Origin of the sequence: Micromonospora sp. NPDC005305 (assembly GCF_040607315.1) — a bacterium.
Taxonomy (GTDB): Bacteria; Actinomycetota; Actinomycetes; order Mycobacteriales; family Micromonosporaceae; genus Micromonospora.
Genome location: NZ_JBEXGL010000012.1, coordinates 55,011 through 166,873, shown reverse-complemented (window position 1 = coordinate 166,873; position 111,863 = coordinate 55,011). Strand labels below are relative to the sequence as shown.

Genomic DNA, 111,863 nt, shown 5'->3' with positions numbered 1-111,863 from the left:
GAGACCCGGAAACCCTGCCGGACCTCCTCCTCCAGCCCCCGGGCGGCGGTGGCCACCAACTGTTGGGCACGGACGTCGAGCAGGAGGATCGCGGCCGTGTCGACCCGCAGCAGGTCACGCACCCGGTCGAGCAGTTCGTCGAAGAGGTCGGCGACATCGAGTCGGGACAGCGTCGCGTCGGTCACCGCCTCGATACGGCGCAACCACTGCTCGTCCCCCAGGACCTCCGCCTGAACCACCCCACGATCCTAGTTGTGCCCCGGCAAGTTCCGCTTCCGGCGACCCGTGAGACGGCCGTCCCAGGAGGTGGTCGAACCGGACATCCGGCGCAGCAGTCGACGAACGGGGCGACGGTACGCCCGGATTCCCGTGTGATTCGCTCCTGCGGAATCACCGCCGGCATGCCTGCGGCGCGCCAGCCACCTTCAGATCGTGCGCCGGAGCGCGGTCTCCACGGCGTCGATCAGCGGATCACCCTCGTTCCGCGGGTGCCGTGCCAGGCCGAACTCGATGTCGGGCAGGGTGGGCAGGGCGGCCGCGTCGTGGCAGGCCATGGCCGGATCGAGGTTCGCGGGCATGAGCGCCGCGACGCCGATCCCGGCCCGTACCGCGGCGAGCACACCGAGGAGGCTGTTGCTCTCGAACGCCACCCGCCACCGCCGATCGGTACGCTCCAGCGTCTCCAGCACCGACGTACGCCAGGAGCACGGGTTCGAGAACAGCACCACCGGCAGGGGGTCGGCAGCCACGTCCACTCCCGGGCCGATCGCCCAGACCAGCGGGCGGCGCACCGTCCAGCGGGGCGGCCCGGGAAGGTCCGGCAGCGCGTCGAGCACGAGCTGGACGCGGCCCGCGTCGTAGGCCTCCCGCATCGCGGCGCTGGAAATGCTGAGCACCTCCAGCGTCGCGCCGGGGTGCAGCCGGGCGAGGTCGGCGAGGGCCTGCGGAAGCTGGGACGCGGCGAGGTCTTCGAGCAACCCGACGACGCAGTGGCCGGTGAGCGCGCGTCCGGTTTCGGTGAGTGCCTGCGCGGAGAGCGAGAGGATGCGTTCGGCGTACGGCAGCAGCTCCTCACCCGCCCGGGTGGGCGATACACCGGACGGCGACCGGTTGAGCAGCGGGCGGCCGACGACCCTCTCGAGCTTGCGCAACTGCTGGCTGAGCGCGGGCTGGGTGTGTCCGAGCGCGGTCGCGGCGCGGCTGATGCTGCCCGCCCGCACGGCGGTCACGAACGACCGCAGCAATGTGGTCTCAAGGTCCCTGGCCATAACCATTCATTATGGCGGTGCCAGCAAACTAGCCACTTCCTATGACCTGCCCGCGGATCTAGCGTCGGCAGGTGACCGGATACCGACGGGTGCTCGCCGTGCCGGGGATGGCGTCGCTGCTGGGCGTTTCGCTGCTCGCCCGCGTCGCGATCACCGCCGACGTGATGGCGCTGACCATGTACGTCGTGCTGGGCCTCGACCTGAGCTACGCGGCCGCGGGTGGCGTCGCGGCGGCCCTGACCGCCGGGGTGGCGCTGGGCGGGCCGCTGCTCGGCCGCATGATCGATCGGCGAGGCCCGCGTCTCGTGCTGGTGACCACTGTCGTACTGCAGGTCGTGTTCTGGCTGAGCGTGCCGCTCCTGCCGTACGGGATCCTGGTGGGCGCCGCCTTCGCCGCGGGCCTGCTGATGGTGCCGGCCCAGCTCGTGACCAGGCAGGCGATCACCGCGATGACGGCGCCGGGACTGCGGCGGGCGGCGTTCGCGCTGGAATCGGTGCAGGGCGAACTGTCGTACGTGGTGGGCCCGCCCATCGTGATCTTCTTCGCGGCGAAGGTCTCCCCGGGCGTGGTCGCCTGGGGCGTCGGTGCCGCCATCGCGGCGGGTGGAGCGGGGATCGCCCTGCTCAACCCGCCACTGCGTGCCGACGACGAGGCGGACGCCGACACGGGCGCCCGCCCCCGTCGCCGGGAGTGGCTGGGCCCGCACATGATCGCCGCGCTGGTGATGGCGTTCGGCGCCACGACGGTGCTCAGCGGCACCGACCTGGCCATCGTCGCCACCCTCGAAGAAGCCGGCCAGGTGCCGTGGGCCGCCGTGGTCGTGGCAACCTACGGCGTGGCCTCCATCGTCGGCGGGCTGGTGTACGGGGTGCTCCCCCGGCCACTGCCCACGTGGCTGGTGCTCGGTCTGCTCGGGCTGGCGACCATTCCCGCCGGGCTGGCCCACGACTGGCCGTGGCTGTGCGTGGCCGGTGCCGGGGCAGGGCTGCTCACCGCGCCGACTCTTTCCGCGGTGGCCCACGCGGTGAGCCGGCTGGCGCCGCCCAGCGTGCGGGGCGAGGCGACCGGTCTGCAATCCTCGGCGCTGAGCGCGGGTTTCGCGCTCGGATCCCCGATCGTCGGGGTGGCGATCACCGCCTCCGTACCAGGGGGCGGTTTCGCGGCGGCCGGGCTGGCCGGCCTCGCCGCCGCGCTGACCGGATGGCTGCTGTCCCGCCGCTCGCCCGCCCGACCCCCGGCCCGCGCGCCGCAGCGACTACCGGCCGCCAGCTAGGACGACGGCCGCCACTCCCGCCTGAGCAGCCCGTAGACCCACGAGTCAGAGACCTCGCCGTTCACGACGCAGTCTTCCCGCAACGTCCCTTCCCGCACGAACCCGAGCTTCTCCAGCACACGGGCGGATGCCACGTTGCGGGTATCGGTCTCCGCCTGGACGCGATTCAGGTCCAGCGTGTCGAATGCCCATCGCAGCACGGCGCGCGCGGCCTCCGTCGCATATCCATGGCCCCACGCCGCATCGTCGAAGCAGTAGCCCAGCGATGCGCTGCGGTAGTCCGGATTCCACCGGTTCAGGCTGCACCAGCCGATGAACGCCCCGTCGGAGTCACGATCCACGGCCAGCCGCGCCCCGGTGCCCCCCTCTGCCATCTGCCGGCAAGCCGTGATGAAGCGTTCAGAGCGCGCGCGATCGCTCCACGGCGGCGCGTCCCAGTAACGCAGCACGTACGCGTTGCTGTGCAGCGCGAACAGGTCGCCCGCATCCGCGTCGTCGAAGGGACGCAGTCTCAGGCGAGGGGTGCGCAGCGTGGGCGTGCGCAGCGACATGGCACGTCCCCTCCGGTGATTGGCGGCCGATCAACCACACATCCGGTGCGCGTCACCGGCAACGGGTTTTCTGGGCGGGTGGGCGGAACGACGTGCTCGCCCATCGGCGCGAGGGGTCGGCCCGGCAGAACCGGTCACCGGCGCGGCGCACGCGTGCGGCGGTAGCAGGACCAGCCGGCCATGGGCAATGCGGTTGCCCATGCCAGCAGCAGGGGCAGGCCGATGAGGACCCCGGTGGTGGTGAAGATGTCGTCCCCCGGGCTGGTGTCGGCGCGTTCGGCCGCGAACTGCCAGGGCAGCGTCACCGCGTAGCCGATCATCAATGCGGATCCCAGGACCGTCGGCGTCAACAGCCGAACGGCTTCCGACCGGCTTGGTCCGTGATCGTCGCCGGGGTGGTGGGCGTCGGACTCGCCGTCTTCCTCCTGCTCGGTCTGGTCCGGCCGTGGGGCATGGTCTTCCCGCGGTGGACGCTGTGGCTGGCCGGCCACCGCGTTCCTCGATTCCTGCCGCTCGCGCCGGTCTGGCTCATCGCGCCGACGTTGGCGCTGTACGGGACGGGAAGCCTGGCCTACGCGTTCTTCACCGAGTACGGGGTCGTGAGCCTGGGTGCAGCCGCCTCGATCGCGTTCGGGGGATACGGCTGGGCCCTGTGCATCGCCGCCGTCTCCTACCAGATCCGAACCAGACCGTCCTGCGCGGACACCGCCTCACCGTGATCGGCGGTGGTAGGAGACCGTTGTCACGACGAGCAGCACCGCGCCGACGAAGAAGTAGGTGTTGATCCCGATCCCGGCCCAGAACTCAGCCGTGGAGATGTCGTCCGCCCCCACGAAGCCGCCACGGTTGCCGGTCGCCATGAGCAGGTTCTCGACCATCCCGGGAACCCCCCGGACGACGAGTAGCGCGCTGCCGAACCACAGCGGCGTGCGGAGCACCCATCGAGGGAAACGCCGTCCCCACGGCCGGACGGTGGCCACGACGACAGCCGCCCCGACGGCCGACATGAGGACAAGTGTGATGTTGAAGATCACGTACGCCCGCAGGTCCCACGGTCCGTCGCCGGTCGGATCGTCACCGGGGAGGAACACCGCTACCACGTGGGACACGACGAACAGCATCAGCCACGCGCACGTGCCGTACGCCCAACGAGGGCTGGCGGGAACTCTCATACCCCCAAGATCGTCGACCCGGGCGGCATCACGCCTCCCATCCGGAGGGGATCCGTCTCCCCCACCCGAGGGGGCTCGTCGTCCGCTCATGCCGAACTGAGCGCGGTCAGTGTGTTCGGGTCTCCCAGACCGGCTGCTGAGGCTCGTCGTTGTGCACGACGATGTCGACGTGATCGGTCGGGCGGACCGTAGCGAAGTAGAGCTGCTGGGAGGGGATGTAACGCTCGCGCCAGCGCCGTTCGATGTCGGCCCGAGACAACACCCGCCGCTCTCGGATCAGGGCACGATCCACAGTCTTCGCCAGCGCGGTCGACACGAAGATGCGCAGGTCCCACCGATCAATCAGTTCCGGGCGCATGAGGAAGACGCCGTCGAAGACCAGCACGGCGTCGGCGGTGGCAGTCATGACCGGCGGAGACAGCACGGTATCCGCGGTGCGGTCGTACACCGCTTGTTGGAAGCGTCGATCTCCGCCTGGGCCGAGCGGATCGAGCAGAACCCGGTTCAACGCGCCGTGGTCGTGCGTGTCGAAGTAGCAGCCTTCGGCCGAGTACTCGCCGCGCGGGTAGCGCCGCGCCCGGGGGAAGAGGAAATCGTCGATCGTCGCGCGGATGACCTCGCGGCCCTGTGCGCGCAGGGCGACGGCCAGTTCGTCGGCGAGCGTGGTCTTGCCCGCAGCGGGCGGTCCGTCGACGGCAACCCGCGTCGGGTGTGGGACTGTGACCGACCCGACTGCCTCAGCCAGGCGGCTGAGCAACTCGTCGCGGGTGCCGTGGTCCATGTCCAACCCGTCCTGATCTCACGAAGGGCGCCATGCCGAGCGAGATTGCCGCAGGTGGACGTGGCGGTATGTGGGCGACGGACGAGTCGACCTGTACGCCGGATTCTGTCACCGGCACGCCCCGAGGGGCGGCCGGCGGCGGCCATCCATCTCGGCCTACCGTCGCCGGCAGGCTCCAGCGGCCTACCCGCAGACATCGGGCGGGCCGCCCTCAAGCGTCTGCGCGGATCGTCATCTTGCGGTGACGACCCTTTCTTGGCCTTGCTCCGGGTGGGGTTTACCGAGCCATCCCGGTCACCCGGGATGCTGGTGGGCTCTTACCCCACCGTTTCACCCTTACCGTCCCGTGTCGGGCCGGCGGTCTGTTTTCTGTGGCACTGTCCCGCGGGTCACCCCGGGTTGCCGTTAGCAACCACCCTGCCCTGTGGAGTCCGGACGTTCCTCGGCGGCGGGCCGCAGCCCGCCGACGCGACCGCCCGGTCGACTCGTCCGTCGCGCTCCCATCCTAACGACGAACCCGCCGCCCCCATTCCCACCCCACGCGCCGCGCCCATCCTGCGTCGATCAAGGAGTTTGCGTCGCGGGGAGGCCGGTTCCTGACGCAAACTCCTTGACAACGCGGGACGGGGGCGGACGGGGGCGGGTGAGGGCGGTCCTGCGTGGGGCTGTCGGGAGGGCTAGCCTGCGGGATCATGGACCTCTCCGACGTCGCGCTGCTGGTCGCCGCCGGTCTCGCCGCGGGCACGGTGAACGCGGTGGCCGGGGGTGGCTCCCTGATCACCTTCCCGGCCCTGATCGCGATCGGCCTGCCCCCGGTGCCCGCGAACGTCAGCAACTCGGTGTCGGTCTTCCCCGGCTACGTGGCCAGCGTGGCGGGCAGCCGGGCGGACCTGCCCCGGGGGCGGGCGCTCTGGCCGCTGCTGCCGACGGCGGCAGCCGGCACGGTCGTCGGTTGCGTGCTGCTGCTGGCCACCCCGGCCCGCGCGTTCGAACTGGTGGTGCCGTTCCTGGTGCTGGGCGCGACCGCTGTGCTGGCCTTCCAGGATCCGCTGCGCCGGCTGGTCGGCCATCCGGCCGACCTGAGCCCGCGCCGCCGCACCGTCACCGTGCAGGCCATGGTCGCGCTGGGCACGGTGTACGGCGGCTACTTCGGCGCGGCGCTCGGGGTGATGCTGGTGGCCGGTCTGGCCCTGGTGCTGGACGCCACGCTGGCCCGGGTGTCGGCCATCAAGAACCTGCTCTCGGCCGTGGTGGGGCTGACCACACTGGTGGTGTTCGCGCTCTTTGGGCCGGTCGACTGGGCCGCCGTCGCGGTGGTCGCGCCGGCCACGCTGGTCGGCGGGTACGTGGGCGCCCGGCTGGTCCGCCGGCTCCCGCCGGTGGTGCTGCGGACCCTCATCGTCGTCTTCGGCACGGTGATCGGCCTCTACCTGCTCTACCGCGCCCTGGGCTGACCGACCCGGGAGGAGCCCCGGCACGAAGGGCCCCTCCGCAGAATCAGTACGCCTCGCCCACCGGCTCCTCCGGGGCGTGCTCGTTGCGCCGGGCGGCGGAGTTCCACCGGGACCAGAGCACCCGCTCGCCGTAGCCGGCGGCCATCACGTGCGCGAAGGCAAGGTAGACCACCACGCCGACGGCGAGCACCCCGAACCCGACCCAGAACGGCAGGGCGAGCGAGTGCTCGGCGAGCTTGCCGGAGATGATCGGGGCCGGCGCGGCGGCGCCCCAGCGGACCAGGTTGAACGCGCCGGTGGCGACCCGCCGGTCGCTGGAGCCGAGGCCCAGGGCGAGGTCGGTGAGGTTGGCGTTGGCCAGACCCATGAACAGGCCGGCGAGGACCAGGACCACCAGCGACATGGCGGTGCCGGTGGAGGTGGCGAAGAGGACCATGCAGACCAGCAGGCCGGCGATGGCGACGCCGACGGTCTGCACCGCGCCGATCCGGTGCGCCAGCCGGTGGCCGATCAGCAGGATGCCGGCGGCCAGGCCGAGGCCCCAGCCGGTGAAGGCCAGGCCCAGCGGGATGACGTCGAGGTGCAGGTAGAGCGGCGTGTAGCCGAGCACCACGAAGAAGACGAAGTTGTAGGCGGCGGTGACCACGCAGAGGGTGATGAACGCCGGCTTGCGGTAGGTGGAGAAGATCGCGTCGAGGCGTACGGGCGCCTGCCGGTTGGCCGGTTCGCGCAGCTTGCGCGAGGCGACGGCCAGCGCCAGCACCATGAACACGCCGCAGACGAAGAAGGGCAGCCGCCAGGACACCTCGCCGAGCAGGCCGCCGATCAGGGGGCCGACGGCGAAGCCGAGACCGAGCGCGGTCTCGAAGAGGCCGACCACCCATTCCCGGTCGTTGGCGAGGTTGACCAGCACCACCATGGCGGTGGCGAAGAACATGGCGTTGCCCAGGCCCCAGACGCCGCGCAGCACGGAGAGCTGCACGATGTCGTTGCTGAACGACGCGAGGATGGCGGCCAGGCCGACCACCGAGACGCCGGTGATCAGCACCGGCTTGAAGCCGAACTTCCCGCTGGCGAGGGTCGCCGGGATCATGCCGAGCGCCATCACCGCGATGTACGCGGTGAAGAGCAGCTCGACCTGCCAGGCGGTGACGCCGATCGCCTCGCCGATGGCGGGCAGGATCGGGTCCACCACGGCGATGCCGGCGATGGCGAGGAAGGCCACCAGGGTGGTGGCGTAGATGGCACTGCGGTTGGGTTCGGATCGCCGATCCACTCCGCGCCTCCAGACAGATAGCTGTATCTTACAGGCAAATCGGTTGTATCATACAGCTATGAGGGACGACGCTCACGAGGAAGATGTCATACTCGGCCGGATCGAGACCGAGGTCGCGCTGCTCATGCGGCTGGGCGAGGCGACCCGGCGGGCCAGCGGCACGGCCGAGCACCGGGTGCTGGACCGGGCGGCGTACGTGATCCTGCGGCACCTGGCCGGCGCCGGCCCGCAGAACGTCTCCGCGCTGGCCACGAAGCTGAACCTGGACGGCTCCACGGTCACCCGCCAGGTCTCGGCCATGCAGCGGGACGGGCTGATCGCGCGTACCCCGGACCCGGCCGACGGGCGCGGCACGGTGATCTCACCGACCCCGGCCGGCCTCCAGCGGATGGCCGCCGTGCGGGCGGCCCGCACCCGGCTCTACGGCGACATCCTGGCCGCCTGGTCCCCCGAAGACCGGGAGAGCCTCGCGGACCTGCTGCACCGGCTCAACCAGGCCCTCGAATCGCGCACCCGCCGCCGCTGAACGCGGCGCCCGGCCTGTTAGGAGGGGCCCCCTGTACAACGCGAAGCGTTAACAGGGGGCCCCTCCTTTCACTCAGGCGACCGGTTCGGGGGCGGCGTCCGCGTCCCGCTCCGTGCCCGGGGTGACCCGCGGGTCGCCCTCGTCGGCGAAGTAGTCGTCCGGCGTGGTGGCGTCCACCCCGTCGGCCACCTTCGCGGCCCGCAGCACCAGCGTGAGCAGCGCGGCCACCGCGAGGTTGACCAGCACCGCCACGATGCCCACGTAGATCGTCTTCGTGGTGTCGAAGCCGAACTTCTCCAGCGGGAAGGCCGAGCCGGCGAAGTGCTTCTTGCCGGTGGCCGGGTTCCCGATCTGGTAGAGCATCCACATGCCGAGGCCCATGCCGGCCACCCAGCCGGCGATCAGCGCACCCCGGTGGAACCAGCGGGTGTAGAGGCCCAGCGCCACCGCCGGCAGCGTCTGGAGGATGATCACGCCGCCGATGAGCTGGAGGTCGATGGAGAACTGCGGGTCGAGGAAGACGATGCAGGCCACCGCGCCGACCTTCACCACCAGCGAGGTGATCTTCGAGACGTTCGCCTCCTGCGCCGGGCTGGCGTCCCGCTTCAGGTACTCCTTGTAGATGTTGCGGGTGAACAGGTTCGCCGCCGCGATCGACATGATCGCCGCCGGCACCAGCGCGCCGATGCCGATGGCCGCGTACGCCACGCCCGCGAACCAGTCCGGGAACTGGCTGTCGAAGAGCAGCGGGACCACCGTGTTGCCGTCGACGCTGCCGGCCTTGGCGCCGGGCAGCGGCTTCACGCCCGCCGCGATGGCCATGTAGCCGAGCAGCGCGATCAGCCCGAGCAGCAGGCTGTACGCCGGCAGCGCGGACATGTTCCGCTTGATCACGTCCCGGTTCTTACTGGCCAGCACGCCGGTGATGCTGTGCGGGTAGAGGAACAGCGCCAGCGCCGAGCCGAACGCCAGTGTGACGTACTGGAGCTGGTTGTTGGCGTTGAGCAGGATGCCGTCCCCGGGCGCCGGTGACGCCTTGAACTTCGCGTCGGCCGCGTCGAAGATGTCGCCCCAGCCGCCCAGTTTGTAGGGCAGGTAGACGACCGCCACCAGGATCACGATGTAGATCAGCGAGTCCTTGACGAAGGCGATCAGCGCCGGCGCGCGCAGCCCGGACTGGTAGGTGTAGGCCGCCAGGATCGCGAAGGCGATGATGATCGGCAGGTGCCGGGCCAGCGCGCTGTCCCCGGTCACGCCCATCGTCTTGAGCACCGCCTCGATGCCGACCAGCTGCAGGGCGATGTACGGCATGGTCGCCACGATGCCGGTGATCGCGATCAGCAGCGCGAGGATCGGCGAGTCGAACCGGTTGCGGACGAAGTCCGCCGGGGTGACGAAGCCGTGCCGGTGCGAGACCGACCAGAGCCGGCAGAGCACCAGGAACACCATCGGGTAGATGACGATCGTGTACGGCACGGCGAAGAAACCCGCCGCCCCGGCCCCGAAGATCAGCGCCGGCACCGCCACGAAGGTGTACGCCGTGTAGAGGTCACCGCCGACCAGGAACCAGGTGATCCAGCCGCCGAAGCTGCGCCCGCCCAGGCCCCACTCGTCCAGGTGGGCCATGTCCCGCGGCGCCCGCCACCGGGCCGCCACGAAACCCATGGCGCTGACCAGCAGGAAGAGGAAGCTGAAGACGATGATCTCGGTGAGGTGGTCACGCCACATCAGCGGTCACCTCCCCGCTTCTTGGTCATCTGGTAGACCAGCGTGGTGGTGGCCACGCCGAGGATGATCCAGGCCAGCTGCAGCCAGTAGAAACGCGGGAAGCCGAACAGCCGGGGCGAGTCGGCGTTGAAGAAGGCCGGGATCAGCGGCACCACGATCGGTATGAAGAGCAACCAGTTCCAGGGACTGTGGTCCTTCGCCCTGGATCGCGCCGTTGTCGGCGCCTCCGGTTCTGGTGCTGCCATGTGACACACCTCCGGGAACTCGTAACTTGCCATGTGACGGCCGGAGGCTACGACCCTGTGAGCGAGGTCACGTTCTACCGGAGGACGGCGATGCGCCGAGCGGCCGCCCGCGTGCGCCGAACGGCCGCGGCCCAGGGTTGCGGCGCGGCGTCAGGCGCGCCGAGGCGGAGGCGCCGAGGCGGTCAGAGGTCGGCGAGGTGGGAGGTGTCGTTGACCGAGCGGACCGCGACGCCGCCGTCCGGGTAGAGGTCGAGCACCGAGACGCCCGCGGTGTCCAGGTAGAGCCGGTGCAGGAAGGCGTCGCCGGCCGCGAGGGCGTCGCGCAGCACCAGCTTGATCGGCGAGACGTGGGAGACCACCACGACGGTCTCCCCCGGGTACGCCTTCCGCAGCCGGTCGACCGCCCGGCCGGTCCGCTCGGCGACGGCGACGAACGACTCGCCCTCCGGCGGGGCGATGCTCGTGGAGGCCAGCCAGGCGTCCAGTTCCCCGGCCCAGCCCTCACGCACCTCGGCGAAGGTGCACCCCTCCCAGACCCCGAAGTCGCACTCGATCAGGTCGTCGTCGGGGCGTACCGGCGGGTTGCCGACCAGCGCGGCGACCGCCTCGGCGGTGGCCACGCAGCGCGCGAGCGGGGAGCTGACCACGGCCGCGACCGACGGTGCGAGGGAGGCCACCCGGGCGGCCGTGGCCCGGGCCTGGGCCCGTCCCCGGTCGGTCAGCGGCACGTCGCCGCGCCCCGAGTAGCGCTTCTGCACGGTCCGCTCGGTCTCGCCGTGCCGGACCAGGATCAGCCGGGTCGCCTCCTCGGTGGGGCGCGGCTCCCAGGAGGCCGGCGTGGTGGCCGGGTCGGTGCCGGTGGCCCGGCCGGTCGCGGCCCGGGCGGCCACCTCGCGCACGGCCGGCTCGGGGGCCGCGAGCTCGCGCGGCGACTCCACCACCGGCCCGGCCGGGGCCAGCCCCGCCGCCGCGTCCATCGCCGCGTTGGCCAGTGCGTCGGCGTGCTTGTTGCGCTCCCGGGGCACCCACGTGAACCGCACGCTCGCGAAGCGGCCGACCAGGCCGGCGGCCTGCGCGGCGAGCGGCCGCAGCCCGGGGTTCTTGATCTGCCAGCGGCCGCACATCTGCTCGACCACCAGCTTGGAGTCCATCCGGGCCTCCACCTCGGCCGCGCCCAGCTCGGCGGCAGCCTCCAGCCCGGCGATCAGGCCCCGGTACTCGGCCACGTTGTTGGTGGCCGTGCCGATCGCCTCGGCCCGCTCGGCCAGCACCTCGCCGGTTGCCGGGTCCCGGACCACCGCGCCGAAACCGGCCGGTCCCGGGTTGCCCCGGGAGCCGCCGTCGGCCTCCACCACGACCGCGCGCACCGCCACGACGGCTACAGCCCCGACTCGTTGGTCCGGACCATGATCCGCCGGCACTCCTCGCAGCGGACCACGTCGTCCGGGTCGGCCTTGCGGATCCGGGCCAGGTCGGCGCCGGAGAGCTCCAGCCGGCACCCCCCGCAGCGGGCGCCGGTGAGCAGCGCCGCGCCGAGGCCGGTGTCCGTGCGGATCTTGTCGTAGAGGGCGACCAGGTCGGCGGGCAGGTCGCCGGCGAGCGGCTGGCGGGCGCCGCGCTTGAACTCCTCGTCCTTGGCGATCTCGGCGAGGCTGTCGTCGCGGCGCTGCTCGGCCGCGACGCGCCGGTCCCGGGCCTCGGCGATCCGCCGCTCGACGCCGTCCAGCACGCCCTGCGCGGTCTCCCGCTGCTCCATCAGCTCCAGCTCGGCGTCCTCCAGGTCGCTCTGCCGGCGGTTCAGCGAGGCCAGCTCGTGCTGGAGCGCCTCCAGCTCGCGGGCCGGGCCGGTGCCCGCGGCCAGCCGGTTCTCGTCCTTGCTCTTGCGGGCCCGGACCTGGTCGACGTCCTTCTCCAGCCGGGCGATGTCCCGGTCCAGGTCGTCGACGGCCACCTGGGCGCGGACCCGCTCGTCCTCCAGCGCGGAGAGCTCGCGCGCCAGGGCCTCCAGCTCGGCCAGCTCCGGCAGCGTCCGGCGGCGGTGGGCGAGCTGGGCGAGCGCGGTGTCGATCCCCTGCAGGTCGAGCAGGCGGCGCTGCACCTTCGGGTCAGCCTTCACGGTCGGGGCTCCTTGTCGTCCGGTCGGGTGCGGCGGCGTGCACGGTCCACGGGTCGGTGTCCAGGTCGGACACCGTGGTCTCGACGCCCAGCTCGTCCCGCAGGTGGGCGGCCAGGTCGTCCAGCCAGGGTCGCTCGGTCGCCCAGTGGGCGGCGTCCAGCAGGGCCGGGCCGCCGGCGGCGAGGTGCTCTCCGGCGGGGTGGTGGCGCAGGTCGGCGGTGAGGAACGCGTCCACCCCGGCCGCGGTCGCCTCGGCGAGGAAGCTGTCCCCCGAGCCGCCGCTGACGGCGAGGGTACGAACCATACGCCCGGGATCCCCGGCGGCGCGAACTCCCCAGGCGGTGACGGGGAGCACCGCGGCGGCGTGCCGGGTCAGCTCGGCCAGGGTGAGCGGGGTGGGCAGCTCGCCGATCCGGCCGATGCCCCGGCCGGGGCCGGCGGCGGGCGAGCCGGGGCGGGGCGGGTGCAGCGGGCGCAGCCCGGTCAGCCCGAACCGGGCGGCCAGGGCGTCGGACACCCCGGGGTCGGCCACGTCGGCGTTGGTGTGTGCCACGTACAGCGCCACGTCGGCCTTGATCAGCCGGTGCACGATCCGCCCCTTGTACGTGGTGGGGGCCACCGACGAGACCCCGCGCAGCAGCAGCGGGTGGTGCGCGACGATCATGTCGGCCCCGGCGGCGAGCGCCTCGGCCACCGTCTCTGGGACCACGTCGACCACGCAGGCGACCCGCCGGACCGTGGCCTCGGGCTCACCGAGCACCAACCCGACCCGGTCCCACTCCTCGGCCCAGGCGGGCGGGTAGCGCCGGTCGAGCGCGGCCACCACGTCGGCGACCGTGGGCGACGATCCGGATGTGCTCACGGCCGGCCAGCTTACCGGCGTCCGGAGGCCGACATGCCCGATGGCTGTTAGGAGGGGCCCCCTGTACAACGGAATGCGTTAACAAGGGGCCCCTGCTTGCACCTCAGCCGACCGGGGCGGCCGGGCGTGGCGCGGCGCGGAGGGCGGCCAGGCCGGCCTCCCACGGGAAGGTGTCCAGGTGCCGCTCACCGGTGCCCGGCGGGTGCAGCGGCACCACGTGGTCGCCGAAGACCACCCGGACGCCCCAATCGCGCAGCCGGGCCAGGCTGGCCCGGAACGCCGGGTGGGCGGCCATCGCCACGTTGGTGTACGGCACGGCCGCGATCGGCACCCCCATCCCCTGGCCCTCGACCAGCAGGCCGAGCGCGAGGGTGTCGGCGATGCCGACCGCCCACTTGTTGACGGTGTTGACCGTCGCCGGGCAGACCAGCATGGCGCTCGCCGGGGGCAGCACGTCCGGGTCGCCCGGGTTCTTGTAGTGGGTGCGGACCGGGTGACCGGTCTGGCGGGCCAGCGCCGTCCGGTCGACGAACTTCGCGCCGTCCGGCGTGGTCACCACGCAGACCTGCCAGCCGTCCTGCTGGGCGAGGTCGACCAGCCGGCCGACGTGACGGGCCAGCGGCGAACCGCAGGCGATGACGTAGAGCACCGGTCGGTGCCCGTTGCTGGTGTGCGGACCGCTCATCCGGCCCGACCCGCGCTCAAGCCGCCGCCTCCCCTGCGGTCGGCGTCGGCTTGAGGCGGGGCCGCACTGTGCCCGCTGATTCGCTCGCTGCGCTCACTCATACTCCGACTCCCATGTGCTCAGCCAACTCCGCGATCGGCGGAGGCGGCGCACCCCGTGTGCGACGGAGTACGTCCGACATCACCTCGTGGGCGATGGGCCGGCAACGGATCTCGGAGGGCGCGAGCCGGTCGCCGCGGAGCAGCATGTCCCCGGCGTTGGCGACATCGCCGACCTGGGCGAAGCCGCGGGCGATGTCCAGCAGGTGGTGCGCGCGCCGCTCGGGCAGCAGCGCGTTGAACGCGGGCTCGGCCAGCCGGTGGTGGGTCTCCACCGCCCGGCCGCCGTCGCCCAGTTCGACGGCGGCGGCGGCCCGGTGCAGCTCCAGGTTGGTCGGGCCGAACGAGGTCCAGTAGTGGTTGTGGTCCCCGCCGAGCAGGGTGGCGGCCTCGGCCGCCCCGGTCAGCAGGTCGTCCACGGTCGCCGAGTCGCCGATGCGGGCCGCGGCCATGGCGCCCTGGAGCAGCAGCATCCCGTAGACCGAGAGACGTTCCGGCCGCACGTCGTTCTCGCCGCCCGGGGCCAACCGGTTGGCGATCCGCACGTTGAGTTCGAGCGCGGGGCGGGGGCGGCCCATGGCGACGAGGGCGTTGCACACCCGGGTGGTGGCGATGCCGGCGAGCAGGGGGTCGTCGGCCCGCTGGGCGACCGCCATCGAGCGGTCGGCGGCCAGCCAGGACAGGTCGCACTCGCCGAGCTTGCGCAGCACCGAGGAGGCGATCTGGTAGACCTGCCCGAGCAGGTGGGCGGCCTCCCGGGCCTGGTCGCCGCCGTAGCCGGCGTCGGCGGCCTGGGCGTCGCGCAGCAGCTTGGGCAGGGCCCGGGTGAGCATGCCGTAGCGGCCGTACTGGTAGGTGAGCCAGGCGTGGTTGACCGCCTTGCGCATGTCGGTCAGCGGCGGGGGGTAGGGCGCCGCGTCGAAGTACGCGCTCATCGAGTCGTAGCGCTCCAGCGCCGCCCGGATCTCCTCGACCTCGACCTGGTCGATGCAGTTGAGGGCGTCGGTACGCCGCTCCGGGTCCTTGCCGAGGAGCAGTTGCACGTCGACCTGGAGGATGTCGGCGATCTCGTAGAGCACGGAGAACTTGTCCAGCCGCCGGACGCCGCGTTCCACCTTGTCCACCCAGCTCTTGGACTTGCCGAGCCGGTCGGCGAAGACCTGTTGGGACATCTTGCGCCGGCTCCGCCAGTACGCCACGCGCCGGCCTATGGGTAGCTCGTCCATCTCCCCATCCCTCCCCCTGCCCGTGTCCGGCTGATCCCCCCGATCGACCAATCGCGACAGTCCTTCGGTTTCCAGGTTTTCGCTGGTCGCACAGTCTGTACGTCGGCCGTACAGCCAGTTCTCGTAGTTTTCGTGCAAGTTGCATCAGCCGTTCGTCAGCTCAACGAGCGTGGGTTACGGCAGTGACGGCGTTCGACGTGTGGTGTGTGGACAGTTCCGGGCGGGCGAGAGGGGATGGGACACATGTGGGGAAATGTCGGACCGCGCGTGGCTCACCTGTCGCCGCTGGAACGGGTCCGGCTGCGCCGGGTCGCCGTCCGGTACGCCGCGCACGGCTGGGCCGTGACCCCCGGCGCCTGCCTGGCCAACAGCCGCTTCGTCTGCGGCCGGGCCGGCTGCCCCACGGTCGGCTGCCACCCCGCCCTGGAGAACTGGGAGCACGCGGCGAGCGCCGACCCGGCCCGGGTGGCCACCTGGTGGCGCAGCCGCCCGCACGGGGTGCTGCTGCCCACCGGACGCGCGTTCGACGTCCTGGAGGTCGCGGCCCACCTGGGCCGGCGGGTGCTCGACACGGTGGCCACCCATCCGGCCGGCTTCGGCGTACGCGGGCCGGTGCTGGTCACCCCCACCGGCCGCTGGATGTTCCTGGTGCGCCCCGGCGACCCGCTGCGCCCGGAGCTGGAGCACTGCTTCCACGTGGTCCGGCACGGTCCCGGCTCGTGGATCCCCGCCCCGCCGACCCGGCTGCCCGAGGGGACGGTCCGCTGGGCGGTCGCCCCCGAGCAGGCACGCTGGCGGCTGCCCGACTCGTACCTGGTGCAGAACGCGCTCATCGCGGCGTTACGGGCGGCCGGGATCACGCTCGCCCCCGAACTGCTCCCCGGTCAGCTCCCCCTCCCCCGGCGCGGCTGCTGACCGGCGGCGCCCGGGCAGCGACCTCACCGGCGTCGTACTCGTTGTGCCTGGCGAGGGCGCAGAAGCGCCGGAGCGGGGGTGGAGGATGTCCGAGGACGACGCGGCCCGCCACAGCGGCGGCACCGAGCCACCGCCGCACCGGCGCCGCCCGTACCGCTGGGCCTTCACCCGCCCGTGGGGCACCCGGCCGCGCGGCTCACGCCCCCGCGGCTCCCGCCCCGCCACCACCCACCGCCCGCTGCGCTGACCCGCGTCCCGGGGCGTCAGGTACTCACCGGCAGGGCGCGGGAGTGCCGGAGGCGGCCGTCGTCCGTCACCACCGCGTGCCGCCAGGGGGCGGGCAGGCGGTCCAACCAGCCGATGCCGGGCTCGCCCATGGCAACGGCGGCGGTGGCGTAGGCGTCGGCGACGCCGAGGTCGGGGCCGACCACGGTGACCGAGCGCAGGCCCACGGCCGGGGCTCCCCGGCGCGGGTCGACGACGTGGTGGCCGCGCTCGTAGACGCCGGAGGTGGCGACCGCCAGGTCCGTGCCGGTCAGCACGAGGCAGGTGGCGGCCGGGTCCCAGGGGTGCCGGACGCCGATCCGCCACGGGCCGCCGGTGGCCGCGTGGCCGCGTACCCGGACGTCACCGCCGGCGTTCACGCAGTGGTTCGGAGCCCCGGCCTCGACCAGGCGGTCCGAGGCCACCTGCGCGGCCCAGCCCTTGACGTAGCCCGACGGGTCCAGCCGCCCGGTGGCGTACGCGTCGAAGAAGCCGTCGGTGCCGGTCCACAGGTCGGCGCAGCGCTCCAGCACCGCCCGCAGGTCGGCCGACGCCCCGGCCAGCGGCAGCTCGCCCCGGTCCAGCCGGCACACCTCGCTGTCCGCCCGGTAGGTGCTGAACCGCGCGTCCACCTCGCGCAGCCAGGCGAAGGTGCCCTCGGCCAGCTTGTGCAGGGTCGCGGCGGGCAGGTCGTCGGCCAGGTCGAGGCTGATCGCCGTACCCATGATCTGCTCGACCCGGCGCAGGCCCGGCCTCATGCCGCGCCGATCTCCGTTCGCGACTGCGGGGCTCGCAAACCCGGCTCGCTCCTCGCGCTCACGCCTTGTCCAACGCGGCCTGGAGCGACTGCTTGTACGCCGTGCTCGTGTAGGTGGCCCCTGACACGGTGTTCAGGTTGGCGCTCTGCTTGGCGACCACCTCGCCCGAGCTGCCGCTGTAGCGGGCCTGCACGTCGTCGGCGCGCAGGCCCTCCTGACCGCCGACCGGCATGTCGAGGCCGGTGGCGTCGACGATCCGGCTGCCACTCAGGGTGATCTGCACCCGGAGCGAGCCGTAGCGGTAGGCGACCGTCGGGCCGGTCACCGTGCGGGTGGTGACCTTCGGCGCCCGGGTGGTGGTCCGGGGTGCGGCGGTGGTGGCCCGGGCGGTGGTGCCGCCGCGGGTGCCGGGGGTGCGGCTCGCGCCCGCCCTGGCGGTCGGCTTCGCCGACGCGCCGGGTCGGGCGGAGGGGGTGACGCCGCCCGGGGTCGGCTCGGGAGCCGCCGCGCCGCCGGAGGCGACGGGGGCCTGGGCGACCGGCCGTTCCTGGGCGGCCTGACCGGTGCCCGGTGCGCCCTTGAGCACCACCAGCGCGGTGGTGCCGGCGGCCAGGCCGGTGATCGCGAGGAACGCGCGACGCATGGGCGGGGCCTCTCTACAGCTCGAAGGTGGCGAGGTGGATCTGCCGGCGCGGCACCCCGGCCCGGCGCAGCACCCGGACCGCCTCCTCGACGAGGCCGCCCGGGCCGCACAGGTAGACGTCGCGCCGGGTCAGGTCGGGCACCAGCCGGCGCAGCCCCTCGGGACTCATCACCTGGCGGGGGCCGGGGTCGTCGCGGGAGCCGACGACGTACCAGACCGAGGTGTGCCGGGCCTGGGCGAGCCAGTCCAGCTCGTTGTGCAGGAGCACGTCGGCCGGGGTGCGGGCGCGGTAGATCAGCGCCGCCCCGGGCGGCAGCTCCTCCAGCATGGCCCGCAGCGGCCCGATGCCGCTGCCGCCGGCGATCAGCAGGGCGCGTTCCCGGGTGCGGTGCGCCGCCGTGAAGGTGCCGGACGGTCCCTCCGCCCAGACCCGGGTGCCCGGTGTGAGATCCCGCAGGTCGGCGGTGTGCCGGCCGACGACCTTCACGGTGAGCCGCAGCCAGCGGCCGTTGCCCGCCGCGGAGAGCGAGAACGGGTGCGACTGCCACCAGCCGCCGGGGTTGAGGAAGCGCCAGCGGAAGTACTGCCCGCCGAGCAGGTCGATCTGGTTGAGCCGGTGCCCGGTCAGGTAGATCGAGACGGTGTCCGGGCTCTCCGCCACCACGTCGGCGACCCGCAGCCGGTGCCGCAGGTTGAACCGCAGCGGGGCGATCAGCCGCCCCCACACCAGCGCGGCCACCACCAGCAGGTACGCGGCGATCCAGCCGGTGCGCACCGGCCCCGGCTCGTAGAGCTGGGCGCCGTTGCTGAACTGGTGCCCGTAGCCGAGCAGCAGGGCGAGGTAGCTGGTCAGGTGCAGGTGGTACCAGAGTTCGTAGGGCATCCGGCGACGGATGCCCCGGACCGCGGTGAGCCCGACCGCCACCATGATGCCGGTCGCCACGAAGGCGGAGACCATGTCCTCGTAGTGGGTCAGCAGGGCGCCGACCTGGCCGAGGATCGAGTTGCGCTCCAGCCGGGCGTAGCCGACCACCAGCAGCGCCAGGTGGGCGAGGACCGCCACCAGCAGCGTGGCGCCGAGGTCCCGGTGCACCCGGGACAGCCGCTCGCCGCCCAGCCAGCGCTCCAGGACCCCGAGCCGGCTCATCATCAGCACCTGCACCAGCAGCAGGTAGCCGGCGACCAGGCCGGTGATCCGGCCGGCCGCGGTGAGCACGTGGGTGGTGTCGGCCAGCGAGCCGGGCGGGGTGGCGAGCCACCAGGGCAGCACCGCCGCGACCAGGCCGAGCCAGAAGGCGGCGGCCAGCACCCGCCGCCCGCCGGGCCCGCGACGCGGCCGGCCCTGCGGTACGGGGGCAGCCGGACGGCCGCCGTACGGGGCGGGTGCCCCGCCGCGGCGGCCGGCGGCGTAGGTGTCCTGATACGTCACGCGTACAACTTCACGGGAGTGTATTTCTGCCGGGGGAAGACCTTGTCCACCTGCGCGGTCGTCAGTCCGAACCGGCCCTGCGCGACCGACCCGTAGGCGTTGAACATGTTGTTGTACTCGGGTACGTCTCCGCTGTCGAGATCGTTCAATCCGTTCCAGGTGCCCAGCAGCGAGCCGGCCAGCTTGCGCCCGGACAGGATGGTGACCACCCCGCCGTGCCCGTGGTCGGTGCCGCCCTGGTTGGAGGCGACCCGCCGCCCGAACTCGCTGGACACCATGACCGTCACGTCGGCGGCCCGGTCACCGAGGTCGGTGAAGAACGCCGCCATGGCGTTGGCCAGTTCGTTGAGCCGGCGCCAGAGCTGGCCGCCCTCGCGGGTGCCCTGGTTCTCGTGGGTGTCGTAGCCGCCCATGCCGACCGTCGCCACCCGGACGTTCGCCCCGCCCTTGATGAGCTGGGCGAGCTGCTGGAAGGCGTACCCGACGCCCTCGTACTTCACCCCGGCGGCGGCCGCGTACGGCTTCGCGGCCAGCTTCTGCGCGGTGGCCAGCGCGCCCATCCCCTCGCTCACCGCCTCCTCCACCGGGTGGTTGATCCCGGTGAACAGGCCCCGGATCGCCTTCTCGGTGGCGGCGCGGAAGCGGTCGTCGCCGTTGAGCCGCAGCTCCCCGACGCTGTTGAGGGAGATCGCGCCGTTCACGCCGACCAGCGAGCGGGGCAGCGTGCTGCCGATGCCCACGCTGCGGAACGCGGTGCCCTTGCCGAGGGTGTCGACCAGGCTGTCCAGCCAGCCCCGGCCGCCGGTCTCACCGGGCAGGCCGCCCAGGTTGCAGGCGTCGGCCGCCTGGAAGTGGCTGCGGGACAGGCGGGGGTCGGAGACCGCCGGCACGAAGCCCAGCTGGCCGGCCTTGAGCCACTTCTCCAGCGGGGCGAACGCGCTGGTCAGCTTGAAGCCACGGCCGAGGGCCAGCGAGTCGTTGCCGAGCAGCAGGTCCGGGCGGGACCTGCCGAGCACCGGGTCGTCGGCCGGGGCGACCAGGCTCAACCCGTCCAGCCCGCCGTAGAGGAAGACGTGGATCAGGGTGCCGGTCTTCGTCGCCGCGAAGGACGCCGAGGTCGTGACGAACTGGGCGGTGGCCAGGGCGGTCGCGGTGGCCGCCGCGCCGGCGACGAAGGTACGCCGGGTGACGCCCCGGCCGTCCTGCTGGGCCTCCTCCAGCTCCTCCAGCCGGCGGTACCGGTCCGCCTCGGCGGCGTTCTCGGCCGCGACGATGTCGGCCTCCGCGCGCAGCAGCGCCTCGGCCGGGTTGTCGGCCAGCCGCCGCAGGTCGGGGCATTCGGGGTGCAGGGGGTACGGGTTCACGGTCATCTCCATCGAATGCCTCACCGGAGGTGGTGCTGGGGGGACGCGAGGATCGTCCGCGCGACCGCGGCGATGGCCCCGTTGAAGGTGGCGTCGACCTTGGTGCCCGCCGACACCCCGGCGACACCGAGCACGAGGGCCTTCTCCTTGGCGCTCAGCTTCTGGTGCACGAGCCGCTGGGCCAGCGCGTCCACGTACGCCCCGGCGGTCGCGGGCGGCTTCGCCACCAGCTTCTCCGGCCGCACGTAGGTGAACTGCTTGCGGTAGGCGGCGATCAGGTCGCCGGCCTCGTTCCAGCCGTCGACCATGGTGCCGGCGGAGGTCCAGGCCACGTAGACGTCGGCGTAGCCGTCCGGGGTGGGCTTGCCCATCGGGTACTGGCCCAGCTCGCGCATCTTGTCCTGGACCTGCCGCAGCCCCTGCGCGAACGGGGTGCGTCGCTTGTCGCCGTCGAAGCCCGCGGACGCCTCCGGCCCCACCCCCAGCGACCGGTAGGTGGCCACCAGGTACTCCATCGGGCGGCGGACCTTCTGCCCCACCGAGGCCCAGAATTCCGACGAGCTGAACAGCGTGGCCAGCACCGGCCGGATCTGCCCCTTGTTCGTCGTGTACGCCTTGGCCAGCCGGTCGACCAGCGACTTCGGCGGGGTGTCCGAGACGAACCGGGTGGCGAGGCTGCTCGCCACGTACCGGGCGGTCGACGCGTGCAGCGCGATGTAGGTGATGTACTGGTCGATCACCTTGTCGGCGACCTTCGGGTCGGTCGAGTTGTTCGCGTGGCTGAACCCGAGGATCTTCACCTTGCCGACGTAGTGCCGCTCCGGGAAGAACCGGTACTTTCCGTCGGCGACGCCCCGTCCGGTCTGGAGCATGGCGGCCTGGCGGACGTCCTTCTCGGTGTAGCCGCCGTCGACGCCGACCGAGTAGAGCTCCAGGTTCTCCCGGGCCAGGTTCTCGTTGACCGCGTCCTTGCGCGAGTCCGTCTGGTTCAGGTAGATGAGCAGCGCCGGATGCTTGTTGGCGGCCACCAGCATCTCCGGGTAGCTGCCCAGCGCGTGCTTGCGGATGACGTCCTGGTCGAAGGAGTTGCGGTAGATCTCGCCGCCGTCGAAGTCGGCCGCCACGTGCAGGAAGTCGTTCCAGAAGTCGACCATCACCTCGAAGAGCTGGCGGTCCGACCAGATCTGCCGGGCGATGGTGGCGTCCACCGTCTCCCGCTCCGGCTGGGCGCCCCGCTCGTTGAGCTGGTCCCGCTGGTCGCGGAGCTGGGTCGGGGTCAGCTTGAGGGTGGGCAGCTCGGCCAGCTTCAACTCGGCCTTCGTCGGCGCGATCTTCTCCGGCTGGAGCTGCTGGCGCAGCCAGTCGTCGATGCCGAGCCGCTTGATGTCGGCGAGCACCTTCGGCGTCGGGCCGAAGGTGGTCCGGCTGGCCAGGTGGCGGATCGGGTCCTTGGCGAGCACCGTCTTGACGGTCACCTGGGTGGCCGCCGCGGCGGCCGCCGGGCTGGCGAAGACCCGGCCGCCGGAGGGCGCGTTGCGCTTGAGCGCCGCACCGGCCCGGGAGCCCATGTAGCTCTCGTTCTGCTCGGTGTAGGTGCGCACCGTGCTGGGCTGCTGGCCGCTCGGGCGGGCGGCGGTGCCGTCGGTGACCACGGTGCCGGTCGCGTCGCCGGCCACCGCGTCGTCCGAGAACAGGCCCCGGACCTGCGGCGACAGGAAGGCGGCGCCACCGGCGACCACCGCGGCGCCGCCGAGCGCGGCGAGGGCCCGCCGGCGGCCGCGGCGCGGCTCGTCGCCGTCGTCGTCCAGGTTGGGCAGTCCCGGTGCGGGCGGCGGGGCGTACCCGCCGGACGGCTGGGGGTAGCCACCGGCGAAGCCGTCGGGCCCGACCCACTGCGGGCCGGACGTCGGCGCCGCGGGGGTGGTGTAGCCGCCGGGACCGGCGTACGGCATGGCGTTGTCGCGGTACCCGTCCGGATGGGGGTGCTGGTATCCGTCCCAGCCGCGATCGTCCCGAGGGCGACGCGGTGGCACGTTCAGGTCGGCCATGTAGCTTCCCGTTTTCTTCGAGCGCCGGCACGCCTGCCACCCGGAGGTGGGCGGAGGGGCGGCGACGGTTGCCGGAGGAGTTGCTACGGGAAAGTAGCCACGCGTCTCCGGGCGCTCAAGACGCGCCGATTGCACCCGCGAGGGCACTTAAGACGGTGCTCAGGCCGCCCGCCGGGCGGCCGGTGCGACGGCCGTTGCCCGGCGACCTCCGGAGCAGGGCCGACCCGGGCGGTCCCCGCCCGGACGTGACGTTTCCGCCCCTCGCGACGCTGCTGGCGGCGTTCAACCACTGAGGGAAACTTAAGGCACGGATAAGCCTGTGCTGAGGTCTCCGGCCGGTGCGTGCGACCCTGTCCGGCCCCGCCGAAAGTAGCGGTGGGAGCAGCGCGTGACCCGCCTCCGTTCCGGGTATGCCGCCGAACCGCTGAAGCCGTGAGGGGAAGGCACCGCCATGCTCAGCAAAGAGGATCAGCGCAGGTTCGAACAGATCACCCGCCAACTGCGGGAAAGTGACCCGCAGTTCTTCGCCCGGCTCGACCACCGGGCCCGGGGCCGCCGAGGCCGGTACCTGATGCTGTTGACGATCGTGCTGTGGGCCTCGCTGCCGGCGATGACCGTACTGGCCGGACGGCTGGCCGGCGCGATCTGCGCCGTGGTGCTGGTCGCCAACGCCGGCCTCATGTGGCGGTTCCGCCGACGCTGGCTATGACCGCGGCACCGCCGGCGACGGTCAGCCCGGGTCGTCCGACCCGGCCTCGCCGCGGCCGAACACCCGGTACGCCCGGCGGAGCCGCTCGACGAGGCCGGGGCCGCCGATCGCGGCCCCCGGCGGACCGAGCTGGCGCAGCAGCAGCTCCGGTCCGGTGGCCAGGGTGGGCGGCCGGTCCGGCAGCGCCACCGGGGACACCCAGAACCGGTCGACCTCCTCGTCGGGAGGGACCGCCGGCAGCCCCACCAGCACCCGTCCCGCACCGGCCACGGGCCGCGCCGGCCCGGAGTCCGCGCCCGGCCCGTCCGGGGCCACCACCGGGACGGCCGGTGCGGCGGCGCCGCGCAGCGTACGCAGCCGGTCGAGCAGCTCGCCCCGGGACCGCCCCCGCCAGTGCAGGAGCTGGAACGGGTCGGCGTCGAACGCCTCCGCGAGCAGGTAGAAGGTCGCCGCGAGGTGCTTGCACGGCACCGCGAAGTCGGGGCAGCCGCAGCGCTGGTCCAGCTCGCCGACGGCGGCCGGGAAGAGCGGCGCGCCCGCCGCGGCGAACAGCTCCTCCAGCTCCGAGGGCAGGTCACCGGCGAGCAGCCGGGCGCTGAAGAACGCCTGCCCCGCCAGCTCCGCCTCGACCCGCTCCCACACCCCGTCCGGGTACGCGGCCAGCCCGATCCGCACCGGGTAGGGATCCGGCCGGGAGCCCTGCACGCTGGCGGTGACCAGTCCGGGCGCGACATCGAGCCGGAGCACCTGCCCCCGGCGCGCGTACGCCCGGCCCCGGGTGAGCCGGGTGCCGAGCGCGAACGACTCCAGCACCTCCAGGAAGCGGCGGGACCACCAGGAACGTCCGATGGCGCCCCTGGTGCTGCGCGCCTTCAGCCCGCCCTCCACCCGCCGGGGCGGGCCGAACTCGGCGAACCGCGATCCTCCGTCCGGTGTGGTCACTCGACCACCGCCCCGGACTCCAGCGCGAACAGCTCGCGCAGGGTGTCGGTGGACAGCTCGGTGACCCACTGCTCGCCGCTGCCCACCACCCGCTGGGCCAGGCTCCGCTTGTCGGCGATCATCGCGGCCACCTTCTCCTCGACGGTGCCGGCGCAGACGAACTTGCGGACCTGCACCCGGCGGCGCTGGCCGATCCGGAACGCCCGGTCGGTGGCCTGGTCCTCGACGGCCGGGTTCCACCAACGGTCCACGTGCACCACGTGGTTCGCCGCGGTGAGGGTGAGCCCGGTGCCGCCGGCCTTCAGGGAGAGCACGAAGAGCGGCGGGCCCGCCGGGGACTGGAAGCGGGTCACCATGGCGTCCCGTTCCGCCTTGCCCACCCCACCGTGCAGGAGCAGCACCTCCCGGCCCGTACGCGCCGACAGGTGACCGCGCAGCATCCCGCCGAACTCGGCGTACTGGGTGAAGAGCAGGGCCCGCTCCCCCGCCGCCAGCACCTCGTCGACGATCTCCTCCAGCCGTTCCAGCTTGCCGGAGCGGCCGGGCAGGGCGGAGCCGTCGTGCAGCAGCTGGGCGGGGTGGTTGCAGACCTGCTTGAGCCGGGTCATGGTGGCCAGCACCAGCCCGCGCCGTTCGATGCCGTCGCTGGACTCGATCTTCGCCATCATGTCGTCGACGACGGCCCGGTAGAGCGCCGCCTGCTCGGCGGTGAGGTTGCAGAGCACCTCCATCTCCAGCTTCTCCGGCAGGTCCGTGATGATCGACGGATCGGTCTTGAGCCGGCGCAGCACGAACGGGCCGGTGATCCGGCGCAACCGCTCGGCCGCCTCGGCGTCGCCGTGCCGCTCGATCGGCTCGGCGAACGTCTTCTTGAAGGTGGCGGCCGGCCCGAGCAGGCCCGGGTTGGCGAACTGCATGATCGACCAGAGGTCGGCCAGCCGGTTCTCCACCGGCGTGCCGGTGACCGCGACGCGGTGCCGCGCGGGCAGCGACCGCACCGCCTCGGCCTGCCGGGTGGAGGCGTTCTTGATCGCCTGCGCCTCATCGACCACCACCCGGTGCCAGTCGATCCCGGCCAGCTCGTACGCGTCCCGCGCGGCCACCGAGTAGGTGGTCAGCACCAGGTCGGCGGCGTGCACGGCGGCGGCGAACGACTCGCCCCGGGCCCGTTCGGCGCCGTGGTGCACGTGGACCCGCAGTTCCGGGGCGAACCTGGCCGCCTCCCGCTGCCAGTTGCCGACCAGCGACATCGGACAGACCAGCAGCGTGGGCCCGGCCTCCGAAGGGTCACCGGCGAGCAGCGCGAGCAACTGCACGGTCTTGCCCAGCCCCATGTCGTCGGCGAGGATCCCGCCCAGCCCGAGCGACTGGAGGAAGGCCAGCCAGGCCAGCCCCCGCCGCTGGTACGGCCGCAGCGTCCCGGCGAACCCGGGCGGCGGGTCGGCCGGGCTGAGCCGCCGCTCCGCCTCCCCGGCCAGCAGCTCGCCCAGCGCGCCGTCCGCGGCCACCTCCAGCACCGGCAGCTCGCCGGGGCGGTCGGCCCCGGCCAGCCCCATCCGCAGCAGGTCGGCCACGGTCAGCTCGCCCGAGGAGCGGAGCAGCCGCAGCCCGGCCTCCAGCCGCTGCGGATCCAGCTCGACCCAGCGACCGCGCAGCCGCACCAGCGGCGACTTCAGCTCGGCCAGCGAGGCCAGCTCCTCGGCGGTCAGCGGCTGGTCGCCGAGGGCCACCTCCCAGCGGTAGTCGACCAGGGCGTCCATCCCGAGCCCGCCGGCGGCGACGGCCACCGTGCCGGGCGCGGTCCGGCTGCGCGCCCGCAGCCGCGCCCCGAGGCGGGAGGAGGAACGCCGCCACCAGGAGGGCAGCAGCACCCCGAAGCCCGCCGCGTGCAGCACGGGCGCCCCCTCCCGGAGGAACCGGTGCGCGCCGTCGGCGTCCAGCTCCATCCCCTCCGGCGCGGCGGTGCGCAGCGCGGCGTCCAGCTCGGGCCAGAGCCGGCTGGCCCGGCCCAGCTCGGCCAGCAGGGTCTCCTGCGGGTCGACGCCACGGGCGGCGAGCGCGGGCGCCGGCCGCTGCCAGATGTGCGCGGCGTCGACCACCAGCCCCGGCTCGTCGGTCGGGTGCAGGCCGAACTCGACCCGCCAGGCGCCGCCCTCGGCCAGTTCGGCCACCGGGTCGGCGGCCGGCTCGACGAGGCGGAACGCGGCCCGAACCGGGCCGCCGGCGGCGTCGCGCTGCCAGGCGTCCAGCTCGGCCCGGAGGGTGTCCAGGGCGGCGGGCTCGGCGGCGAACGCAGGCTCCGGGCCGGTGAGCGCGGCCAGCCAGGGCGGCACCGGCCCGCCGGGGCGCATGCCGCGGGGCAACCGGGTGTCGGCCAGTGCCGCCCGGGCGGCGGCGTCCACCAGCCCGTCCAACGCCCCGGCCACCAGGTCCCCCAGCTCGACGTCACCCACCACGGTCACGCCGCCCGGCTCCGCACCGCCCACCGCGGCCGCCCGGCCCGGCCCGGCCCCGCCCACCACCGGCACACGGCCGGGGCCCGCTTCGGTGGGTGCGTCTGTTGTCGCCCCGGCGACAACAGCTGCACCCGGAGCGGGGGCGACGGGGTGCCACTCGCGGGCGGCGCGGGCGGCCGGGGGCAGGGCGAGGGCCAGCGAGCGGGCCCAGGCCGCGTCCGTGCCGGTGAGCAGCGGACGCCAGACAGCGGCGGCGATCACCACGTCCGAGTCGTCGACGACCCGCAGGCCCCGCGGCCCACCATCGGCGCGAGTGGCGTCGACGCCGGGAGCGGGACCGGCGACGCACGGCAGCAGCCGGCCGCGGGTGACCAGGTCGGCGGCGAAGTCGGCCAGTTCGGCCAGGTGGCGCAGGCTCGCCCCGGCCACCGCCTCCCCCGGTTCCAGCGCCCGGAGCAGGGCGAACGCGGCGTCCGGGGCGTACACCAGGGCGGGGACCCGCCAGCCCGCGCGGGTGACCGGGCCGCGGACCGGGTCCCCGGCGGCGGTCCGGACCAGCTCGGGTGAGTCCAGCGGCGAGCCGGCCCGGGTGGGCAGGTCGAGCAGCACGGCGGCCGGCGCGCCCGGCGGGCCGCCGAGCGCCGCGGCCAGGGTGGCGTGGTCGGCGGCGAAGGGGTGCGGCCGCTCGCGCGGGGCGCGGCCCGGCCGGCGGGGCGCGCGGGCCGGACGGGTGCTGTCCTCGGCCCAGACGGCGAGCCCGCGCCCGGACAGCCACAACCCGTGGATGACCAGCACGCACTCCCCCTCGACGACGCCCGGGGCCAGGATAGGCGGCCGGCGCGGACTACTGTCGGCGCCATGGTCGATCTGCTCGTGATCGGCGGGTTGGGCGTGGACATCCGTGCCCAGGTGCCCGCCCTGCCGCTGCCGGCCGCCGACTCGCTGGCGGTGCCCCCGATCGAGTTGCGGGTCGGCAACACCGGGGCCGGGGTGGCGCTGGCCGCGCACGCGCTCGGCCTGCGGGTGGCCCTGGTCGACGTGCTCGGCGCCGACCCGGCCGGCGACGTGGTCCGGGCGGCGCTGGCCCGCACCTCGGTACGCGCCGTGCTGGCCCACGCCCCGGCCGGCACCCGCCGGTCGGTGAACCTGGTCGACCCGGCCGGCCGGCGGATGTCGCTCTACGACCCGCGCCCGTGGTCCGGTCCGGCGCCGTTCGGCGAGGCGGAGCTGGCCGGGCTGGTGCGCGGGGCGGCGCACGTGCACGTGTCGATCATGGACTGGGCCCGGGACGCGCTGCCGGCCGTGCGGGCCGCCCTCGGCGCCGGGGTGTCCCTCTCCACCGACCTGCACGACTGGGACGGTGAGAACGACTACCACCGGCCCTTCGCCGACGCGGCCGACCTGGTCTTCCTCAGCGACGTGCGGCTGGGCGACCGGGCCGGCAAGGTGGCGGCCGGGCTGGCGCCGCGGACGGTGCTGGTGACCGGCGGGGCGGCCGGCGCGACCCTGCACGGCCCGGACACGCCGCCGGTGCACGTGCCCGCGACCACCCCACCGGCAGCCGTGGTCGACACCAACGGCGCGGGCGACGCGTTCGCCGCCGGCGTGGTCGCGGCCCGGCTGCGCGGCGCCGGCCCGCTCGACGCGGCCCGTTACGCCGCCCGGGTGGCCGCGGCCGCCTGCACCCACGACGGCATGGAGTATCCGGCCGGCCTGCTGCCCCGGGACTGAGCCCGGTCAGATCGCCCCGGTCTCGCCGTCGGTCAGCTCGCGCAGGATGTCGGCGTGGCCGGCGTGCCGGGCGGTCTCCTCGACGAGGTGCACGAGCACCCAGCGGAGCGACACCTCGCCGAGCTGCGGGTGCGGCACCACGTGGTCGAGGTCGAACCGGGCGGCCACGGCGCGGGACCGGGCGCAGGCGGCCCGGTAGGCGTCGGCCAGCCCGTCCACCGTCTCGCCCGGGTCGAGCGCGAAGCTGGCCTCGGCGTCGGCCTCGCTGGTCAGGTAGACGTCGCCCGGCTCGGGGGCGAAGAGGCAGGGCAGCCAGTTCCGCTCCACCAGGGCGAGGTGTTTGAGCAGCCCGGCGAGGGTGGTGCGGGAGGGCACCAGGCGGCGGGCCGCCTCGGCGTCGGTGAGGCCGCGCGCCTTGCGCAGCACCGTGGCCCGGTGGAAGTCGAGGAACGATTCGAGGATCGCCCGTTCGTCGCCCGTGCGGGCGAGGACCGGACCGAGGGTGGGGTCGATCGTCGGTTCCGCCATCCCCGGAACCTAGTCGCCCGGCCCGCCGGCGCGCTGCCCCTCATCCCGCTGCGGGCCGGCGATCCGCGGGGCAGGATGGGCGCATGGCATCCACGGTGCAGATCCCCCTGATGGGCGGCACGGCCGATGGCGAGGTGGTCACCGTCGAGCTGGACAGCAACGGCCGCCCGCCGCTGACCCACCACCACGTCGGGCCGGAGGGGCTGGCGCACGCCCAGATCTACGAGCTGCAGTCGGACGACAAGCAGGACGGCACGTGGGTCTACAGCTTCCGGGGGCCGGCTGCCTGACGGCTCAGGCCGTGACCCGGGTGAACGTCCGGGACCGGAGGCTCTCCAGCACGCCGCGGGTGACCTGCGAGGTGGCGTGGGCCTGCTCGCACACGGCGGCCACCCGCCGGGCGGTCTCGTCGGCCCGCGCCTCGCGCTCGTCCCACAACCGGTCCACCTCGGCCAGCAACGGGCCCTCCACCTCACGCTCCACGCCGCGCAGCGCCGGCATCCCGAGCCGCTGGGCCAGGTCGAAGACCTTTCCGGCGTACGGCAGGGGCAGGAACGGGGTGCCCATCATGGCCGCGAAGATCAGGAAGTGCAGGCGCATGCCGACCGCCAGATCGAAGTGCTTCATGAGGCCCAGCACCTGCCGGGGCGAGTAGTCGTTGTGCAGGATCCGCCCCCGCTCGGCGGCGATCATGTGCGACATCACCCCGTGCGAGTGCCGGATGTCGTCGCGTTCCATCGGCACGAAGAGCACGTACGCGTCGATCCGGTGCACCAGGAAGTCGCCGATCTGCGCGAGCAGGCGGTGGTAGCCGTCGACGTCGAGGCGTTCCGCCGCCCGGCCCGGCTCCCGGACGCTCAGCCCGACCAGCTGCTTGCCGGCCGGTACGCCCTCCTCGCGCAGCCAGCTCACCGGGAACTCCTCCGGCTTGAGCAGGAACGCCGGGTCGGCGGTGACGGTGATCGGGTTCAGCAGCCCGGCCTCCTCCAGCACCATGCGGGACTCCTGGTCCCGCACGGTCACCTCGGTGGCCTGGCCCAGGGTCTCCCGCACCATCCCGGTGTCCACCCCTTCGCTGAGCGGGCCGACCCCGACCGCGTACGTCAGCAGCGGCAGGCCGCGCTCCTGGGCGACCCGGACCACCCGCAGGTAGCGCCGGGCCTCCTTGTCGTAGAGGATCCCGCCGCCGCCGAGGACGAGCAGGTCGAGCTCGGCCAGGATCGCCGCCGAGTCGACCCGGCTGACGCCCTCCCAGGGCACCGCCTCCACGTCCGGGTGCTCCAGGGCGGTGTGCGCCGGGTTCCGGGAGAAGACGATGATCCGGGCGTTCGGCTCCTGCTGGCGCAGGTCGGCCAGGAGGCCCGTGAGGATCGCCTCGTCGCCGAGGTTGCGACCGCCGTACGAGCCGAGCACACCGATGGTCAGTCCGGCGCCATCCGTCATCGTCGCTCCTCCCCAGGTGCGTCCCGGCCCGCGTTCCCCGTGGACTGCGGTGCATGCCTGGGGCGGCCCCATGCTGAAACCGGACAGCCGGTCGGGAAGTTCTCCGCTAGCCTTTGCGCCCGCGGCGGGGGTTCGCGGCGGGAACAGGAGTGCGGGGATGGCAAGGCTGTCGGCCTCCAGGCTGCGCCAGGCGCGACTCTGGTTGCTGCTGGTGGGGGTCCGTAGTCGGTGGCAGCTGCGGCTCGCGCTGGCCCCGCGCCGGTGGACCTGGTACGCGGCCGTGGTCAGTTTCCTGCTCGGCCTGGCGGGGCTGGTGTCGACTCCGCTCGGATCGGTGCCGGCGTTGCTGGCCGGGCTGGCCGGGGTGCTGCTGTCCGTGATCCTGCTGGCACCGGAGTGGGCGGCCCTGCGCCGGGGCAGTGTGGCGCTCGTGCGGAGCCGAACACCACCCGCGCCGCCGGTGGTGGCCCCGGCCGGCCTGGTCCAGCTCCCCACCGACCCGGGCGAGGTGGCGTGGTGCAGGCCCGACGTGGACGAGGCCCTGCGCGACGCGGACGCGGGCTATCTCTGGTCGGCCGACCGCCACGTGTTGCCGAAGCGGGTGGCCGCCCACACCGGAGCGATCCTGGCCGCCCGGGTCCGCCGCGGAACGATGTTCAACGGGCGGCTGATACGCCAGGACGACGAATTGACGCCGGAGCTGCTGCGCAGCGGCGAGGTCCGGTTGAGCGGCACCGACTACTACTCCCTGATCTGCTCCAACTACCTCGTCGGGTGGCGGGTGGTGGATCGCCGGACCGGTGCGGTCCACCTGGACGGCAGCCGGTTGCCCTACGCGGAGGACGGGCGGCTGTTGACGCTCACCGAGAGCAGGCTGGCGAACGTCATCGGCGTCTCCACGCTCGCGGTGACCAAGGACCGGAAGCTCGTGCTGGGCTGGCAGCAGCCCAAGGCCACGGTGAGCGGCGGTGGGCTCGCCGCGCCGGCGGGCTCGGGCTCGGTGGACCTGATCGATGTGCATGACCGACCCGCGGGGGAATCCTTCGTCGACTTCCTGGCCGCCGCCATGCGCCGGGAGCTGATGGAGGAGAGCCATCTCGCCCCGCACCAGCTCGGACGGACCTGGGTGCTGGGTTACTTCCGGTGGCTCAACCGGGGCGCCAAGCCCGAGTACGTGGGCCTGACCATGCTCGACGTCTCCTCGGACGATCTCCACGGCACCGACGTGCGGCTGGTGGAGACGCCGTACGTCCAACGCCTGACCGTCGACTGCCCGATCGACCTGGAACGGCTGCGCCGTGACCCGGACTCGCTGGACTGCCTGCCCGAGGACGTGGCGGCCGGCGCTTCCATGCCGCTCTACATGGCTCTGCGGGCCCTCGGTGCGGCGCTCCGCCGCAACGACGAGCTGGCCCGGCACCTGCGAGGGCCGTCGGCCGGGACGCGCACCGCCGAGCCCTCGCACGACGCCGGGTAGCTCGAACGCCCCGTTCCTCGATCGGCCCGGTCGGCCGGGAACCGGTGCGGCAACCTGGGGCGCGGATCAGGTCAGGCGCCCGGCCCCACCGACCAGACGAGAGACCAGGGCGGACACCACCTGGTCGGCGTCGAACCCGGCGTCGATCGAGGTGGTGAGCAGGTCGAGCAGGAGCCCGTCGACGGCGTAGTGCAGCAGGGCGATCTCGAAGGCGCCGCCGGGCAGCCCGGCGGCGACGTGGAAGGCGACGTCGTCGGCGTACCCCCGGCGCAGGACGTCGCCGAGCGCGGCCCGCAGCTCGGGGCGCCGGGATGCCTCCAGCCGCAGCTCGAACAGGGCCCGGGTGAGGTCGGGCTCGCGGGTGGTGCGCTCGACGATGTAGCGCAGGTAGTCGGTGACCAGGGCGAGCGAGGGCTCACGCCCGCCGAGGTCGGCCAGCACCGCCGGGTCGGGCGCCATCCGGTCGAAGATCCGTTCGGCCAGCCCGGCGAGCAGCGCCGCCCGGGACGGGAAGTAGTTGGAGGCGGTGCCGGTGGGCACGCCCGCCTCGGCGTCCACCGCCCGGTGGGTCAGCCCGCGCGCGCCGGCCGCGGCGAGCACCCGCAACCCGGCGTCGGCGAGCAGGGTACGGCGTTCCGGATTTCTGACCATGGCAGCACCCTAGCAATAACCACGACAGGTGTTGTACATTCTTCCTCGACCACGACAGCCGTCGTGGTTGCTCCCGGACATCGGAGTCGGTTTGCGCAAGCTCGTGTACTACGTCGCCAGCACCCTCGACGGCTTCATCGCCGCCCCCGACGGGTCCTACGACTTCCTCCCGCTGGAGCCCGACGTGGCGGCCCATCTGACCGCCGAGTGGCCCCAGACCTTCCCCACCTTCACCCACGCCCAGTTCGGCATCGCCTCGCCGCCGACCGGCCGCTTCGACACCCTGCTCATGGGCCGGGCCACCTACGACCCGGCGCTGAAGCTCGGCGTCACCAGCCCCTACGCGCACCTCAAGCAGTACGTCTTCTCCCGCTCGCTGCCCCCGTCCGACGACCCGCAGGTGGAGATCGTCGCCGGCGACCCGGTGGCCTTGGTCCGCGAGCTGAAGGGGCAACCCGGCGGCGACATCTGGCTCTGCGGCGGCGGGCAGCTCGCCGGCCAGCTCCTCGATGAGGTCGACGAGCTGGTGGTCAAGCTCCACCCGACCCTGGCCGGCAGCGGCATCCCGCTGGCCGACCGGGGCTTCACGCCGACCCGGTTCACCCTGACCGAGACCCGGCCGTTCGACAGCGGCCTGGTCATGCTCCGCTACACCGCCGGGCCGCGGTAATCGGGTTGCCGCGGCCGGGCGGGGTCGCGCACGGTGGGGCGGTGACCAGCCTGACGAAGAGCCGGATCCGCTGGAGCGACCTGCCCGCGCCCGTCCGCGCCGCCGTCGAGGAGATCCTGGGCGACCGGGTGGTGGCCACGGAGTCGCAGCACGGCGGCTTCTCCCCCGGCACCGCCGACCGGATCCGCACCGCCGGTGGCCGGCGGGCCTTCGTCAAGGCGGTCAGCCCGGCGCAGAACGACCGCAGCCCCACCCTGCACCGGGCGGAGGCGCGGATCGCCGCCGCGCTGCCGCCGGCCGCGCCGGCGCCCCGGCTGCTCGGCAGCCACGACGACGGCGACTGGATCGCGCTGGTCTTCAGCGACGTCGAGGGCCGCCACCCGGTCACCCCGTGGGACGCCGGCGAGCTGGCCGCCGTGCTGTCCACCCTGGAGGCGATGGCCGGGGTGCTCACCCCGGCCCCCGCCGCGGTGGTCACCACCGCGACCGACCAACTCGCGTACGACTTCGGCGGCTGGCGGCGGCTCGCCGACGACCCGCCGGCCGACCTGGACCCGTGGGCGCGGAGCCGGCTGCCCGAGCTGTGCGCGGCCGCCGACCGGGGGCTGGCCGCACTGGCCGGCGAGACCCTCTGCCACCTCGACATCCGGGCCGACAACCTGCTCATCGGCCCGGACGGCACGGTCACCGTGGTCGACTGGCCGTGGGCCTGCCGCGGGCCGGCCTGGCTGGACAGCCTGCTGGTCCTGGTCAACGTGCAGGTGCACGGCGGTCACGACCCGGAGGCGCTGCTGTCCGCCCTGCCGCTCGCCGCCGGGGTGGACCCGGCCGACCTGACCGGCGTGCTGGCCGGGTTCACCGGCTTCTTCCTGGACGGCGCCCGCCAGCCGCCCCCGCCGGGCATCCCGACCGTCCGGGCGTTCCAGCGTCTGCAGGGCGACGCGCTGCTGCCCTGGCTCGCCCGCCGGTTCGGCTGACGATCAGGGCCGATTCAGGTCCGTTCCGGGAGCTTCTCCTGCCGGGTCCAGCTCGTCCAGCCCCGCTCGCGCATCAGATCGCGCATCAGCCGGGCCCCGGGATGGGCCTCGTCGGCGAGCGCGTCGAGCAGGTCGTAAGGCAGGTCGTCCGCCGGATCACCCTGGCCGGCGGTCTCGCCCGCGGCGTAGGCCTCCTCGGACAGCTCCGCCATGATGTCGGCGGCCTCCTCCATGAGCCCGTGGGCGGCCTCCTCGGTCAGGCCTTCGCCGGGCGGGCCGCCCTCCACCAGCGTGGACAGGACCAGATAGAGCCGGACCATCCGCGGGTCCTCCAGCTGCGCGAACTTGGACGGCATCCACGCGCGGACCTGCTCCGGCCAGCGGGCCGCGACCAGGATCCACCCGTCCCGCTCCGCCTCCACGACGCGCTCGGACACCCCGATCTCCCGGAGCCGGTCGAGATAGGCGAGGACCTCCGGCGGGAGGCCGCCACTGTTTCCGGCGGCCAGCTGGGCGATCTGCTTGCGGCTGGTCTCCAGCCGGCTGATCTCGTCGGACAGGCGGCCGTCGATGCGATGGATCGCCGCGGCGAAATGCGCCTCGTCCGCCCGCAGCAGCGCGGTGATCTCGGAGAGTGGCACCCCGGCGTCGGCCAGGGCGCGGATCTTCAGGAGGGCGACGACGGCGCTCGCACCGTACCGCCGGTAGCCGGAGGCGTCGCGCTCCGGCTCCGGCAGCAGGCCGATCTGGTGGTAGTGCCGCACCGCCCGCACGGTGACACCGGCGTACGACGCCAGTTGCCCGATCGTCAGCATGATCCTGATCCTGCTCTGCTCAGGAGAACTTGCGCCGCTGGACGATGGTGCCGAACACGTGCGCGTATCGCATCGGCCGGCGGTGGCTTGTCCATGCCGCCAGCATGACGGGTTGACGCAGCGTCAGGGTCAAGCAGCCCCCCGCCCGCCGGCTGGACTGAGGATTGGACCCGAGTCAGGCCCGCTTCGCGAAGGCCACGAAGGCGCGCCAGATCTGCGGCGTGAACGTGAGCACGGGACCAGCCGGGTCCTTGCTGTCCCGAACACCCACCACGCCCGGCAGGTTGTCGGCCACCTCGACGCAGGCGCCACCATTCGACCCCGAGCGGGTCGACTTACGCCATCGGGCATCGGTCAGGTCCATGATCACATCGCCTCCCTTAATCAGATCGAACGAGGTCAGGCCCGCTTCGCTAAGGTGACGAAGGCGCGCCAGGTTTCCGGGGTGAAGGTGAGCACGGGACCGGACGGGTCCTTGCTGTCCCGCACGCCCACGAGGCCGGGCAGGTTGTCGGCCACCTCGACGCACGATCCGCCGTTCGATCCCGAGCGGGTCGACTTGCGCCACCGGGCACCGGTCAGATCCATGATCGCGCCGCCTCCTTGATCAGGTCGAGAGACTGTCGGCGGGACAGGGCTTCGCCACGGACGGCCTCCCACTTCCGATGCAAGCTAGCAATGTCGTCGGTGTGGTTGACCACCTGCGCGCGGACCTGATGATCGAGATGGGCCAGCACTGTTCCGTCGCTCAAGGTGGCCAGGATGAAGCCGCCCTGCAACGCAGGGTAGAGCCCGGCTTCCTCGGGCACCACCAGGATCTGCACGTGTGGCAGCTCGGCCATCTTCACCAGATGGGCGAGCTGCTGGCCCATCAGGGATGCGTGCCCCCGGAGCGGCCGACGGAGCACCATGACATCAAGGACGGCGACGAGTGGGCACGGGTGCGCCCGGGTCAGGATGGCCTGCCGCCCCAACCGCGAGACGACCCGCTGGTCGGTTTCCTCTTCCGTCAGCAGGCTGTCGGCCAAGGTCATTCGCGCATAGGCCTCAGTCTGGAGGATGCCGGGGACGTAGGCCGGCTCGTACCAGCGGAGCAAGGTCGCCTCGCGTTCACTGTCGATCCACGTCCGCAGCCAGGGCGGGGTGCCCTCGACCACCGAGGCGCGGCGGAGCATCCGCGCGAAGATGCCACCGGTGTCCATCGCCTGGTCGACCGCCGCGAGGAAGTCGGACTTCGGCGGGCGCTGACCCGTCTCCACACCGGACACGTGGGATGCCGAGTAATTGATCAGCTTGGCCAGGTCCTCCTGGCTGAGGCCGGCTCGGAGGCGAGCCTGTCGCAGCTCACCGGCGATGAAGTCCCACCACGACCCGCCCATGCTCTCCCTTTCTCCGCCCAATTGCGCGCCCGGCCTCCCACGGCCTCCCGCGCCGGGTTCCGGCCCTGCTCAGCAGCTATCCAGACCGGCCGGATTCCTTCCGAGCGTAGTGCCGTCCTCAACAGACTGTCACCGGTGGGCCGCCTCCCGTCCGGCTCACCGTGGGGTCGCCCCCGAGTCCCCCGATGCAGGGGGCGGCCCCGACCCCGGATTCCGTGACAAGGAAGGTCGTGATGAGGGGCGCCATGTTTCCCGTACCCCGGCTCGGGCCGCACCCGGACCGGCCGCGCGCCTACCCGCCGAGCCGGCCGCCGCATGTGCCGCTCCGGCCGCTGTGGCTGTGCCGGGCCTGCGGGTCGCCGTGGCCGTGCGCCCAGGCCCGGCTGCTGCTCAAGGTCGAGTACGCGGATCACCCGGTCGACCTGGCCGTCTACCTGTCCGGGCTCTACCACGAGGCGACCCACGACCTGTTCCGGCTCAACCCGGACGACGGGCCCACGCCCCGGGATCTGTTCGAACGGTTCGTTGCCTGGGGGCCGTACCGGCGGGGCGTGGTCGAATGACCGCCTCAACCATCGGCCGGGTGGGCGGCGTTCCTAGAGGGCGAGGGGGTGGGCATGTCGGAGACGTTCCACGAGTTCGTGGTGCAGCGGTCGCCCGCGCTGTCGCGGACCGCGTACCTGCTGACCGGGGACCACCAGCACGCCGAGGACCTGTTGCAGAGCGCGCTGGCCCGGACGTACCGGCACTGGCGGCGGATCCACGACGGGGACCCGGAGGCGTACGTGCGCCGGGTCATGTACCACCAGCAGGTCTCGTGGTGGCGCCGGCGGCGGCTCGCGGAACGGCTGGACGCGACGCCGGTCGAGCGGGGCGGCGGCGACCACACCGAGAACACGGCGCTGCGGCTCAGCGTGGTGGCCGCGCTGCGCCGGCTGACCGGCCGGCAGCGGGCCGTGGTGGTGCTCCGCTACTACGAGGACCTGACCGAGGCGCAGGTGGCCGAGGTGCTCGGCTGCTCGGTGGGCACGGTGAAGCGGCACGGGCACGACGCCGTGCGCCGGCTCCGCCAGCTCATCCCCGACCTGTGGGAGGCCACGCCGGAGAGGAGCGGGCGATGAGCGTACGGCTGCGGGAGGCGCTGCGGGAGGCGGCGGCCGAGGTGCCCGCGTACCCGGTGCACGATCGGGCGGTGCGGACCGCGCGGCGCACCCGCCGGCGCATGGCGGCGGCGGTCGCGGCGGTGCTGGTGCTGGTGGCGCTCGTGCCGCTGGCGGTGGGCGGTGGCGGGCGGCCGGCGCCGGCCCCGGCCGGGGTGGGCGGCCCGGCGCTGCCGGACCGGATCGGGCTGCCGGGGTTCGGCGCGCTGCGGGCCACCGACCGGCCCCGGCTCGGCCCGGCGTCGGTCGTGTTCAGCGGGCAGGCGCGCGGGCTCACCGGGTTGATCGACGAGGACGGCACCGTGGGCATCGTCGCCGCCGAGGCCGACCGCTACCGGACCTGGACGGTCGGCTTCGAGGCGCCAGCCGGTGAGCAGGTGCTGCTCTCCCCCGACGGGCGGCGGATCGCCGTGCCGGCCGGGTCGCCCGAGCACCGCGGGATCGACCTGGTCGACCTGGTGGACGGGACGGTCCGGCGGCTGCCCAGCCCCAGGCAGGGCAGCACGCTGACCGAGCCGGCCGGGTGGGCGCCCGACGGGACGGCGCTGGTGGTCCGGGACACCACGCCGACCAACCCGGAGGGCAGCACCTACGCCAACACGCTCAGCCTGGTGCGGCTCGACACCGGCCGGGCGGTGCGCCTGCTGGAGGTGGAGCAACTGCCGGTCTTCGGCACCCCGGTCGCGTTCACGGCCGACGGGTCCCGGCTGGCCTACCAGGTCGGCGACAAGGTGCTCGTGTCCAGTGCCGACGGGCGGAGCATCTCCTCCTTCCCGCTGCCGCCGGAGAGCGGGCTGGCCGGCAAGGGAGCCTGGCTGCCGGACGGGACGCTGGCGCTGGTCAGCCACGACCCGGGCACCGAGCGGTGGCGGCTGCGGCGGGTCGACACGACCGGGAAGGATCTCGGCGCCCCGGCGCTGCCCGCCGTCGCGGGCGTCACCACGATCCGGCTGCTCGGCTGGCAGGCGGACGGAACCGCGGTGGTGGTGGCGTACCGGCCCGAGCCGAACTCCCCGACCTCCTTTGACCGCGCGCTGGAGATGGACCAGCGGACCGCGTACGGGAACGTGCGGACGGTCCGGGTGCTGGGCCTCGCGCCGGGGGCCGCCGCGCCGACCACCCTGCTGACCGCCCCGGACCAGGTGCTCGCCATCGACGTGGCGGACGCGGTGGTCCGCGCCGGGCGGGTCCGCGCGGCGGATCCACCGGCGGGACCGGGCGGCCGGTTCTGGTGGGCGGCGGGGGCCGTGGTGCTGGTGGTCGGCGGCCTGCTGGCCGGGCGGCTGCTCCGGCGGGGACGCGCCCGCCGCATCACCCGGGGGCGCGCACCTCGTGGGTGAGGAAGGGCAGCACCGCCGCGGGCAGGGCCGGTGAGCCGACGATGTCGTAGTGGGTCAGCCCGGGCAGCACGGCCAACCGGGACGCGGGCCGGTCGGTGCCGTCCCCGCCGGCGTCCCGGTGGCCGCCGCCGAGCAGCCCGAAGAACTCGGCCACGTGGCGGACCGGGATCGAGTCGGCGTCGGCGAAGACCAGCAGCACCGGCATGGGCAGGGCGGCCACCTCGGCCGACCAGTCGTACTCGCGGCGCAGCAGCTCGCCGGTCTTCGCCCAGAGCGTCGGCCAGTCCTGCGGGCGGGGCGCGACCCGCGCGTAAAGCTGGTGCGGCGGGGTGCCGCGCATCTGCTCGGCGACTCGCTCGTCCTGCGCGGCCATGGCGGCCAGCACCTCCGGGTACCAGCCCTGCCGCCGGCACGGCGTGGAGACCAGCACGAGGCGGCGGACCAGGGCCGGGTGCTGGACGGCGGCGCGCAGGGCCACCCCGCCGCCGAGCGAGTAGCCCAGCACGTCGGCCGGCGGCAGGTCGAGGTGCCGCAGCAGGGCGGCGAGGTCGTCGGCCATCGACTCGTAGCGCAGCGGCCGGTCCACGTCGGCGGTGCGGCCGTGGCCCTGGAGGTCGACGGCGACGACCTGCCGGCGCGTGGTCAGGTCGGGAAGGATCGGGGCGAACATCTCCGTCGACCCGTACCCGCCGTGGAGCAGGACGAGCGGGCGGCCCGTCCCGTGCATCTCGTACCAGAGCCGCACCCCGTTGACGTCCGCGTAACTCACGCCCGGTTCAACGACGACCGGCCCGGCGGCGGGTCGCCCCCGCCGCCGGGCCGGTCGCTTCGGTGCTACTCGGCGACGTACCGGTGCAGCAGCCCCTCGTCACTGTCGACGGTGCCGTCCCGGCGCAGGCCGGCCTTCTCCAGCACCCGGACCGACGGCACGTTGGCCGGGTCCACGGTGGCGAAGACCTGCGTCACCCCGGGCAGGGTGCGGGCGTACGCGACCAGCGCGCGGACCGCCTCGGTGACGTAGCCCCGGCAGCGCCGGGACTCGACGACGCCGTAGCCGAACTCGACCGCACCATCGGTGGGCGGCAGTTTCAGCCCGATGCCGCCCACGGTGAGGCCGGTCTCCCGCTCGATGATGAGCCGGTGGCCGTGCGGCCGGTCCGGGTTGCCGGCGATGATCCCGCCGATCACCCGTTCGCCGTCGGCCGGAAAGTCCGCCGCCCAGTGCGGGCGCCGCTCCCCGGCGACGACGGCGGCGGCCTCCTCGACGGGCCAGGGGCGCAGCACGAGGCGGTCGGTGGTCAGGTCAAGATTGGACAACGCGATTCTCCAAGGTCGTGGAGTGACCCGGGTCGCGGTCGGTCAGCGCGCGCGACCCGGAAAAAGGCATGGCAGGGGAAACTCATGGCGATCCATGGCCTCATCCCCCTGCGCCCACGACGGTCGCGTGTCCGCGCCCCGCACTCTAACCCAAGATCCGGATACGCCGCGCCCCCGTTACCTCGGGCCAACGGGCAACGGGGGCGCGACGGAGAACCGGTCAGCTGACGCCGGTGACGGCCTTGACCAGGTTGATGCCGAAGTAGACCACGAACGCGGCGGCCACCGCCCACATCAGCGGGTGGATCTGCCGAGCCCTGCCCTGGGCCACACGGATCGCCACCCAGCTCACGAAGCCGGCGCCGATGCCGTTGGTGATCGAGTAGGTGAACGGCATGAGCGTCATGGTCAGGAACGCCGGGACGGCGACGCCCACGTCGGTGAAGTCGATGTCCTTCACCTGGCGGATCATCAGCGCGCCGACCACCACCAGCGCCGGGCCGGCGGCCTCGCTCGGCACCAGCGACACCAGCGGGGTGAGCAGCAGCGCGCCCAGGAAGAGCAGGCCGGTGACCACGCTGGTCAGGCCGGTCCGCCCGCCGTCCGCGATGCCCGAGGAGGACTCGACGTACGTGGTGGCCGACGACGCGCTGCCCGCGCCGCCGGCGACCGCGGCGACGCCGTCGACGAAGAGCACCTTGCCGAGGCGCGGCATGTCGGTGCCGTCCTCGGTGGCCAGGTTGGCCTGCTTGGCCAGGCCGACCGTGGTGCCCATGACGTCGAAGAAGTCGGCCAGCACCAGGGTGAAGACCAGCAGCAGCGCGGTCATCAGGCCGACGTGGGCGAACGCGCCGAACGACACGTTGCCGAGCAGGTGCAGGTCGGGCTTCTGGACCAGCGGGTCCGGCAGGGTCGGCACGTTGAGCCGCCACCCGTCCGGGTTGGGCTTGCCGTCCACGAGGGCCGGGCCGGGCTTGGCGAACGCGTTGACGATCAACGCGACGGCCGTGGTGGTCACGATGCCGATCAGGACGCCGGCCTTCACCTTGCGGGCGACCAGGATGCCGGTGACCAGCAGGCCGACCACGAAGACGACCGTGGGCCAGCCGTGCAGTGTGCCGTTGCTGCCCGAGCCGAGCTGCAGCGGCACACCGGTGCCGGCCCGGACCAGACCGCCGTCGACGAAGCCGATCAGCGCGATGAACAGGCCGATGCCGGCCGCGATGGCCGCCTTCAGCTCGGCGGGGATGGCCCGGAAGACGGCCTTGCGGAAACCGGTCAGCACCAGCACGGTGATGATCAGGCCCTCGATGACGACCAGGCCCATGGCCTCGGCCCAGCTCATCTGGGACGCGACCGCGTACGCCACGAAGGCGTTCAGCCCGAGGCCGGTGGCCACCGCGAACGGCACCCGGCCGACGATGCCCATCATGATCGTCATGACCGCGGCGACCAGGGCGGTGACCCCGGCGACCGCCGGGATGCCCAGCGTCCTGCCGTCGGCGTCCGGCGCCGTGCCGATGATCAGCGGATTGAGGACGACGATGTAGGCCATCGTCGCGAAGGTGGTGAGCCCGGCGAGCACCTCGCGCCGGACGGTCGAGCCTCGGCGGGTGATCTCGAAGAAGCGGTCGAGGCGGCTCTGCGCGGCGGGTTCCGCCGGCTCGACCGGGACAGCAGGATCCTGCGTAGACACGCTCATGGCGTGGCCTTACTCCGTTCCGGGTTGGCCCAGCCGGTCACGCCGGCCGGGCGGTGGGGGTGCAGCCGTCCCGTTGCGGTTGGCCCGGAGAACGTCGGGACGGCTGGGCTCCACGGATCCCGTGAAGCACTACGAAGCCGCGCCCCGGGTCGGGGGAAGCGACTTCGCGAGGCCCACCCTAACCGCCGGGCAGCGGCAGATGACCTGCCCCTCAGCGGGAGCCCGGCGCGGGGGTGGTCAAGGTCACGTCCGGGACCGGTGCCGGGCGATCCATTCGGCGTTGAGCGCGTCGGCCTGCCGCCCGTGCCGGGGCCGGACCGGCACGCCCGCCGACGGCAGCCCGAGCGCGTCGAGGACGTCCCGGGTCACGCCGCTCGGGTCGGCTGCCAGGTCCTCGTACCGCACGCGGTGCGGGGTGACCCCGTGCCGGGCGAACCACGCCTCCCAGGCCGCCTGGTGCTCCGCGATGGTGCGCAGCAGCGCGTCGATGCCGTCCGGGTCGTAGCGCGGCTCGCCCGTCGGCGAGCCGGAGGCGTCGACGGCGCCCGGATCGGTGTCGGTCCACCCGCCGGTCTGCTCGGCGCGCAGCCAGGAGACCGCCTGGGCGAGCACGTTGTCGCGTCGACGGCGGTCACGGTGACAGCCAACCTTGGACGGTCCGACTGCGGCAACGCGATATCGGAGCGGCGAGCGGCGGCGGTCGAGCACCATCCGGCGCGCCATGACGCACAGCTCAATACCGACCAGCGCGGAGATCTTGGGACGGAAGCGCCCCTGTGGGGGCCGCTTCGTACCAAGATCTTCCGGAGTCAGGCGCGGGGGCGGGCGCGGAGGTGGGCGCGTTCGCCCTGGGCGCCGAAGAGGCTGAGGAACTCGACTGCCTCGTCGTCGGCGCGGCCGAACCAGTGCGGCACCCGGGTGTCGAACTCGGCCGCCTCGCCGGGGGCCAGCACCAGGTCGTGCTCGCCGAGGACCAGCCGCAGCCGCCCGTTGAGCACGTAGACCCACTCGTACCCCTCGTGGGTCTGCGGGGTCGGCTCGGCGCGCCCGCCGGCCGGGATGACCAGCTTGTACGCCTGGATTCCGCCGGCCCGGCGGGTGAGCGGCAGCATGGTCATGCCGTGGCGGGTGACCGGCCGCAGGTGGATGCGGGGGTCGCCGGTGGGCGGGGCGCCGACCAGCTCGTCGAGCGTCACACCGTGCGCCCGGGCGAGGGGCAGCAGCAGTTCCAGGGTGGGGCGGCGGCTGCCGGACTCCAGCCGGGACAGGGTGCTCACCGAGATGCCGGTGGCGGCGGACAGGTCGGCCAGGGTGGTCTCCCGCTCGCGGCGCAGCGCGCGCAGCCGGGGGCCCACCGCGTCGAGCGCCCGGTCGAGGTCGTCGTCCATCCGCCTAGTTTGCCAGATCAGCAACAAAGTTTGCGGATACGGCCAGCGCCGCCGCATCGTGGCCGTGGGAGGTGGTCAGGATGACCGAGGGCTACGAGGTGGTGGTGATCGGCGGCGGCGCCGCCGGGTTGAGCGGGGCGCTGATGCTGGCCCGGGCGCGCCGGTCGGTTCTGGTGATCGACGGGGGCAGCCCGCGCAACGCCCCGGCCGACGGGGTGCACGGGCTGCTGGCCCGTGACGGCATGCCCCCGGCCGAGCTGCTGGCGCGCGGCCGGGACGAGGTGCGCCGGTACGGCGGGCACCTGCTGGACGGCCAGGTCGACACGGTGGCCCGCGACGGGGACGGGTTCGCGGTGGCGCTGGCCGACGGCCGCCGGGTCCGGGCACGCCGGCTGCTGGTGGCCACCGGCCTGGTCGACGAACTGCCCGAGCTGCCGGGGCTGCGCGAGCGGTGGGGCCGGGACCTCGTGCACTGCCCGTACTGCCACGGGTGGGAGGTGCGCGACCGCCCGATCGGGGTGCTGGCCACCGGACCGCTGTCGGTGCACCAGGCGCTGCTGTTCCGCCAGTGGAGCGACGACGTCGTCCTCCTCCACCACACCGCGCCGCCGCTCGGTGACGAGCAGGCCGAACAGCTGGCCGCCCGGTGCGTCGCCGTGGTCGAGGGCGAGGTCGCGTCGGTGGAGGTCGTGGAGGACCGGCTGGTCGGGGTACGCCTGCGCGACGGCCGGCTGGTCGCGCGCGAGGTGCTGGTCGCCGGCCCCCGGATGGTGGCGCGGGCCGGGTTCCTGGCGGCGCTCGGGTTGCGGGCGGTGGAGCATCCGTCCGGGGCCGGCGAGCACGTCCCCGCCGACCCGACGGGGCGTACCGAGGTGCCCGGGGTGTGGGTCGCGGGCAATGTGACCGACCCGGCCGCGCAGGTCGGCGCGGCAGCGGCGGCGGGCGCGCTGGCGGCCGCCGCGATCAACGGCGACCTGGTCGGCGAGGAGACCCGCCGGGCGGTCGAGGCGCGCCGGCGGGGCTGAGCACGCGGAGGGGTGGCGTTCACGAATACGACTTACATGGACAATATTGCCCTTTAGGTTACTGCGGGAGGGTGCAGTCGAGACGGGGGGCGACGTGAGCGAGTATCCGCCGATCGAGGATCACGGGCTCATCGGTGATCTTCAAACCGCCGCCCTGGTGACCTGCGACGGGACGATCGACTGGTTCTGCGCACCCCGCTTCGACTCCCCCAGCATCTTCGCCAGCATTCTCGACCGGGAGCGCGGCGGCTTCTTCCGGATCGCCCCCCACGAGACCACCTACGTCACCAAACAGCTCTACCTGCCCGGTACCCCGATCCTGATCACGCGGTTCATCAGCGCGGACGGGGTCGCCGAGGTCCAGGACTTCATGCCCGTCACCGGCGAGCGGGTCACCGACGTGCACCGCCTGGTGCGCATGGTCACCATGGTCCGGGGCAGCATGCGGTTCCGGCTGGAGTGCCGGCCCCGGTTCGACTACGGCCGCGAGCAGCCCCGACTGGAGCGACACCGCAACGGGTTCGTCTTCCGCGGCTCGTCCGCATCGCTCACCTTCAACCCGGTGCAACCGATCCGCCGCCTCATCGCCAAGGAGGACATGCACCTGGGGGACGGCGACCTGATCGGGTTCGGCACCCTGAACCAGGGCGACACCGGCGGGGTGGTGCTGGAGACGAACTCGGACATGGAACCTCGGGCCGTCCCGCTCGAAGAGGTGCAGGGGATGTTCGAGTGGACCCGGGACTACTGGCGACGGTGGGTCGAACGGTCCCGGTACACCGGCCGGTGGCGGGAGATGGTCGAGCGGTCGGCCATCACGTTGAAGCTGATGACATACGCGCCCACCGGGGCGATGATCGCCGCGCCGACGGCCGCCCTGCCCGAACTGGTCGGCGGCACCCGCAACTGGGACTACCGCTACACCTGGGTCCGGGACACGTCCTTCTCCGTGCACGCGCTGCTCGGCCTCGGCTTCACCGAGGAGGTCAGCCGCTACATGGACTGGCTCGACGAGCGGATCCGTGAGGCCGGCGACCACCAGGCCCCGCTGAAGATCATGTACCGGGTCGACGGGTCGTCCGACCTGCACGAGGAGATACTCGACCACCTGGAGGGATACCGCGGCTCCCGGCCCGTCCGGATCGGCAACGGCGCCGCCGACCAGCTCCAGCTCGACATCCACGGCGAGGCGCTCTACGCCATGCACGTCGCCGACGAACAGGGCATCCGGGTCTCCCACCAGGTGTGGAAGAGCACCGTCCGGCTCGTCGACTGGCTGTGCCACAACTGGGACCAGCCGGACGCCGGCATCTGGGAGAGCCGGCACCACCCCCGGGACTACACCTTCGGCCGGGTGATGTCCTGGGTGGCCCTGGACCGGGCCATCCGGCTCGCCAATCGGCACGGCCGCCCCGGGGACGTCGGCTGCTGGACCAGCCAGCGCAACCTGATCTACGACCAGGTGATGGCGCGCGGCTATCACCGGGGCCGCGGGTCCTTCGTCCAGGCCTACGGCGAGAACGTCCTGGACGCCGCGCTGCTCTCCATGCCGGCGGTCGGTTTCGTGACGCCGTCGGATCCGATGTGGTGCCGCACCCTCGAGGCCATCGAGCGGGAGCTGGTCTCCGACAGCCTGGTCCACCGGTACGACCCGGTCCACTCCCCCGACGGTCTCCCCGGCCATGAGGGCACCTTCAACATGTGCACCTTCTGGTACGCCGAGGCGCTGGCCCGCTCCGGTCGCCTCGACGACGCCCGGCTCACCTTCGAGAAGATGTTCACCTTCAGCAACCACCTCGGCCTGTACGCCGAGGAGATCGCCGCGACCGGTGAGCAGATCGGGAACTACCCGCAGGCCTTCAGCCACCTCGCTCTGATCAACACGGCGCTGGCGCTGAACAGCATGCTCGAGACCGAGGCCGAGTCCCGGCAGCGGCGGTGATTCCTCCGGACCGCGTGCGGGGTTAGTCGACGGCAGGCCGGGTAGCCACTCGCGCTGCGTGTGCAGCCCGTTGAACCGGCCTTCCTTGCCGACGACCCAGCCGAGAGGAACGACGGTGTCACACGAGTACCGGAAGAACCCTGAGGCAGTGTCCCGGTTGTCGCCCGAGCAGTACCGGGTCACCCAGGAGGGCGGGACCGAGCCGCCCTTCGCCAACCCGTACTGGGACAGCAAGGAGCAGGGCATCTACGTCGACGTCGTGTCCGGCGAACCACTGTTCGCGTCCGCCGACAAATACGACAGCGGCACCGGCTGGCCCTCCTTCACCCGGCCGATCGAGCCGAGGAACGTGGTCGAGGTGCGGGACTCCACCCTCGGCATGGTCCGCACCGAGGTGCGGTCGGCGCACGGGGACAGTCACCTCGGGCACGTGTTCGACGACGGCCCGCTGGCGACCGGCGGGCTGCGCTACTGCATGAACTCCGCCGCGCTCCGGTTCATCCGGCGCGACGACCTGGAGCGGGAAGGGTACGGCGAGTACCGCGCATTGTTCGAGCACCCGGACGGGGGGCGAAGCGATGACCGACACGACTGAGAAGGCCGTCCTGGCCGGCGGCTGTTTCTGGGGGATGCAGGACCTCATCCGGAAACGCCCCGGCGTGGTCTCCACCCGGGTCGGATACACCGGCGGGGACGTGCCCAACGCGACGTACTACAACCACGAGGGCCACGCCGAGGCGATCGAGATCGCCTACGACCCGAGCAAGCTCTCGTACCGGGACCTGCTCGAGTTCTTCTTCCAGGTCCACGACCCGACCACGAAGAACCGGCAGGGCGGCGACGTCGGCAGCAGCTACCGGTCCGCCATCTTCTACCGCGACGACCAGCAGCGGAAGGTCGCCGAGGACACGATCGCCGACGTCGACGCCTCCGGCCTGTGGCCGGGCAAGGTCGTCACCGAGGTCACCCCGGCCGGCCCCTTCTGGGAGGCCGAGCCGGAACACCAGGACTACCTGGAGAAGCATCCCGGCGGCTACACCTGCCACTTCCCCCGACCCGACTGGAAGCTGCCCCGCCGGGGAGAGAACCAGAGCTGACCGCACGCGGAGACAAGCCCGAGGAGAAGGAGACCCACGTGGCCGTCAAGACCCAGACGCTGGCCCGCGCCACCGACATCCGGCCGTTCACGGTGGAGATCCCCGAGGCGGACCTCCAGGCGCTGCGGCAGCGCATCGCGGCCACCCGCTGGCCCGAGAAGCAACTTGTCAACGACCAGTCGCAGGGCGTGCCGCTGGAGACCAGCCAGGCCCTCGCCCGCTACTGGGAGAAGGAGTACGACTGGCGCAAGGTCGAGGCGAGGTTGAACTCCCTGCCGAACTTCATCACCGAGATCGACGGTCTGGACATCCACTTCATCCACGTCCGGTCCAAGCACGAGGACGCGCTGCCGCTCATCGTCACGCACGGCTGGCCCGGCTCGATCATCGAGCAGCTGAAGATCATCGAGCCGCTCACCGATCCCACGGCGCACGGCGGGTCCGCGTCGGACGCCTTCCACGTGGTGATCCCGTCGATGCCCGGCTACGGCTTCTCGGGCAAGCCGACCGAACCCGGCTGGGGGCCGGAACACATCGCCAGCGCCTGGACCGAGCTGATGAAACGTCTCGGCTACAACCGGTTCGTGGCGCAGGGCGGCGACTGGGGCGCACTGATCACCAACCTCATGGGCGTGCAGGCGCCGCCGGAACTCGCCGGCATCCACACCAACATGCCGAGCACGGTTCCGTTCGAGATCGACGCGCTGGTCCAGTCCGACATCACCGGAATCAACGGCGCGCTCTCCAAGCTGCCGGCCAACCTCTCCGAGGAGGAGAGGCGGGCCTGCGAGCAGCAGGACTTCTTCTGGAAGCATTCCGCCTACGCACTGATCATGGCCACCCGCCCCGAGACACTGATCGGACTCGCGGACTCGCCCGTCGCGCTGGCGACCTTCATGTGCGACCACGACGCGGCCAGCCTGGAGCTGATCTGCCGGGCCTTCGCCGGGCAACCCGGCGGCCTCACCCGTGACGACATCCTCGACAACATCACGCTCACCTGGCTGACCAACACGGGCGTCTCCGCCGCGCGCCTCTACTGGGAGAACAAGTTCTCCTTCCTCGGCGCCAAGGACGTCTCCGTCCCGGCCGCCGTCAGCGTCTTCCCCGACGAGCTCTACCAGGCGCCGCGGAGCTGGGCCGAGCAGGCCTATCCGAACCTCATCCACTACAACACGCTCGACCGGGGCGGGCACTTCGCGGCGTGGGAGCAGCCGCAACTGCTGTGCGACGAGCTCCGCACCGCGTTCCGGTCGCTGCGCTAGATGGCCGTCTTCGAGCGACTGCACCTGACCGCGCTCGACGGGGCGACCGAGTGGCTCAACTCCGGGCCACTCGGTCCCGCCGAGCTGCGCGGGCGCCCGGTCGTGGTGAACTTCTGGACGCTGACCTGCATCAACTGGCTGCGCCAGGAGCCGTACGTCCGGGCGTGGTCGCAGGCCTACCGGGACGACGGCCTCGTCGTCATCGGCGTGCACACGCCGGAGTTCGCGTTCGAGCACGACATCGACGGGGTGCGCCGGGCGGTCCGGGCGCGGGGCATCGACTACCCGGTCGCGGCCGACAACGACTACGCCGTCTGGAGCGCGTTCGACAACCACTACTGGCCCGCGCTCTACTTCGTCGACGCGGACGGCACGATCCGCGACCGCCACTTCGGCGAGGGCCGCTACGAGCAGTCCGAGCGCGTCATCCAGCGGCTGCTCGGCGTCGACCGCGACCTCGTCCCGGTGGAGGGGCGCGGTGTGGAGGCCGACGCCGACTGGGACCACCTGCGCACGCCCGAGACGTATCTCGGTTACGCGCGCTCCGAGCAGTTCGCGGCACCGGACCAGGCCACGTACGACGCCACGCAGGCCTACGACCTCCCCGCGGGCCTGCCCCCGGACCACTGGGCGCTCGGCGGCGAGTGGACGATCGGCTCGGAGAACGTCGTGCTCGACCGGGCCGGCGGCACCCTCGCCGTCCGGTTCCAGGCCCGCGACGCGCATCTCGTGCTGTCGCCCGGCACGCGGGACCCGATCCCCTTCCGCCTGCTCCTGGACGGCGCGGCACCGGGCCCGGCACACGGCGACGACGTGGACGAGGACGGCAACGGCCTGCTCCGCGAGGGCCGGCTGTACCAGCTCGTCCGCCAGCGGGACACGGTCCGGGAACGGACCCTGGAGATCACGTTCCTCGAGCCCGGCGCCGAGGCGTACGCCTTCACCTTCGGCTAGAGCGCCGTGCGGGTCGCCGGCATCGTCGCCACCGCCGTGGGCGACGAACTCGTCATCGCGCACCCACTCGGGCACACGCCACGCGCCTGGGTCGCCGTCATCCTCGGCGGCCCCGCGCTGTTCCTGGCCGGTCGCGCCGCCTTCGAGTACGCCGTCTTCGCCCGGCTGTCCCGGGACCGGCCGATCGGAATCCTCGTGCTGCTCGCGCTGGCGCCCCCGGTGCTCCTGGCGCCGCCGCTGGCGGCTGTCGTCGCCGCCACCGCGGTCCTGCTCGGGGTCGCCGTCGCCGACACCGTCCGCGCGCACCGAAGCCCACCCGAGCCGCCGTCACCCACCGGCTAGCCGGCCGTCGTAGGCTGCATCTCGCACCTGATGGGCGGGAGGCTGAGGTGGCCGAGACGACGCTGGCCGGGGTGATGGCCGAGCTGGCCGAGCTGGAGGATCCGAAGGCACGCGCGGTGAACGAGCGGCACGGCGACGATCACGGCGTGAACCTCGGCAAGCTGCGCTCGCTCGCGAAGCGGCTGAAGACGCAGCAGGAACTCGCGCGCCAGCTCTGGGAGACGGATGACTCCGCGGCGAGACTGCTGGCACTCCTCATCTGCCGCCCGAAGGCGTTCGCGCGGGACGAGTTGGACGCCATGGTGCGCGAGGCGCGCACGCCCAAGGTGCACGACTGGCTCGTGAACTACGTGGTGAAGAAGAATCCGCACGCGGAGGAGCTGCGCGTGGCCTGGTTCGCCGATCCGGATCCCGTCGTGGCGAGTGCCGGCTGGGCGCTGACCACGGAACGCGTGGCGAAGAAGCCCGAGGGCCTCGACCTCGACGGGCTGCTCGACGTCATCGAGGCGGAGCTGAAGGACGCGCCGGATCGCCTGCAGTGGGCGATGAACCACTGCCTGGCGCAGATCGGGATCGAGGATGCGGCGCTTCGCGCCCGCGCGATCGGCATCGGCGAGCGCCTGGAAGTGCTCAAGGACTATCCGACTCCCCCGGGCTGCACGTCGCCGTTCGCGCCGGTGTGGATCGCGGAGATGGTGCGCCGGCAGCACGAGGCACAGGCGTGACCAGCGGGCCACGCGACGACAGACGGATGGGGCTCATGGTTGGCACGGATCAACAGCACCGGCCCGTCGCCCTGGTGACCGGCGCGGGCCGCAGCGCCGGCATCGCCGCCTCGGTGGTGCTGAAGCTGGCGCAGACCGGCTGGGATGTCGGGTTCACCTACTGGACCCCGTACGACGAGCGGATGCCCTGGGGAGCCGAGCCCGAGGCCGTGACGCGACTCGCCAGCCAGGCCGGCACGCACGGTGCCGCAACCGCCGCCGTCGAGGCGGACCTCACCGATCCGCACGCCACGGCGACGATCTTCGAGACCGTGGAGCGGAAGCTGGGCCCGGTCGGGGCGCTCGTCCTTGCCCACTGCGAGAGTGTCGACTCGGGCCTGCTCGACACCAGCATCGAGAGCTTCGACCGTCACTTCGCGGTCAACGCCCGGGCGAGCTGGCTGCTGATCCGCGAGTACGCCCAACGCTTCCAGGGTGCTCACGGCACCGGCCGCATCATCAGCCTGACCAGTGACCACACCGTGGGGAACCTTCCCTACGGCGCCAGCAAAGGCGCGCTCGACCGGATCACCCTGGCCGCGGCCCGGGAACTGGCCCACCTCGGCGTGACCGCCAACGCCATCAATCCGGGTCCCACCGACACGGGCTGGATGACGGCGGAGATCAAGGATGCGGTCCTCCGGTCCACCCCGCTCGGACGCCTCGGACGCCCGCAGGACTGCGCGAACCTCGTCGCGTTCCTGTGCTCACCCGAGGGTGGTTGGATCAACGGTCAGCTCCTGCACAGCGACGGCGGCATCGCCTGACCGGTACCACGCTCGACGGCGTCACCGCCGGACGCGCAGCACGCCGGTCAGCATCGGCAGGGTGAACTCGCCCTGGGCGGTTTCCGGCCCACCGGCGAGGAAGGCGCGGATCCGGCCGAGCGTGGCCGCCCGGGCCGGTTCCGGCATGACCAGCATCCCCGCGCGGGTCGCGAGCGTCGCGACGAGGGAGTCGGCGGTCCGACGCTGCCGGTGCGAGAACTCGGCCTGCTCGGGCGAGCCGAAGCGGGCGACCAGGCCGCCGCCCGGAGAGCACAGGTCCGCCGTCGCGGCGCGCCAACTGCTCAGCGTGTCCCGCGGGCCGATGGCCGCGCTGCCGCTGACCCGTTCGAGCCCGGCAACCCAGTCGACCCGGTTGTCCAGGACGTTCCACAGGCCGGCCAGGATGCCTCCGGGCGCGAGGACCCTGGCGATCTCCTGGCCCGCGACCGCCATGTCGAACCAGTGCAGGGCGTTGCCGGCCAGCACGGCATCGACGGACGCGTCCGGCAGCGGGATCGCCTCGGCGCTGCCCGGCAGGGCACGGACGGTCGGCAGGGCACGGCGCAGCTCGGCCAGCATCGCCGGATCCGGTTCGACCGCGACGACGTCGGCACCCAGCGCGACCAGCGTGGCGGTCAGCTTGCCGGTTCCGGCGCCGAGGTCGAGCACTCGCGGGCCGGGCGCGGGCTCCAGCGCCCAGCGCACGGCGGCCTGCGCGTAGTCCGGGCGGTGCTCGGCGTAGGCGGCCGCCGCCGCGCCGAACGACGAGCTGAGAACCAACCGTTCCTCCACGCGGTCACCCTAGCCGCCGCGCGTCACTCAGGGCAGCGGCGGTGTGACCATCGTGGGTATCTTCGCCAGCATGAGTGGGGGCCGACGGTCGGGGAGCCGGAACAGCCGGCGGAACGGCACCGACGGGGAGCGTGCCGAGGCGACGGAGGCTTACCGCCGGTCGGTCGCGAGGTTGCAGCACACCGCCTACCGGAACCTGCGACAGACCATCGCCTACGCCACCATCTTCGTCGCGGTCGTGGCCACCTGGATGATCCTCATCGGTCAGGCCACGCCGGCCAGCTTCCCCTGGTACGCCGCCTCGGTCCTGGGTGGAGTCCTCGGCCTGGCCACCTATGCCGTCCGGGAGCCACGCCCGCGCCGCTACGTGCTGGCCGCCGCCGTCGTCCTCGCCGTCGTGGGCGTGACCGGCATCTTCCTCGTGGACTAGGCGGCGGAGATGACGACCCAGGAGCGCGACGACCTCGCGGCACGCGTCCACGCGGTAGGTGACCGCCGGCGGACACCAGCCGGCGAGGTTTCCGCAACAGAAAGGGCAAGGAGGAGAACTCCTTGCCACTGTCAACATATACCGCACCCTTGGGCTTGCGGCAAGACCCCGGTCGTGGCGCACAGTGGTCGGCCGAGCGCAAAAACGGCCACAGCAATGGGGGAATGCATGTTCGATGTGATCGTCGTCGGCGGCGGGCCGACCGGCATGATGCTGGCGAGCGAACTGCGTCTGCGGGGCGTCGACGTGCTCGTGCTGGAGAAGGAGGCCGAGCCGCCGCCGTTCGTGCGGTCGCTCGGGCTGCACGTGCGCAGCATCGAGGTGATGGATCAACGGGGCCTGTTGGAGCGGTTCCTCGCGCACGGCACGCAGCACCCGATCCGGGGATTCTTCGCGGGCATCGACAAGCCCGCTCCCACCGGGCTGGACACCGCCCACGGATACGTGCTCGGCATTCCGCAGACGGTCACCGACCGGCTGCTCGCCGAGCACGCGGCCGACGTGGGAGCCGAGATCCGGCGCGGCTGTGCGGTGGTCGGGCTGGAGCAGGACGACGACGGCGTGACCGTCCACCTCGAAGACGGAACGGCACCGCCGTTGCGGGCACGATTCGTCGTCGGTTGCGACGGTGGGCGCAGCACCGTTCGGAAACTGCTCGGGGTCGGATTCCCCGGCGAGCCGTCGACAATCGACACGCTGCTGGGCGAGATGGAGGCGACGGCGTCCCCGGACGACATCCTCGACGTGACGACCGAGGTGCGCAGGACCGAGAAGCGGTTCGGGGTCGGGCCGTCGGGCAGGCCGGGGGTGTTCCGGGCGGTCGTGCCGGCGGAGGGCGTGGCCGAGGACCGTTCCGCGCCGCCGACGCTGAAGGAGTTCAAGCGACAGCTGCGCACGTACGCCGGCACCGACTTCGGCGTGCACTCCCCCCGCTGGCTGTCGCGCTTCGGCGACGCCACGCGCCAGGCCGAGCGCTACCGGGTCGGACGGGTGTTCCTGGCCGGGGACGCCGCGCACGTCCACCCGCCGATGGGTGGGCAGGGGCTCAATCTCGGGATCCAGGACTCGTTCAACCTGGGGTGGAAGCTCGCGGCGGCCGTCAACGGCTGGGCGCCGGACGACCTGCTGGACAGCTACGAGGCCGAGCGGCATCCGGTGGCCGCCGACGTGCTGATCAACACCCGTGCACAGATGCAGCTGACCACCAACGAGCCCGGGCCGCAGGCGGTTCGGCGGCTGCTGGCGCAGCTGATGGACTTCGACGACGTCAACCGGTTCCTGATCGAGAAGATCACGGCGATCAACATCCGGTACGACTTCGGTGCGGGCCACGCCCTGCTCGGGCGGCGGCTGCGCGACGTCCCGCTGAAGCACGGGCGGCTGTTCGAGCTGATGCGCACCGGCAGCGGGCTGCTGCTCGACCGGACGGGCCGGCTCTCGGTGGACGGCTGGGCCGACCGGGTCGACCACGTCGCCGACACCAGCGACGAGCTGGACGCGCCGGCTCTGCTGCTTCGGCCCGACGGGCACGCCGCGTGGGTCGGCGAGGATCAGCAGACGCTCGAGGTCGCGCTGGCCAGGTGGTTCGGCACCTCAGGTGCTCCTACGGCCGGGTGAGGTGGATGGTGGTCTCCAACTGCTGCGGGTCACTGTCACCTGAGCAGCGCCTTGAGCTCGGCAAGTCGGCCGAACAGGGTCCTCGGTCATCACCGGCCAGCGGATTCACGTCGGTATCGGCCACGCCGGCCGAACCCTCACCGTCGAACCGCCGATACAGCTTCCGCGTCTACGACGGCGACCAGGTCCTCACCGAGGCGCCCCGCACGACCGTCAAACCGATCGCCCGATTCAAGGTCCGCACACCCGAGCCGGCCCGAAGGACGCCACGATGACAACGCGTTCGGGCCGCCGCCCGGAAACGCAGCGGTGGTCTAGAGGAAGCCGAGCTGCCGCGCCGCATCCTGATGAACCGAAACGAGTTCAGCAAGCCGGACCGGCTTGCGAGACACCGCCGAGAGATCCTTGCCCTCCCTGGTCCACGGCGGTGGCCACGCGCTGATCCCCTGATCCAGAGCGACGCTGGCCGCCTCGGCTTCCCACCCCGGCCACCGCAAGCCCTCATAGAACTGGGTCATGGCGCCGGCGAGCATCGCCTCCAGCCAGTCGCCATACCCAAGCTCAAGATCCTGCCAAGCCAGGTCCTCCGGGCCGAAGTAGTGCACCGTCGGCTGCACACCCGGCTCTGCCTGCGACCACGCGAACTGCCCGCCCATCACATCAAAAGCGACGACCAGACGACCAGCCCCGGGAACCATCTCGGCCGCCACATCCGGCAGCCCGTCGTGCCCACTCCCGAGCACCCGGAGCCAACCGTGATCGATCACCAGCCCGCCACTGTTGGCGACGACCGCCCCGAGCCACGACCTGGTCGTGATGTCCAAAGCTGCCAGACAGGCTGCCGCCTGCCGAGCATCGGCGGGCAGCACCGTCACCGGATACGGCGCTGCTGCCACCAGCGACGAAATCTCGAACCACGCAGACTGTTCCACCCCCTCAGCCTCGCAGGAGGATCAACCAGGCGACTCTGAGGGCCCTGCCGCCAACAAACATGGCTAGGACGGCGCTGGCGGCCGACACGGCGGGAGCCAGTCGAACAGAACGAGCGCATCGGCCCGCCAGAGATCTAGGGCGACCTTCGGAAGATCCTCATTCACACCAGCAGTATCCGGCGTACAGGTCGACTCGTCCGTCGCACACCAGGCCAGCCGCCGTCATATTGTGGCTGGCCTGGTGTTTCTTCGGCGCTACCGGTCGCCGTTGGTCAGCCTTCAACGGCCCAGAGACGGCCCAGACGGCCCCGAGACGGCCCGAGCCGAGCGGTTCATGGGGCTGCCCGGAGTGGTCCAGGCACCGCGACCCGATCGCGTCAGACCGCTTCGTTAACCTTCGCTGCCGATCAACATCGGGGCATCCAGCACCGCAATAGAGCGGCCTCCCTGGTCTGCGTGGGGGTCGGTTCGGGACCCAAACCCGGGCCTAACCAGCGTCCAGGCTTCGTCGAGGGGCAAGGTGTGGCCTGTCAGCGTTGATCAGGCACAACCTGAGGGGTCGGGCGACGAGCGAGTTAGTTCGCCGCTCGTTCCCTCGTTTGTAAGTTCTGGGCGCGCCGTTCTGACCGCTGCGGCAGGACTTGTGGCGGCTGTCGCGACCCTGGTCACTACTCTTCGTTAGTCCGGCTTGGATTCAGAGGGCGACTTCTAGCAAGTCGCCCTCTGACGGGCCTAGCGCAGTGTTCTTGACACCGCAAGCTAGGCATACGGTATGGCCAAGCGTGAAGCGGCACGACAGCTCACTGCCCGAACCGCCATCGAGGTTGGAACGGTTGGCATTGGCCTAGCTGTCGCCGGCCCGCTGGGTGCGGTCGGCGCCGCCCTCGTTAAGCCAGCACTTGAGCCGGTGGCCGTTAGGGACCGCCGCCGGCTTCGCAACGTCGAGCGGCTGGTCGAAGCCGTCACCTAGTCCGCCGGTCTCTCGCCGAAAAGTTTGAGGGATGGGCCAACAGCAGAGACGGTCGACTGATGTTGACGACGAGGGCCATACAAGCCGCCTACAGCACCATGTACGACCAGAAGGTCAAAGCGGTTGCCGCCGTGCTGACGGAGAACCTCCAGGATGACGCGCAGCTCGACCTAGGCGTGCTGGCGGTCGCGGCACTGGCTGATCTTGAGGCCCCCCATGTTCGGGTGTTGAACGCTGTCGTGAACGGGCCCCTTCCCCCTCGACTTGAGGGCGCGACAGACGAGGCCGGGTCGCACTTCAGTCTCAGCTTGAGGAGCGGTTCCCGAAGCTAGCCGCTGGAGTCCTGCCGGTCATGTCAACGCTCGTGCGTCAGAGCTTGGCGGAAGACCGACTCGCCCACGCTGACGGCAACGCCTCATGGGCGGTCACGCCCTTCGGCCGACACTGCTTGGGGTACCTCCTGAGCAGCAAGTCGGGGAGTTGAAGCGGAACTTAGAGCCGCCGCCCCACGACCAGCGGGATCTGCGCGCGACGCCTGCTGGCACGGCGTCTCGGGTTGCCATCGTTCAGCGCTACTTGACGTCGTTCCACGGTGTCTTGTGCCCCCTGTGTGCCCCGGAGTGGCGGGGGTGCCACGACGACGACCTGGGCGTTCGAGCGGCTCCACACCCTTCTCCCGACGCTAATAAAGCTAGCACGGGCTTAGGACATTCGGTATCGGCCGACAGACTGATTACTAGCTCACCGCAATCTCGCTAGATTCGCCGAGCTAATCAACGGGAAGGATCCGAAGTCTGTGCAGGCTCTACAGGGTCAAAAGAACAGTCACGCTTCCAGACGAGGTTCGGCCGACGATCAAGAGCAAAAGCCATCGGTGCTGATCCGACGAGGGCTGATTCCCGATACGCGCTCGCAACGGGTTCTCGCTCTGGCAACGTTCGTCAACATGATCGGCAGCGGCGTCTTTATGGTCAGCGCCGCGCTTTTCTTCACCCGCGTCGTCGGACTTCCATTGGCTCAAGTCGGTATCGGAATGGGCATCGCGGCTGCCGTTGGCCTTTTTGCTGGCGTGCCGGTTGGGCATCTCGCTGACCGACGAGGGCCACGAGAAATTTATCTCTGGATGCTGGTCATTCAGGGCGCAGCGATGGCGGCGCTGGTACTCGTGCAGTCGTTCTGGTTGGTCCTGGTGGCGCTGTGTATGGGGGAACTCGCTCGCTCAGCGGGGGGTGCGGCACGCGGTCCGCTGGTTCGCGGAATCGGCGGTGCTGACCTCACCAGATACCGCGCTTATCTACGCTCGGTCGCGAATCTCGCCGGAAGCTGCGCCGCCGTGGCTGCTGGCTTCGCCGTGCAGTACGACACGCGTCCGGCTTACCTGGCCCTGGTGCTGGGTAATGCGCTCAGTTTCGTGGCCAGTGCCGCCATCATTGCAGCGCTGCCGTCGCTACCGCCCGTGCCCGCGCCGCAAACGGCCAGCCCGTGGGAGGTATTGAAGGACCGGGCGTATGTTGCCGTCACCGTGCTCGACGGCATCATGTCGATTCACCACCAGGTACTGCTGTTCGCACTGCCACTCTGGATCGTCGGGCACACCGACGCACCCCGGTGGCTGATCGGCGGGGCAGCACTGGTCAACACCGCTCTAGTGGTCCTGCTCCAAGTCAGGGCTAGCCGAGGGGTCGATGACAGGGCCACCGCCGGGAAAGCCATGCGGCGTTCGGGCGTGGCGTTCTTCGTCGGCATGGCCGCGATGGCCGCAGCGGCAGGACTTCCCTCATGGCTTGCGCTCACAGGCATCGTCGTCGGCATCATCGTCCACACGATCGGTGAACTGTGGCACACGGCTGGCTCGCTGGAACTCCGATTCAGCCTCGCTCCCGCCCACGCCCAAGGGCAGTACATGGGACTGTTCGGGTTCGGGGCCGGCCTGGCGAACGTGATCGCACCCACCGTACTGGCACTCTTCTGCATCGCCTGGGGAGTCCCTGGTTGGCTCCTGCTCGGCGGGGTGTTCGTCGTGGCGGGTCTGCTGACGCCGTACGTGGTGCGGTGGGCGGAACAGACGCGCCCGTACGCGAAGCAGCCCGCGCAGCTGGGCTAGCGATCCCGATGCTCCTATGGAGGTCAAGGGGCGAGGGCGGCGAAGTCGGCCACCAGGGCGGTGTAGCGCTTCAGGCAGCGCAGGATCTCCTGCTTGCTGAGGCCTTCCGTGATGCGGCGGTGGACGCAGGCGCGGGTGCGTTGGTCGTAGCGCATGCGGCAGAGCGCGATGGTGTGCAGGGCGTGGTTGGCGCCGCGGTCGCCGCCGCGGTGGAGGCGGTGGCGGCGCACCGTCCCGAGCTCGCGGGGATGGGTGCTGCGCCGCAGAGGTGAGCCAGAGCCGCTTCGGAGTGCAGCCGGTCGGGGTTGTCGCCGGCGGTGGTGAGCAGCTGGGCCGCGACCTCGGGGCCGACACCGAACAGGGCCGTGGTGCGGGGCTCGGCTTGCCCGGGTCGACGGCAGGCGGGACGGCCTACCCGCAACCACCCACGGACCGCGACCCGCCGACGGAGCCCCGGCCATCCTGGAGCCGGAGCGCCCCCGCCGGAGGCGCCCTAACCGCAACCCCGCCACTGCCGCCAGTTCGCCGACGCGGCCGGCGTGCCCTCCCTACGCTGCGCGGGCTCTTGGCCGCGCGGCCCGGCCGGCTGCCGCCCCATCTCACCGCCGGTCAACAGCCTGTCGTGCTGCGGCGGCCCCTTGGGCTTCTTACTTCCGCGCCAGCCGCCGGGCGTGTTGCGTGGCCGGAGTCGGAGCGCCAGCGGAGCGACGGACGCGCGCCCGGGCGGCGGCGCGTGCGGCCCGTTCAGGGCCGCCTTGATGCGATGCGAGCGGCGGTGAAGCGTCTTAATGACCAGTTGGGCTGAGCTTCCTCGCAGCTACATGCGCTGCTACAGCGAGACAGGGGGCCTGATCTTGTGATCGGCTCCGTTGCTGGTCACCGATGGTGGGCGCGGCAGGTTTCGAACCTGCGACCCCTCGCTTGTAAGGCGAGTGCTCTCCCGCTGAGCTACGCGCCCGGAACGCCCCGTACGGCGGGCCGGAGCGGCAAGCTTACCTGCCCAGCTCCGGCCCGGTCGAACGACGTGCCCGGGGTGGATCAGGCGGCGACGGCCTCGGCGAGGGCCTTGCGCCAGCCCTGCTGGTCCCGCGCCTCGCCGGGCATGTTCATCTCGGCGAACCGGACCACGCCGGCCTTGTCGATGACGAAGGTGCCCCGGTTGGCGATGCCCGCGACGTCGTTGAAGACGCCGTACGCCTGGGCGACCGCGCCGTGCGGCCAGAAGTCGGCCAGCAGCGGGAACTGGTAGCCCTCCCGGTCGGCCCAGATCTTGTGGGCGTAGACCGAGTCGACGCTGACCGTCAGCACCTGGACGTCGTCGTTGACGTACTCGTTGAGGTTGTCCCGCACCTCGCACAGCTCGCCCTGGCAGATGCCGGTGAAGGCGAGCGGGTAGAAGACCAGCAGGACGGTGCGCCGGCCGCGGAAGTCGGCGAGGCGGACCTCCTGGTTGTTCTGGTCCTTGAGCACGAAGTCCGGCGCCTCGGCGCCAACCTCGATGGGCATGGGAACTCCTTGGATCGGGTCTGGAGATCATCAGCCTGCCACACCCGGCGGCACCGGCCGCCGGATGCGGAGCCCGGCCTACTTCTTGCCCTTGGACCCGCGCCGGAGCACGAGGCGGGCGCCGCTCCAGTCGCGGCCCGCGTTGATGGTGGAGGTCTGCTGGAGGCCGGCGGTCTGCGCGCTCTCCGCGATCTCGCTCGGCTCGACGTGGCCGTCCCGGCCGGCCTTGGGCGTCAGGAGCCACACCACGCCGTTGTCGGCCAGCGGTCCGAGGGCGTCGACGAGGAGCTCGAAGAGGTCGCCGTCGCCGTCGCGGTACCAGACGAGAACCGAGTCGACCACCTCGTCGGTGTCCTCGTCGACCAGATCTCCACAGCGGTCGGTCAGGGCGTCCCGGAGATCCTGGTCGACGTCGTCGTCGTAGCCCATCTCCATGACGACCATCCCCGGCTCGATCCCGAACCGGTCCGCCAGGCTGCGTACCCCGTCGGCGGCCTGACCAGCGGTCGCGCTCACTGTCGCGTGCCTCCTCATCTCATCCCTGCTCGTGGCGTCGTCCGACGCCGTCGCGCCCAGTCCACACAGTTGTGGCTTCCCGCGCAAGTGGCGCACCGGGTGGAACGGAATTTACCGTGCCAGCAGCGTACGGGCACCCTCGGTAATGGCTTCCTCGGAGACCAGAACCTGACGTGCTGCCGGACCTAATGGTACAAACGAGTCAAGTCCGGCCACCAGGAGCGCCGTGCCGACGTACCCCGCGTCGACCAGGGCGGCGATCACGCCCTCGCCCACCCCGCCCGAGCGGCGGGTCTCGTCCACCACCAGCACCCGGCCGGTGGCCGACGCCTCCCGGATGATGTCCGCCACCGGCAGCGGGGCCAGCCAGCGCAGGTCCACCACCCGGCTGCCGACCCCCTCGTCGGCCAGGGTGGCCGCCGCCCGCAGCGACATCCGGACACCGTTACCGAAGGTGATGATGGTGAGGTCCTCGGCCGAGCCGACCCCGTACACCCGGGCGCGGCCGATCGGCACGTGGCGGGCCGCCCAGGCGCCGGGCTCGGCGTACTCCGCCAGCCACTCGCCGTCGCCCTCGGCGTAGAGGTCGCGGGTGTGGTAGAGCGCGATCGGCTCCAGGAAGACGCTGACGGCGCCGTCCACCGCGGCGGCGGCCAGGCAGGTACGCAGCATCGGCGCGGCGTCGTCCGGGCGGGCCGGCACCGCGATGACCAGCCCCGGCACGTCGCGGAGCACGGCCACCGAGTTGTCGTTGTGGAAGTGCCCGCCGAACCCCTCCTGGTACGCCAGCCCGGCCACCCGCACCACCATGGGGTTGCGGAACGCCCCGCGGGAGAAGAACCGCATGGTCGCCGCCTCGCCCCGCAACTGGTCCTCGGCGTTGTGCAGGTACGCCAGGTACTGGATCTCCGGCACCGGCAGCATCCCGGCCACGCCCGCGCCGAGCGCGAGCCCGAGGATCGAGGTCTCGTCGAGCAGGGTGTCGAACACCCGTGCCGCCCCGAACCGGTCCCGCAGGCCCTTGGTGACCCCGTACACCCCGCCCTTGGCGGCCACGTCCTCGCCGAAGACGACCGTCCCCGGGTGGTCGAGCATCCCGTCGGTCAGGGCCGCGTTGATGCTCTGCGCCAGGGTGAGCGGCCCGGCCAGTTCGGGCAGCCGGCCGCCGAACGCCTCGGCCCGGGCGCCGGCGTCCGGGCCGGCCGCCCGGGTCGCCGCGTCGGCGACCGCCCGGGAGATGCGGACCGGCCGGCGCGGGGCCAGCTCGGCCACCACGTCGACCGGGGAGGTGAGCTTCGGCTCGTCCAGCACCTCCTCGGCGAGCCGGCGGATCTGCCAGCCGCGCTCGTCGTACCGGGCCAGCAGCTCCTCGCCTGTGGCGTAGCCGGCCTCGACCAGGCGCCGGGCGGTGGCGAGCAGCGGGTCCCGCGCCACGTCGGCGGCGATCTCGGCCCGGCTCCGGTACGCGGTCTCCGCGTCCGCCCCGGCGTGCCCCATGAGCCGCACGGTGGCCAGGTGCAGCACGGCCGGCCGCCGGTGCCGGCGCACCCAGGCCGCCGCCTCCTTCGCCACCCGGTACGCCTCGGCCACGTCGGTGCCGTCGGCCGCGAAGTAGCGGATCCCCGGCCTGGCCCGCAGGGTCGCGGCCACCCAGCCCTGCGGTGAGCGCACGCTGATGCCGAGCCCGTTGTCCTCGCACACGAACAGGACCGGGATGCGCAACCCGGTGTGGTCGTACCAGCCGGCGGTGTTGAACGCCGCCGTCGCGGTGGCGTGGTTGACCGATGCGTCGCCGAACGAGCAGACCACGATGGCGTCCGGCGGCCAGGTCGGGGCGTCGGACTCCTCGCCGGCCCGCCGGCCGCCGCGGCGCAGCCGTTCCAGGGCCAGCCCCAGGCCGACGGCCCGGGGCAGGTGCGAGGCGATGGTCGAGGTGGTCGGGACGACCGCCAGGTCGGCCCGGCCGAAGACCTTGTGCCGGCCCCCGGCGATCGGCTCGGCGGCGGAGGCGACCATCCCGCGCAGCACGTCGCGGGCCGCGTCGGCGTAGGCGTCATCGGGGTCGGGCAGGGGCAGTTCGGGTACGCCGGCCGTCGCGGCGCCGACCGTGTCCACGGCCACCCCGGCCCCGGCCGGCAGGCTCGCCGCCTCAGCCCCGTCACCGGCCGGCGGCACCACCGGACCGCCGGGCGTCGCCGGGCCGTCGGGCATCGCAGGACCGTCCAGCGTCGGCGGGGCGGCGGCCGGGTCGGCCACCGGGTCGCCGGTCAGCCCCGGGGGCTCCGGCGGCACGGCCGGCGGGCCGGCGTCCGCGTCCACCTCACCGTCGGCGGGGGTACGCGGGTCCGGGATCCCGGCTGTCGGCGCCCCGGTCGGGTCCGGCCCGTCGGCGTCCGGCGTCGCCGCCCCGGCCGGGAAGCCGCCCGCCGCCTGGGCGGCACGCAGGCAGTAGAAGGCCCCGGAGCGGTAGTGGAGCAGGGCGGGATCGGTCGGCCGCAGCGCGGCGGCGACGGCCGCGTTGCCCTCGTGGCCGGCGGAGCCGATCGTGTAGTAGCCCTCGCCGAAGCTGCGCAGCCAGCGCCCGGCGAGGTCGAGCAGCCGGCTGGTCAGCTGGGCGTCGAACAGGGCCAGCGCCTGCGCCCCGGTCAGCGACCCGCCACCGGGCAGCGGTTCACCCAGGTCACGCCGCTGGGCGGGGGCGCCGAGCGCGGTCAGGGCCGCCCGGAACCGGTCGTCGAGATCGTGCGGGGTGGTCACGTCGGACAGCATTACCGACGGGAGGGCACCTCGCCCAGTCGGACACGTTCCGCCCGGCCCCGGTCAGGCCTCGCCGCACTGCTCCGGGCAGCCGCCGTCGGAGACCTTCCAGACCAGCTCACGCAGGGTGGCCAGCTCGCCGGTGGTGAGCCCGCCGAGGAGTCGGGAGTCGGACATCACGAGCCGGACCTGGTCCCGGACCCGCCGGCCCTCCGCGGTCACCACCAGCGTCTTCTGCCGCCGGTCGGCCGGGTCGACCCGCCGCTCCACCAGCCCCGCCTGCTCCAGCTTGTCGACCAGCGCGGTGACGTTGGAGCGGTCGCAGCCCAGCTGCGCGGCGAGGTCCCGGGCGGGCAGCGGCCGGTCGGGGTCCAGCTCGTGCAGGGCGCGGGCGGCGGCCGGGGTGAGCCCCAACGCGGCGATCTCCCCGTCCTGGTAGTGGCGCATGGCCGAGGCGATGTGCAGGATCCGGCGCACGGCGTCCCCGGCCAGGTCGGAGCGGTCGGGGACGGTGGACTGCGCCATGTCGCACATCCTACGTGCGCAGCTCACGCACCCCGGGGTCACGGCCGTGAGCCGACGACCTCCGGGACCGGCCCGGGTCCGGCGCCGGCCGGGTGGCCCGCCCGGCGGCGACGGCGCCGGCCAGCAGCAGCACGGCGGTCAGGAGCGCCGGGGGCAGGGCGAGCACCGGACCGTGCCGGCCGGCCGCGGCGAGGGCGAGGTGCAGGCCGCCGACCAGGGTCACCCCGAGCACGGCCGCGAGCAGCGTGCCGGTGGAGACGACCGCGGAGAGCGCCGCGGCCGCGCCGGCCGGCACGACGCCGGTGAGCCGGGTGACCAGCGGGCTGAACGCGGCGGCGTGCGCCGCCCCGCCCGCCACCAGCAGCGCGCTTGCCGCCGGCCACGGCCAGCCCGCGGCGGAGAGCCCGGCCACCGCCACCACCACGGCCGCCAGCACCGGCGGGCCGGCGACCGGCAGCACCGCCCGGACCCGCTCCGGCAGCCGCGCCACCGCCAGGCCGCACAGGGCGAAACCCGCGGCGTACGGGAGGAAGGCCAGTCCCGCCGCCAGGGCCGTGAAGCCCAGCCCGTCCTGGAGCCGCAGGGTGAGCACGAACAGGAAGCCCGCGTAGCAGCCCATCACCACGCAGCAGGCGAGCAGCCCGGCCGGCACCCCGGGGTGGCGCAGCACCGCCACGTCCAGCAGCGGGGCCGCGTCGCGACGGGCGCGCCGGACCTCGTACCCGAGGAAGAGCCGCAGCCCGGCGGCGCCGGCGGCGACCGTGGCCGCCCGGACCCATCCGGGCCAGCCCAGGTCCCCGCCGAGCACCAGCGGCAGCACCAGGGTGAGCATCGCGGCGGCGAGGAGCAGCGCGCCCGGCAGGTCCAGCGGCCCGCGCCGGGGCGGGCCGGCCGGCAGGCCGGTGAACACCCGCCGCCCGGCGATCTGGAGCACCACGCCGACCGGCACGTTCACCAGGAACGCGGCCCGCCAGGTCAGGCCGCCCAGGTCGAGGGTCACCAGCAGCCCGCCGACCACCTGCCCGGCGGCCACGCCGAGGGCCAGCACCATCGAGTACGCCCCGATCGCCCGGGCCCGGCCCGCGGCCGGGACCGCCGCCTGGATCAGCGACAGCACCTGCGGCACCATGAGCGCGCCGGCGGCGCCCTGCGCGACCCGGGCCAGCACCAGCGCGGCCGGCCCCGGGGCGAGGCCGCAGGCCAGCGAGGCGAGGGTGAACCCGGCCAGGCCGAGCAGGAAGACCCGTGGGTAGCCGTGCCGGGCGCCGAGCCGGGCCCCGACCACCACGAGCACGGCGAAGGTGAGGGTGTAGCCGGCCAGTACGAGCTGCTGCACGGCCGGCGGTCCGGCCAGGTCGGCCCGGATCGCGGGCGCGGCCACCGCCGCGATCGAGGTGTCCATGGAGGCCATCGCCTGCCCGGTGAGCAGGACGGTGAGCAGGGCGGCGGTCCGGCGGGTCGACTCGGTCACGGCCGCCACCCTGCCCGCCGCGGCGGCCGGCGGTCTTGTCGATCCTTGCGGGACGGTCGTGTCGGCCGGTCGGCCTACGCTGACCGGCATGCGTACCGCCACGCCGCTGCTGGCGCAGCCCGACTTCCGGGTCGGCGTGGTGCGGTGCCGGGACGACCACACCGGCTGGTCGGCGCCCGAGCCGGCCACCGCCCACGGCCTCGTGCTGACCCGGCGGGGCGGCTTCCGCCGGGCCGGGCGCGGCGGCGCCGAGTTCGTCGAGCCGACCGTGGCCTACCTGACCGTGCCGGGTGAGGAGGAGCGCTTCGCGCACCCGGCGGGCGGGGACGACTGCACCTCGGTGCACCTGTCCGAGCGGCTGTGGCGGGAGCTGTTCGCGGAACGGCCGGTGCCGGCCGTGGTACACGTCGACGCCCGGGTGGACCTGGCCCACCGGCTGCTGCTGCGGTCGGTGGCCGACCCCGACCACGCGGCGGCCGAGCGGCTGGTCCGGCTGGTCGGCGCGGCCACCGGGCCGGCGGCGGGCGGGAGCGGGCGGGACCTGCGGCTCGTCGAGCGGGCCCGCGCCGCCCTGCACGACGGCGCGCCCGAGGCCGCCGGGCTGCTGCCGCTGGCCCGGGCACTCGGGGTGTCGCCCTACCGGCTCAGCCGGGAGTTCCAGGCCCGGGTCGGTGTGCCGCTGACCCGCTACCGCAACCGACTTCGGGTCGGGCGCCTCCTCGACCGGCTGGAGGAGGGTGCGGAGAGCCTCGCGGGGCTCGCCGTCGAGCTGGGCTTCGCCGATCAGGCCCACCTGACCCGCACGGTCCGCGCCCAGCTGGGCCACACCCCCGGCGGGCTGCGCCGGCTGCTGGGCTGACGGCGCCGGGTTTCCGCCGGGGTCCGCTGTTCGGCAAGAAGTGCCGTCCCCGGTCGCCTGCCGGCCACCTGGCGGACATCGACGGTCGCGAGGCTGCCCGGAGTCGAGAAACCGGACTCCGGGGAGGAAAACGATGGCACTGTCCCGACGTACCGTCCTGCTCAGCGGCGCGGCGCTCGGCGCGGCCGGCGCGGTGACCGGGCTGCCCGTGGCGGCCGGCGCGGCGGCGGCGGGCCCGCTGCGCCGCGACCCGTTCACCCTCGGGGTGGCCTCCGGCGACCCGGACCACGAGGGCTTCGTGCTGTGGACGCGGCTGGCCCCCGAACCGCTCGCCGGGGACGGCCTGGGCGGGATGCCGTCCCGCGTCGTGCCGGTGCACTGGGAGCTGGCCGCCGACGAGAACTTCCGGCACGTGGTCCGTCGCGGCGCCGCGGCGGCCCGGCCGGAGTCGGCGCACAGCGTGCACGTCGAGCTGGACGGGCTGCTCCCCGGCCGGGAGTACTTCTACCGGTTCCGGGCCGAGCGGTGGATCTCCCCGGTCGGGCGGACCCGCACCGCGCCGGCGCCGTGGCACCTGCCGGCCGCCCTCGCGATGGGCTTCGTCTCCTGCTCCCAATACGAGCACGGCTACTTCACCGCGTACCGCCGGCTGGCCGAGACCGAGCCGGAGCTGATCCTGCACCTCGGCGACTACCAGTACGAGTACGCGCCGGACACCTACACGGTCCCGGGCGGCAACCCGCGTGACCACGAGGGGCCGGAGACCCGGACGCTGGCCAACTACCGGCAGCGGCACGCCCAGTACAAGACCGACACCGACCTCCAGGCGGCGCACGCGGTCGCACCCTGGGTGGTGGTCTTCGACGACCACGAGGTCGAGAACAACTGGGCCGACGAGGTGCCCGAGGCGCCGGACCCGGACTTCCCGGCCCGCCGGGCGGCGGCGTTCCAGGCGTACTACGAGAACATGCCGCTGCGCCGCACCTCGATCCCGCGCGGCATCGACATGCAGCTCTACCGTCGGGTGCGCTGGGGCCGGCTGGCCACCTTCCACATGCTCGACACCCGGCAGTACCGGGACGACCAGGGCTGCGGCGACGGCTACAAGGACTGCGCGGCGGCGTACGACCCGGCCCGGTCGATCACCGGGGCCGCGCAGGAGGCGTGGCTGCTGGACGGGTTCCGGCGGTCCGAGGCCCGCTGGGACATCCTCGGCCAGCAGGTCTTCTTCGCCCAGCGGGACAACAACTCCGGCCCGCTCACGGTGACGAGCATGGACGCCTGGGACGGGTACGTGGCCTCGCGGGACCGGATCACCCGCGGCTGGGTGGCCGCCGGGGTGCGCAACCCGGTGGTCCTCACCGGCGACGTGCACGCGCACTGGGCCAGCGACCTCAAGCTGGACTACGCCGACCCGACCTCCCGCACGGTCGGCAGCGAGCTGGTCTGCTCCTCGATCACCTCCGGCGGGGACGGCGCCGACTCGGAAAGCGGCTCGCACCCGTGGCTGGGGTTCAACCCGCACCTGCGCTTCCAGAACAACCTGCGCGGCTACGTCCGGACCACGATCACCCCGGCGCAGCTCGCCGCGAACTTCGACGTGCTGCCGTACGTGAGCCGGCCGGACGCGCCCGCCCACACCCGGGCCACCTTCGTCATCGAGGACCGGGTGCCGGGCTTGAACCTGACGTACGACCGGCCACCGGCCGCGGCCCGGAGCCTGACGCCCGGGGCGGAGGCCGACCTGGGCCGGCAGACGGTCGAGTCGGAGACCGTCCGTCCCTGACCCGCTGGTGAGCGGGGTGGCCGCCCGGTCCGGGCGGCCACCCCTCCCGGTGTCGGCCTCAGCCGGGCAGGAAGGAGAAGCGGACCTGGCGGTCGGGGTTGTCGCCGTTGGTGTCGACCAGGCAGATCGACTGCCACGTGCCGAGCTGGAGCCGCCCGCCGAGCACCGGCAGGGTGGCGTACGGAGGGACGAAGGCGGGCAGCACGTGGTCCCGGCCGTGGCCGGGGGAGCCGTGCCGGTGCCGCCAGCGGTCGTCGGTGGGGAGCAGGTCGTCGAGCGCCCGCAGCAGGTCGTCGTCCGAGCCGGCGCCGGTCTCGATGATCGCCAGGCCGGCGGTGGCGTGCGGCACGAAGACGTGCAGCAGCCCGTCCCCCTGGCCGGCGACGAACCGCTCGGCCTCGCTGGTGATGTCGCGGACGGTCGGCCGGGACCCCGTCCGGACCGTGATCACCTCACTGCGCATACGGCGCATTCTGCCGCAGCCGGGCGCGCGACCGCCGCCGGTGTCGCCGCGGGCCCTCGCACAGCCCGGCCGTCGCACAAAGTTACCGGCGAGTACCTGTGTTCAGCGTCGCGTCTGGGGGAGGGAGACGTGACGACTAGCGCCACCAGGGGGCAGGATGGCGCTAGAGACCTATCCCACACAGAACCGAGGGAACGCCTGTGGCTACGGAACGCAAGCGCCCGGTGATCACCGCTGGTCTGCCGAGCCAGCTTCCGGACATCGACCCTGAAGAGACCAGCGAATGGGTCGAGTCGCTTGACGGTGTCATCGACGAGCGCGGAACCAAGCGCGCCCGCTACGTCATGCTGAGCCTGCTGGAGCGGGCCCGCGAGCGCCAGGTCGGGGTGCCGTCCCTGACCACCACCGACTACATCAACACCATCACGCCGGAGCGCGAACCGTGGTTCCCGGGTGACGAGCACGTCGAGCGGCGCCTCCGGGCCTACATCCGGTGGAACGCCGCGATGCTGGTGCACCGGGCGCAGCGGCCGGAGATCGGCGTGGGTGGCCACATCTCCACCTTCGCCAGCTCCGCGTCCCTCTACGAGGTGGGCTTCAACCACTTCTTCCGGGGCAAGGACCACCCGGGCGGCGGCGACCACATCTTCTACCAGGGCCACGCCTCCCCCGGCATGTACGCGCGGGCGTTCCTGGAGGGCCGGCTCAGCGCCGACCAGCTCGACGGCTTCCGGCAGGAGCTGTCGCACCCGGGTGGCGCCCTGCCGTCGTACCCGCACCCGCGGCTGATGCCGGACTTCTGGGAGTTCCCGACGGTGTCGATGGGCCTCGGCCCGCTGAACGCCATCTACCAGGCCCGGTTCAACCGCTACCTGCACCACCGCGGCATCAAGGACACCTCGCAGCAGCACGTCTGGGCGTTCCTGGGCGACGGTGAGATGGACGAGGTGGAGTCGCTCGGCGCGATCGGCGTGGCCGCCCGCGAGGAGCTGGACAACCTCACCTTCGTGATCAACTGCAACCTGCAGCGGCTGGACGGCCCCGTCCGCGGCAACGGCAAGGTCATGCAGGAGCTGGAGGCGTTCTTCCGGGGCGCCGGCTGGAACGTCATCAAGGTGGTCTGGGGCCGCGAGTGGGACCCGCTGCTCGCGGCGGACACCGACGGCGCGCTGGTCAACCTCATGAACACCACGCCCGACGGTGACTACCAGACCTACAAGGCCGAGTCCGGGGCGTACGTCCGGGAGCACTTCTTCGGGCGCGACCCGCGCACCCGCAAGATGGTCGAGCACCTGAGCGACGACGAGATCTGGAACCTCAAGCGGGGTGGCCACGACTACCGGAAGCTCTACGCGGCCTACAAGGCGGCCATGGAGCACACCGGCCAGCCGACGGTGATCCTGGCCAAGACGATCAAGGGCTGGACGCTGGGCTCGCACTTCGAGGCCCGCAACGCCACCCACCAGATGAAGAAGCTGACGCTGGAGGATTTGAAGCTCTTCCGCGACCGCCTCTACCTGGACATCCCGGACAAGCAGCTGGAGGAGAACCCCTACCTCCCGCCGTACTTCCACCCGGGCGAGAAGTCCGACGAGATCGAGTACCTGCACGAGCGGCGCAAGCAGCTCGGCGGTTACCTGCCCTCGCGGCGGACCAGCCACAAGACGCTGCAGATCCCGGGCCCGGAGCGGTTCGCCGACGTCAAGCGCGGCTCGGGCAAGCAGAAGGTGGCCACCACCATGGCCTTCGTCCGCCTGCTCAAGGACGTGATGAAGGACAAGGAGTTCGGCAAGCGCTGGGTGCCGATCATCCCGGACGAGGCCCGCACGTTCGGCATGGACTCGCTCTTCCCGACGGCGAAGATCTACTCGCCGCACGGGCAGCGGTACACCTCGGTGGACCGGGAGCTGTTCCTGTCGTACAAGGAGGCCACCACCGGCCAGATCCTGCACGAGGGGATCAACGAGGCCGGCTCGGTCGCCTCGTTCACCGCGGCGGGCACGTCCTACGCCACCCACGGCGAGCCGATGATCCCGATGTACATCTTCTACTCGATGTTCGGGTTCCAGCGGACCGCCGACGAGTTCTGGGCGGCGGCCGACCAGATGGCGCGGGGCTTCCTGCTCGGCGCGACGGCCGGCCGGACGACGCTCAACGGTGAGGGCCTCCAGCACGAGGACGGCCACTCGCTGCTGATCGCCGCCACCAACCCGGCCGTGGTCGCCTACGACCCGGCGTTCGCCTTCGAGATGGCGCACATCCTGGAGAGCGGCCTGCACCGGATGTACGGCGAGGCGCAGGAGAACGTCTTCTACTACCTCACCGTCTACAACGAGCCGATCTTCCAGCCGGCCGAGCCGCAGGGCGTGGACGTCGAGGGCATCGTCAAGGGCATCTACCGCTACTCGCCGGCCCCGCAGGTCGACGGGGACGCGCCGAAGGCGAACGTCCTGGCCTCCGGCACCGGCATGCAGTGGGCGCTCAAGGCCCAGCAGCTGCTCGCCGAGGACTGGGGCGTGGCCGCCGACGTCTGGTCGGTGACCTCCTGGACCGAGCTGCGCCGGGACGCGGTGGAGTGCGAGGAGCACAACCTGCTCAACCCGGGCGGCGAGCAGCGGGTGCCGTACATCCAGCGGAAGCTGGCCGACGCCGACGGCCCGAAGGTCGCGGTGAGCGACTGGATGCGCGCGGTGCCGGACCTGATCGCCCGCTGGGTGCCGGGTGACTACACCTCGCTCGGCACCGACGGCTTCGGCATGTCGGACACGCGGCACGCGCTGCGCCGCCACTTCCACGTGGACGCCGAGTCGGTGGCCGTCGCGACGCTGCGCCAGCTCGCCCTGCGCGGCGCGGTGCCGGCGCACGTGCCGGCCGAGGCCGCCAAGAAGTACGCGCTGGACGACGTCAACGCCGCCCCGGTCGGGGAGACCGGCGGCGACAGCTGACCTGTCCCGCACGAAGGGCCCGGCGCTCCCGCGCCGGGCCCTTCGTCATGTCCGGTGCGCGGCGGCCGAGGCGACGATGGCCCGGCGTCCCTGGCGGGGACGCCGGACCATCACCATCGCGGGCGACGCCGGGACAGGCTCGGTCAGCCGACGGCGGCCAGGTCGGTCAGCCGGGCCAGCGAGTCCTCCAGATCGGCGCCCACCCTGCGCAGGCCGAGCCGGAGCAGGGCGGCCTTGACGGGCCCGGCGGGCCACCGCACGACGATGAGCCGCACGACCGTCCCGCCCTCCTCCTCGTCCGGGGTCAGCTGGACGTAGATCTCGGTGCGCGCCTCGGCGCGGGCGCCGGCGCCCCGGGCCCGTTCGCGCCACCCGATCAGGGTCGGCTCCTGGTAGGCGATCACCTCGGCCTCGTGCGCCGCGCCGCGGCCGGCCTGGACCAGTTGTCGCCGGCCGAACCCCTCCCCCGAAAGGACCTCGGCCGCGCGGACCCCCGCCAGCCAGGCCGGCAACTGCTCGGCCCGCTGCACGACGTCCCAGACCGCTTCCACCGGCGCCACCACGTGCGCACTGCGCTCGACGAGGATCATGTCTATCTTTCCCCCACTTAAAACACATCCGCGATATTCGGCACTCTATGTGTAAATCGGACTTAAGCGGACGGGTTCGGAAAAGACACGCCGAAAACCCTTGCCCTGCCTGCCTTTGCGGGCCTATGGCGCGGCGACCGCCCGGGCCCTAGAGTCGCGAGCACGCTTCGCGTTTCTGGGAGGGCGAATGACGAGCGCGCCGATGCCCGAGTTCCCCGCCGGCTTCCGGTGGGGGGTGTCCACGTCCGCGTACCAGATCGAGGGGGCGGTCACCGCCGGCGGCCGCGGGCCGTCCATCTGGGACACCTTCGCCCACTCCCCGGGGCGGATCGTCGACGGCAGCACCGGCGACGAGGCGTGCGACCACTACCACCGGTACGCCGAGGACGTCGGGCTGCTGGCCCGGCTGGGGGTGTCGGCGTACCGGTTCTCCATCGCCTGGCCCCGGGTGCAACCCACCGGCACGGGCCCGGGCAACGCGGCCGGGCTGGACTTCTACGACCGGCTGGTGGACGCCCTGCTCGCCGCCGGCGTGGACCCGGTCGCCACCCTCTTCCACTGGGACCTGCCGCAGGCCCTGGAGGACGCCGGCGGCTGGCTGAACCGGGACACCGCCCACCGCTTCGCCGAGTACGCCGACCTGGTCGCCGCCCGCCTCGGCGACCGGGTGAAGCTCTGGATCACCCTCAACGAGCCGTTCGTCCACATGAGCCTCGGGCACGGCACGGGCGCGCACGCCCCGGGCCTGGTGCTGCTCTTCGACGCCTTCCCGGTGGCCCACCACCAGCTCCTCGGGCACGGCCTCGCGGTGTCCGCGCTGCGCGCCCGCAGCACCAGCCCGGTGGCCATCGCCAACAACTACTCGCCGGTGCGGCTGGCCGGGGACACCGACGCCGACCGGGCCGCCGGGGCGGCGTACGACGCGCTGCACAACCGGCTCTTCACCGACCCGCTGCTCGGCCTCGGCTATCCCGAGGAGCCGGGCTTCGACCCGGCCGTGGTCCGGGCCGGGGACCTCGACGTGATCGCCGCACCGATCGACGTGCTCGGCGTCAACTACTACAACCCGACCGGCATCCGCGCGCCCAGCGACGAGGACTCGCCGCTGCCGTTCGAGATGGTGCCGCTGGAGGGTTACCCGCGGACCGCCTTCGACTGGCCGGTGGTCCCGGACGGGCTGCGCGAACTGCTCGTCCAGCTCCACCGGCGCTACGGCGACGCGCTGCCGCCGATCCAGGTCACCGAGAGCGGCTGCGCGTACGACGACGTGCCGGACGCCGACGGCCGGGTGGCCGACCAGGACCGGATCGCGTACCTGGACGGGCACCTGCGGGCGGTGCACGAGGCGATGACCGCCGGGGTGCCGGTCACCGGGTACTTCGTCTGGTCGCTGCTGGACAACTGGGAGTGGGCCGAGGGCTTCACCAAGCGGTTCGGCCTGGTGCACGTCGACTACGCCACCCAGCGGCGCACCCCGAAGTCGTCGTACGCCTGGTTCCGGGACCTGGTCCGCCGATGACCACCGTCAACCCGACGCCGGCCTCGCTGCCGGCGGCGCTCGCCGAGCCCACCGTGCCGGTGCGGCGGAGCTGGATCGCGCTGATCTTCGCGGCCAACCTGGGCGTCTGGATGGCCTTCTTCACCCCGATCCAGGTGCTGCTGCCGCAGCAGGTGGAGCGCATCGCGCCGGGCGACAAGGAGGCCATGCTGGCGGTGGTGACCGGCCTCGGCGCGCTCGCCGCGGTGCTGGCGAACCCGCTCGCCGGGGCGCTGTCCGACCGGACCTCGCTGCGCCTGGCGAACCGGCATTTCGGCCGCCGGCACGTCTGGACCGCCACGGGCGCGGTGGCCGGCGCGCTCTTCCTGGTGGCGCTGGCCCGGCAGGACAGCATCGCCGGGGTGGCGGTGGCCTGGGTCGCCGCCCAGGTCTGCTTCAACGCCATGCTGGCCAGCCTGACCGCCGCCATCCCGGACCGGGTGCCGGTGGCGCAGCGCGGCGGCGTCTCCGGCTGGGTGGGCATCCCGCAGGCGCTCGGCCTGGTGGTCGGCGCGGTGCTGGTCACCGCCGTGGTCACCGGCAACGCCGCCGGGTACGCCGCCATCGCGCTCGCGGTGCTGCTGCTGTCCCTGCCGTTCGCGCTGCTCACCCAGGACGACCCGCTGCCCCGGGAACACCGGTCGCCGCTGCGGCCGCGCACGCTGCTCGCCTCGATGTGGATCAGCCCGCGCCGGCACCCCGACTTCGCCTGGGCCTGGTTCACCCGGTTCCTGGTGCAGACCGGCAACGCGCTGGGCACGCTCTACCTGCTCTACTTCCTCACCGACGGGGTGCGGGTGACCGACCCCGAGGGCAGCCTGCTGGTGCTGATCCTGCTCTACACGCTCGGCATGATGCTCACCGCCGTGGTGGCCGGGCGGCTCTCCGACCGCTCCGGCCGGCGCAAGGTGTTCGTGATCGTCTCCGGGCTGATCATGGCGGTGGCGGCCACGCTCCTCGCGGTGGCCCCGACCTGGCCCATGGCGATCGTCGCCGCGCTGCTGCTCGGCGCCGGCTACGGGGTCTACCTGGCGGTCGACGCCGCGCTGATCACCCAGGTGCTGCCGGCCGCCACCGACCGGGCCAAGGACCTCGGCGTGATCAACATCGCCAACTCGGCGCCGCAGGTGCTCGGCCCGGCGCTCTCCGCCCCGATCGTGGTCCACCTGGGCGGCTACCCCACCCTCTACGCGGTGACGGCGGCGGTCACCCTGGTCGGCAGCGCCCTGGTCGTCAAGATCCGCTCAGTGCCCTGACGTGTTAGGAAGGGCCCCCTTACCCCCACGAGGCGTTAAGAAGGGGCCCTTCCTTATCCGCTCGCGGGCCGCCGTAGGCTGGGGACGTGACGGTACGTGTACGCTTCGCCCCCTCCCCGACCGGAATGTTCCACGTCGGCGGCGCCCGCTCGGCCCTGCAGAACTGGATCTACGCCAAGCAGCAGGGCGGGGTGTTCGTGCTCCGCATCGAGGACACCGACGCGGCCCGCAACAAGCCCGAGTGGACCGAGGGCATCCTCTCCGCGCTCGACTGGATCGGCATCGCGCGGGGCAGCTACGAGGGCCCGTACTTCCAGTCCTCGTACGCCGGTGAGCACCGGGCCGCCGCGCAGCGGCTCCACGAGGGCGGCCGGGCGTACTACTGCGACTGCACCCGCGAGGACGTGCAGGCGCGCACCGGCTCGCAGTACCAGGGCTACGACGGCTTCTGCCGCGACCGCGGCCTGCCGCCGGGCGAGGGCCGGGCGCTGCGGTTCCGCACCCCGGACGAGGGCGAGACCGTGGTGGTCGACCTGATCCGCGGCGAGCCGACCTTCGAGAACAAGCTGATCGAGGACTTCGTCATCGCCCGGGGCGACGGCTCGCCGGTCTTCCTGCTGGCCAACGTCGTCGACGACATGACCATGGGGATCACCCACGTGATCCGGGCCGAGGAGCACCTGCCCAACACGCCGAAGCAGCAGTTGCTCTGGGACGCGCTCGGGGTCAAGCCGCCGGTCTGGGCGCACGTGCCGGTGGTGGTCAACGAGAAGCGGCAGAAGCTCTCGAAGCGGCGCGACAAGGTCGCCCTGGAGGCGTACCGGGACGAGGGCTACCTCGCCGCGGCCATGCGCAACTACCTCATGCTGCTCGGCTGGGCCCCCTCCGGCGACCGGGAGATCGTGCCCTGGTCGGTGATCGAGGAGGAGTTCCGGCTGGCGGAGGTGAACCCCTCCCCGGCGTTCTTCGACGAGAAGAAGCTGCGCGCGTTCAACGGCGACTACATCCGGGCGCTGCCGGTCGAGGAGTTCATCGCCTCCTGCCAGTCCTGGCTGACCGGCACCGACACGATCGCCCCGCCGCCGTGGCAGCCGGCGGAGTTCGACCCCGCCGCGTTCGCCGCGGTGGCCCCGTTGGCGCAGACCCGGATCGCGGTGCTCAGCGAGATCGTGCCGAACGTCGACTTCCTCTTCCTGGCCGACCCCCTGATCGACGAGGGGGCCTGGGCCAAGGCCATGAAGGAGGGCGCGGCCGACCTGCTGGACGCGGCGATCGCCGCGTTCGAGGCGCTGGAGTCCTGGGACGCCGAGTCCCTGAAGTCCACCCTGGAGGCGGTCGGCGCGGAGCGCGGCCTGAAGCTGGGCAAGGCCCAGGCCCCGGTCCGCGTCGCGGTCACCGGCCGCACCGTGGGCCTGCCGCTGTTCGAGTCGCTGGAGGTGCTCGGCCGCGACCGCACCCTGACCCGGCTGCGGGCCGCCCGGGTGCGCCTGTTCTGACCCCGGATCGCCAGGGGCCCGCCGGTCGTCCGGCGGGCCCCTTTCGCGTACGCGGGCTCAGCCCCGGGTCGACCGGCGGCGCAGCAGCAGGCCGCCGCCCAGCGCGACCAGCACCACGGCCGCGCCGGTCGCCCACAGCCACCCCGTGCCCCCGTCGTCCTCCGCCTCGTCGGCGGCCGGCGTCGGGCTCACCGCGGAGGTCGTGGGCGGGGTGCTCGGGCCGGCGCTGGTCGGGGTGGCGGTGGCCGACGGCGGGGCGGCGGCCGTGCCGGTGGTGAGGGTGAAGCGGACCTCCCCGCTGATCGGGTGGCCGTCGGCCGAGCCGACCCGGTAGGCCACGATGTAGAGGCCGGCCGCGCCCGGGGTGAACGGCACACTCACCCGCTTGCCGGCGAACGTCGATGCGCCACCGGCGGCCGGCACGTTGTCCGGCCCAGTGACTGTGATCTTCGTCGTGGCCGGCGCCGGCGAGGCGAGGAACCTGAGCTCGATCCGCTTCGGCGCGGTGGCCACCCGCGCCCCGTTCTTCGGGTCGCTGCCGGTCAGCGAGTTGTGCGCGGCCGCCGGCGCGGCCGGCAGCAGCACCGACACCCCGGCCACCACCCCGAGCACCACCGACCAGCCTCGCGCCGTACGGGCGACCCTGCCCCCCATGAGCTCCTCCATCCGGGTACGATCCGGCCGCTGATCATCGGCCGCTCTGTTGGTCGGTCGCAGATCGCACATAGTTCCAAATACTCTTCCAGCGAGTGCAACCTAGCGCCGTTCTGCGGAGTCTTTGAGGTGGACGCCGGTCCGCGCCCGGCGACCACCCCTCGGCCGACCCAGCGCGACCTGCAGCGGAAGCCACCCATCGAACGGGGCGAGGAGGCGGCGATGGTCCGGAAGGTGAGGCGGCTGCTGGCGGCCGTGGCCGGGATGGTGGTGGCGACCGCGTGCTCGCTGGCCCTCGTCGGCGCGACCCCCGCGCAGGCGGCGCCCAAACCCAAGCTCGCACCGGCCGGAGTGGACATCACCGGCCACCGGCTCGACCAGCCGCTGCAACTGCGCGCCGACACCCGGCCCGCCGAGGTGAACATGGTCGTCGACCAGGTCAAGTGGCTGGGCGCCAGCGGCCAGCAGCGCGGCCCGGCCGCCAAGGACCTCGGTCCCAAGTACACGGTCGTGCTGCTCGTCGCCGGCACGCCCACGAAGACCTACGACCTCTACCCGCTCGCCAAGGGCGGCCCCCGGGTCTACCGGCCGGCCAAGCAGCCCGACCTGAGCAAGACCCGGGCCGGCTGGTTCTTCGGCCGGCTCAACATGTCCGAGACGCTGCGCACCGCGGGAGTGCCGCTGGAGCGGCAGTTCGACACGCTCAGCGGCGGCATCGGCGGCGGCGAGCGGGTCATCCCGGAGGAGGCCCTCGACCCGGTGCAGGACATCGACGCGGCGCTCGGCGAACTCCAGCGGCTGCTGCTGCTCAACGTCGGGGTCATGGTGGTCATCACCGGCGGGCTGGCCGGCATCGCGCTGCTGGTGCGCCGCCGCACCCGCTGACCCCGAGGGCTCAGACCTCCAGCACGACCTTGCCCCGGACGTGCCCCTCCGCCACCAGGCGCTGCGCCTCGGCCGCCTCGGCCAGCGGGAACGTCCGGGCCACGTGCACGGCGAGCCGACCGGCGTCGACCAGCCCGGCCAGCACGCTCAGGTCGACCGTCGAGGGCTTCACGAAGACGTAGCTGCCGCCCAGTCGGGTGACGTGCTCCGGGTCCGCCGTGGAGATCAGCCGCGCCGGCCGGGTCAGCAGCTCGGCGGAGACATCCAGCGCGTCGCCGCCGAACAGGTCCAGCGCCACGTCCACCCCGTCGGGCGCGACCGCGCGGACCCGGTCCAGCAGGCCGTCGCCGTAGCCGACCGGCTCGGCGCCCAGCGACCGGACGAATTCGTGGTTGGCCTCGCTCGCCGTGCCGATCACCCGGCCGGCGCCGAGCGCCCGGGCCAGCTGCACCGCCAGGTGCCCCACCCCACCGGAGGCGCCGTGCACCAGCACCGTGTCACCCGCGCCGGTGCGGGCCAGCTGCAACGCCTGGTACGCGGTGAGCCCGGCCAGCGGCAGCCCACCCGCCTCGACCCAGGACGCCTGCACCGGCTTGTCGGCCAGGCACCGCTCCGGGGCCGGGACCAGCTCCGCGTACGTGCCGTGCTGCACGTCGTCGCGCCGGACGTAACCGATCACCTCGTCACCGACGGTGAAACCGGCCACCGCCGGCCCGACGGCCTCGACCACCCCGGCGGCGTCCCAGCCCGGCACCAGCGGGAAGTGGGTCGGCATCGCGGCGGCCAGGTGGCCCTCCCGGATCTTCCCGTCGACCGGGTTCACCCCGGCGGTGCGCACCCGGACGAGGACCGTGTCCGGCCCCACCGGCGGGGTGGGCAGCTCGCGCAGGGCGAGCTGGTCGACCGGGCCGTACGCGTCGATCGCGATCGCCTTCACGCAGCCCACGCTAGCCGCTGGACGGCGGCCGCGGGGTCAGCACCAGCGGCGCGGGGGCCTCTCCCGGCGGGCCGTGCGGCTGCGCGGCCGGACCGCGCCGTGCCGATGGGCGCCCGCCCAGCCGGGCAGGTCGCTGCGGCAGCCCTGTGCCGGCTCGGCCTCGGGACCGGCCGGGGGCGCCGGCTCGGCGGCCCGCTGGCGGGGCACCGGCGGCTCGTCGTCCGCGCGCTCGGGCGCCCAGCCGGCGGCCGGCTCCGGATGGGTCAGGCCCGTCCGGCGCGGGTGCTTGGCGGGCGCCGGCTGGTCGTGGTGGCCCGGCCGGCAGGGCTCACCCTGGGCGCAGCCGTGCTCGGCCTCCCCCTGCGCCATCCCGGTCTCCTCACGTTCGCCCTCGCCCGTCGGGCGGTCGTCACCCCGACGTGCCCTGACACCGTACTGGCCGGGCCCGACGGGCTGTTCGGCGCGTACCCGTGGAGATCGTCCGGCGGGGCGGCGGCGGGCCCGCGCCTGTCGTACGCTTCCGCCCGGTCCGGGCGCGGAAGGGGTGGGGATGGGTCTCCGGAAGGTCGTCGCGCTGCTCCTGGCGCTCGCCGCGGGTCCGGTCGCCGGGTGCGGCCTGCTGACCGGCGGAACCGCCTCCGGGTTCGTGCCGCAGGCCGGGGTCTGCCATCTGGCGCCGGGCGACAACGCCGACGGCGCGGCGTACCGGCCGGTCGGCTGCACGGAGCGGCACGAGGCCGAGACGTTCCTGGTGGGCCGCTTCGCCGGGGCCGACGCCGACTCCGACGATCGGCCGGCGACCGGCTCGGACACGGCGCTGCGCGCCTACCACTCGTGCGACACGGCGGCGCGGGAGTTCCTCGGCGACCGCTGGCCGCTCGGGCGGCTGTCGCTCCGGCTGGTGCTGCCCACGGCGGACGGCTGGGCGGCGGCCGAGCGCTGGTACCGCTGCGACCTGGTGGAGATCGTGGCACTCGACCTCTACGAGCCGTCGCCCCGGGCGAACAGCCTCCGGGGCGCACTGCGGTCGCCGTCCTCCCCGTTGCGCCACGGCTGCTACAACGCCGCCTTCGGCCGGGACGACGAGCTGACGGCCCTGCCCCCGGCCTCCTGCACGGGCCCGCACCGGACGGAGTTCGCCGGGATCTGGCGGGCCGACCAGGTGCCGTACGGCGCGGACATCCGGAGCGACCGGATGATGAACGGCTGCTACGAGGTGATCGCGCGGCACGTCGGCCTCGCCGACGACGCGGAGGTGCGCCGCCGCCTGCTGCCGCTCACCCTGCCGCCGAGGGACGAGGACCGGGCCGCCGGGGAGACGTCGGTGCGGTGCCTGCTGCACACCGACGGCAGGCCACTGGCCCGGTCGCTGGCCGGTGCCGGGGTCCGCGGCCTGCCGCCACGCCGCTGACCCTACGGCCGGCGGGCCGCGTCCAGGTCGGCGCGGGTGAGCAGGGCGCGCAGCGCGATGCCGTGCCCGGCGAGCGCCTCCGTGCCGCCCTCGCCCCGGTCGATCACGCAGAGCGCGTGCGCGACGGTGGCGCCCAGCTCCCGGAGCTGGCCCGTGGAGATCACCACCTGGCCGCCCGAGGTCACCACGTCCTCGACCACCAGCACCCGCCGCCCGGCGACGTCCGCGCCCTCGGCCAGCCGGGCGGTGCCGTACGCCTTGGCGGTCTTGCGGACGAAGGCGCAGGGCAGCCCGACGTGCCGGGCCAGCGCGGTGACCACCGGGATGCCGCCCAGTTCCAGGCCGGCCAGCACCTCGGTGCCGGGCGGGACCAGCCCGGCCAGGCCGGCGGCGACCCGGTCCAGCAGGACGGGATCGGCCTCGAAGCGGTACTTGTCGAAGTACTCGCCGGCGATCCGGCCGGAGCGGAGCACGAACCGGCCGGTGAGCCGGCAGGTGGCGTCGATGTCGCGGGCGAGGTCGGCGAGGGCGCGGGGGGTGTCGGTCACGGGAGATCATTGTCACCGTCGGCCGGCGGTGCCCGGCCGGCGGGCGGGCCTCGGAGTGGAGCCGCTGGTCAGGGCGTGTCAGGCTGGTGCCGTGAGCGCGAGGAGTGAGCCGGGGTTGCGAGCCCCGCAGCCGCGAGCCAAGGGGACGCCGTGAGCGAACCGGGCGGGACCGAGCTGTCGGCGACGCTGCGCCGCATCGAGCGGGCGGCGGGCGCGCTGTCGACGGCCAGCGTGGCGCGGATGGACGAGACGCTGCCCTGGTTCCGGGAGCTGCCGGCCGACCAGCGCTCCTGGGTCATGCTGGTCGCCCAGGCCGGCGTCCGGTCGCTGGTGCAGTGGCTGCACCAGGGCGGTGGCGCGACCGACAGCACGCAGGAGGTGTCGGACGAGGTCTTCGCCGCGGCGCCGCAGGCCCTCGCGCGCTCGATCACCCTCCAGCAGACCGTGGCGCTCATCAAGGTGACCATCGAGGTGGTCGAGGAGCAGGTGTCGCACCTCGCCGTGAAGGGCGAGGAGCAGTTGCTGCGGGAGGCGGTGCTGCGCTTCTCCCGGGAGATCGCCTTCGCCGCCGCCCGGGTCTACGCCCGCGCCGCCGAGACCCGCGGCTCCTGGGACGCCCGGTTGCAGGCGTTGCTGGTGGACGCGCTGCTGCGCGGCGACTCGCCGGACGTGCTGGCCAGCCGGGCGGCGGCGCTGGGCTGGTCGGACGCGCCGCCGGTGGCGGTGGCGGTGGGCCGCTCCCCCGGCGGCGAGGTGGCCGCCGTGCTGCACACCGTCTACCGGCAGGCCCGGCGGATCGGGGTCGAGGTGATCGGCGGCGTGCACGGCGACCGGCTGGTCATCGTGCTGGGCGGGGCGGCCGACCCGGTGGCCGCCACGGAGAAGCTGCTCACCGCGTTCGGGGAGGGCCCCGTGGTGGTCGGCCCGGCCGTGCCCAGCCTGGACGAGGCCACCGACTCGGCGCGCGCCGCGCTGGCCGGCTTCCGGGCCGCGCCGGCCTGGCCGACCGCGCCCCGCCCGGTCTCCGCCGCCGACCTGCTGCCCGAGCGGGCCCTGGCCGGGGACGCCGAGGCCCGCCGCCGGCTGCGCCACGACGTGTACGCCCCGCTCGCCCGCGCCGGCGGCGAGTTGCTGGAGACGCTGGACGCCTTCTTCGCCGCCGGCGGCACGCTGGAGAGCGCCGCCCGGGCGCTCTTCGTGCACCCGAACACGGTGCGGTACCGGCTCAAGCGGGTCGCCGAGGTGGCCGGCTTCTCGCCCCTCACGCCGCGCGACGCGTTCACCCTGCAGGTGGCGCTGACGGTCGGCCGGCTCGACCCGGTGGTACCGGGCGTCGCACCGGTCCCGAGCCAGACAATGAGCCCAGGAGCCGGCAAAACGCCGCAGACGGGTGATGATCGGCGCCGATCTTTGTAGACATCCTCCAAACCTTCTAGTGCGGTTTGGTGCCGTGCGTTACAGCGCGACCCGCGAGTATCCGTCAGAGTCGTAGGCGTGCTCGCCGTACTCTCACCCGGACAGGGTTCGCAGAAGCCCGGTTTCCTGACCCCCTGGCTCGACCTGCCCGGCGCGGAGGCGCGCCTGGGCTCCTGGTCGGCGCTGGCCGGGGTCGACCTGCTCCACCTGGGCACCCGGGCGGACGCGGACGAGATCAAGGACACCGCCCGCACCCAGCCGCTGCTCGTCGCCGCCGCGCTGCTCGCCGCCGAGCACCTCCCCATGCAGGACGTCGGGCTGGTCGCCGGCCACAGCGTCGGCGAGCTGGGCGCCGCGGCCCTGGCCGGGGTGCTGACCGCCGAGGCGGCCGTGAGCCTGGCGGGCGTACGCGGCCGCGAGATGGCCGCCGCCTGCGCGTTGGAGCCGACCGGGATGGCCGCCGTGCTCGGCGGCGACCCCGACGAGGTGCTCGCCGCCCTGGCCGGGCACGGGCTGCACCCGGCCAACCGCAACGGCGCCGGCCAGATCGTGGCCGCCGGCGCGCTGGCCGGGCTGGAGAAGCTCGCCGCCGAACCGCCGGCCCGGGCCCGGGTCATCACGCTCAAGGTGGCCGGCGCCTTCCACACGCCGTACATGGCCCCGGCCGAGGCCGCGCTGGCCGAGGTGGCCGCCGGCATCACCCCCGCCGACCCGGCCCGGACCCTGCTCTCCAACCTGGACGGCACCGCGGTCGAGCAAGGCCCGGAGCTGGTGCGGCGGCTGGTCCGCCAGGTCACCGCCCCGGTCCGCTGGGACCTGTGCATGCGCACGATGGCCGACCTCGGCGTCACCGGCGTCGTCGAGCTGCCACCGGCCGGCACCCTGGCCGGCCTCGTCAAGCGGGAGCTCAAGGGCGAGGGAGCCCCCGAGATCGTCACCCTCAACACCCCCGACGACCTGCCCGCCGCGCGGGACCTGATCGCCCGGCACAGCGCATGAGCCCGGAAAACGAGCCGATCCTGCGGGTCCCGCAGTCGCTAACGGAAGGTATCCACTGATGGCCGGCAGCCGGATCGTCGCGATGGGGCACTACCAGCCCTCCCGCGTGGTCACCAACGACGACCTCGCCCAGATGGTCGACACCAACGACGAGTGGATCCGGGACCGGGTCGGCATCGTCACCCGCCGGATCGCCGGGGACGAGACGGTGGCCGACATGGCCGCCGCCGCCGCCGGCAAGGCGCTGGCCAACTCGGGCCTCACCGCCGCCGACATCGACCTCGTCGTTGTCGCCACCTGCACCTCGGTCGACCGCAGCCCGAACGTGGCCTGCCGGGTCGCGGCCAAGCTGGGCATCAGCGCGCCGGGCGCGTACGACATCAACACCGCCTGCTCCGGCTTCGCGTACGCGCTGGGCACGGTGGACCACGCCATCCGGGCCGGTGCGGCGCGCAACGCGATCGTCATCGGCGCCGAGAAGCTGTCCGACTTCACCGACTGGACCGACCGGTCGACCTGCATCATCTTCGGCGACGGCGCGGGCGCGGCCGTGGTCACGGCAACCGCCGAGGGCGAGCCGGCCGGGGTGGGTCCGGTGGTGTGGGGTTCGGTGCCGGAGAAGAGCGACGCGGTCCGGATCGAGGGCTGGCGGCCGTACATCGCGCAGGAGGGGCAGGCCGTCTTCCGCTGGGCCACCACGGCGCTGGCCCCGCTCGCGCTCCAGGCCTGCGAGAAGGCCGGGGTGGCCCCGTCGGAGCTGGCCGCGTTCGTGCCGCACCAGGCCAACGCCCGGATCATCGACGGCATCGTCAAGCGGCTGGACATCCCGAACGCGATCATCGCGAAGGACATCGTCGAGTCCGGAAACACGTCGGCGGCGAGCGTGCCGCTGGCCCTGTCGAAGATGGTCGAGCGGCGCGAGGTGCCCGCCGGGGCCCCGGTGCTGCTGTTCGGCTTCGGCGGCGGCCTGACCTACGCCGGTCAGGTCGTCCGCTGCCCCTGAAGACCCTCCTCGGGCGCGAGCGCCGAGGAGTGACGGCCGGCGTCGCCGGCCGTCGAGTGAACCCCCGATGAGAGGAACCAACCGCAATGACCCGTGACGAGATCACCGCCGGCCTCGCCGAGATCCTCGAAGAGGTTGCCGGGGTGAACCCGGACGACGTGGCCGAGGGGAAGTCCTTCACCGACGACCTCGACGTCGACTCGCTCTCCATGGTGGAGGTCGTGGTGGCGGCCGAGGAGAAGTTCGGCGTCAAGATCCCGGACAACGAGGTGCAGAACCTCAAGACCGTGGGCGACGCCGTCAGCTACATCGCGGCGCAGTCCTGATCATGAGTCGTCCCGACGTCGTCGTCACCGGGCTCGGCGCGACGACCCCGCTCGGCGGGGACGTCGCGTCGACCTGGGACGCCATGCTCGCCGGCCGCTCCGGGGTGAGTGCGCTCACCCAGGAGTGGGCCGCGCAACTGCCCGTCCGGATCGCCGCGCAGCTCGCCGTCGAACCGTCGACGGTGCTGGACCGGGTCAAGCTGCGCCGGCTGGACCGGTCCGAGGCGATCGCCATCGTGGCGGCGCAGCAGGCCTGGGCGGACGCCGGCCTGGCCGACTCCGGGCTCGACCCGGAGCGGCTGGCGGTCAGCGTCGGCTCCGGCATCGGCGGCGCCACCACCCTGCTCGCCCAGGACGACATCCTGGAGGCGTCCGGCCCGCGGCGGGTCTCCCCGCACACCATCCCGATGCTGATGCCGAACGGTCCGGCCGCGTGGGTCGGGCTGGAACTCGGTGCCAAGGCCGGCGTGCACTCGGTGGCCAGCGCCTGCGCGACCGGCGCGGAGGCGATCGCGCTGGGGCTGGACATCATCCGCGCCGGCCGGGCCGACGTGGTGGTGGCCGGAGGCACCGAGGCGGTCATCCACGCGCTGCCGATCGCCGGGTTCAGCTCGATGCGGGCCATGTCGACCCGCAACGACGAGCCGGAGAAGGCGTCCCGCCCGTGGGACAAGGGCCGCGACGGCTTCGTCCTCGGTGAGGGCGCGGGCGTGCTGGTCCTGGAGCGCGCCGACCACGCCGCCGCCCGCGGCGCCCGGGTCTACGCGCGCCTCGCCGGCGCCGGGATCACCTCGGACGCGTACGACATCGTGCAGCCGCACGCCGAGGGCGAGGGCGCCATCCGGGCCATCGCCAAGGCGGTCGCGGACGCGGACGTCGCGAAGACGGACATCCGGCACGTGAACGCGCACGCCACCTCCACCCCGGTCGGCGACATGCTGGAGATCGGCGCGCTGCACAAGGCGGTGGGCGACCACGTGCTGCTGTCGGCCACCAAGTCGATGACCGGGCACCTGCTCGGCGCGGCCGGCGCGCTGGAGTCGATCGCCACCATCCTGGCCATCCGGGACGGCGTCGTGCCGCCGACGATCAACCTGGACGACCCGGACGAGGGCCTCACCCTGGAGGTGGCCGCGCACAAGGCGCGCCACCTGGAGATCCCCGCGGCGCTGAACAACGCGTTCGGCTTCGGCGGGCACAACGTGGCCCTGGTCTTCACCCGGGCCTGAGCACGGCTTGCCCGCTCGGGGCCCGCGTCCGCACCGGACGCGGGCCCCGAGCGCGTCTCAGCCCCGGTTGCGGGGATGCTGCCGCGCGGTCCGCTCGTTGCTCTCCCATCGGCGCCACCGTGCCAGCGCCCGCGCCCGGCCGCACCCGGATTAGCCGGCGGCCCGGTCCCGGACCGTCGGGGCCGTTACGGTGAGGACCGTCGAGCCGTCGAGGAGCACCACCCGTGGAAGCGACCGAGATCCGCAAGCTCGCCGCGCTGGAGGACACCCACTGGTGGTACCGGGAGCGGCGCGTCCTGCTGGGCCGGGCGCTGCGCCGGCTGGCGGCGGGCACCCGCCCGGGGCGGGCGCTGGACATCGGCGCGGCCGGCGGTGGGAACACCCGGGTGCTGCGGGCGCACGGCTGGCGGCCCGTCGCCCTGGAATACAGCGCCGAGGGCGCCGGGGTGGCCCGGGCCCGGGGCCTGGACGTCATCCGGGCCGACGCCCGGCACCTGCCGGTCCCCTCGGCCGGCCTGGGCCTGGTCGTCGCCTTCGACATCCTGGAGCACGTCGACGAGGACCATCTCGCGGCCGCCGAGATCCGGCGGGCGCTGCGCCCCGGCGGGACGGCCCTCATCGCGGTGCCGGCCGACATGCGGCTCTGGTCCGCGCACGACTTGGCGGTCGGGCACGTGCGGCGCTACGACCGCGCCGGGCTTCGGGCCGTGGTGGAGAAGGCCGGTCTGGTGGTCGACGAGCTGTGGAGCTGGAACGTGCTGCTCCGCCCCGTCGCGGCCTGGCGGCGGCGCCGGTCCACCGGCAGCGACCTGGACGCGCCGCATCCGCTGGTCAACCTGGGGTTGCGCACGGTCGTCACGGCCGAGCGCCACCTGCCGGTGCGGGCGCTGCCCGGGGTCTCGCTGATGCTGCGCGCCCACCGTCCGGCCTGACCGTCCGGCGGTGACGGGTCAGCGCAGCCGGTAGACGGCCGCCCGGGAGTTCTCGAAGCGCAGGTCGGCCAGCGTCCGCAGGGCCGGCGCCTCGGTGCCGGCCTGCCGGTCCACCACCAGCCAGCGCACCCCGTACCGGTCGCGCAGGGCGGCCAGGCCGGCGGCCGTGGGGGCGGTGAAGGCCGCGTCGTTGGCGCGTTGCCGGCCGGCGTCCCAGAACGGCGCGTACGGGCCGTCGGGCCGGCCGACCATCCGGGGCGCGAAGGCCCACCCCTCGACCAGCACCGACCGCTCGGCGTAGCCGCTGAGCCAGAACGACCGGGCGTCGCACCACCCGTCCACCACCTCCCGGCAGTGCGCGTTGGTGGCGAGCACGTCGCCCGGCGCGCTGTGCGCCCGCACCCAGCGGGCCGCCTCGACCCGGGAGGCGGGCATCGCCACCACCGGATACGCCCCGCCGTTCGGGTAGTCCCGGGTCGCGGCGGCGTCCAGCACCAGCCCCGGCGCCCCGGCGGTCAGCACGGCGGTGAGCAGCACGCGCCCGCCCCGACCGGCCAGGCCCGGCCAGCGCCCCACCAGCGCGGGCCAGCACAGGAACACCAGCACCGCGGGCACGGCCAGCACGGCGGCCCAGCGGAGCAGCGGCAGCACCGGGGCGTACGCGGGGACGGCCGGCGAGCTGGTCGCGGAGTGGAGCTGCACCGCGGTGAGCAGCACGGCGAACCCGGCCGTTCCGGCACCGAGCAGCCACCGGCCCCGGGCGGGGAGGGCGGCCCGGTCGGCCACCTCGACCCAGCCCCACGCGGAGAGCAGCACCCCGAAGGCGAACCCGGTCCGGGTGAAGTACTGGTTGCTGCTGCCCGGATGCCCGACGAGCAGGTAGATCGCCGGGCCGGCGAGCGCGCCGCCGAGGAGGAACACCTGCACCGGCTCGATCCGGCGGCGGCGCGGCCGGAGCAGGGCCGCCGCGCCGGCCAGCCGGAGCTGGAGGTTGAGCAGGAACGCCACCGCGACCAGCACCCACCACAGCGCGGTGATCCCCGCCGGTTGGCCGGTCGGCACGTACGGGCGCAGGCCCGAGAACGGGTCCAGGACCACCCCGTGGCTCTCGAAGGCGAACAGCACCGCGGTGGCGAACACCTGCGCGGCCAGGGCCAGACCGGCGGCGACCAGCACTCCCCGGGGCAGCCGGCGGCGGGCCACCAGGGTCACCGCGGCGGTCAGACCGAGCGCGGCCAGCACGACCGGCAGCGAACTGGCCTTCGCGCCGGTCGACGCGGCCAGGAAGAGGACCGCGAGCGCCCAGGCGCCGCGGCCCAGCGCGGGCACGGTGACCCCACGGGTCCGGCCGACCACCTCACCGAGCGCGGCGACCAGCGGCAGCAGCAACACCCAGCTGTACGTCATCGACGGGCTGCCCCAGACGATGAAGGTGGCCTGGCTGCCGAAGAGCTGCCGCCAGCCGTTCTCGAAGCCGAACTCGCCCACCGTGAACAGCAGCGCGGCGGCCACCACCCCGGCGTACGGCCGGCCGGTGATCCGCCAGCCGACCACGGCCACCAGCACGGCGGCGAGCGCGCAGAGCGCGGGCACGGCGAGCCGGAACAGCACGGTGGGCAGGTCCACCCCGCTGACCAGGCTGGTGGCGGCCAGGTGCGCGAAACCGAACCAGTGGTAGTGCAGCGGCTCCCCGGCGACCTGCGGCACCTCGGGCGGCACCTGGTGGGTGGCCGCCCCGGCGAGGGAGAGCTGGAAGGCCAGGTCGAGGTACTGGGCCTGCCCCTCGTCGGTGGGCAGCACCGGGTTGACGGCGAGGAACGAGGCGTACAGGTAGAGGGTGAAGCCGGCCACCACCCCCGCCAGCGACCAGGCCCACCCGGCCGGGACGACGGTGGGGTGGCGGACCCACCAGTGCCGGCGCAGCCGCGGCACGGCGGCGAAGGGCACCACCACGGCGAGCGGCCAGAGCCGCAGCCAGCCGGGCAGCCCGACCGCGGTGAACCCGGCCCACGCGACCAGTTCCAGCACCAGGCCGACGGCGGCGCCCATGGCCAGGTCCTCGACCAGGGTGTGCGGCCGGCGGCGCAGCGCGCGGAACACCAGCGTGCCGGGCAGCAGCACGGCCAGCGCCGCGTACGCGGTCCAGCGGGCGATCGCGCCGGCCGGGGTGCCGGCGGCGACCAGCGTGGCGACCACGGCGGCGTACCCGGCGACGGCCGGGGCGAAGCGCAGGGCGGCCGGACGGCGGCGCGGGTCGACGGCCGCCGGGGCGGCGCCGGTGGCGACGGCGGTCACCGCAGGCTGTCGGCCAGCTGGGCGGGGTCCGGGTGGGCCGGCCCGGCGGCGGCGCTGTCGCCGGCCACCAGGTACGCGGGCCGGCCCTGCACGGCCGTGTAGATCCGGGCCACGTACTCGCCGAGCAGGCCGAGGCAGAGCAGTTGCACGGCGCCGAGGAAGAGGATCGCCACGTAGAGCGAGGGCCAGCCGCTGACCGTGGCGCCGGCGAACCAGGCCAGCACCGCCGCCACCACCAGCACCCCGCAGACCGCCACCCCGACCAGGCCCAGCCAGGTGGCCACCCGCAGCGGGGCGGCGGAGAAGCTGGTGACGCTCTCGGCGGCGAGCCCGGCCATCCGGGACAGCGGGTACTTCGTCCGGCCGGCGGCGCGTTCCTGCCGCTCGTAGGTCACCTCGGCGCTGGGAAAGCCGAGCCAGGGCACCACCAGCCGGAGCACCGGGCCGCGCTCGGGCAGCTCCCGCAGCGCCGTCACGACGGCCCGGCTGAGCAGCCGGAAGTCGCCGGCCTGGGCGGGGACCTGCTCGCCGACCAGCCGGCGGACCAGGCGGTAGTAGCCGCCCGCGCTCCACCGCTTGAACCGGGTGTCCCGGCTGCGGTCGGCCCGGACGGCGTAGACCACGTCGACGCCGTCGGCGCGGGCCCGGCGCAGCAGCTCGACGATCACCTCGGGCGGGTCCTGGAGGTCGGCGTCGATGCTGACCACGTACGCGCCCCGGGCCCGGAGCAGCCCGGCGTGCAGGGCGGCCTGGTGACCGCTGTTGCGGCGCAGCCGGAGGACCCGCAGCTCGGGCCAGCCGACCCGCAGCGCGGCCAGCGCCGCCGGGGTGGCGTCGGTGCTGCCGTCGTCGACGGCCACCACCTCGTATGCCTCGCCCAGCCCGTCGAGCACGCCGCGCAGCCGGACGGCGAGCAGCGGGAGGACGGCCTCCTCGTTGAACACCGGCACCACGACGGACAGGGCCGGCTGCGGCGCGGTCACGGCACTCGACCCCCCGGATTCCCTGGCGGCGGACCGGGCCGACGCTACCAGTCGGGCAGGTCAGGACCGGGTCGGTCGCCGGGCACCCACCCCGATCAGGTGCCGCAGGTGGTGGCGGGCAGGCCGGACACCTTCACCGGCGAGTGGCCGGTGGGGCGGGCCTTGCCGGCGAGCACCGCGGCCAGCGCGGTCATCGACGTCCGGGTGGACGAGTAGGTGGCCAGCAGGGTCGGCGACTTCGCCCCGGCCAGCACGTACGGGGTGTCCATGGCCACCGTCACGTCCGCGTCGGCGCGGAGGTCCTTGCTCCCGTCGCCGTACCCCACCAGGTGCACGACCGTACCGCCGGTGGGCACCACCTTCACCCCGGCGGCGGTGAGCGCCGCGGTCAGCGCGGCCCGGGTGCCGTCCCGGCCCCCCGAGGAGGTGACGGTGACCGGGCCGGCCACGGGGCTGCCGCACCGGCCGCGCAGCATGGTCACCGCGGCGGCGGCCAGGTCGGCGGCGGCCTTGCGGTGCGCGGCGCTGTCCAGCGTCGACAGCGCCGGCGCCGGCCGGTCGGCCAGCTTGAACTTCATGGTCAGCACCCGGGTGACCGCCTCGACGAGCCGGGTCCGGGGCAGCGAGCCGTCCTTGAGCGCGGCGCGCAGCCCGTCGTAGGCCTGGCCCACGTTCGGGGTCATGAGGATGAGGTCGTTGCCGGCGTTCAACGCGCGGACCGCGGCCTCCCCCGGCGACCACTTCTTGGCCGGCGCCATGTTCATCCCGTCGGTGATCACCACGCCCTGGAAGCCGAGCTGGCCGCGGAGCACGTCGGTGAGCAGCTTGCGGGAGAAGGTGGCCGGGGTGCCCGGGTCGACCGCCTTGACGTCCAGGTGGGCGGACATCACCGCCATGGCGCCGGCGGCGATCCCGGCGTGGAACGGCGGGAACGCGGTGCGGTCCAGCACGGCGCGGGACTGCCCGACCACCGGCAGGTCGGTGTGCGAGTCGGCGGCGGTCAGCCCGTGCCCGGGGAAATGCTTGACGGCGGCGCCGACCCCCTCGGCCTGCAACCCGCGGACCGCGCCGGCCACCTGGGCGGAGGCGGTCGCCGGGTCGGCGCCGAAGGAGCGGGAGCCGATCACCGTGCTGCGGGTGGCCAGCACGTCGGCGACCGGCGCGAAGTCCAGGTTGACGCCCATGGCGGCCAGCTCGGCGCCGGCGGCCCGCCAGGCGGCCTCGGTCAGCGCCGGGTTGCCGGCGGCGCCGGCGGCGAGCGGGCTGGGCAGCAGGGTCACCCCGTCGGTGATCCGGGTGACCACGCCGTACTCCTGGTCGGTGCCGATCAGGAAGGGGGCGGGGCCGGCGGGCAGCCGGCCGGCGGCCGCCCGCAGCCCGTCGGTCAGCGCGCGAACCTGCTTCGGGTTGTCGACGTTGGTGGTGGCCTGGTTGCCCGAGGTGGGGTCGTCGGCGCTGAAGCCGACCAGGATCAGCCCGCCGAGGCGGTACTTCGCGACCATCTCCGCGGGGGTGTCGACCCCGGCCAGGGCGCGGTTGCCGGCGGCCGAGCCGGGCGACACCTTCGTGGCCGAGCTGCCGTACGCGTAGGGCATCAGCACCTGGCCGACGAGATCCTCGTCGGAGAGCGTCGCCACCAGGGCGGCCGCCCGGGCGGCCGGGTCGGCGCCGGTCGGGGTGGGGGCGGCCGACGACGGGACCGGCGCCGGGCTCGACGGGGTCGGTCGGGGCCGTTCGGGCTCACCCGAGCACCCGGAGACGAGCAGCGCGGTCAGTGCGGCGAGCGCGACGCAGGTGCGACGCGGGGAAATCGACACGCGACCCACCGTATCGGGGCAACTTGGCCTTCCGTCACCCCACCCGGGTGAGCAGTGTCACCGGCGCGCCGTCCCCGGCGTACCGGTAGGGCTCCAGTTCGGCGTCCCAGGCGGTGCCGAGCGCCTTGTCCAGGGCGTGCGCGAGCGCCTCCGGGGCCCGGGCGGCGGCCATGATGCTGCGCAGCCGGTCCTCGCCGAGCTGGATGTCACCGGCCGCGCCGACGGTGGCGCGGAACAGGCCGCGTCCCGGGACGTACATGAAGCGCTCGCCGTCGACCCCCGCGCTGGGCTCCTCGGTGACCTCGAAACGGATCATGGGCCACTGCCGGAGGGCAGCAGCCAGCTCGGCGCCCGTCCCCGGGCTGCCGGTCCACCCGCACTCGGCGCGCCGCGCCGCGGGATCGACGGGCTGGGCCGTCCAGTGCAGGTTGACCGGCGCGGCGAGGACGCGCGCGATCGCCCACTCGACGTGCGAGCACACGGCGAGCGGGGTCGAGTGGACGTATACGACGCCACGCGTTGGCACGGTGACCTCCCGGTGAGCCGAGGTGCGTCTTCCCCTACGACCTCGTCCACCCGAGTGGCCTCTGGAACACATGATGACCTGTGTGACGGATGGTGCGCCAGCGAATCGGAAAATTCGCCGGTGCCGGTGACCGGGAAATACCCGGGAGGCTGACCTGGTTGTGCTCCCTGACGGCACGACGACCAGCCAGGCGTCGGGGTCGTGTACAGTTCTCTGGGCGGTTCTGTGCCGCCGCACGTCTTCGCGGGCTGACGCTCACCCCGGGCGTCAACCGCACATACAGCCCCCGGACGGTTTCCGTCCTCCCGTACGTCTGCAAGGAGTACCTCCGTGGCGAGCAACACCTCTAAGACCGCGCGCGCGTCAGTCCGGGCCGGCCAGGCTGGCCAGGGTGGCGCCCTCAGCGTGCTGGGCGAGTTCAAGTACCTCATCCCGCTCAACGGCGGCAAGCACGCCTACGTGCGCAACCTGACCAACGGCAAGACCGCGCACCTGCGCACCGACTCCGAGGCCTTCGTCGAGGAGATCCGCGTGCTGGCCGCCGCCGGCCACGCCGCCAAGGTCCGCGCCGAGATCAACGCTCTCGCCGCCACCCACCCGGACCACGGCTGGGACAAGACCGAGAAGCGTCTCGTCGAGGCCGGCGTCTTCGAGGGCTGAGCGCCCTCACCCGCGACACCACGAACCGCCCGCCGGGGTCACCCGGCGGGCGGTTCTGTCTTGTCACTCCTCGGGCAGCAGCGCCACCTCGCCGGTGGCCAGGTCGTAGAGGGCGCCGACCACGGCCACCTCGCCGGCCGCCACCGGGCCGGCCAGCAGGTCGTCGGCGCGCAGGGCGGCCACCGTGCGCCGGACGTGCCGCCGGACGGCGAGGGGGTGGGCGTCCGGGTCGTCCGCGCCGACCTCGCGGACCGCCGGCGTGATCCGGTCCACCACGTAGCCCAGCGCGCCACCCGGCCGGCGCCCGCTGCGCAGCGAGTCGACCGCCGAGCCCACCGCGCCGCAGCGCTCGTGGCCGAGCACCATCACCAGCCGCACGCCGAGCTGGCCCACCACGTACTCGATCGAGCCGCAGACCGCCCGGTCGAGCACGTGCGCACCGGTGCGGATCACACAGATCGAGCCGAACGTCTGGTCGAAGATCGCCTCCAACGGCACCCGCGAGTCGATGCAGCCCAGCACCACGGCGTACGGCTGCTGGTCGCCCGAGGCCACGGCGGCGGCGGCCGTGACGTCGTGGCCGTGCACCGGCTGCCCGCTGACGAAGCGCCGGTTGCCGGAGAGCAGTTCGGCCAGGGCGGCCCGGGGCGTCCGGGCGGCGGGGGTGGGCGACATGCCCTCCAGCCTGGTCACCCATTCGACGCCGTGAGGCCGGGTTGCGAATCTTCTCACCACCCCGGTTGCCGTGCTGTCATGACGGGTACGCCGGTGTCACCACCGGGTCACTCCGGTGCGGGACACCGGTCGGCCCGGGGAGGTGGAACATGGCGGAGCACCCGGAGGTGCGGCTTCCCGACGGCGTACGCCTGCACGTGACGGCGACCGGGCCGGTCGACGCCGAGGTCACCGCCGTCCTGCTGCACGGCTGGACGCTGGACGGGCGCAGCTGGCACCGCCAGCTCGCCGGCCTGCGCGACCGGTTCGGCGACCGGGTGCGGGTACTCACCTACGACGCCCGGGGGCACGGCCGGTCGAGCTGCATGGCGCTGCGCACCGCCACCCTGGCCCAGCTCGGCGACGACCTGGCCGCGGTGGTCGACCAGCTCGTCCCGTCCGGCCCGATCGTGCTGGTCGGGCACTCGATGGGCGGGATGACCGTGATGGAGTACGCCCACCGCCACCCGGACCGCTTCGCCGCCCGCGTCGCCGGCCTGGTCTTCGTCTCGACCACCGCCGAGGGGCACACCCATACCGCCTACGGGCTGTCCCCCCGCATCGCCCGGCTGATCCGGCTCGCCGAGACCACCGGCGCCGGGGTGCTGGCCCGCTGCGGCGCCTGGCGCCCGCCGCACGCGCTGCTGCGCGCGCTCCGCCCCAGCATCCGCTGGATGCTCTTCGGCGACCGCTGCGACCCCGCCGACATCCGGCTGGTCACCTCGGCGGTGGCGCACGCCTCGCTGCGCTCGATCGGCGGGTTCCGCGCCTCGATCGGGGCCCAGCACCGGCTGGACACCCTCGCGGCGCTCGGCCGGCTGCCGGCCGCCGCGCTGGTCGGCGACCGGGACCGGCTCACCCCGCCGCCGTGCGCCGAGTCGATCGCCGCGGCGCTGCCCACCACCGAGCTGACCGTCTGCCCGGGCGCCGGCCACATGCTGATGATGGAACGCCCCGACGAGGTGACCGCCGCCGTCGCCGGGGTGCTGCACCAGGTCCTCGCGGGGACGGACGCGGGCACGCCCGGGCAGCGGGTGGGAAGGCCCGGATAACGGGCAACCCGGACGGGCGGCGGTGGGCAGCGGCATGGCCCCGACACGGGCCGGGTCGGCGGCCCGTACCCTCATTCAGCCGCGCCGTCTGACCACAGGAGCCCCCGCGTTGAGCGACCAGACCACCCTGGAACGGGAGATCGCCGTCGAACAACGGCATCTCGACCGGGTGTACGCCCGGCTGACCGAACTGCGTCGGTCGGCCGCCGACGCCGAGCGGGAGGGCTACCGGCTGGCCCGGGTCGGCAACTTCGGCGCGCTGGTCGAGCGGGACGCCATGGTCTTCCACGCCGCGCAGCGCCGGCACGTGCTGGACGCCGAGCACGAGGGGCTGGTCTTCGGCCGGCTGGACCTGCGGACCGGGCAGGTGCTGCACGTGGGGCGGCTCGGCGTGCGCGGGGAGAACGCGGAGACGCTGGTGGTGGACTGGCGGGCCCCGGCCGCCGCCGCGTTCTACCAGGCGACCCCCGCCGAGCCGCAGGGTGTGGTGCGGCGGCGCACGATCCAGTCGTCCGCGGAGCAGGTCACCCGGATCGAGGACGACCTGCTGGACCCGGAGTCGGCGCCGCCGGAGATGGCGGTGGTCGGTGACGGCGCGCTGCTGGCGACCCTGTCCCGGGCCACCGGCCACGGCATGCGGGACATCGTGGCCACCATCCAGCGGGAGCAGGACGAGGCGATCCGCTCCCCGGGCAGCGGGGTCACGATCGTCTTCGGCGGCCCGGGCACCGGCAAGACGGCGGTGGCCCTGCACCGGGCCGCGTACCTGCTCTATTCCGACCGCGCCCGGTACGCCGGCGGCGGCATCCTGGTGGTCGGCCCGTCGAGCGTGTTCGTCCAGTACATCGCCTCGGTGCTCCCCTCGCTCGGCGAGGAGACGGCCACCCTGCACTCGCTGGGTTCCCTCTTCCCCGGCGTGTCGGCGACCCGGACCGACCCGCCCGAGGTGGCCGCCGTGAAGGGGTCGCTGCGGATGCGGCGGGTGCTGGAGCGGGCGGTCCGGGACGCGGTGCCCGACTCCCCCGGCGAGCTGCGCCTGCTCTACCGGGGTGAGCTGCTCCGGCTGGAGCGGGCCGAGCTGGACGCCGTCCGGGACCGGACGCTGTCCCGCGGCGCGCGCCGCAACGAGGTGCGCCGGTCGGCCTTCGACGCGGTCCTCGCCGCGCTCTGGGCGCAGGCCCGCAAGCTGCCCATCGGCCGGCTGCCGGAGCAGCCCGCGTTCGAGGACGAGATCATCGAGCGGCCGGAGTTCCGGGAGTTCCTCAAGGCCTGGTGGCCGCGGCTGCACCCGCGCCACGTGCTGGGCTGGCTGGCCCGCCCGGAGCGGCTGCGCCGGTACGCCGGCGGCATCCTGTCCGGCGCCGAGATCCGGCTGCTGACCGGGGCGTACCGGAGCCTGGACGGCGAGGGGCCGACGATCGCCGACGTGGCGCTGCTGGACGAGCTGGACGCGCTGCTCGGCCGACCGGTGCAGCGGGCGAGGCCGAAGCGGGACCCGTTCCTGCTGGCCGGCGGCGTCCGCGAGCTGAGCACGGCCGCCGACCGGCAGCGGGCCGCCCGGGCCGCGGCCCGGGAGCGCCCGGAGGACTACCGCGACTACGCCCACGTGGTGGTCGACGAGTCGCAGGACGTCTCGCCGATGCAGTGGCGGATGGTCGGCCGGCGCGGCCGGCTGGCCTCCTGGACCGTGGTGGGCGACCCGGCGCAGACCGCCTGGACCGGCGACCCGCAGGAGCTGGCCCGGGCCCGCGACCAGGCGCTGGGCCGGCGCCGCCGGCACCGGTACGAGCTGACCACCAACTACCGCAACTCGGCGGAGATCTTCGCCGTGGCGGCCGCGGAGATCCGCCGCGTACACCCGGACCTCGCCCTGCCCACCGCGGTCCGTTCGACCGGGGTGGCGCCCGTCGAGCGGACGGTGCCGGCCGCCGACCTGCCCGCCGCCACCGCGGCCGCGGCGCGCGCGCTGCTGGCGGAGGTCGAGGGCACGGTGGGCGTGATCACGCCGGTGCCGCGCCGGGACGAGGTGGCCGGCTGGCTGGGCGACCTGGGCGGCCGGCTCCAGGTGGTGACCAGCCTCCAGGCCAAGGGCATGGAGTACGACGGGGTGGTGCTGGTCGCGCCGAGCGAGATCCGGGCCGATCCGGGGTCGGGCGTCCGCACGCTCTACGTGGCGCTCTCCCGGGCCACCCAGCGGCTCACCACACTCGACCCGGTCGGGTGACGGCGGCGCCGCACCCGGCTGTCACTTGCACATATAGCGATGTGAGCATAGATTGAGCCCGGCCGGGGCGGTGGACGAGAGGGTGTGGGCGTGGGCGCAGGTCATGACCACAGCGGCGCGGTGGCCAACGCGGCGCAGCGTCACCGTGGTCGGCTCTGGGGCGCGTTCGCGCTGCTCACCGCCCTGATGGTGGTCGAGGCGGTGGCCGCCTTCGCCACCGGCTCGCTGGCCCTGCTCTCCGACGCCGGGCACATGTTCACCGACGTCCTCGGCATCGGCATGGCGCTCGCCGCGATCACCGCCACCCGGCACGCCGACACCGACCCGCAGCGCACCTTCGGCCTCTACCGGCTGGAGGTGCTGGCCGCGCTGGCCAACGCGGTGCTGCTCGGCGCCGTGGCCGTCTACGTCCTGGTCGAGGCGGTACGCCGGTTCGGCGAGCCGCCGGAGGTGCTGGCCGGGCCGATGCTCGCCGTGGCGGTGCTCGGCCTGCTCGCCAACATCGCCGCCTTCGCGCTGCTGCGCGCCGGCGCCGAGGAGAGCATCAACCTGCGCGGGGCCTACCTGGAGGTGCTGGGCGACCTGCTCGGCTCCCTCGGCGTGATCGGCGCGGCCCTGGTCATCGCGGTCACCGACTGGTGGTGGGCCGACCCGCTGGTCGCCGTGGCGATCGGGCTGTTCATCCTGCCGCGCACCTGGCGGCTCGGTCGGGCCGCGGTCCGGATCCTCGTGCAGGCCGCCCCGGAGCACCTCCAGGTGACCGCGGTGCATGACCGGCTGGCCGCGGTGCCCGGCGTCGCCGAGGTGCACGACCTGCACGTCTGGACGCTCACCTCGGGCATGGAGGTGGCCTCGGCGCACCTCACCATGACGCCCGGCGCCGAGGTCGGCGAGGTGCTGACGGCCGCCCGGGCCGCGCTGCACGAGGACTTCTCGATCGATCACGCCACGTTGCAGATCGAACCCGGAGCGTCCCCCGGGGCGTGCGGCGCGGTCGAGTGGTAATTAGGACAATCTTAAATCCAAGTGGCTATTGTGCACCTGTGCCGGTTTTGTCCGGGACACCGGCCCCCACCAGCGGAGCCGGCCCGGCACAGCGCCGGTAGGCTCGATCGCGGCCCCCGCCGGGCGGCGCCCGCCGGCGCCCGCGGTGGCCAGCGCCTAATCGCCCGCACGGGCGAGCCGGGGAACCACGTTCGTGGGGTGCATCCGCGTCAGCGGTAGGGATCTTCCGTCCCGAACCCGTCAGCTAACCCGGTCGGCGGTTGACGGAAGGACACGTGAATGCCCCCAGTGGCACCTGTACGACGGACGGCCGCCCGGTTGGCGGCCCTGCTCGTCGCGACGCTCACCCTCGGCGTCGTGACCGCGCCGGTCTCCCCGGCCTCCGCGGCTCCGGCGACTTCCCCCGCCGGCCTGCTCGCCGCCGCCGCACCCGGCGACGACGAGGGCGGCACCCCGGCACTGCGCGCCCAGCTCGACGCGGCCAGCAAGGGCTGGCTGGACGCACGCACCGCACTGAACCGCTCGGTGACCCGGCAACAGCAGCTCACCGCCCAGCTCAAGACGGTCAACGACGAGTTGACCGTCCGGGACGCCAAGGTCGGCGAGATCGCCGGGGTCGCGTACCGGTCCGGGCGGCTGGGCACGGCCGCGGCGCTGCTCGGCAGCACCAGCCCCGAGGGCTTCATGGACCGCGCGGCGGCGCTGGAGCAGGTGGCCGCGCACGAGGACCGCGCCCTCCGCGACCTCATCGACACCCGGGACGAGGCGACCCGCACCCAGGCCGCGCTCACCGGTGAGATCCAAGAGCAGCGCAAGCAGGTCGCCGTGATGGCCAAGCGCAAGCAGCAGGCCGAACGCGCCCTGGAGGTGGCGAACAACCGCGCGTCCGGCAGCACCGGCGGCGGCAGCGTGCAGGGCACCTCCTCGGCCAACGCCAAGCCGGCAAAGCGCAACGCCGACGGCTCCTGGCCGTCGGAGTCGTGCAGCGTCAACGACCCGACCCCCGCCGACGGCTGCATCACCCCGCGTACCCTGCACGCGCTCCAGCAGGCCAAGGCGGCCGGCTTCACCCGCTACGTCTCCTGCCACCGGCCCAGCGGCTCGGGCGAGCACCCGAAGGGGCGGGCCTGCGACTTCGCCGCGCAGAAGGGCGGCTTCGGCGGCGTGGCCACCGGCGGCGACAAGACGTACGGCAACAACCTGGCCGCCTACTTCATCCGCAACGCCGACGCGCTCGCCGTGCTCTACGTGATCTGGTTCAAGAGGATCTGGCTGCCCAGCAGCGGCTGGAAGTCGTACAGCGGGGGCAACGGCGACCCGTCCAGCGACCACACCAACCACGTGCACCTGTCGGTGTACTGATCCGCTCGGTGTACTGATCCGCGCCCCGGCGGCACCCGGCCTACGCCCCACGACGTACGCCGGGTGTCGCCGCGCGGCCCACGACGCGACGCCCGCGACGGCCGAGCATCGGTGGCATGACTCGACTCTCCCCCGCCGGACGCAAGGCCCTGCTCACCCTGCACCTGGTCACCTCGCTGGGGTGGCTCGGCGCCGACCTGGTGCTGCTGGCCCTCGGCGTGGCCGGGCTGCGCGGGGCCGACCCCGAGGTGGTCTACCCGGCCGCCGCGCTGCTGGTCACCTGGCTGTTCGCCCCGCTGAGCGTGCTCGTCTGGCTGGTCGGGCTCGCCAGCGCGCTGCTCACCCCGTGGGGGCTGCTGCGCTGGCGCTGGGTGCTGGTGAAGTTCGCCGTCACCACCGTGGTGCTCACGCTGGTGCTGCTCCTGCTCACCCCGCGGGTCCGGCACCTCGGTGAGCTGGCCGGGGCGGCCGACGACCACCTGCGGGTCGACCTGGTGGTCGCGCCGACCGCCTCCAGCACGCTGCTGCTCGTCGTGACGGTGCTGTCCACCTACAAGCCGTGGGGGCGCCTGCGGCCGGCCCGGCCGGCGGCCCGCCGACCGGTGGCCACGGGGCGGCGTGGCTGAGCCGGGCCGCCGCCGCGGCGGCATGGCCGAGCCAGCTCGGCGGCGTGGCTGAGCCCGGTCGCCCGCCGGCGGCGCGGCCGGGTCAGGGCAGCTGCCCCTCCAGGGTGGCGCCGAGCCGGCTGGCCAGGCCCAGGTGGGCCGCCCGGGCCTGCCGGAAGGCGTAGCCGAACAGCGGCGCCGGTGCGGAGAGGGTGATCTCCACGTCGATCCGCACCACCCCGTCGGGCTCGTCGCGCAGCCGGGTGTGGTTGCGCACCGTGGTGGCCGGCTGCTGCCGGGCCACGGTCACGACCTCGTCCTCGTTGGCGACCAGCACGTCCGCCTGGTAGGTGACCGGGAAGTGCAGCGGGCCGAGCGCCAGCCGGTCGGTGATCGCGTAGCTGGCCAGCGCCCCCGGGCGGGCCGGCAGCTGGCGGACCCGGACGATCAGCGGATGCAGCTCGCCCTGCCGGCTCAGGTCGCCGAGCAGGGCCACCGCGTGGGCCCTCGTGCACCGGGCCTGCACGGTGTAGCTGAAGCTGTCGCTGCTGAGCAAGCGGCACCCCCTCGCCGTCGTGGGTCCGCACGATCGTCCCGTACCGGAGCCGGGCTGGCAACGGGTCAAAAGTCGCCGGCCCGGGGGCAGGTCGGCGAGCTGGAGTGGATCAGCGGGAGGTGGGCGATCAGGCGCCGGGGAGCACCTGGGGGGTGCTGTCGGCGAACCAGGGCTCGGGCGCGCCGAAGAGGCCGAGCAGGCCGGTCACCCAGAGCTGCCGGTGCACGAATCGGCTCGGCTCGGTGACCACCAGCTTCACGCCGCTGACCTCGCAGGTCTGGAAGCCGGCGACCATGGCGCTGATGCCGACCGAGTCGATGAAGGTGACGAGCCGCATGTTGAGCTCGATCCGGGAGGGGCGGCCCTTGGCGAGCACCTCGGCGATCGCTTCCCGCACCTCGTACGCGGTGTCGACGTCGATCTCCCCTCGCGGGGCGATCTGGACCACACCACCCGGCAGCACCGACTTCACGATCGACAGGCTCACGCGAGCACCTCCACTCGCCCGTACGGGCGCCTCATCAGTACGCGGGCCGCGACCGAGAGTATTCCTCCGACGGCCTCGGTCGCCACCCCTCGGGATGAGCAATTCGCGTACTGGGCACACCTGGGCATCCCAATCCGGACCTTCGGGCTCCTATTTTCCCCGCGGCGCGGGGTCCCCACCGGTCGATCGGCCGGGTGGGCCCGGCCGATCCGCCGACCCAGGGTAGCGGGCGGGCGCACGCCCGGGTGGCACCCGCCCCCGGCGCGTTCGCGTGGTTCGTCCGGTGCCGCGCCGATCGGGCGCGACCCGGCCCGCGCCGGTGGGTTTGCGCCGGCTCCGGTGCGGGCACTGGCCCCGGTGAGCGAACCGTCACGCGCCGGATGACACCCGGAGTCCGATCTGGCCGCCGGACTTCGGCACCCCGAGGAGGTAACACGATGTTCGGATCCACCCTGCTGGACCGCCGCAGCAAGCCCGAGCGGGTCGCCGACCAGGCGTGGCAGCACCTGCTCTCCGCCGCCGGCTCCGCCGGCGACAGCGTGCGGGACGCCGCCCGGTCGGCCCGCCGCAACTCCTCCGGCCTCGCCGACGACGCCACCGACCTGGTCGGCTCCGCCGCCGAGGAGGCCCGCCGCCGGGCCAGCCTCGCCTTCGACGCGCTCGCCGGCCGCCGGCCGGCGCTGCCCTGGACGCTGCTGATCGCCGCGGCGCTGGCCGGCGCGGCGATCGGCTGGGCCGCCGGCACCGCCGCGCGGGCCGCCGGCAGCCGCGAGCGGGACGTCGACGAGATCGAGTTCGTCGACGTCGACCGTCCCAACTCCCCCGCCGGCCTGGACGGCTGAGCCCGGCACGCGACGGTGGCCGCCCCCCGGCGTCGGGGGCGGCCACCGCGCTGTTCGCGGCCAGGTGAGCGGCCCCGTGCAGATCGGCCCACCCGCATCGGGTGAGGGCGGGTCACCCGGGACGCGCGCAGGATCGGGGTTGCGGGACTCCGTGCCGGCGGAGCCCGGCGAACCGCGAACCGAGCCCCGGGAGGAAGCCACCATGGCCACCGCGACGACCACCCGCACCGACCAGGAGATCCAGTCCGCCGTTCTCGACGAGCTGACCTGGGAGCCCCGGGTACGCACCAACGAGATCGGGGTGACCGTCACCGAGGGGGTGGTGACGCTGGTCGGCTCCGTGGACAGCTACGCCAGGAAGTGGGCCGCCGAGCGGGCCGCCCACCGGGTGCCCCGGGTGCGGGCGGTCGCCAACGACATCGCCGTCCGGATCGCCACCTCGGCCGAGAAGAGCGACCCGGAGATCGCCACCGCGGCGAGCCGCGCCCTGGAGTGGGACGCGTTCGTGCCGATCGAGGCGCTCGACGTGACCGTCGCCGACGGCTGGGTCACCCTGCACGGCGAGGTCGAGTGGGAGTACCAGCGCCGGGCCGCCGAACGCTCGGTCGCCCGCCTCACCGGCGTACGCGGGGTGAGCAACGGCATCACCGTGCGGCCGAGCGCCCGCGCCGACGGTCGCGACCTGGCCGAGCGGATCGTGGACGCGCTGGCCCGCAACGGCGCCACCGAGGCGGAGGGGATCAGCGTCCGGGTGCACGGCGACACCGTGCTGCTGGAGGGGCTGGTCCACTCGGCCGGCGAGCGCGAGGAGATCGAACGGGTGGTGTGGAACGCGCCCGGCATCCGGGAGGTACGGAACGAGGTGACGATCGGCCGCTGAGGCGGACCACCCCGGCCGGGTGATCCCGGCTCACCCCGCCGTGGGCGAGGCTGGGAACCATGACTGATCCGAACGCCACGCCGGATCGGCGGGTGATGGCCCGATGACCACGCCACTGCAGGTCACCACCGCCCGGCTGCGGCTCCCGGTCACCGGGACGGACCACACCCGCGGGCCGGCCGACGCGCCGGTCACCCTCGTCGAGTACGGGGACTTCCAGTGCCGGTTCTGCGGGGCCGCCCACACCAACCTGGCCGAGGTGCTGCGCCAGCGCGCCGACACCGTCCGGCTGGTCTACCGGCACTTCCCCATCGCCAACGTCCACCCGTACGCGGAAAGCGCCGCCGAGACGGCCGAGGCCGCCGGCCGGCGGGGGCGGTTCTGGGAGATGCACGACTGGCTCTACGAGCACCAGGACCAGCTCGACCCGGTGCACCTGTCGCTCGGCGTGGAGCAGCTCGGGCTGCCGCCCGACGAGGTCGGCGCGGAGGTGGGGCGTCACGCCCACGCCGACCGGGTCCGGCAGGACTTCGTCGGCGGCATCCGCAGCGGGGTCGACGGCACCCCGACGCTCTTCGTCAACGAGGTGCGTCACGAGGGCGGGTACGACCTGGCGGATCTGCTCGCCGCCGTCGACGCCGCCGCGGACGCCTGAACCCGGTCGCGGTCAGATCAGCCGCAGCTCGCGCGCCCGCCGGACGGCCTCCCGCCGGCGGGTCGCGTCGAGCTTGCGGTAAATGTTGCGCACGTGGGTCTTCACCGTGTTGACCGACAGCGACAGCTCCCCCGCGATCTCCACGTTGGACAGGATGCTCTGCAGGTAGCGCAGGATCGTCAGCTCCCGCTCGGTGAGCGGCTCGTCCAGGGTCCGCTCCGGGCCGGCCGGGCGCTCCGGCGACTCGTCGGCCCGCCGCTCGTCGGCACCGCGGACCAGGTCGCTCACCGTCGCCCAGTGCGCCGTGCCGGCGTCGAGGTGCGCGGCGAGCAGGTCGCGTACCGCCGGCTCGGCGCGGGTGAAGACGCGCCGGTAGCCCTCCGGCTCGGCCAGGTCGAGGACCTGCTCCAGGATCCGGCCGGCGCCCCGGTCGTCGCCGGCGCCGCCGGTCAGCACCGCGTCGAGCAGCCCGGCGGCGAGCCGCACGCGCAGCGGCCAGGAGTCCGCGTCCGGGCCCGTCCAGTCGGGCAGCACCCGACCGGCCGCGCGCGCATCGCCGGCCGCCAGCCGCACCCGGGCCAGCGCCACGTCGAGAGCGGCCGGCCCGCCGCCGCGAGCGCCGACCGGTTCCCCGGCGACCGCCGGCCGGTCCACCGCGGCCACGTCGGCCGGGTCGGGTGGAGTCGTGGTGTCCGCGGCGCCCGCTCCCGCCTCGACCAGCAGGGCCCGGGCGCTCTCCAGGTCCCCGACGGCGCCTCGCAGCTGGGCGTCGTCGGCGACCAGCCAGGCGTCCAGGTCGGGGCCGGGCGCCGTCTCCCGGGCCGCCGCCAGGGCACGCAGCGCCGCGGCCGGCTCGCCGTCGGCGGCCAGCAGCCCGGCCCGGCAGAGCGCGGCCAGCGCCGCCCCGCCCGGCTCCGCGACCGCCGGGCCGGCCAGGGTCAGGTTCGCCGCGGCCTCCGCCGGCTCGTCGCGGTCCCAGGCCACCAGGGCCAGCGCGAGGTACGCGTACCCGCAGTCCAGCCGTGAGGACCAGCCCTCGCAGGGCGGCATGGCCAGCGCCTCCCGGGCGGTGCGTTCGGCGGACCGGAGCGCGCCGTGCGCCGCCTCCAGCAGCGCCGACCGGCTCGCGCAGACCAGCCCGGTACGCGGCCGCCCCGCCCGCCGCGCCGCCGCCAGCGCACCGGAGAAGTGCCCGGCGGCCTCGGACAGCTGTCCCTCGGCCAGCGCCACCAGCCCCAGCGCGGTGCCCGCGACCGCCCGCACGTCGGCGTCCTCCCCCACGCCGGCCCGCGGGTCGTCCCCGGGGCCGGTCGGGGCGGCGGTGGCGAGCAACCGCCCGGCCGCCCGGCGTACGTCGTCGTGGTCCCCGTCCAGCCGGGCCAGGGTCAGCTCCACCGCGGTGGCCAGCCGCCGGAAGCGGTCCCGGCGCGGGGCGGGCAGGTCGCGGGCGTGCTCGACGGCCGTCCGCAGCAGTCCGGCGGCCGCCTCGGCGTCCCCGGCGTACGACCGTTCGGCCGCGCCGGCCAGCGCCAGCTCCGGATCGCGGCGCACCGCCTCGACCGGTGGATCGGGCGGGGCCGGGGCGACAGGCCGGTCCCGCTCGTACGGCGCCAGCTCGGGCCAGCGGGCGATCAGCAGCTCGGTGGCGGTGTCCCACTCGCCGCCGGCCAGCGCGTGCCGCAGCGCCTCGGCCGGCCGGTCGTGGCCCGCGTACCAGCCGGCGGCGCGCCGGTGCAGCTCGCGCAGCTCGTCGGCGGGGAGCCGGTCCAGCTCGTCGCGGAGCAGGTCGGCCAGGAGCGGCTGGCACCGGTACCAGGGCGGGCTGCCGCCGTCCTGCTGGACGAAGCCGCCCTCCCGGGCCAGGTCGGCCAGCACCTGGCCGGCGTCGGGCCGCCCCGTCACGGCGTCGGCCAGGTCGGCGCAGACGGCGGCGGCCACCGCGCTGCGGCGCAGCACGTCCCGGGCGGCCGGGTCCAGCGGTGCGAGCACCTCGTCGCGCAGGTACCCGGCGACGTCCGGCCGGTCGCCCGCGAACCCATCGACCGCGCGGGCCGGGTCGGCCTGGGCGCGCAGCGCCAGCGCGGCGAAGCGCAGGCCGGCGGGCCAACCCCCGGTGCGGTCGGCCAGCCGGGGCACCGCCGCGGCCGGCAGCGGCACGCCGTGCGCGACCAGCAGGTCGGCCACCTCGTCGGGGGTGAACGCCAGCTCCCCCGGGCCCACCTCGGTCAGCTCGCCGGCCAGCCGCCACCGGTGCAGGGCCAGCGGCGGGTCGGTCCGCGCGGCGGCCACCAGCCGCAGCCGTCCCTCGGTGTGCCGGAGCAGGAACTCCAGCCCGGTCAGCGCGGCCGGGTCGGTCACCCGGTGCAGGTCGTCCAGGACCAGCCGCACCGGGCGTTCCCGGGCCGCGAGCGCCGCGGCGAGCAGTTCGAGCTGGTCCGGCCGGGGCGGGCCGTCCGGCAGCGGCGGCCGGGGACCCTCGTCCGGGACCCCCTCGGCGGCCGCCCGCAGCGCCGCCGCCAGGTAGGCCCAGAGCCGCTCCCCGGTGTCGCCCTCCTCCACGGTCACCCAGGCCGGCGGCGGCTCGGCCCGCACGGTCCGGGCCCAGCCGGCGAGCAGCGTCGTCTTGCCCCAGCCGGCCGGCGCGAGGACCAGGGTGACCGGCCCGGCGGCGCCCCGGTCCAGCCGGTCGATCAGCCGGGGCCGCACCAGCACCGGCTCGGGCAGCGCTGCCGGCGCCAGCCGGGACGCCAACAGCGGAGCGCCGGCCACCCCGAGGCCACCCGCCGACCCGCCTCCGCCCGGCACCCCGCCGGCCCCCGCCGACCCGCCTCCGCCCGGCACTCCGCCGACCCCCGCCGCGCCGGCGGTGCGCGAGGCGAGCGGCGACGGCTCGGCGACGTCCGCCGTCCCGGTGACGTCGGTCGGTGTCGCGGCGACCTCGACGCGGTCAGCCTCCTCCGGCATGCGGCCCCTCCCCCGGTCGGTGCGGGCAGCGGTTACCCGGCCCGGACCGGTTCACCCCTTCCGGGCGAGCCGGTGTCACCCGGCCCGACCGCAGGGTGGAGGCACGCGGGCGGCCGGCAGGCAGGCAGCCGGCCGCCCGGGACCCCCGAGGACGGGAGGGACGGGTGGCACGGATGGGACACGTGGCGGGCGGCGGGCTGGCCGTCGTGGCCGCGGCTGCCGTCGCACGCCGGCGCCGGCGCCGGCCGCCCACGGTCGGGCCCGACCCCCGGCGCTGGGAGGTCGTGACCGTGGCCGGCCGGCCCGACGAGGTGCTGCCGCCCGGGCGCCGGCCGGAACCCCTGCACCGGCTCGGCGGCGCGGTCGAGCTGTCGGCCCGCCCCGCTCCCGGCGGGCGCGGCACCGAGCTGGCGGCCCGCCTGCCCGCCGGTGGGCAGGCGATGCTGCCGGGGCTGGCCGCCCACCTGGTCGGCGACGATCCCGGCCGGTTCCTCCGGCAGGCCCTGCGGGAGACGAAGCAGCTCGTGGAGACCGGGGAGGTGCTGCGGGCGGACCGCTCCCGGCTGGAGCGGCCGCGCTGAACGGACCCTCCTCGCCCCGTGATCCGGGCGGCCGCGGGTGGCACACTCGGCGGATGCGCGACGACCGCCCGTACGATCTCGTCCTCTTCGGCGCCACCGGTTTCACCGGTGGCCTCACCGCCGAGTACCTGGCCCGGCACGCCCCGGACGGGCTGCGCTGGGCGCTGGCCGGCCGCAACCCGGACAAGCTGGCCGGGGTACGCGAAAGGCTGGCCGCCATCGACGCGGGCCTGGCCGGGCTGCCCCTGCTCACCGCCGACGTCACCGACCCGGCGTCGCTGCGTGCCGTGGCGGAGAGCGCCCGGGTGGTCGCCAGCACCGTCGGCCCGTACGTCCACCACGGCGAGCCGCTGGTCGCGGCCTGCGCCGCGGCCGGCACCGACTACCTCGACATCACCGGCGAGCCGGAGTTCGTCGACCTCATGTACGTGCGGCACCACGCCGAGGCGGTGCGCACCGGGGCACGGCTCGTGCACGCCTGCGGCTTCGACTCGATCCCGCACGACCTGGGCGCCTGGTTCACCGTCAAGCAGCTGCCCACCGACGGGCCGGTCACCGTGGACGGCTACGTCCGGGCCGGCGGGCGGTTCTCGGCCGGCACGTACCACTCGGCGCTGACCGCGTTCTCCCGCACGGGCGAGATGAGCCGGGCCGCGAAGGCACGCCGGGCGGTCGAGCCACGCCCGGACGGCCGGCGGGTCCGGGCGGTGCCCGGCCGGGTCGGCCGGGTGAAGGAGTTCGGGCAGTGGGCGGTGCCGCTGCCCACCATTGACCCGCAGGTGGTCCGCCGGTCGGCGGCGGCCCGCCCGGAGTACGGCCCGGACTTCCGCTACCGACACTTCGCCGCCGTGAAGCGGCTGCCCACCGTGCTGGCCGCCGGGGTGGGCCTGGCCGGCGTGGTCGGGCTGGTGAAGCTGCCGCCGACCCGGCGCTGGCTGCTCGGCCGGCTGTCCTCCGGCCAGGGACCGAGCGCCGCCCAGCGGGCGAAGTCGTGGTTCCGGGTCCGGTTCGTCGGCACCGGCGGCGGCCGGACCGTACGCACCGAGGTGGCCGGCGGCGACCCCGGCTACGACGAGACCGCCAAGATGCTCGCCGAGTCCGCGCTCTGCCTGGCCCTCGACGACCTGCCCCCGACCGCCGGACAGGTGACGCCGGTGACCGCGATGGGCGACGCCCTGCTCGACCGGCTGGTCCGGGCCGGGATCACGTTCCGGGTGCTGGACGCTTGACCCTCGACCGGGTCGAGGGCCCAGGATCCGGCGTCGTGGAGAGCGAACTGCGCAGCATCGGCGAGCTGGCCCGCGCCAGCGGGCTGACGGTGAGCGCGCTGCGGTTCTACGACCGGTCCGGCGTGCTCGTGCCGGCGCTGGTGGACCCGGCGACCGGCTACCGCTGGTACACCGACGACCAGGTGGCCCCGGCCCGCCTCGTCGCCGGGCTGCGCCGGGTCGGCATGCCGCTGGCCGGGATCGCCGAGGCGCTGCGGCACCGGCACGAACCGGCCATCGTGCACCGGCTGCTGGACGCGCACCTGCGCCACCTGGAGGACGGCCTCGCCGACGCCCGCCGTGAGCTCTCCCGGATCCGCACCCTGATCGATCCGGAGGAGACGACCATGACCACCACCCGACTCGTGCTGTCCCGCGCCGACCTGGCCGCCGCCGTGGACGCCGTGCGGTTCGCCGTCGGCGCCGACCCGGAGCTGCCGGTGCTCTCCGCCGTGCTGCTGGAGGTCGAACCCGACGGCGTCCGGCTGGTCGCCACCGACCGGCACCGGCTCGCCGTGGCCCGGGCCGGCGGGAAGGTCGACGGCCCGCCCGTCCACGCGCTGCTGCCCGTGGACGCGGTCGACGAGCTGCGCGCCCTGCTCGACACCGGCGCCGGGACCACCCCGGAGGCGCACCTCACGGTGGCCCCGGACCGGGTGGAGGTCGCGGTCGCCGGCCGGCCGGTGACCGCCGCCGCGCTCCCGTACGACTTCCCGGACTACCGGCGGCTGCTGCACGGGCAGGTCGGCGGCGCGCCCAGCCACCGGATCCCGGTCGACGTGGGGGCGCTGCGGCGCGCGCTGACGGCCGACGGCGCTCCGGTGCTGCTCCGCGAGTACGCGGGGGTCGACCACGAGGTCGTCGTGCTGGGCCTGGACGACCGGGGTGGGCTGTGCGTGCTCGGGCCCGACGCCCCGGACGGCCTCCGGGTGGGCGTGAACCGGGAGTACCTGCTCGACGCGCTGGACGCCGGCGGCCGGGGCCAGCTCGTGCTGGAGCTGGACGGCCCGATCGCCCCGCTGGCCGTGCGCCGCCCCGACGACGGGGACGCGTTCTCCATCCTCATGCCGGTCCGCCTCTGAGGCGGACCGTGCCGGTCCGCCCTCCAACGCGCCTCGTGCCGGTCCGCCGTCCGGGACGCTGATCTCCGCGCGGCGGGCGGCGGCCGGCCGCGAGGTCCGGGCCGATCCGCTGCTCAGGGCGCCTGTGTCGAGTGTCGGGTCCCCCTCCGCCGTGCGACAGTGGCCGGGAGGCCGGCCGTCCGCGGGCACCGGCCGGGACGGACAGGCGCGGGGAGGAACCGTCAGTGGGCACGACGAGCAGGGCGGACGTGGCGCGGCAGCAGGAGATCAACGGGCGGGTCAGCACCCTGCTCCAGCACGCGGCGTCGGTGATGGTGGTCCGGAAGGCGGACTGCCTGGCGCCGTTCGACCTCACCGTGACGCAGTACACCGCGATGCTGATGCTGCGGTGCAATCCCGGGTCGTCGAGTGCCCAACTCGCCCGCCTGTGCCGGGTCACGCCCCAGTCGATGAGCGTCGTGACCGCCGCCCTGGAGAAGCGCGGGTTGGCCCAGCGGACTCCCGCGGCGATCCACCCGCGGGTCATGGCGCTGACCCTGACCCGTCGGGGCGCCGCCCTGCTGGCCCGGGCCGACCTCGCCGCCCGTGAGGTCGACGCCCGCTACGAGGAGGAGTTCACCGCGGACGAACTCACCGCGCTGCGGCACCTGCTGGAGCGGGCCCGCCGGGTGCTCGACGACCCCGGGAAGTCCGCGCGGACGCCGTCCGACGAGTGACTTCCGACGGTCCGCGGCGCGCCACCGCGGAAATGTTAGGCGCGTCACTCGACCTCGTCCGGAAGTAGTGAAAACAGCGGATTCATAATTTTGTCCGTTAGTCGACGGCGGACGCGAAAGGGTGCCGCGAGAAGGCGGCTTCCTGTCACATTTACGCAACCTCGTTGACTGATTCGGCGAGGCCGAATAGAGCGTGCCTCGCCCGCCGTGCCGCCCGCCGGCGCGCGTACCAGCCCGCCGACCTGCGGATCCGCGCCCGCTCCCCCGGGCGATGACGGAGGCGGCGGCGGGCAGTGGCGCCAGCCGGGAAATTTGCGTCGTCAGTTGTCCCGGCGGCTCGACATGAGCCGGCGATATCGTGCGACGCGTTGCTCCATCGCATATGTGCGCTTCGTTCAATCATTCATCGCCGAGATGTCGACGACCTGACATTGCGTTTCCCCGTCCGTCCCGAGCAATTGATGTAGTGTGATTCGCGATCAGGATCCTGAGCGTGATCAGTTGACTGAGACGGGGGAGGACCTGTGTCGATGGATGAGGTCGCCATGGTGACGGATGACGAGGGTCGCTCGTGGCCGGTCAGGCAGGCGCAGCGCGCGGCCTTCGTGCTGGCCGACGACGACCGCGAGTGCCTGCGGGCGGTGGCGCGGGGGGTCGCCGCCCGGCACGCGAGCCGACCCTCGGGTCTGCACCTGGACGACGACGACCTGATGGTCGACTGCAAGTTGCGGATGCTGCGGGAGGGCCCGGAAGCGCTGGTGCGCGCGCTCACCCAGTTCCGCTACCGCAGCAACCCCGACGGGATGCTGCTGCTGCGCAACGTGCCGATCGACGACGTGCTGCCGCCCACTCCCGAGCAGGGCAACTACGACGGTGACTGGCAACGGCTCGAAGTCGCGACGATGACCCAGCTGGCGGTCATGAACATCCTCGGCGACGTGATCTCGTACGCCGACGAGAAGGCGGGCCGGATCATCCAGGACGTCGCGCCCGTGCTCGGCGCCGAGAAGCGGCAGGAGAACACCGGCAGCTGCTTCCTGGAGCTGCACACGGAGGACGGGTTCCACCCGCAGCGGCCACGTTTCATCAGCCTGCTCGCCCTCCGGCCGGACCACGAGCGGGTGGCGCTCACGCTGGCCAGTGGCATCCGCCGCGCACTCGCCGGGCTGGACGGCGGGACCCGGGAGGTGCTCACCCAGCCGATCTACCGGATCCGGTTGGCCAGCTCCTTCGTCGGCGAGCGGGAAGACGTCTACGCCGGGCCGGTCCCGGTACTCAGCGGGTCGCCCTTCGACCCGGAGCTGTGCGTCGACTTCCACGCGATGACCACTGAGGACCCGGAGGGCCGGCGCGCGCTGGCCAGCCTGCGCCGGGCGATGCTCACCAACCTGGTCGGCCATGTCCTCGAGGCCGGGGACCTGCTCATCGTCGACAACGACAAGGCGGTGCACGGTCGCACCGGCTTCGCCGCCCGGCACGACGGCCAGGACCGGTGGCTGCGCCGCTCCTTCGCCGTGCCCGACCTCCGCCGGTCGACCGCGGACCGGCTGCCGCGCTCGCACGTGCACCGGCGGATCTTCAAGTCCGGGACCGATCTGTCGCGCGCCGATCGGCGCCCCGCCTACAGCAACGACTAGACAAGGAACACATCACAATGACGACGAGATCGGAACGTCAGGGCCTGCTGCTCGTGGTCGTCGGCGCCTGCTTCCTCATGGTGATGATGGACAACACCATCCTCAATGTGGCGCTGCAGGCCATCCAACGGGACCTGCGGGCCGACAACTCCCAGCTCCAGTGGGCGGTCGACTCCTACATTCTGGTCTATGCCTCGCTGATGTTCACCGCCGGCGTGATCGCCGACCGGTGGGGGCGGCGGCGCACCCTCGCCGTCGGCCTTGCCGTGTTCGCCGTCGCCTCGGCGTTCTCGGCCTTCGCCGACAGCCCGGACGCCCTGATCCTGTGGCGTGCCGTGATGGGCATCGGAGGTGCGGTCGTGCCGCCGGCCACCCTGGCCATCATCAAACACGCGGTGCCCGAGGACGAGCACGGCAAGGCCATGGGGATCTGGGCGGCGCTCGGCGGGTTGTCCGTGGCGTTCGGCCCCATCCTC

General features: G+C 73.8%; 110 protein-coding genes, 1 tRNA gene, 1 other RNA gene, 4 pseudogenes and 1 riboswitch (2 of these 117 cut by a window edge). Of the genes and pseudogenes, 58 read left to right on the top strand and 58 right to left on the bottom strand.

Annotated elements, in window-relative coordinates; translation table 11 throughout:
• Positions 1-239, bottom strand: the 5' portion of a protein-coding gene (locus ABZS80_RS21375) for a GAF domain-containing SpoIIE family protein phosphatase (RefSeq protein ID WP_355058285.1). It extends 973 nt beyond the left edge of the window; only the first 239 of its 1,212 coding nucleotides appear in the window; it begins with the start codon at positions 237-239; its stop codon lies beyond the left edge, outside the window.
• Between the two features lie 186 nt (positions 240-425).
• On the bottom strand, positions 426-1,268 hold the full coding sequence (locus tag ABZS80_RS21370) for a LysR family transcriptional regulator (RefSeq protein ID WP_355058282.1): 843 nt from the start codon (positions 1,266-1,268) through the stop codon (positions 426-428).
• 71 nt (positions 1,269-1,339) lie between these two features.
• On the opposite strand from ABZS80_RS21370, the gene ABZS80_RS21365 reads away from it, so the two are divergent.
• Positions 1,340-2,542 carry an MFS transporter gene (locus ABZS80_RS21365; protein WP_355058280.1) on the top strand — a complete coding sequence of 401 codons (1,203 nt, stop codon included), beginning with the start codon at positions 1,340-1,342 and terminating at the stop codon, positions 2,540-2,542.
• Here the strand turns inward: ABZS80_RS21365 and ABZS80_RS21360 are convergent.
• Together ABZS80_RS21360 and ABZS80_RS21355 are read right to left on the bottom strand one after the other, a co-directional pair.
• A complete protein-coding gene (locus ABZS80_RS21360) occupies positions 2,539-3,093 on the bottom strand; it encodes a GNAT family N-acetyltransferase (RefSeq protein WP_355058278.1) in 555 nt (184 codons plus the stop codon). The genes ABZS80_RS21365 and ABZS80_RS21360 overlap by 4 nt on opposite strands.
• 134 nt (positions 3,094-3,227) lie before the next feature.
• A complete protein-coding gene (locus tag ABZS80_RS21355; protein WP_355058276.1) occupies positions 3,228-3,413 on the bottom strand; it encodes a hypothetical protein in 186 nt (61 codons plus the stop codon).
• 75 nt (positions 3,414-3,488) lie between these two features.
• Between ABZS80_RS21355 and ABZS80_RS21350 the strand changes: the two genes are divergently transcribed.
• Positions 3,489-3,812 carry a hypothetical protein gene (locus ABZS80_RS21350; RefSeq protein WP_355058274.1) on the top strand — a complete coding sequence of 108 codons (324 nt, stop codon included), beginning with the start codon at positions 3,489-3,491 and terminating at the stop codon, positions 3,810-3,812.
• On the opposite strand, the gene ABZS80_RS21345 is transcribed toward ABZS80_RS21350, so the two are convergent.
• The 3 genes from ABZS80_RS21345 to rnpB all read right to left on the bottom strand — a co-directional run bounded on the left by ABZS80_RS21345 (position 3,804) and on the right by rnpB (position 5,534).
• Positions 3,804-4,202, bottom strand: coding sequence for a hypothetical protein (locus ABZS80_RS21345; protein ID WP_355058272.1), 399 nt, complete (start codon positions 4,200-4,202; stop codon positions 3,804-3,806). The genes ABZS80_RS21350 and ABZS80_RS21345 overlap by 9 nt on opposite strands.
• Positions 4,203-4,371: 169 nt before the next feature.
• The gene (locus ABZS80_RS21340; protein WP_355058270.1) at positions 4,372-5,046 is read right to left on the bottom strand and encodes a uridylate kinase; all 675 of its coding nucleotides are present in this window, start codon (positions 5,044-5,046) and stop codon (positions 4,372-4,374) included.
• Positions 5,047-5,124: 78 nt separating this feature from the next.
• Positions 5,125-5,534: RNase P RNA component class A (rnpB, locus tag ABZS80_RS21335), an RNA gene on the bottom strand.
• A gap of 204 nt (positions 5,535-5,738) precedes the next feature.
• Here rnpB and ABZS80_RS21330 point away from each other — a divergent pair.
• A complete protein-coding gene (locus ABZS80_RS21330) occupies positions 5,739-6,500 on the top strand; it encodes a sulfite exporter TauE/SafE family protein (protein ID WP_355058268.1) in 762 nt (253 codons plus the stop codon).
• A gap of 43 nt (positions 6,501-6,543) precedes the next feature.
• On the opposite strand, the gene ABZS80_RS21325 is transcribed toward ABZS80_RS21330, so the two are convergent.
• On the bottom strand, positions 6,544-7,776 hold the full coding sequence (locus tag ABZS80_RS21325; protein WP_355058266.1) for an MFS transporter: 1,233 nt from the start codon (positions 7,774-7,776) through the stop codon (positions 6,544-6,546).
• A 58-nt stretch (positions 7,777-7,834) separates the two neighbouring features.
• Here ABZS80_RS21325 and ABZS80_RS21320 point away from each other — a divergent pair, with 58 nt between their 5' ends.
• A complete protein-coding gene (locus ABZS80_RS21320; protein WP_355058264.1) occupies positions 7,835-8,302 on the top strand; it encodes a MarR family transcriptional regulator in 468 nt (155 codons plus the stop codon).
• Between the two features lie 72 nt (positions 8,303-8,374).
• Here the strand turns inward: ABZS80_RS21320 and mctP are convergent, their stop codons facing one another.
• From mctP to ABZS80_RS21285, 7 genes are all read right to left on the bottom strand, one after another.
• Positions 8,375-10,030: a monocarboxylate uptake permease MctP gene (gene mctP / locus ABZS80_RS21315; RefSeq protein ID WP_355058262.1), complete on the bottom strand. Its 1,656-nt coding sequence runs from the start codon at positions 10,028-10,030 to the stop codon at positions 8,375-8,377.
• The gene (locus ABZS80_RS21310) at positions 10,030-10,275 is read right to left on the bottom strand and encodes a DUF3311 domain-containing protein (RefSeq protein ID WP_091269096.1); all 246 of its coding nucleotides are present in this window, start codon (positions 10,273-10,275) and stop codon (positions 10,030-10,032) included. The genes mctP and ABZS80_RS21310 overlap by 1 nt, the downstream gene beginning before the upstream one ends.
• Positions 10,276-10,457: 182 nt before the next feature.
• On the bottom strand, positions 10,458-11,648 hold the full coding sequence (locus ABZS80_RS21305) for a bifunctional RNase H/acid phosphatase (protein WP_355058259.1): 1,191 nt from the start codon (positions 11,646-11,648) through the stop codon (positions 10,458-10,460).
• A 5-nt stretch (positions 11,649-11,653) separates the two neighbouring features.
• Positions 11,654-12,391, bottom strand: a complete 738-nt coding sequence (locus ABZS80_RS21300; protein ID WP_355058257.1) for a C4-type zinc ribbon domain-containing protein — start codon at positions 12,389-12,391, stop codon at positions 11,654-11,656.
• A complete protein-coding gene (locus ABZS80_RS21295; RefSeq protein WP_355058255.1) occupies positions 12,381-13,253 on the bottom strand; it encodes a Nif3-like dinuclear metal center hexameric protein in 873 nt (290 codons plus the stop codon). The genes ABZS80_RS21300 and ABZS80_RS21295 overlap by 11 nt, the downstream gene beginning before the upstream one ends.
• A gap of 103 nt (positions 13,254-13,356) precedes the next feature.
• On the bottom strand, positions 13,357-13,938 hold the full coding sequence (locus tag ABZS80_RS21290; protein ID WP_355058253.1) for a flavoprotein: 582 nt from the start codon (positions 13,936-13,938) through the stop codon (positions 13,357-13,359).
• 97 nt (positions 13,939-14,035) lie between these two features.
• Positions 14,036-15,262 carry a helix-turn-helix domain-containing protein gene (locus ABZS80_RS21285; RefSeq protein ID WP_151465286.1) on the bottom strand — a complete coding sequence of 409 codons (1,227 nt, stop codon included), beginning with the start codon at positions 15,260-15,262 and terminating at the stop codon, positions 14,036-14,038.
• A gap of 243 nt (positions 15,263-15,505) precedes the next feature.
• Between ABZS80_RS21285 and ABZS80_RS21280 the strand changes: the two genes are divergently transcribed.
• Together ABZS80_RS21280 and ABZS80_RS21275 are read left to right on the top strand one after the other, a co-directional pair.
• Positions 15,506-16,177 carry a bifunctional DNA primase/polymerase gene (locus ABZS80_RS21280; protein WP_355058250.1) on the top strand — a complete coding sequence of 224 codons (672 nt, stop codon included), beginning with the start codon at positions 15,506-15,508 and terminating at the stop codon, positions 16,175-16,177.
• A gap of 85 nt (positions 16,178-16,262) precedes the next feature.
• Positions 16,263-16,424, top strand: coding sequence for a hypothetical protein (locus ABZS80_RS21275; protein WP_262282274.1), 162 nt, complete (start codon positions 16,263-16,265; stop codon positions 16,422-16,424).
• A 16-nt stretch (positions 16,425-16,440) separates the two neighbouring features.
• Here the strand turns inward: ABZS80_RS21275 and ABZS80_RS21270 are convergent, their stop codons facing one another.
• The 5 genes from ABZS80_RS21270 to ABZS80_RS21250 form a co-directional block, all read right to left on the bottom strand.
• Positions 16,441-17,166, bottom strand: a complete 726-nt coding sequence (locus ABZS80_RS21270) for an FAD:protein FMN transferase (RefSeq protein WP_355058376.1) — start codon at positions 17,164-17,166, stop codon at positions 16,441-16,443.
• A gap of 91 nt (positions 17,167-17,257) precedes the next feature.
• A complete protein-coding gene (locus ABZS80_RS21265) occupies positions 17,258-17,842 on the bottom strand; it encodes an FMN-binding protein (RefSeq protein WP_355058248.1) in 585 nt (194 codons plus the stop codon).
• A 13-nt stretch (positions 17,843-17,855) separates the two neighbouring features.
• Positions 17,856-19,271: a ferric reductase-like transmembrane domain-containing protein gene (locus ABZS80_RS21260; protein ID WP_355058246.1), complete on the bottom strand. Its 1,416-nt coding sequence runs from the start codon at positions 19,269-19,271 to the stop codon at positions 17,856-17,858.
• The gene (locus ABZS80_RS21255) at positions 19,268-20,641 is read right to left on the bottom strand and encodes a DUF1501 domain-containing protein (RefSeq protein WP_355058374.1); all 1,374 of its coding nucleotides are present in this window, start codon (positions 20,639-20,641) and stop codon (positions 19,268-19,270) included. Before ABZS80_RS21255 ends, ABZS80_RS21260 begins: the two co-directional genes overlap by 4 nt.
• A 14-nt stretch (positions 20,642-20,655) precedes the next feature.
• On the bottom strand, positions 20,656-22,683 hold the full coding sequence (locus ABZS80_RS21250) for a DUF1800 domain-containing protein (protein ID WP_355058244.1): 2,028 nt from the start codon (positions 22,681-22,683) through the stop codon (positions 20,656-20,658).
• 451 nt (positions 22,684-23,134) lie between these two features.
• Here ABZS80_RS21250 and ABZS80_RS21245 point away from each other — a divergent pair, with 451 nt between their 5' ends.
• Positions 23,135-23,392: a DUF3040 domain-containing protein gene (locus ABZS80_RS21245; protein ID WP_151461528.1), complete on the top strand. Its 258-nt coding sequence runs from the start codon at positions 23,135-23,137 to the stop codon at positions 23,390-23,392.
• 21 nt (positions 23,393-23,413) lie between these two features.
• Here ABZS80_RS21245 and ABZS80_RS21240 read toward each other — a convergent pair whose 3' ends face one another.
• Both ABZS80_RS21240 and ABZS80_RS21235 read right to left on the bottom strand, forming a co-directional pair.
• A complete protein-coding gene (locus tag ABZS80_RS21240) occupies positions 23,414-24,334 on the bottom strand; it encodes an SWIM zinc finger family protein (RefSeq protein ID WP_355058243.1) in 921 nt (306 codons plus the stop codon).
• Positions 24,331-27,585, bottom strand: coding sequence for a DEAD/DEAH box helicase (locus ABZS80_RS21235; protein ID WP_355058241.1), 3,255 nt, complete (start codon positions 27,583-27,585; stop codon positions 24,331-24,333). Before ABZS80_RS21235 ends, ABZS80_RS21240 begins: the two co-directional genes overlap by 4 nt.
• Before the next feature lie 63 nt (positions 27,586-27,648).
• Between ABZS80_RS21235 and ABZS80_RS21230 the strand changes: the two genes are divergently transcribed.
• On the top strand, positions 27,649-28,521 hold the full coding sequence (locus ABZS80_RS21230) for a carbohydrate kinase family protein (protein ID WP_355058239.1): 873 nt from the start codon (positions 27,649-27,651) through the stop codon (positions 28,519-28,521).
• A gap of 6 nt (positions 28,522-28,527) precedes the next feature.
• Here ABZS80_RS21230 and ABZS80_RS21225 read toward each other — a convergent pair whose 3' ends face one another.
• A complete protein-coding gene (locus ABZS80_RS21225) occupies positions 28,528-29,049 on the bottom strand; it encodes a DinB family protein (protein WP_151461531.1) in 522 nt (173 codons plus the stop codon).
• 83 nt (positions 29,050-29,132) lie between these two features.
• Between ABZS80_RS21225 and ABZS80_RS21220 the strand changes: the two genes are divergently transcribed.
• Positions 29,133-29,339, top strand: a complete 207-nt coding sequence (locus ABZS80_RS21220; protein WP_151461532.1) for a hypothetical protein — start codon at positions 29,133-29,135, stop codon at positions 29,337-29,339.
• 4 nt (positions 29,340-29,343) lie between these two features.
• Here ABZS80_RS21220 and ABZS80_RS21215 read toward each other — a convergent pair whose 3' ends face one another.
• Positions 29,344-30,492: a polysaccharide pyruvyl transferase family protein gene (locus tag ABZS80_RS21215; protein WP_355058236.1), complete on the bottom strand. Its 1,149-nt coding sequence runs from the start codon at positions 30,490-30,492 to the stop codon at positions 29,344-29,346.
• A 157-nt stretch (positions 30,493-30,649) separates the two neighbouring features.
• On the opposite strand from ABZS80_RS21215, the gene ABZS80_RS21210 reads away from it, so the two are divergent.
• Positions 30,650-31,969: a hypothetical protein gene (locus tag ABZS80_RS21210; protein WP_355058234.1), complete on the top strand. Its 1,320-nt coding sequence runs from the start codon at positions 30,650-30,652 to the stop codon at positions 31,967-31,969.
• A 66-nt stretch (positions 31,970-32,035) separates the two neighbouring features.
• Here ABZS80_RS21210 and ABZS80_RS21205 read toward each other — a convergent pair whose 3' ends face one another.
• On the bottom strand, positions 32,036-32,620 hold the full coding sequence (locus ABZS80_RS21205) for a TetR/AcrR family transcriptional regulator (RefSeq protein WP_151461535.1): 585 nt from the start codon (positions 32,618-32,620) through the stop codon (positions 32,036-32,038).
• Between the two features lie 91 nt (positions 32,621-32,711).
• Between ABZS80_RS21205 and ABZS80_RS21200 the strand changes: the two genes are divergently transcribed.
• Together ABZS80_RS21200 and ABZS80_RS21195 are read left to right on the top strand one after the other, a co-directional pair.
• The gene (locus tag ABZS80_RS21200; RefSeq protein ID WP_355058232.1) at positions 32,712-33,290 is read left to right on the top strand and encodes a dihydrofolate reductase family protein; all 579 of its coding nucleotides are present in this window, start codon (positions 32,712-32,714) and stop codon (positions 33,288-33,290) included.
• 41 nt (positions 33,291-33,331) lie between these two features.
• Positions 33,332-34,267: a phosphotransferase gene (locus ABZS80_RS21195; RefSeq protein ID WP_355058230.1), complete on the top strand. Its 936-nt coding sequence runs from the start codon at positions 33,332-33,334 to the stop codon at positions 34,265-34,267.
• A 14-nt stretch (positions 34,268-34,281) separates the two neighbouring features.
• Here ABZS80_RS21195 and ABZS80_RS21190 read toward each other — a convergent pair whose 3' ends face one another.
• From ABZS80_RS21190 to ABZS80_RS21175, 4 genes are all read right to left on the bottom strand, one after another.
• Positions 34,282-35,082, bottom strand: coding sequence for a MerR family transcriptional regulator (locus ABZS80_RS21190; RefSeq protein WP_355058228.1), 801 nt, complete (start codon positions 35,080-35,082; stop codon positions 34,282-34,284).
• A gap of 175 nt (positions 35,083-35,257) precedes the next feature.
• Complete coding sequence (locus ABZS80_RS21185) at positions 35,258-35,446, bottom strand: DUF397 domain-containing protein (protein ID WP_355058372.1); 189 nt, start codon at positions 35,444-35,446, stop codon at positions 35,258-35,260.
• Between the two features lie 35 nt (positions 35,447-35,481).
• Positions 35,482-35,670, bottom strand: a complete 189-nt coding sequence (locus ABZS80_RS21180; RefSeq protein ID WP_355058226.1) for a DUF397 domain-containing protein — start codon at positions 35,668-35,670, stop codon at positions 35,482-35,484.
• A complete protein-coding gene (locus tag ABZS80_RS21175) occupies positions 35,661-36,461 on the bottom strand; it encodes a helix-turn-helix transcriptional regulator (protein ID WP_355058224.1) in 801 nt (266 codons plus the stop codon). Before ABZS80_RS21175 ends, ABZS80_RS21180 begins: the two co-directional genes overlap by 10 nt.
• A gap of 245 nt (positions 36,462-36,706) precedes the next feature.
• On the opposite strand from ABZS80_RS21175, the gene ABZS80_RS21170 reads away from it, so the two are divergent.
• The 3 genes from ABZS80_RS21170 to ABZS80_RS21160 are packed head-to-tail and all read left to right on the top strand — an operon-like array spanning position 36,707 to position 38,961.
• Complete coding sequence (locus ABZS80_RS21170; protein ID WP_355058223.1) at positions 36,707-37,024, top strand: hypothetical protein; 318 nt, start codon at positions 36,707-36,709, stop codon at positions 37,022-37,024.
• A gap of 54 nt (positions 37,025-37,078) precedes the next feature.
• On the top strand, positions 37,079-37,582 hold the full coding sequence (locus ABZS80_RS21165; protein ID WP_355058221.1) for a SigE family RNA polymerase sigma factor: 504 nt from the start codon (positions 37,079-37,081) through the stop codon (positions 37,580-37,582).
• A complete protein-coding gene (locus tag ABZS80_RS21160; protein WP_355058219.1) occupies positions 37,579-38,961 on the top strand; it encodes a hypothetical protein in 1,383 nt (460 codons plus the stop codon). The genes ABZS80_RS21165 and ABZS80_RS21160 overlap by 4 nt, the downstream gene beginning before the upstream one ends.
• Here ABZS80_RS21160 and ABZS80_RS21155 read toward each other — a convergent pair.
• From ABZS80_RS21155 to ABZS80_RS21135, 5 genes are all read right to left on the bottom strand, one after another.
• Positions 38,933-39,730, bottom strand: coding sequence for an alpha/beta fold hydrolase (locus ABZS80_RS21155; protein ID WP_355058217.1), 798 nt, complete (start codon positions 39,728-39,730; stop codon positions 38,933-38,935). The genes ABZS80_RS21160 and ABZS80_RS21155 overlap by 29 nt on opposite strands.
• Before the next feature lie 65 nt (positions 39,731-39,795).
• Positions 39,796-40,278, bottom strand: a complete 483-nt coding sequence (locus ABZS80_RS21150; RefSeq protein ID WP_355058215.1) for a GNAT family N-acetyltransferase — start codon at positions 40,276-40,278, stop codon at positions 39,796-39,798.
• Positions 40,279-40,498: 220 nt separating this feature from the next.
• Positions 40,499-41,980 (bottom strand): NCS2 family permease, encoded by a 1,482-nt coding sequence (locus ABZS80_RS21145; protein WP_355058213.1) that lies wholly within the window; start codon positions 41,978-41,980, stop codon positions 40,499-40,501.
• A 243-nt stretch (positions 41,981-42,223) separates the two neighbouring features.
• Positions 42,224-42,592 carry a Stf0 family sulfotransferase gene (locus ABZS80_RS21140; RefSeq protein WP_355058212.1) on the bottom strand — a complete coding sequence of 123 codons (369 nt, stop codon included), beginning with the start codon at positions 42,590-42,592 and terminating at the stop codon, positions 42,224-42,226.
• A gap of 197 nt (positions 42,593-42,789) precedes the next feature.
• On the bottom strand, positions 42,790-43,368 hold the full coding sequence (locus ABZS80_RS21135) for an XRE family transcriptional regulator (protein WP_355058210.1): 579 nt from the start codon (positions 43,366-43,368) through the stop codon (positions 42,790-42,792).
• Positions 43,369-43,448: 80 nt separating this feature from the next.
• On the opposite strand from ABZS80_RS21135, the gene ABZS80_RS21130 reads away from it, so the two are divergent.
• The 9 genes from ABZS80_RS21130 to ABZS80_RS21090 all read left to right on the top strand — a co-directional run bounded on the left by ABZS80_RS21130 (position 43,449) and on the right by ABZS80_RS21090 (position 51,524).
• Complete coding sequence (locus tag ABZS80_RS21130; RefSeq protein WP_355058208.1) at positions 43,449-44,393, top strand: NAD(P)/FAD-dependent oxidoreductase; 945 nt, start codon at positions 43,449-43,451, stop codon at positions 44,391-44,393.
• A gap of 94 nt (positions 44,394-44,487) precedes the next feature.
• Complete coding sequence (locus tag ABZS80_RS21125; RefSeq protein WP_355058206.1) at positions 44,488-46,335, top strand: glycoside hydrolase family 15 protein; 1,848 nt, start codon at positions 44,488-44,490, stop codon at positions 46,333-46,335.
• 148 nt (positions 46,336-46,483) lie between these two features.
• Positions 46,484-46,930 (top strand): peptide-methionine (R)-S-oxide reductase MsrB, encoded by a 447-nt coding sequence (msrB, locus tag ABZS80_RS21120; RefSeq protein ID WP_355058204.1) that lies wholly within the window; start codon positions 46,484-46,486, stop codon positions 46,928-46,930.
• Positions 46,914-47,432 carry a peptide-methionine (S)-S-oxide reductase MsrA gene (gene msrA, locus ABZS80_RS21115; RefSeq protein ID WP_355058202.1) on the top strand — a complete coding sequence of 173 codons (519 nt, stop codon included), beginning with the start codon at positions 46,914-46,916 and terminating at the stop codon, positions 47,430-47,432. Before msrB ends, msrA begins: the two co-directional genes overlap by 17 nt.
• Positions 47,433-47,470: 38 nt before the next feature.
• A complete protein-coding gene (locus ABZS80_RS21110) occupies positions 47,471-48,697 on the top strand; it encodes an epoxide hydrolase family protein (protein WP_355058200.1) in 1,227 nt (408 codons plus the stop codon).
• Positions 48,698-49,651, top strand: a complete 954-nt coding sequence (locus ABZS80_RS21105; protein ID WP_355058199.1) for a redoxin domain-containing protein — start codon at positions 48,698-48,700, stop codon at positions 49,649-49,651.
• Between the two features lie 6 nt (positions 49,652-49,657).
• Positions 49,658-49,993, top strand: a complete 336-nt coding sequence (locus ABZS80_RS21100; protein WP_355058197.1) for a low temperature requirement protein A — start codon at positions 49,658-49,660, stop codon at positions 49,991-49,993.
• A gap of 47 nt (positions 49,994-50,040) precedes the next feature.
• Positions 50,041-50,718 carry a DNA alkylation repair protein gene (locus ABZS80_RS21095; RefSeq protein ID WP_355058195.1) on the top strand — a complete coding sequence of 226 codons (678 nt, stop codon included), beginning with the start codon at positions 50,041-50,043 and terminating at the stop codon, positions 50,716-50,718.
• Positions 50,719-50,753: 35 nt separating this feature from the next.
• Positions 50,754-51,524: an SDR family oxidoreductase gene (locus ABZS80_RS21090; protein ID WP_355058193.1), complete on the top strand. Its 771-nt coding sequence runs from the start codon at positions 50,754-50,756 to the stop codon at positions 51,522-51,524.
• Positions 51,525-51,545: 21 nt separating this feature from the next.
• Here the strand turns inward: ABZS80_RS21090 and ABZS80_RS21085 are convergent, their stop codons facing one another.
• Positions 51,546-52,316 (bottom strand): class I SAM-dependent methyltransferase, encoded by a 771-nt coding sequence (locus ABZS80_RS21085; RefSeq protein WP_355058191.1) that lies wholly within the window; start codon positions 52,314-52,316, stop codon positions 51,546-51,548.
• Positions 52,317-52,386: 70 nt separating this feature from the next.
• Between ABZS80_RS21085 and ABZS80_RS21080 the strand changes: the two genes are divergently transcribed.
• The 3 genes from ABZS80_RS21080 to ABZS80_RS21070 all read left to right on the top strand — a co-directional run bounded on the left by ABZS80_RS21080 (position 52,387) and on the right by ABZS80_RS21070 (position 54,698).
• The gene (locus ABZS80_RS21080; RefSeq protein WP_355058189.1) at positions 52,387-52,746 is read left to right on the top strand and encodes a hypothetical protein; all 360 of its coding nucleotides are present in this window, start codon (positions 52,387-52,389) and stop codon (positions 52,744-52,746) included.
• Between the two features lie 228 nt (positions 52,747-52,974).
• On the top strand, positions 52,975-54,423 hold the full coding sequence (gene rox, locus ABZS80_RS21075; RefSeq protein ID WP_355058370.1) for a rifampin monooxygenase: 1,449 nt from the start codon (positions 52,975-52,977) through the stop codon (positions 54,421-54,423).
• Positions 54,424-54,428: 5 nt separating this feature from the next.
• Positions 54,429-54,698, top strand: a complete 270-nt coding sequence (locus ABZS80_RS21070; protein WP_355058187.1) for a hypothetical protein — start codon at positions 54,429-54,431, stop codon at positions 54,696-54,698.
• Between the two features lie 39 nt (positions 54,699-54,737).
• Here ABZS80_RS21070 and ABZS80_RS21065 read toward each other — a convergent pair whose 3' ends face one another.
• Positions 54,738-55,355: a DUF2625 family protein gene (locus tag ABZS80_RS21065; RefSeq protein ID WP_355058185.1), complete on the bottom strand. Its 618-nt coding sequence runs from the start codon at positions 55,353-55,355 to the stop codon at positions 54,738-54,740.
• A 1,029-nt stretch (positions 55,356-56,384) separates the two neighbouring features.
• On the opposite strand from ABZS80_RS21065, the gene ABZS80_RS21060 reads away from it, so the two are divergent.
• Together ABZS80_RS21060 and ABZS80_RS21055 are read left to right on the top strand one after the other, a co-directional pair.
• The gene (locus ABZS80_RS21060) at positions 56,385-56,657 is read left to right on the top strand and encodes a hypothetical protein (RefSeq protein WP_355058183.1); all 273 of its coding nucleotides are present in this window, start codon (positions 56,385-56,387) and stop codon (positions 56,655-56,657) included.
• A gap of 464 nt (positions 56,658-57,121) precedes the next feature.
• Positions 57,122-58,429 carry an MFS transporter gene (locus ABZS80_RS21055; RefSeq protein WP_355058181.1) on the top strand — a complete coding sequence of 436 codons (1,308 nt, stop codon included), beginning with the start codon at positions 57,122-57,124 and terminating at the stop codon, positions 58,427-58,429.
• A gap of 23 nt (positions 58,430-58,452) precedes the next feature.
• Here the strand turns inward: ABZS80_RS21055 and ABZS80_RS21050 are convergent.
• From ABZS80_RS21050 to ABZS80_RS21015, 8 genes and pseudogenes are all read right to left on the bottom strand, one after another.
• Positions 58,453-58,766: pseudogene (locus ABZS80_RS21050) on the bottom strand (transposase); the annotation flags it as partial.
• 546 nt (positions 58,767-59,312) lie between these two features.
• Positions 59,313-59,387, bottom strand: a tRNA-Val gene (locus ABZS80_RS21045).
• Positions 59,388-59,467: 80 nt separating this feature from the next.
• Positions 59,468-59,935 (bottom strand): peroxiredoxin, encoded by a 468-nt coding sequence (locus tag ABZS80_RS21040; protein WP_091269137.1) that lies wholly within the window; start codon positions 59,933-59,935, stop codon positions 59,468-59,470.
• A 78-nt stretch (positions 59,936-60,013) separates the two neighbouring features.
• Complete coding sequence (locus tag ABZS80_RS21035; protein ID WP_355058178.1) at positions 60,014-60,451, bottom strand: DUF3052 domain-containing protein; 438 nt, start codon at positions 60,449-60,451, stop codon at positions 60,014-60,016.
• Positions 60,452-60,562: 111 nt separating this feature from the next.
• Positions 60,563-62,500 (bottom strand): annotated as a pseudogene (locus ABZS80_RS21030) (thiamine pyrophosphate-dependent enzyme); the annotation flags it as partial.
• Positions 62,501-62,881: 381 nt separating this feature from the next.
• Positions 62,882-63,220, bottom strand: a pseudogene (locus ABZS80_RS21025) (transketolase); the annotation flags it as partial.
• 51 nt (positions 63,221-63,271) lie between these two features.
• Entirely contained in the window at positions 63,272-63,733 is a 462-nt protein-coding gene (locus ABZS80_RS21020; RefSeq protein WP_355058176.1) for a MarR family winged helix-turn-helix transcriptional regulator, read from the bottom strand.
• A gap of 10 nt (positions 63,734-63,743) precedes the next feature.
• Positions 63,744-65,204, bottom strand: coding sequence for an MFS transporter (locus ABZS80_RS21015; protein WP_355058174.1), 1,461 nt, complete (start codon positions 65,202-65,204; stop codon positions 63,744-63,746).
• Between the two features lie 88 nt (positions 65,205-65,292).
• Between ABZS80_RS21015 and ABZS80_RS21010 the strand changes: the two genes are divergently transcribed.
• Positions 65,293-66,063, top strand: a complete 771-nt coding sequence (locus ABZS80_RS21010; protein WP_355058172.1) for a helix-turn-helix domain-containing protein — start codon at positions 65,293-65,295, stop codon at positions 66,061-66,063.
• A 133-nt stretch (positions 66,064-66,196) separates the two neighbouring features.
• Positions 66,197-67,849, top strand: coding sequence for an alkaline phosphatase D family protein (locus ABZS80_RS21005; protein ID WP_355058170.1), 1,653 nt, complete (start codon positions 66,197-66,199; stop codon positions 67,847-67,849).
• Between the two features lie 58 nt (positions 67,850-67,907).
• Here the strand turns inward: ABZS80_RS21005 and ABZS80_RS21000 are convergent, their stop codons facing one another.
• Positions 67,908-68,312 (bottom strand): secondary thiamine-phosphate synthase enzyme YjbQ, encoded by a 405-nt coding sequence (locus ABZS80_RS21000; protein ID WP_355058168.1) that lies wholly within the window; start codon positions 68,310-68,312, stop codon positions 67,908-67,910.
• A gap of 200 nt (positions 68,313-68,512) precedes the next feature.
• On the opposite strand from ABZS80_RS21000, the gene aceE reads away from it, so the two are divergent.
• A complete protein-coding gene (gene aceE / locus ABZS80_RS20995; protein ID WP_355058166.1) occupies positions 68,513-71,257 on the top strand; it encodes a pyruvate dehydrogenase (acetyl-transferring), homodimeric type in 2,745 nt (914 codons plus the stop codon).
• A 143-nt stretch (positions 71,258-71,400) separates the two neighbouring features.
• Here aceE and ABZS80_RS20990 read toward each other — a convergent pair whose 3' ends face one another.
• Positions 71,401-71,847 carry an SRPBCC family protein gene (locus ABZS80_RS20990; RefSeq protein ID WP_091319671.1) on the bottom strand — a complete coding sequence of 149 codons (447 nt, stop codon included), beginning with the start codon at positions 71,845-71,847 and terminating at the stop codon, positions 71,401-71,403.
• Between the two features lie 187 nt (positions 71,848-72,034).
• Between ABZS80_RS20990 and ABZS80_RS20985 the strand changes: the two genes are divergently transcribed.
• The 3 genes from ABZS80_RS20985 to gltX all read left to right on the top strand — a co-directional run bounded on the left by ABZS80_RS20985 (position 72,035) and on the right by gltX (position 76,136).
• Positions 72,035-73,366 (top strand): GH1 family beta-glucosidase, encoded by a 1,332-nt coding sequence (locus ABZS80_RS20985; protein WP_355058164.1) that lies wholly within the window; start codon positions 72,035-72,037, stop codon positions 73,364-73,366.
• On the top strand, positions 73,363-74,640 hold the full coding sequence (locus ABZS80_RS20980) for an MFS transporter (protein WP_355058162.1): 1,278 nt from the start codon (positions 73,363-73,365) through the stop codon (positions 74,638-74,640). The genes ABZS80_RS20985 and ABZS80_RS20980 overlap by 4 nt, the downstream gene beginning before the upstream one ends.
• Before the next feature lie 86 nt (positions 74,641-74,726).
• Positions 74,727-76,136 carry a glutamate--tRNA ligase gene (gene gltX, locus ABZS80_RS20975; protein WP_355058160.1) on the top strand — a complete coding sequence of 470 codons (1,410 nt, stop codon included), beginning with the start codon at positions 74,727-74,729 and terminating at the stop codon, positions 76,134-76,136.
• A gap of 57 nt (positions 76,137-76,193) precedes the next feature.
• On the opposite strand, the gene ABZS80_RS20970 is transcribed toward gltX, so the two are convergent.
• Positions 76,194-76,790 carry a copper resistance CopC family protein gene (locus ABZS80_RS20970; protein WP_355058158.1) on the bottom strand — a complete coding sequence of 199 codons (597 nt, stop codon included), beginning with the start codon at positions 76,788-76,790 and terminating at the stop codon, positions 76,194-76,196.
• A 222-nt stretch (positions 76,791-77,012) separates the two neighbouring features.
• On the opposite strand from ABZS80_RS20970, the gene ABZS80_RS20965 reads away from it, so the two are divergent.
• Positions 77,013-77,675, top strand: coding sequence for a hypothetical protein (locus ABZS80_RS20965; RefSeq protein ID WP_355058156.1), 663 nt, complete (start codon positions 77,013-77,015; stop codon positions 77,673-77,675).
• 10 nt (positions 77,676-77,685) lie between these two features.
• Here the strand turns inward: ABZS80_RS20965 and ABZS80_RS20960 are convergent, their stop codons facing one another.
• Together ABZS80_RS20960 and ABZS80_RS20955 are read right to left on the bottom strand one after the other, a co-directional pair.
• Entirely contained in the window at positions 77,686-78,612 is a 927-nt protein-coding gene (locus ABZS80_RS20960) for an NADP-dependent oxidoreductase (RefSeq protein WP_355058155.1), read from the bottom strand.
• Between the two features lie 36 nt (positions 78,613-78,648).
• Positions 78,649-78,981 carry a hypothetical protein gene (locus ABZS80_RS20955; RefSeq protein WP_151463461.1) on the bottom strand — a complete coding sequence of 111 codons (333 nt, stop codon included), beginning with the start codon at positions 78,979-78,981 and terminating at the stop codon, positions 78,649-78,651.
• Positions 78,982-79,162: 181 nt separating this feature from the next.
• On the opposite strand from ABZS80_RS20955, the gene ABZS80_RS20950 reads away from it, so the two are divergent.
• Positions 79,163-80,023 carry a septum formation family protein gene (locus ABZS80_RS20950; RefSeq protein ID WP_355058152.1) on the top strand — a complete coding sequence of 287 codons (861 nt, stop codon included), beginning with the start codon at positions 79,163-79,165 and terminating at the stop codon, positions 80,021-80,023.
• Between the two features lie 2 nt (positions 80,024-80,025).
• Here ABZS80_RS20950 and ABZS80_RS20945 read toward each other — a convergent pair whose 3' ends face one another.
• Entirely contained in the window at positions 80,026-80,571 is a 546-nt protein-coding gene (locus tag ABZS80_RS20945; protein WP_355058150.1) for an orotate phosphoribosyltransferase, read from the bottom strand.
• A gap of 150 nt (positions 80,572-80,721) precedes the next feature.
• Here ABZS80_RS20945 and ABZS80_RS20940 point away from each other — a divergent pair, with 150 nt between their 5' ends.
• The 6 genes and pseudogenes from ABZS80_RS20940 to ABZS80_RS20915 all read left to right on the top strand — a co-directional run bounded on the left by ABZS80_RS20940 (position 80,722) and on the right by ABZS80_RS20915 (position 86,476).
• Positions 80,722-81,987 carry a helix-turn-helix domain-containing protein gene (locus tag ABZS80_RS20940; protein WP_313718871.1) on the top strand — a complete coding sequence of 422 codons (1,266 nt, stop codon included), beginning with the start codon at positions 80,722-80,724 and terminating at the stop codon, positions 81,985-81,987.
• 78 nt (positions 81,988-82,065) lie between these two features.
• Positions 82,066-82,980 (top strand): annotated as a pseudogene (locus tag ABZS80_RS20935) (ACP S-malonyltransferase); the annotation flags it as partial.
• Positions 82,981-83,044: 64 nt separating this feature from the next.
• Complete coding sequence (locus tag ABZS80_RS20930; protein WP_151463457.1) at positions 83,045-83,989, top strand: beta-ketoacyl-ACP synthase III; 945 nt, start codon at positions 83,045-83,047, stop codon at positions 83,987-83,989.
• 86 nt (positions 83,990-84,075) lie between these two features.
• Positions 84,076-84,315, top strand: a complete 240-nt coding sequence (locus ABZS80_RS20925; RefSeq protein ID WP_088972559.1) for an acyl carrier protein — start codon at positions 84,076-84,078, stop codon at positions 84,313-84,315.
• A gap of 2 nt (positions 84,316-84,317) precedes the next feature.
• A complete protein-coding gene (gene fabF / locus ABZS80_RS20920) occupies positions 84,318-85,544 on the top strand; it encodes a beta-ketoacyl-ACP synthase II (protein WP_355058147.1) in 1,227 nt (408 codons plus the stop codon).
• Positions 85,545-85,768: 224 nt separating this feature from the next.
• Complete coding sequence (locus tag ABZS80_RS20915) at positions 85,769-86,476, top strand: class I SAM-dependent methyltransferase (protein ID WP_355058145.1); 708 nt, start codon at positions 85,769-85,771, stop codon at positions 86,474-86,476.
• A gap of 18 nt (positions 86,477-86,494) precedes the next feature.
• Here ABZS80_RS20915 and ABZS80_RS20910 read toward each other — a convergent pair whose 3' ends face one another.
• From ABZS80_RS20910 to ABZS80_RS20895, 4 genes are all read right to left on the bottom strand, one after another.
• Positions 86,495-88,771, bottom strand: a complete 2,277-nt coding sequence (locus ABZS80_RS20910; RefSeq protein ID WP_355058143.1) for a DUF2298 domain-containing protein — start codon at positions 88,769-88,771, stop codon at positions 86,495-86,497.
• On the bottom strand, positions 88,768-89,754 hold the full coding sequence (locus ABZS80_RS20905) for a glycosyltransferase family 2 protein (protein ID WP_355058142.1): 987 nt from the start codon (positions 89,752-89,754) through the stop codon (positions 88,768-88,770). The genes ABZS80_RS20910 and ABZS80_RS20905 overlap by 4 nt, the downstream gene beginning before the upstream one ends.
• 95 nt (positions 89,755-89,849) lie before the next feature.
• On the bottom strand, positions 89,850-91,580 hold the full coding sequence (locus ABZS80_RS20900) for a glycoside hydrolase family 3 protein (RefSeq protein ID WP_355058141.1): 1,731 nt from the start codon (positions 91,578-91,580) through the stop codon (positions 89,850-89,852).
• Positions 91,581-91,605: 25 nt separating this feature from the next.
• Complete coding sequence (locus ABZS80_RS20895; RefSeq protein WP_355058139.1) at positions 91,606-92,097, bottom strand: DUF3145 domain-containing protein; 492 nt, start codon at positions 92,095-92,097, stop codon at positions 91,606-91,608.
• 330 nt (positions 92,098-92,427) lie between these two features.
• Between ABZS80_RS20895 and ABZS80_RS20890 the strand changes: the two genes are divergently transcribed.
• Positions 92,428-92,757 carry a hypothetical protein gene (locus tag ABZS80_RS20890; protein ID WP_151463449.1) on the top strand — a complete coding sequence of 110 codons (330 nt, stop codon included), beginning with the start codon at positions 92,428-92,430 and terminating at the stop codon, positions 92,755-92,757.
• Between the two features lie 63 nt (positions 92,758-92,820).
• Here ABZS80_RS20890 and ABZS80_RS20885 read toward each other — a convergent pair whose 3' ends face one another.
• A complete protein-coding gene (locus ABZS80_RS20885; RefSeq protein WP_355058137.1) occupies positions 92,821-93,432 on the bottom strand; it encodes a carbonic anhydrase in 612 nt (203 codons plus the stop codon).
• Between the two features lie 149 nt (positions 93,433-93,581).
• On the opposite strand from ABZS80_RS20885, the gene ABZS80_RS20880 reads away from it, so the two are divergent.
• From ABZS80_RS20880 to ABZS80_RS20860, 5 genes are all read left to right on the top strand, one after another.
• Positions 93,582-94,523: an alpha/beta hydrolase gene (locus ABZS80_RS20880; RefSeq protein WP_355058135.1), complete on the top strand. Its 942-nt coding sequence runs from the start codon at positions 93,582-93,584 to the stop codon at positions 94,521-94,523.
• A 109-nt stretch (positions 94,524-94,632) separates the two neighbouring features.
• A complete protein-coding gene (locus ABZS80_RS20875; protein WP_355058133.1) occupies positions 94,633-96,747 on the top strand; it encodes an AAA family ATPase in 2,115 nt (704 codons plus the stop codon).
• Between the two features lie 90 nt (positions 96,748-96,837).
• A complete protein-coding gene (locus tag ABZS80_RS20870; protein WP_355058131.1) occupies positions 96,838-97,752 on the top strand; it encodes a cation diffusion facilitator family transporter in 915 nt (304 codons plus the stop codon).
• A gap of 143 nt (positions 97,753-97,895) precedes the next feature.
• A riboswitch (cyclic di-AMP (ydaO/yuaA leader) is annotated at positions 97,896-98,027 on the top strand.
• A 4-nt stretch (positions 98,028-98,031) separates the two neighbouring features.
• On the top strand, positions 98,032-99,114 hold the full coding sequence (locus ABZS80_RS20865) for a hypothetical protein (protein ID WP_355058129.1): 1,083 nt from the start codon (positions 98,032-98,034) through the stop codon (positions 99,112-99,114).
• Between the two features lie 116 nt (positions 99,115-99,230).
• Positions 99,231-99,740 carry a hypothetical protein gene (locus ABZS80_RS20860; protein WP_355058127.1) on the top strand — a complete coding sequence of 170 codons (510 nt, stop codon included), beginning with the start codon at positions 99,231-99,233 and terminating at the stop codon, positions 99,738-99,740.
• 82 nt (positions 99,741-99,822) lie between these two features.
• Here the strand turns inward: ABZS80_RS20860 and ABZS80_RS20855 are convergent, their stop codons facing one another.
• Complete coding sequence (locus ABZS80_RS20855) at positions 99,823-100,275, bottom strand: SRPBCC family protein (RefSeq protein ID WP_355058125.1); 453 nt, start codon at positions 100,273-100,275, stop codon at positions 99,823-99,825.
• Positions 100,276-100,402: 127 nt separating this feature from the next.
• Positions 100,403-100,762, bottom strand: coding sequence for an STAS domain-containing protein (locus ABZS80_RS20850; protein WP_313718855.1), 360 nt, complete (start codon positions 100,760-100,762; stop codon positions 100,403-100,405).
• Between the two features lie 437 nt (positions 100,763-101,199).
• On the opposite strand from ABZS80_RS20850, the gene ABZS80_RS20845 reads away from it, so the two are divergent.
• The 3 genes from ABZS80_RS20845 (at position 101,200) to ABZS80_RS20835 (ending at position 103,139) form a co-directional block, all read left to right on the top strand.
• Positions 101,200-101,604 (top strand): hypothetical protein, encoded by a 405-nt coding sequence (locus tag ABZS80_RS20845; protein ID WP_151463440.1) that lies wholly within the window; start codon positions 101,200-101,202, stop codon positions 101,602-101,604.
• 202 nt (positions 101,605-101,806) lie between these two features.
• Positions 101,807-102,484 (top strand): BON domain-containing protein, encoded by a 678-nt coding sequence (locus ABZS80_RS20840; protein ID WP_355058122.1) that lies wholly within the window; start codon positions 101,807-101,809, stop codon positions 102,482-102,484.
• Between the two features lie 103 nt (positions 102,485-102,587).
• Positions 102,588-103,139, top strand: coding sequence for a thioredoxin domain-containing protein (locus ABZS80_RS20835; RefSeq protein WP_355058120.1), 552 nt, complete (start codon positions 102,588-102,590; stop codon positions 103,137-103,139).
• A gap of 12 nt (positions 103,140-103,151) precedes the next feature.
• Here the strand turns inward: ABZS80_RS20835 and ABZS80_RS20830 are convergent, their stop codons facing one another.
• A complete protein-coding gene (locus ABZS80_RS20830; RefSeq protein ID WP_355058118.1) occupies positions 103,152-106,103 on the bottom strand; it encodes a LuxR C-terminal-related transcriptional regulator in 2,952 nt (983 codons plus the stop codon).
• 164 nt (positions 106,104-106,267) lie between these two features.
• On the opposite strand from ABZS80_RS20830, the gene ABZS80_RS20825 reads away from it, so the two are divergent.
• From ABZS80_RS20825 to ABZS80_RS20800, 6 genes are all read left to right on the top strand, one after another.
• Positions 106,268-106,684 (top strand): hypothetical protein, encoded by a 417-nt coding sequence (locus ABZS80_RS20825; RefSeq protein WP_355058116.1) that lies wholly within the window; start codon positions 106,268-106,270, stop codon positions 106,682-106,684.
• Between the two features lie 53 nt (positions 106,685-106,737).
• A complete protein-coding gene (locus tag ABZS80_RS20820) occupies positions 106,738-107,913 on the top strand; it encodes a saccharopine dehydrogenase NADP-binding domain-containing protein (protein ID WP_355058115.1) in 1,176 nt (391 codons plus the stop codon).
• 47 nt (positions 107,914-107,960) lie between these two features.
• The gene (locus tag ABZS80_RS20815; RefSeq protein WP_355058368.1) at positions 107,961-109,034 is read left to right on the top strand and encodes a MerR family transcriptional regulator; all 1,074 of its coding nucleotides are present in this window, start codon (positions 107,961-107,963) and stop codon (positions 109,032-109,034) included.
• Positions 109,035-109,258: 224 nt separating this feature from the next.
• Positions 109,259-109,750 carry a MarR family transcriptional regulator gene (locus ABZS80_RS20810; protein WP_355058113.1) on the top strand — a complete coding sequence of 164 codons (492 nt, stop codon included), beginning with the start codon at positions 109,259-109,261 and terminating at the stop codon, positions 109,748-109,750.
• A gap of 530 nt (positions 109,751-110,280) precedes the next feature.
• Positions 110,281-111,387, top strand: a complete 1,107-nt coding sequence (locus ABZS80_RS20805) for a TauD/TfdA family dioxygenase (protein WP_225853925.1) — start codon at positions 110,281-110,283, stop codon at positions 111,385-111,387.
• 17 nt (positions 111,388-111,404) lie between these two features.
• On the top strand, positions 111,405-111,863 hold the start of the coding sequence (locus ABZS80_RS20800) for an MFS transporter (protein ID WP_355058110.1). 1,116 nt of this gene lie beyond the right edge of the window; 459 of the gene's 1,575 nt are visible here — the first part of the coding sequence; the start codon lies at positions 111,405-111,407; its stop codon lies beyond the right edge, outside the window.

Bases quoted from the DNA above. Each gene is read 5' to 3' on its own strand.
- ABZS80_RS21370 (WP_355058282.1), bottom strand. From the start codon at position 1,268: ATGGCCAGGGACCTTGAGACCACATTGCTGCGGTCGTTCGTGACCGCC.
- ABZS80_RS21360 (WP_355058278.1), bottom strand. From the start codon at position 3,093: ATGTCGCTGCGCACGCCCACGCTGCGCACCCCTCGCCTGAGACTGCGT.
- ABZS80_RS21355 (WP_355058276.1), bottom strand. From the start codon at position 3,413: ATGATCGGCTACGCGGTGACGCTGCCCTGGCAGTTCGCGGCCGAACGC.
- ABZS80_RS21340 (WP_355058270.1), bottom strand. From the start codon at position 5,046: ATGGACCACGGCACCCGCGACGAGTTGCTCAGCCGCCTGGCTGAGGCA.
- ABZS80_RS21330 (WP_355058268.1), top strand. From the start codon at position 5,739: ATGGACCTCTCCGACGTCGCGCTGCTGGTCGCCGCCGGTCTCGCCGCG.
- ABZS80_RS21320 (WP_355058264.1), top strand. From the start codon at position 7,835: ATGAGGGACGACGCTCACGAGGAAGATGTCATACTCGGCCGGATCGAG.
- mctP (WP_355058262.1), bottom strand. From the start codon at position 10,030: ATGTGGCGTGACCACCTCACCGAGATCATCGTCTTCAGCTTCCTCTTC.
- ABZS80_RS21310 (WP_091269096.1), bottom strand. From the start codon at position 10,275: ATGGCAGCACCAGAACCGGAGGCGCCGACAACGGCGCGATCCAGGGCG.
- ABZS80_RS21290 (WP_355058253.1), bottom strand. From the start codon at position 13,938: ATGAGCGGTCCGCACACCAGCAACGGGCACCGACCGGTGCTCTACGTC.
- ABZS80_RS21285 (WP_151465286.1), bottom strand. From the start codon at position 15,262: ATGGACGAGCTACCCATAGGCCGGCGCGTGGCGTACTGGCGGAGCCGG.
- ABZS80_RS21280 (WP_355058250.1), top strand. From the start codon at position 15,506: ATGTGGGGAAATGTCGGACCGCGCGTGGCTCACCTGTCGCCGCTGGAA.
- ABZS80_RS21275 (WP_262282274.1), top strand. From the start codon at position 16,263: ATGTCCGAGGACGACGCGGCCCGCCACAGCGGCGGCACCGAGCCACCG.
- ABZS80_RS21270 (WP_355058376.1), bottom strand. From the start codon at position 17,166: ATGGGTACGGCGATCAGCCTCGACCTGGCCGACGACCTGCCCGCCGCG.
- ABZS80_RS21265 (WP_355058248.1), bottom strand. From the start codon at position 17,842: ATGCGTCGCGCGTTCCTCGCGATCACCGGCCTGGCCGCCGGCACCACC.
- ABZS80_RS21255 (WP_355058374.1), bottom strand. From the start codon at position 20,641: ATGACCGTGAACCCGTACCCCCTGCACCCCGAATGCCCCGACCTGCGG.
- ABZS80_RS21250 (WP_355058244.1), bottom strand. From the start codon at position 22,683: ATGGCCGACCTGAACGTGCCACCGCGTCGCCCTCGGGACGATCGCGGC.
- ABZS80_RS21245 (WP_151461528.1), top strand. From the start codon at position 23,135: ATGCTCAGCAAAGAGGATCAGCGCAGGTTCGAACAGATCACCCGCCAA.
- ABZS80_RS21230 (WP_355058239.1), top strand. From the start codon at position 27,649: ATGGTCGATCTGCTCGTGATCGGCGGGTTGGGCGTGGACATCCGTGCC.
- ABZS80_RS21225 (WP_151461531.1), bottom strand. From the start codon at position 29,049: ATGGCGGAACCGACGATCGACCCCACCCTCGGTCCGGTCCTCGCCCGC.
- ABZS80_RS21220 (WP_151461532.1), top strand. From the start codon at position 29,133: ATGGCATCCACGGTGCAGATCCCCCTGATGGGCGGCACGGCCGATGGC.
- ABZS80_RS21215 (WP_355058236.1), bottom strand. From the start codon at position 30,492: ATGACGGATGGCGCCGGACTGACCATCGGTGTGCTCGGCTCGTACGGC.
- ABZS80_RS21210 (WP_355058234.1), top strand. From the start codon at position 30,650: ATGGCAAGGCTGTCGGCCTCCAGGCTGCGCCAGGCGCGACTCTGGTTG.
- ABZS80_RS21205 (WP_151461535.1), bottom strand. From the start codon at position 32,620: ATGGTCAGAAATCCGGAACGCCGTACCCTGCTCGCCGACGCCGGGTTG.
- ABZS80_RS21190 (WP_355058228.1), bottom strand. From the start codon at position 35,082: ATGCTGACGATCGGGCAACTGGCGTCGTACGCCGGTGTCACCGTGCGG.
- ABZS80_RS21185 (WP_355058372.1), bottom strand. From the start codon at position 35,446: ATGGACCTGACCGATGCCCGATGGCGTAAGTCGACCCGCTCGGGGTCG.
- ABZS80_RS21180 (WP_355058226.1), bottom strand. From the start codon at position 35,670: ATGGATCTGACCGGTGCCCGGTGGCGCAAGTCGACCCGCTCGGGATCG.
- ABZS80_RS21175 (WP_355058224.1), bottom strand. From the start codon at position 36,461: ATGGGCGGGTCGTGGTGGGACTTCATCGCCGGTGAGCTGCGACAGGCT.
- ABZS80_RS21170 (WP_355058223.1), top strand. From the start codon at position 36,707: ATGTTTCCCGTACCCCGGCTCGGGCCGCACCCGGACCGGCCGCGCGCC.
- ABZS80_RS21165 (WP_355058221.1), top strand. From the start codon at position 37,079: ATGTCGGAGACGTTCCACGAGTTCGTGGTGCAGCGGTCGCCCGCGCTG.
- ABZS80_RS21160 (WP_355058219.1), top strand. From the start codon at position 37,579: ATGAGCGTACGGCTGCGGGAGGCGCTGCGGGAGGCGGCGGCCGAGGTG.
- ABZS80_RS21145 (WP_355058213.1), bottom strand. From the start codon at position 41,980: ATGAGCGTGTCTACGCAGGATCCTGCTGTCCCGGTCGAGCCGGCGGAA.
- ABZS80_RS21135 (WP_355058210.1), bottom strand. From the start codon at position 43,368: ATGGACGACGACCTCGACCGGGCGCTCGACGCGGTGGGCCCCCGGCTG.
- ABZS80_RS21130 (WP_355058208.1), top strand. From the start codon at position 43,449: ATGACCGAGGGCTACGAGGTGGTGGTGATCGGCGGCGGCGCCGCCGGG.
- msrA (WP_355058202.1), top strand. From the start codon at position 46,914: ATGACCGACACGACTGAGAAGGCCGTCCTGGCCGGCGGCTGTTTCTGG.
- ABZS80_RS21105 (WP_355058199.1), top strand. From the start codon at position 48,698: ATGGCCGTCTTCGAGCGACTGCACCTGACCGCGCTCGACGGGGCGACC.
- ABZS80_RS21090 (WP_355058193.1), top strand. From the start codon at position 50,754: ATGGTTGGCACGGATCAACAGCACCGGCCCGTCGCCCTGGTGACCGGC.
- ABZS80_RS21080 (WP_355058189.1), top strand. From the start codon at position 52,387: ATGAGTGGGGGCCGACGGTCGGGGAGCCGGAACAGCCGGCGGAACGGC.
- rox (WP_355058370.1), top strand. From the start codon at position 52,975: ATGTTCGATGTGATCGTCGTCGGCGGCGGGCCGACCGGCATGATGCTG.
- ABZS80_RS21070 (WP_355058187.1), top strand. From the start codon at position 54,429: ATGGTGGTCTCCAACTGCTGCGGGTCACTGTCACCTGAGCAGCGCCTT.
- ABZS80_RS21060 (WP_355058183.1), top strand. From the start codon at position 56,385: ATGTTGACGACGAGGGCCATACAAGCCGCCTACAGCACCATGTACGAC.
- ABZS80_RS21040 (WP_091269137.1), bottom strand. From the start codon at position 59,935: ATGCCCATCGAGGTTGGCGCCGAGGCGCCGGACTTCGTGCTCAAGGAC.
- ABZS80_RS21020 (WP_355058176.1), bottom strand. From the start codon at position 63,733: ATGGCGCAGTCCACCGTCCCCGACCGCTCCGACCTGGCCGGGGACGCC.
- ABZS80_RS21010 (WP_355058172.1), top strand. From the start codon at position 65,293: ATGCGTACCGCCACGCCGCTGCTGGCGCAGCCCGACTTCCGGGTCGGC.
- ABZS80_RS21005 (WP_355058170.1), top strand. From the start codon at position 66,197: ATGGCACTGTCCCGACGTACCGTCCTGCTCAGCGGCGCGGCGCTCGGC.
- ABZS80_RS21000 (WP_355058168.1), bottom strand. From the start codon at position 68,312: ATGCGCAGTGAGGTGATCACGGTCCGGACGGGGTCCCGGCCGACCGTC.
- ABZS80_RS20990 (WP_091319671.1), bottom strand. From the start codon at position 71,847: ATGATCCTCGTCGAGCGCAGTGCGCACGTGGTGGCGCCGGTGGAAGCG.
- ABZS80_RS20985 (WP_355058164.1), top strand. From the start codon at position 72,035: ATGACGAGCGCGCCGATGCCCGAGTTCCCCGCCGGCTTCCGGTGGGGG.
- ABZS80_RS20980 (WP_355058162.1), top strand. From the start codon at position 73,363: ATGACCACCGTCAACCCGACGCCGGCCTCGCTGCCGGCGGCGCTCGCC.
- ABZS80_RS20970 (WP_355058158.1), bottom strand. From the start codon at position 76,790: ATGGGGGGCAGGGTCGCCCGTACGGCGCGAGGCTGGTCGGTGGTGCTC.
- ABZS80_RS20965 (WP_355058156.1), top strand. From the start codon at position 77,013: ATGGTCCGGAAGGTGAGGCGGCTGCTGGCGGCCGTGGCCGGGATGGTG.
- ABZS80_RS20955 (WP_151463461.1), bottom strand. From the start codon at position 78,981: ATGGCGCAGGGGGAGGCCGAGCACGGCTGCGCCCAGGGTGAGCCCTGC.
- ABZS80_RS20950 (WP_355058152.1), top strand. From the start codon at position 79,163: ATGGGTCTCCGGAAGGTCGTCGCGCTGCTCCTGGCGCTCGCCGCGGGT.
- ABZS80_RS20930 (WP_151463457.1), top strand. From the start codon at position 83,045: ATGGCCGGCAGCCGGATCGTCGCGATGGGGCACTACCAGCCCTCCCGC.
- ABZS80_RS20925 (WP_088972559.1), top strand. From the start codon at position 84,076: ATGACCCGTGACGAGATCACCGCCGGCCTCGCCGAGATCCTCGAAGAG.
- fabF (WP_355058147.1), top strand. From the start codon at position 84,318: ATGAGTCGTCCCGACGTCGTCGTCACCGGGCTCGGCGCGACGACCCCG.
- ABZS80_RS20885 (WP_355058137.1), bottom strand. From the start codon at position 93,432: ATGTCGCCCACCCCCGCCGCCCGGACGCCCCGGGCCGCCCTGGCCGAA.
- ABZS80_RS20880 (WP_355058135.1), top strand. From the start codon at position 93,582: ATGGCGGAGCACCCGGAGGTGCGGCTTCCCGACGGCGTACGCCTGCAC.
- ABZS80_RS20865 (WP_355058129.1), top strand. From the start codon at position 98,032: ATGCCCCCAGTGGCACCTGTACGACGGACGGCCGCCCGGTTGGCGGCC.
- ABZS80_RS20860 (WP_355058127.1), top strand. From the start codon at position 99,231: ATGACTCGACTCTCCCCCGCCGGACGCAAGGCCCTGCTCACCCTGCAC.
- ABZS80_RS20845 (WP_151463440.1), top strand. From the start codon at position 101,200: ATGTTCGGATCCACCCTGCTGGACCGCCGCAGCAAGCCCGAGCGGGTC.
- ABZS80_RS20840 (WP_355058122.1), top strand. From the start codon at position 101,807: ATGGCCACCGCGACGACCACCCGCACCGACCAGGAGATCCAGTCCGCC.
- ABZS80_RS20835 (WP_355058120.1), top strand. From the start codon at position 102,588: ATGACCACGCCACTGCAGGTCACCACCGCCCGGCTGCGGCTCCCGGTC.
- ABZS80_RS20830 (WP_355058118.1), bottom strand. From the start codon at position 106,103: ATGCCGGAGGAGGCTGACCGCGTCGAGGTCGCCGCGACACCGACCGAC.
- ABZS80_RS20820 (WP_355058115.1), top strand. From the start codon at position 106,738: ATGCGCGACGACCGCCCGTACGATCTCGTCCTCTTCGGCGCCACCGGT.
- ABZS80_RS20805 (WP_225853925.1), top strand. From the start codon at position 110,281: ATGGATGAGGTCGCCATGGTGACGGATGACGAGGGTCGCTCGTGGCCG.